Raw genomic sequence first — 111,966 nt, 5'->3', positions numbered from 1 at the left:
GCCGACCTCGACGTCGGCGTGCCCGCGCGCGGACTGCACGGCGAGGCCTACCGCGGGCACGTCTTCTGGGACGAACTGTTCGTCCTGCCCTACCTCAACCTGCACCTGCCCGAGGTCTCCCGCGCCCTGCTCGGCTACCGCCACCGCCGCCTCGAACAGGCCCGGACCAACGCCCGGAGGGCGGGCCGCAGGGGAGCGATGTATCCCTGGCAGAGCGGCAGCGACGGACGCGAGGAGACCCAGCAGCTCCACCTCAACCCGCGCTCCGGGCGCTGGCTGCCCGACCACTCCCGGCTCCAGCACCACGTCGGCTCGGCGATCGCCTACAACGTGTGGCAGTACTGCGAGGCCACCGGCGACATGGAGTTTCTGCACACCAAGGGCGCCGAGATGCTGCTGCAGATCTCCCGCTTCTGGGCGGACGCCGCCGTCTACGACGAGACCCTGGGCCGGCACCGCATCAGGGGTGTCGTCGGCCCCGACGAGTACCACGAGGCCTACCCCGGCGCGCGCGTGCCGGGCCTCGACGACAACGCCTACACCAACGTCACCGCCGCCTGGGTGCTCGCCCGCACCCTCGAGCTGCTGGAGACCCTGCCCGAGCCCCGGCGCCGCGAACTCGTCGAGCGCACGGGTCTGGAAGGGGGCGAACTCGAACTGTGGGAGGACGTCTCCCGCACCCTCCACGTGCCCTTCCACGACGACGTCATCAGCCAGTTCGAGGGCTACGGCGAGCTGGCCGAGCTCGACTGGGACGCATACCGCGGGCGGTACGGCGACATCCGGCGCCTGGATCGGATCCTGGAGGCGGAGGGCGACAGCGTCAACCGCTACCAGGCCTCCAAACAGGCCGACGTCCTGATGCTCGGCTACCTCTTCGCACCGGCCGAACTGCAGGGCCTGTTCCGCCGGTTGGGCGTACATCTCGATGAGGACACCTGGCACCGTACCGTCGACTACTACCTGCACCGCACCAGCCACGGCTCCACCCTCAGCGGCCTCGTCCACGGCTGGGTACTGGCCCGGGCCCGGCGGGCCGAGGCCTGGAAGTTCTGCCAGGAAGCCCTCCAGGGCGACATCGCCGACATCCAGGGCGGCACCACCGGCGAAGGCATCCACCTGGGCGCCATGGCCGGCACCCTGGACTTCGTCCAGCGCGGACTGACCGGCCTGGAAACCCGGGGCGGCGCCCTGTGGCTCGACCCGGTCCCGCTGCCCGAACTGTCCCACTACGGCTTCGCCCTGCGCTACCAGGGCAACTGGGGCGTACGGCTGCGCCTGGAGCCGGAACTGCTGCAGATCGAGGTGCCGTCCTCCGACGCCTCACCGATCGAGATACGGCTGCCGGACCGCACGGTGTGCCTGCAGCCAGGGGAGACGGGGCGACTGGTGCTCCCGGAGTGACGGTCACACTCGATCGGCCCGGATTGCGGACAGACCATTCGAGTGGGGATCGGCCAACTCCGGCCCAGCATGGGCCGGACGGTCCCGGGTCAAGACCTGGCGGCCCATACCCGCTGGTCGTGCGCAGTGTGAGGCTGGCCGTGAGGAGCAGTCCAAGCGTTGGAGGTATGCATCATGCTTGCGCCCGTGATCGCCGGAGTGGATGGATCCGCCGAAAGCCTCGCCGCCGCCGCGTGGGCGGCCCGGGAGGCCGAGCGCCGTGACCGAGCGCTGCGGCTGGTGCACGTCAGGAACTGGAGCCCGCGGTCCGCGGAGGGGGAGTACGCGGGCGCGGTTCAGCGCTCTCAGGCGCGGCGGGTGCTGCGCCAGGCGGAGGAGCACGTCCGCGAGGCGTGCCCGGGCGTGCGTGTGCACGACGAGCAGATGGAGGGGCCGGCGACGCAGGCGCTGCTGCGTGCGGCGGAGCGGGCCGACGTGCTGGTGCTGGGCTCGCGCGGGCTGAGCGGACTCGCCGGTTTCCTGGTGGGGTCGGTGGCGCTCGGGGTGGTGGCGCGGGCCACGCGGCCGGTCGTGCTCGTGCGGGCCGGGGAGGAGGCGGCGGACGAACACCTGCCGGCGGAGGACGGGAGTGCTTCCACACGGACCGGGTACCGGGACGTGGTGCTGGGCATCGACCTCGATGAGGCGTGTGACGAGGTGATCGAGTTCGCCTTCGAGGCGGCCCGGCTGCGTGCGGCGCGGTTGCGGGTGGTGCACGCCTGGCAGGCGCCGTCGCCGCTCGGCCTCGGCCCGGGGGAGATCGGGCTGATGAATGATCCGCAGCGTGCCGAGGAGTGGCAGGGCTTTCTGTCCGCCGTGCTGCAGGTGTGGCGGGACAAGTATCCCGAGATCGTGGTCGCGGAGACCGTCGCGGAGGGCAGGGCCCGGTCCGTGCTCGTCCGGGCCGCCACGGGAGCGAGTCTTCTCGTGGTGGGACACCGGATCGCCGAGGGGCCGCTGGGCCCGCACACCGGCCCCGTCACCCACGCCGCCATCCATCACGTCGGCTGCCCCGTGGCCGTCGTGCCCCACGAGTGAGTCGTATCCCACCTGACCGGAAGTGCCCGCGAGGCGTAGGCCGGTTCACGGTGCGAGGGAGAAGTAGTTCTCCTCCTCCTGCGTGAAGTGCAGACGCAGGACGGTGTGCAGCCCGTAGAGACAGGCACGCAGGTCGTCGAGCTGCTCCGGCACCGGTCCGCCGTCGGCGTCAGCTTCGGTGAGCGTGGGGAGGACATCGATGCGTCGGGCGAGCCGTTCGATCTCGGAGTGGGCGCGGCTCATGGTGGCGGTGGCCTCGGGACGCCGAGCGTGGGGGCGAGGGCGGGGCAGAGCTGGTGCTCCTCGGCGTACTCGTGTGGCAGGAGCTGTTCGGTGACCAGGCGATGCGCTTCGCGCACTGCCGCGAGGGACTCCGGTCCGGGGTTGTCCGAGAGGCGGTCGGCGGCGGTTCGCACGGCCTCGAGGACGTCCGGCAGGTCGTCGTGTTCGGCCGCGAAGCGATGGATGAGGGCTTCCGTGGCGGGCTTCGGCACCGGCCGCACCGCACGGTCGTCGCGCAGCGCGCGGAGGGCGCGCAGGGCGTTGAGGACGACCGCTCGGGCCGGCTCAGTCGTGCGGGACGACGGCGACGGGGCACGGCACGTGATGCAGGGCCGCGTGCGCGACCGGCCCGAGCTTCCACGTCCTGCGGGACGGATGGCGCCGACGTCCTATGACGGTGAGTCGGCTGTGTGCCGAAGCGGCCAGCAGCACCTGTGCCGCGGAACCCATGGCGACGTGCTCCACGACGGGGACGTCGGGGAACTTCTCGCGCCACGGGATCAAGACCGCGGCCAGCCGCGTGCGCTCCTCGGCCTCGCGGTCGCGGTCGGCCTGCTGGGCGGCAAGGGCCTGGGGATGAGTCACGAGCGCGGAAGCGGGCAGGGCCCGCACCGCGCACACGCGGGTTCCGCTCAACTCGGCGGCGGTGAAGGCGAATTCCAGCAGCGGCTCGGCATCCGGCCCGAGCTCCTGCACACCGACCACGACCTCGTCCCGGTCCGCCGCCGCGGGGTGCTCCCAGCCGGCCTCGACGGCGGGAGCGCCGGCCCGGACTGTGACGGCCGGGCACTGGGCCAGGCCCAGGACATGCAGGCTGATGGAGCCGAGCAGGAAGCTTGCCACGGAGCCGTGTCCGCGGGAGCCGAGGACGAGCATGGCCGCGTTCTCGCCGTGGCTCAGGAGGGCCTGTGCGGCCGGCTCCGACACCAGTTCCGTGGTGAGGGCCAGATCGCCGTGGCGGTGGAGCAGTTCGGCCGCGGTCCGCTGCAGTACGTCGTGCCCGTACCGCTTCTTGTTGTGGGCCTCTTGGGCGATCGGCACGTCGAGTGGCTGGGTCGTCCAGGAGTGGAGCAGCACGACGGGCAGATGCCGCTCCGCGGCTTCGCGAGCGGCCCACCACGCGGCCGTCACGCTCGCGGCGGAACCGTCGAGTCCGACGACGACAGGTCCGGTCATGGTGCACCTCCGATAGCCGACGCGACAGCCGAGGGCTCCGCCGCCGCGCATACACCCCCACACCATGGTCGCGGGCCGGCGACCATCGGGCGAGGGCCGGATGGTGCGCTCCTGGGGCCGTACGGCCCTGTGCGGGTGACGGACTGCGGGGGAGAGGCCGAGGATCCGAAAGCGAGGCATGAAGGGCTGAACCCTCCGTACCGGCTGGGGCCCGCCACACGCGTCGCCAGGTCTATCGGCCGCGGCTCCACTCCCGGTACGCGGTCACCGCGGTCGGCAGTGTGGGGAAGATCAGGTCCCTGCCGACCGCTTCCCCGAGTCCGTAGGCCTCCAGTTCGGCCAGCAGGTCCTGTTTCACCCGGGCGAGGGCGAAGACGATCCCGCGGTGGGTCAGTTCGCGGCGCAGGGCGTCCACCGCGTCCAGGGCGGTGATGTCCACCTCCACGTTCGCCTCGGTGTTGAGGACGAACCAGTGCACAGGGCCGGTCTGTTCGTCGACGGCGGCCAGAGCACGGCGGCGGAAGTCCTCCGCGTTGGCGAAGAAGAGCGGCGAGTCGTAGCGGTAGACCAGCAGGCCGGGGATCGTACGGGCCTGCGGGTAGTCGTCCACGTCGTGCATGCCCGCCACACCCGGGACGATGCCCTCGATCGCGTCGTGCGGACGGGCCACCCGGCTCAGCAGCTCCGCCACGGACAGTCCGACGGCCACGAGTACCCCGTACAGGATGTCGAGGACCAGCACGCCGGCCAGGCAGCCGAGGGCCAGGAGCAGTTCGCGCCGCCGGAAGGAGGCCAGCCGGGTGAAGCCCGTCAGGTCGATCATGCGGACGGCGGCGTACACGACGAGCGCACCCAGCACGGCCGACGGCGTGCGGGACAGCAGCGGGCTCAGGAACAGCAGGACGGCGAGCACCGCCAGGCCCGCCACCAGGGAGTACGCCTGGCTGCGGGCGCCCGCGGAGGAGGCGAGCGCGGTGCGGCTGGCGCTGCTGCTCACCGGGAAGCCGTACAGAAAGCCGGCCCCGAGATTGCTTGCGCCCAGTGCCAGGAACTCCTGATCGGCGTCGAGCGGAGTGCCCTTGTCCGCGTCAGGTCCGGTGAAGGCGCGGGCGGTGAGGATGAAGTCGGTGTACGCGACGAGGAGGACGCCCAGGGCGGGCAGCACCAGGTGCGGCAGTTCGGTCAGGTCCGGCAGCGCCACGGCGGGCAGTCCCGCCGGGACGTCGCCGATCACCTTGATGCCGTACCGGTCGTCGAGGTCGAAGGCGGCCACGGCCGCGGTGCCCAGCACGACCGCCAGCAGGGGACCGGGCACCGTGCGGAGCCACCGTGCCACCGTGAACAGCAACGCCAGCGTGACGGCGGCGAACAGCACCGTGGCCCCATGCGCCTGCCCGAGATGCCGTACGAAGGACCACAGCTGCGGGAAGAAGGCCGAACCCGTCGTGTCCACGCCGGTCAGCTTGGGGAGCTGGTCCACGATCATGATCAGCGCCACGCCCGCCAGATAACCGATCAGGACCGGACGGGACAGCAGATCGGCGACGAACCCCAGGCGCAGTGCCCAGGCAGCCAGGCACAGCAGGCCGACCGTCACGGCGAGGGTGGCGGCCAGCGTGGCGTAGCGGTCCGGGTCCGCGCCGACGAGCGGGGCCACCACGGTCGCTGTCATCAGCGCCGTCGTGGACTCGGGACCGACCGAGAGCAGCCGGGACGAGCCGAGGAGCGCGTACAGGACGAGGGCGGGCAGGATCGCCCACAGTCCGGCCACCGGCGGCAGACCGGCGACACCCGCGTACGCCATCACCTGCGGAACCAGATACGCGGCCACCGTGACGCCGGCCAGCAGATCGCCGCGCAACCAGGAGCGGCGGTAGCCGATCAGCGCGGCGATCCCAGGCGTCAGACGGCGCCACCCCAAGGCATGCCCGCCCGAGCCGTGATCCATGGAGCTCCTTCCGCCGCCTGCCCCAATGATCCGCCGCAGCGCCCGCACTCGGGAGGCCGCGTCGCCGGATCCATCCTCGGAGGCCCAACAAGGCCTGCGGAAGGGGCCGTTCAGCCCAACGGAAGTCGACCTTCGGCACCCGGCGACGGCCGCCACCCCCGACCAGAGTGGACTGCGCGTGCAATGCGACGACCGACATCCACGACGTCCCGAAGGAATCATGGCCGTGCTCGAGCAGCCTCACCGGAGCTCCGGGTTCCACCGGCCGTTGTTCCGAAAGGGCCGGCCGCGTGCGCCCCAGGACTGATGCGTCGGTGAGCGTCGCCACGGCGTCCGTGCGGGACTACGCCTTCGCGTCCCTCCGCCTGCTGACCGGGTTCGTCGTCCTGTGGGTGTTCCTCGACAAGACCGTCGGCTTCGGCTGTGCGACGCAGTCCGAAAAACCCACGGGGATCCTCCACGCGCGTCCACCGGGCTCGCCGTGCGACCGGCACCCGTGGGGCCGTTCGGCCCGGGCCGGGGACCTGCGGCCCCTGCACCACGCAGCCCCTCGGCACGACGCTGGAATCAGAACCCCAGATCAGGAGGCACAACCATGGTCCGCACCGTTGTCGCAGGCATCGACGGCTCGCCCGAAAGCCGTGCCGCCGCAGAGTGGGCAGCGCGCGAGGCGAAGCTGCGCGGCCTGCCGCTGAAGATCGTCCACGTCTGGGAGCCCGTCTCGGATCCCGTGGCCCAGGCTCCGCTCCTCGGTGCCGAGACCCAGCAGCACTGGACCGAACGTGTTCCCCGCGAGGCCGCCGAGGGGCTCAGGCTGCGCCACCCCGGCCTCGAGGTGAGCGCAGAGCAGCTGACCGGCAGGCCGGCCGAAGCCCTGACCAAGGCAGCCGAGGACGCCGAGTTGCTCGCCCTCGGCTCCCGCGGGCTGAGCGGGATCGGCGGGTTCATGGTCGGCTCCGTCGGCCTCTCCGTCGTCGCGCACGCCGAACGGCCCGTCGTCCTGGTCCGGGCAGGCGAGCAGGCCGCCGACGAGCACGAGGCCGACCCCGTGGGCATCCCGTCGGCGGCCACGCCGTACCGGCCCGTCGTCCTGGGACTGGACTCCGCGGGCCCCGACGACTCCGTGATCGAGTTCGCGTTCGACGCGGCCGCCCGACGCTCTGCCGTCCTGCGGGTCATCAACGGCTGGAGTCTGCCGCCGTACTACGTCTACGGTCTCTCCGCCGACCTGGGGCTGTACGACGAGATCGCCCGGCAGCAGGCCGCCGCCCTGGCCGAGGTCCTGCGTCCGTGGCGCCGGAAGTACCCGGACGTCGAGGTCGTCGAGGAGTCCCGCTCGGGCAGTGCCGCCAACTTCCTGGTGGACGTCTCCAGCGAGGCCTCCCTGGTCGTCGTGGGCCGCCGGATCCGCCGCAACCCGTTCGGCACGCACATCGGACCCGTCACGCACGCCGTCCTGCACCACGCCACCGCACCCGTCGCGGTCGTCGCCCACGACTGACGTATCCCATCGCTCGAAGACGACGAACTGCCCGAGGTCGCGGACTGGGCGTGGAACGCCGGAAACCCGGCCTCCCCTCGAGGGCCGATCGGCCCACGTTCCGGCCCCGGACAGCCCATGCGGCGGCGCCCCGTTCCGCTGGACGCTTTGAGTGTCAAGAGACCTGGAGGAGACCCGCGATGACGGACGACGCACACCGCAGGCCCACGGTTCATGCCCTGCTCGCGGACGGCACCACCGTGTGCATCCGCCCGGTGGAGCGGGCCGACCACGAGCAGCTGCAGGGGTTCTACGAGGAGATGTCCCCGGAGAATCTGCGGCTGCGGTTCTTCGCCGCGAGCCGGCGCTCCGCCGGGCTGGCCGCCGACCGGGCCTGCGCCCCGGAGCATCCCGGCCACCGGGCCCTGCTGGCCGAGACGGCGGGCCGGGTCATCGGCCTCGCCGAGTACGACACCGGCGGCACCGGGGACTCGGCCGACATCTCCATCGCGGTCGCCGACGGACTGCACCACCGGGGTGTCGGCACCCTCCTCGTCGAGCACCTGGTCTCGGCCGCCCGCGCCGAGGGCATCACCACGTTCACGGCCGACGCGTTGAGTGAGAACAACGAGGTGCTGCGTCTCTTCGCGGACCTCGGCCTGCGCACGGCCCGCCGCTTCGAGGGCCCGGAGGTGCGCTGCACCATCGAGCTCGATCAGAGCGACACCTACCTGACGGCCGTGGAGGAACGCGGCCGCGCCGCCGATGTCGTCAGTCTGAAGCCGCTGTTGCGGCCGGAGGTGGTCGCCGTCGTAGGGGCCGGGCGCAAGCCGGGCTCGGTGGGCCGGGCGGTCCTGCATCAGTTGCACGCGGGCGGCTACACCGGGCGGCTGTTCGCGGTGAACCCCGCCGCGCACTCGATCCTCGGCGTGCCGTGCCACCCGTCGGTCAGCGCCCTGCCCAAGACACCCGACCTCGCGGTGCTCGCCGTACCCGCGGCCGCGGTCCCGGACACCGCAGAGGAGTGCGGCAAGGCGGGCGTACGGGCCCTGCTCGTCGTCACCGCCGGCCTGGACGCCGACCAGGCCCGGGCCCTGCTGGCGGCCTGCCGCTCGTACGGCATGCGGCTCGTCGGCCCCAACTGCCTCGGCATCTCCAACACCGACCCGCAGCTGCGTCTCGACGCCACCTTCGCCGCCACGCATCCGCACCCCGGCACCGCGGGCGTCGCCGTGCAGTCCGGCGGTGTCGGCATCGCCGTGCTGGACGGGCTGTCCCGGCTCGGCGTCGGTGTCTCCTCGTTCGTGTCACTGGGCGACAAGTACGACGTCAGCGGCAACGACATGCTGCAGTGGTGGGAGAGCGACGGCCGCACCGAGTTGGCCCTGCTGCACCTGGAGTCGTTCGGCAGCCCGCGTGCCTTCTCCCGCACCGCCCGGCGCGTGACCCGCCGGATGCCGGTGCTGACCGTCGACGCCGGGCGCACCGATGCGGGCCGCCGCGCCGCCGCCTCGCACACCGCGGCCGCCGCCACCCGCACCATGACCCGGGGCGCGCTGTTCACTCAGGCGGGCATCACCGCCACTCACTCGGTGGGCGAACTGCTGGAAGCCGCCGCGCTGTTGCACTCCCAGCCGCTGCCGGCCGGGCCCCGTGTCGCGATCGTCACCAACGCGGGCGGAGTCGGCGTCCTCGCGGCCGACGCCTGCGCCGAGGCCGGGCTCCAGCTCCCGGCGCCCACCCCGGAACTGATCGACGACCTGCTCGCCGTACTGCCGGACGGGGCCGCGGTGGGCAACCCGGTCGATGCCACCGCCGCCGTCACGGAGGAACAGCTCACGGACTGTGTGGACCGGATCATGCGGTACGGCGGTGTCGACGCCGTCCTGGTGGCCCTGGTCCCCACCGCGGTCGCCGCGGCGACCGGCGACGACCTCGTCCGGGCCCTCATCCTCCCCCAGTCTCGAATGAACTCGAGCGGGGGGACCCCCATCCCCGGACCAAGGCCCAAGCCGATCGCCGCGGTACGCCTCGAACAAGCCCTGCCCGTCGAGCTGTTGCCCGCTGCGGACGGCGGCACCGTTCCGTCGTACGCCGAACCCCAGGCCGCGGCACGGGCGTTGGCCCACGCGGCCCAGCGTGCGGCCTGGCTCGCCCGGCCCGCCGGGACCGTCCCCGACCTCGACGGCGTCGAGACCGAGCGGGCCCACGCGGTCGTCGAGGCCTACCTCGACGCGCACCCGGACGGCGGCTGGCTCGACCCGCGCGTGTGCGCCGAGCTCCTCGACTGCTACGGCATCCCGCAGCTGCCGTGGGCCTGGGCCGAGACCGAGGACGACGCCGTCCTGGCCGCCGACCGGCTGCGCGGCGCCGACGGCCGGGTGGTCATGAAGGCCCACTGGCCCGGACTCCTGCACAAGAGCGCACAGCACGCCGTCCACCTCGATCTGCGCGGCGACTCCCAAGTCCGCGCCGCCTACCGGGATTTGGAGACCCGATTCGCCGGCCTGCTGACCGGCGTGGTCGTGCAGCCGCTCGCCGACCGCGGCACCGAGCTGTTCGCCGGCGTCGTCCAGGACCAGGTCTTCGGCCCGCTCGTCCTCTTCGGGCTCGGCGGCACCGCCACCGAAGTCCTGCGCGACCACGCCGCCCGCCTCGCTCCGCTCACCGACCACGACGTCCACGACCTGATCACGGCCCCGCGCTGCGCCCCGCTCCTGTTCGGCGCGCACGGCAGCCGGCCCGTCGACCTGGAAGGCCTCGAACAGCTGCTGCTGCGCCTGTCCCGCATGGCGAGCGACCTCCCGCAGCTCGCCGAGGGCGACTTCAACCCCGTTCTCGCGACACCGGGCGGAGTCACCGTGCTCGACGCACGCGTACGCCTGCTGCCCCGCAGGCCCCACGACCCGTATCTGCGCCGACTCCGCTGAGGAGGAACAGCCATGAAGCACAACAAGATCGGCTCCGTGATGACCACGGAGGTCGTCCGTGCCACGTACGGCACCCCGTTCAAGGAGGTGGCCCGGCTGCTCGGCCGGCACCGCATCAGCGGACTGCCCGTGGTCGATGACGACGAGAAGGTCATCGGCGTCATCTCCGAGACGGACCTGCTGGTACGGCAGGCCGAGATCCCCGACCCGTACGCGCCGAAGAAGCGCTTCCCGTTCGCCCGGCTGACTCAGGAGGGCCGGAAACGGGCCGTCAAGGCCAGGGCCCGCACGGCAGGACAGCTGATGAGCGAGCCGCCCGTCACGATCCATGCCGGCGACAGCATCGTCGAGGCCGCCCGCACCATGGCACAGCACCACATCGAACGGCTGCCCGTCCTCGACGAGGAGCACCGGCTCGTCGGCATCGTCACCCGCCGCGACCTGCTCCAGGTCTTCCTGCGGCCCGACGCGGAGATCCGCAGCGAGGTCATCGACGAGGTACTGATACGGACACTGTGGCTGGCGCCACGCAGCATCGACGTCTCCGTGGTGGAGGGCGTGGTCACGCTCGACGGCCACATGGAACGTAAGAGCGAGACGGAGATCGCCGTCTCCATGACCCGACAGATCGACGGTGTCGTCGCCGTCGTCGACAAGCTCACCCATCGGCTGGACGACGCCCGTCTCCAGCCCGGCGAGCAGGCACTGCACGGTGTCGCCGACGACTGGCTGCGCAAACTGTGAAGTGATGTGAAATGAGAGGAGGCGAACCGTCATGACCGGCAACGTGCTGGTCGCCTACGGGACGACGAACGGATCGACCGCGCAGATCGCCGAGGCCGTGGCCGCGGTGCTGCGCAAGGAGGGTTTCACCAGCGAGGCGCTGCCGGCCGGCTCGGTCGCGCGCGTGACGTCGTACGACGCCGTCGTGGTCGGCGGCGCACTGTACGCCGGACGCTGGCACAAGGACGCCCGCCGGTTTGTGCGCCGACACCACCGCGAGCTGGCCGAACGCCCCGTGTGGCTGTTCAGCAGCGGCCCGCTCGACGCGACAGCCTCGGAGCGGGACATCCCGCCGGTGCCCGGCGTGAAGAAGGCCATGGTCCAGCTCGACGCCAGGGGGCACGTCACCTTCGGCGGCTGCCTGGAGGAGGGCGCGAAGGGGTGGGTCGCCCGGATGATCCTGAAGAACGGAAAGGGCGGCGACTTCCGGAACTTCCCCGAGATCGAGGCATGGGCGACGCGTGTCGCCGAAGAGTTGGTGGGGGCACTGGAGAAGAGCTGAACGCCGAGCTGTCCCGGGCCGGGTTCCCCGGTCCGGGACCCAGCTGACCGCCTCGGTGGTGGGCCAGGCCCTCATCCCGCTGGTGATCGCGGCCGCCGACGGCTTCACCGCCCTCAGCGCTTTGTCCAGCATCGGGGGCGTTCCTGCTGGGCCTGTCGATCCTGCCGTTCTTCTACCTTCTACGACGTCTGGCAGACCGCCAAGTACGGGAAGCCGTTGGCGCTGGGCGTCGCAGTGGTGACCGTCTCTGGCTATGTCTGGTACATACCCGCACTCGTCGGCCTGTGGGCGGGAGCTGACCGCCCTGACTCCCGCCGTACCGCCGCGGTGGCCTGCTTGTGCGGCTGGGTCACGGCCGGGGCCATCGCCGCGCAACTGCTCGTGGCCGAGGCGTGGTGGATGCCGTGTGCCACGGCTGTCGCAGGCGCCGCCGTCACGGCCGGCTTCCGGGCACGCGTGACCGTGCAGCACCGGCGCGAGGTGCGAGAGGCCGCTCGATGGGCGGCGCTGTGTCACCGTCCGCCCCTGATCGGCCCGGACCGCTCCCGGAGCATTTTCGCCGCCCCTTCGGCTCCGGGCTGGTCGCGGGCGTGGCCGCCGCGTCCCTCGTACTGGCCGCCGGGCCCGAGAACGGAGCGGGCCGGCCGGCGGCTGCCGCCGCTCCCGCCGCGGTCGTCCTGTTCCTCACGAGCGCGGTCACGCACACGCGTATGGCCCGCCGTCGTGCCGCGGCGGGCCATACGCGGTCTCTGCGACAGGGAGTGTCGGCTCACTGCGAGAGGACGGAGGCACGAGCCAGTCGGCAGGACACCGTTGTCCGCTGTTCGGGGTGGGGCGGATCTTGTTCTTGTAGTAGGGCTGCGGTGCTCCAGGCCATCCTGGTCGGCAGCCGGAGCGCGTGGGTGAGCGTGCCGTAGCGGAACTCGCTGTGGTGCTTCTCGGCCTCCGCCGCCGGGTCGTGCCCGCCAGGGCCGGTCAGCCCTCTGTCATGGCCAACCGGTTGTGGCTCAGGTGGTCTTGCGAATCCACTGCGGTCCGACCTGGTCCCACTCCCGGCCCCACTGGTCGATGCGCCGCCGGTCCAGCCGCCCTCGTGCGATGCGACCGACCGCGTACGTCACGCCGCCGACCCCGAGTGCGGCTGCGGTGGCCGCGTAGCCCGCGAACACGGTGGCCTGGGCGGCAGTCGCCGGCTCCGACGTGAGTTGCCCCCGACTGTCCATCCAGACCCGGACCTTCGAACCGGTCTTGTGCCCGGTGTCCACCTTGGCCTTACCGATGTGTGTGGAGCCGTCCGCGGCGGTCCAGCGGACCTTGGCGCGGACCTGCTGGCGGCTGGGTCCCGCCTCCGTCACGAAGACTGCCGGGGTGTTCTCAAGGAGCACCGCCGGGACGGAGTGCCGCCCGGCGCGCTGCTGTGCGAAGGACTCGGCGACGGCGTGCCCCGCGACCAGGCCGGCGAGCGTGCCGCCCAGCGCGATGCCCGTCCACACGGCCAGCACGATCCATGCCTCGACGGCGTCGTCGCGTCGTCGCAGGGGATTGCTCCGCCACCGCCACAGCCTCTGCTTCGTACGAGTGTCCCTGCGCATCGGTCCGCACCTCCTCATGGGCACTGTCAGGTCATCGGCCCTGTGAGAACGGTGGCATTCGGGGATGGCACGACACATGGGCCTGCCAGGCAGCGTGCATGGGGCCGTTTGGGGGCCAACTGATATTCCGTGATGGGCCGTTCAGCCCTACCGAGCACGGTCCAACCCATGACGATCTGCGGTGAGGTAGCGGGGGAGACACGGCATCACCGTTCGAAAAGCCATGACTGGGATGGGCGGAAGGGGCGCTTGGCCCCCTTGAGGTGCCGTTTGGGCGCGGCTGCCGACCGCCCGGCCGGACGCGGATGACGAGGCTGTCGTTCCGCTCGCTTGGGCGCGCCGCGTGTGTGGAGCAGGCCCCGGTGCCACCCATGGCTTGGCCGGGCAAGCTCCTGCGCCTTGTGTCCTCCTGCTGGGAGTGCAGCATTCGGCGATGTCCTTGGATGCGGCCCGGCGCCCGTCGGGCCCCGTGCCGCGTCCCGCCCGCCTTCAGGGTGAGAGCTGGGCGCGACGCGGGGAGCCGGCGTCCGCGGCCGGGCTGCCGGTGTCGTCGACCTTGAAGTCCAGGTGCTCGGAGACGTCGACCACCCCGTCCACACTTCTGCACAGCCGCAAGGCGACCGGAATGACGCTCTTGCGTTCGACGGTGCCGCGCAGGGTGACCCGTCCTTCGACGACATGCACGGTCACAGCGGTGGGCGGGATGCCCAGCGTGCGCATCAGCACGTCCCCGGTGATCTCTTCGCGGACGGTACGGTCGCCGCGCAGGAACACCCGCAGCAGGTCGGCGCGGCTGACCACGCCGATCAGCCGACCGGACTCGTCCACCACCGGCAGTCGCTTGACCCGGCTCCGTTCCATCGCCTGGGCGGCCTCGACCACCGTCCACTCGGGGCGGGCGACGACGGCCGGGCTGGTCATGAGCCCTTCCGCCGTGGTCGCGTCCGCCTTGGTGCGCTCGCCGGATTCTGGGCGCAGGGAAGGCAGGAGCCCGGCCGGATCGAGCCGGCTCGCCTCCTTGCGCAAGAGGTCCGCCTCGGAGATCACTCCGAGGGGCCTGTCGGTGTCGTCCACGACCGGAACGGCCGTGATGCCGTGCGCCGCGAGCAGTTTGGCGATCTCCGTGAAGGTCGCGTCCTGCCGCACGTTCACGACGTCCGTCGTCATCAGCTCGCTCACGATGCGGTGCCGCATGGCTGCTGCCTCCTTCGGCGTTGCCCCTCTCCACTTTCCGGCAGCTCGGGCGGATCTCGTAGGGGCCCGTGGGCCACGCCTGAGGCCGCCCGGCCCTGCTCGGCCCGGCAACGTGGGCCGAACGGCCCATGCGGGCGGCTTCTGTCCCGGTCAGGATGGAGTTGAGGAACCGTTCCGGCCGAGAGAGGTCATCCTGCGGCACTCCCGCCCTGATGGGAAGCCGCGGCTGGACGAGCAGGAAAGAGGGATCGTCATGAAGGCACTCGTCTTTCGCGGCCCCGGACAGTCGGTATGGGAGGACGTCCCGGACCCTGGGATCGAGGAGGCGACCGACGCGATCATCCGTGTCGACGCCGTCACCATCTGCGGTACGGACCTGCACATCCTCAAGGGAGACGTACCAGAGGTACGCCCCGGCACGGTCCTCGGCCATGAGGCCGTCGGCGAGGTGGTCGAGGTCGGCGGTGACGTACGCACGGTCCGCCCCGGTGACCGGGTGCTGGTCTCGTGCATCACGGCGTGCGGCCGCTGCCGCTTCTGCAAGGAGAGCGCGTACGGGCAGTGCCGGGGCGGCGGAGGCTGGATCCTCGGCCATCTGATCAACGGCACGCAGGCCGAGTACGTCCGTGTGCCCCACGCGGACCTGTCCGTGCATCCGCTGCCCGGCGCGCTGGACGGCAAGGACGCCGTGCTGCTGGCCGACATCTTCCCGACGGCGTACGAGGTGGGCGTGCTCAACGGGAGCGTACGGCCCGGAGACACGGTCGTCGTGGTCGGAGCGGGGCCTGTCGGGCTCGCTGCGATCGCCACGGCACAGCTCTACACCCCGCAGCGGATTGTCGCCGTGGACCCTGCCCCGGCCCGGTTGGAGGCGGCCAAACAACTCGGCGCGGACGCCGTGGCCGCCGCCGCAGGCGAAGACGCCGAAGAGCTGGTCGCCGACCTCACCGAGGGACTCGGCGCCGATGTGGCGATCGAGGCGGTAGGGGTGCCGGAGAGCTTCGAGATGTGCACGCGCATGGTGCGCCCCGGCGGGCATGTGGCCAACGTCGGCGTGCACGGCAAACCCGCCACTCTGCACCTCGAGAACCTGTGGATCAAGAACGTGACGATCACCACCGGGCTGGTCGACACATCCTCCACGCCCACCCTGCTGCGCATGATGGCTGCCGGCCGCCTGCCCGCATCGTCCCTGGTCACGCACACCTTCCCCCTGAACCAGATGGAGGAGGCCTACGACGTCTTCGCCCAGGCCGCCGTCACCGGAGCGCTCAAGGTCGTCCTCGGCGGGCAGCCCCACGACACCGTGGCCGTCAAGGCGACCAGCCAAGGGAAGTGAACGACCATGTCCGACCGGACACCCTCGACCGGCGCGACCACACGGCCGCCGTCCCCGCACAGCGACATCGGCAGGCGCATCGAGCACCGACGCGATGAACTGGGCCTCACCCTGGAAGAAACGGCCGAACGAGCGGGCACCGCGCCCGGATACATCCAGTACCTGGAGCAACAGCCCACCGCCGCGCCGGGCATCGGCCTCCTCATCAGGCTCGCCGACGCACTGGAGACCACGGTCGCGGCCCTGCGCGGAGGCGACGCCGATCTGCCGCCCGGAATCGGCCGGGCGGCCCTCCACCCCCAGTGGAACGAGCTGACCACCGAGGAATGCCGGGCACGGCTGTCGACGCACGGCGTGGGACGCCTGGCGGTGTCCACGCCCGAGGGCCCGGTCATCGTCCCCGTCAACTACAGCGTGATCGACGGCGCGGTCGTCTTCCGCACCGCGCCCCACACGACGCCTGCGGCGGCCGCAGGAACCCAGGTCGCCTTCGAGGTCGACCGCATCGACGACGCGCTCAGCCAGGGCTGGAGCGTGCTGGTCCGTGGACCCGCCCGGGAAGTGACGGACCCCGATGCCATACGCCGGCTGGAGGAGCTGGCGTACAGCGCTCCATGGGCGGGCGGTGAGCGCAACCTATGGGTGCGCATCGATCCTGTGGCTATCACCGGGCGTGAGATCACGGTGCGTTGAGTCCATGGCCGGCGGACCGCCGGCTGACAGCGGACTCCACCGGGACGAGGACGGACGCAGCCGCGATGGTCGGCCGCAGAGCCCGGGGTCAGGCCGGCAGAGCAAGGTCGCGGCGGCGGAGCGACACCGTGCCCATCACGGCGAGGACAACTGAGACCGCGACCAGAGCCGTGAGGGGAGTCGCGGTGACGTCGGCCGCCGGTGCCTTGGGTATGCGGGTGAACGGCGACAGGTTCTGGGCCCATCGCGGCAGATCCAGGCTCGGGCCGAACAACGGACCGAGTAGGACGGATCCCAGGAGCACTGTCCAGGACACCGGGCCGGCCCACCGCGGCAGCAGTCCGGTGGCCGCGATCACGACGCCGCCGATGTCCATGAACCCGGGCAGTTGTACCAGCGCCGCTCCGGTCATTGCGCGCAGCTGAGCGGGGGTGTCGCCCAGCCCCTGTCCGGCGGCCAGCCCCATGCCCACCGCGAAGACCAGGAGGAGCGCGACCGCCCCGAGCCATGTGTTCAGCAGGTGGCTCATCGCCCACCGCAGCCTGCTCACCGCGGCGGCGAGGACGGGTTCCAGCGGGCCTTCGGACAGAGCGGCGCGGCGCGCCGGATCCAGGCCGCCACGCAGGGTGCCCAGCAGGTCGATCACCTCACCGCCGGTGAGGTTGGGCCAGAGATTGACCTCGCCGGGCACGTACGCCAGACGGCGGTGCAGCGCCACGGCGTCCGCCCACGGGGCACCGCCCAGCACGCTCACGGCCCCGCCGTCTCGGCGCAGCAGCCCGAGCAGGATCCGGATGGTGGTCGTCTTCCCGGCGCCGTTCGGCCCCAGAAAGCCGTGCACTTAGCCCGTGCCGACGGTGAGGTCGAGGCGGTCGAGGGCCCTGGTCGGGCCGAACTCCTTGATCAGGCCGGACACCGCAATCGCCGTGGACACGTTCCTTCCCCTCATCACGTATGCCGCACGTCGGACCGGGAACGGCGGACGGTCGGCCACTCGCGGCCGCCGTGCGCTCTGCAGACGTACGTTTCTGACGATGCCGCGTCCCTGGTGGAGGACGTCGGTAGTACCGCATGACCTGGGCGGGCGGCAGTGGTTCAGTACAGGGAGCCGGGCCAGCTGGATGCCAGCGCGACGAGGACGCCCGCGTCGAGCAGCACGCCGACGCTGAGCCACGGGTCGAACCAGATCGCCTTGAGGGCAAGCCCGCTTGCGGCCGCCACCAAAGCGGCCGTCGGCCACCACTCGCTTCCCGCGAGCACCCCGGCGCCGGCGACGACGTACACGAGGGCCGTGTACCAGGCGAGCGCCAGCGCCGCGGCCCTGGCCGGCGCGGTGGAGACATGGGCAGCGGCCAGCGCCCACGAGTGCCCGCGATCGAACGGGGCCGGCTTGTCGGGCTGCTCCGGCGTCGTCCAGACGCCCAGGTGGAGCAGTCCATGCACGATCAGGAACGCCCCCACGAGTGCGGTGATCACGACAGGTCCTCCGCATCGCTTGGTTCGGTGCCGCCCATGTCGAGCCGGAACGGCGGATAGTTGTCCGTCATCAGGGCGGCATAGGCGGCGACCCGTAGCACCCAGCGGTTGAGGCCGAGGATCAGGTCGAACAGGCTCCGCGGGTACTTCTCGGTGAAGGCCATGATCACGGCGGCGATCACCGCCAGGACGGCGACGAGACCGCCGTCCCACCAGCCGAGGTGCCAGCCGCCGAGGAAGAAGCCGACGACGATGTAGTGCGGGATGGCCAGTAGCCACCACTTGACCAGCACCAGTCCGCGGGAGAGGTGCTCGGGGTAGGCGATGTCCAGCCGCGCCGGGTAGCCGGGCTCCTCACCCAGGCTGAACGGTGGATATCGGTCGGTGCCCAACGCGCCGTACGAGTAGTACGCGACCCGCCAGCTCCAGCGCAGCACACCCAGGTTGAAGTCGAACAGGGCGCGCGGATAGCGCTCGGTGAACAGGATGCTGAAGAACGCGATCACGCTCACCACGGTGAACGCGATCCAGAGGAAGAACAGCACCACGTAGTGGGGGATGACCAGGATCCACTTCACCAGCCACAGCCACCGGGACAGCGGCATGTCGAGCACCGCGTTCACCCGGACCGGGCGGGCCGGTATTCCCGCCGGGGTTGTCATGGCGATCAACTCCTTCGACCCCCGGCGGGTGCCCGCCGGGTCGGGTCTACTGCCAGCGTGGCCACCGGCCGGGAACGGTCACGAGGGCCGTGCGGGTCCGTCCGGGGGACCATTGGTCCCGGCCGCACGCATCAGCCGGTGTTCAGCGGACGAGGACGTGTCGCCGGTTGCGGGAAACCCGAGAGTCGGTCGATGCGGTCCCGCAAGGCCGTGCCGCATCGAGTTCGCCATGGTGTTGCGGCAGAGCCCACAGGGCCGTAGTACCGGGGCCGTTCGGCCATGTTGTGGAATCGAGGGGTCCGAGGCCGCCGAAGCGTCGCGGGGCCCGAGTCGCCGGTAACCAGGCTGATCGTGCGGGGAGCGCCTTGGCCGTCGCAACGGCCTGATCCCCGTGGCCGCGGCCGGTCAGGCGGGCAGCATCGTGAGCAGCATGAGGGTGGGCTCGGTGGCGCGCACGGTGTGCGGCAGCCGTGCCGGGAGGTGGATCCAACTCCCCGGCTGTGCCTCGGTCTTCTCGTCGCCGAGGACGAGCTCCAGGTGGCCCTGGACGACCTGGATGACCACGGGCAGGGCCGAGGTGTGCTCGGTCAGTTCCTGGCCGGCGGCGAACGCGAAGCCGACCACACGCAGCCGGTCGTCGCGGTACAGGACGCGGCTGAGGGTGCCGTCCTCGGGTAGCGGCAGTTCGGCGGCCAGGTTACTGATCACGGTGGCGGGCATGTGGGTGTCTCCTCAAGCCTTGGACGGGGTGGGGACGGCGAGCAGGCTGATCGCGCCCAGGTGGGCGCGGTGGCGTCGGAAGACGCGGCGCATGTGCAGCACACGGCGCAGGGCGGCCGGGTCTCGCAGCGCCCGGCCGGCGATGCGCAGCGCGGGGACCATCCCTTCGTCGGCGACGAGCCGGCGCGGTTCGAGCAGCGCCATCGGTGCCGTCTTGTGCGCGGTGACGGTGAAGCCCTCGTCGGCGAGGAGTTCGGTCCAGTCGGTGGGCGTCAGGGGGCGGGCGCCGACGTGGATGGCCTCGCGCAGGTCTGCGGTGATCCGTTCGGCGAGGGCAGGGTCCAAGTCGTCGGGCAGCAGGCACAGTTCGTGGATGGCGTACCGGCCGGTGGAGTCGTCGAGGAGGCGGTGGGCCTCTCGTACGATGCGCCGCTTGGCGGGTTCGGGCTGCATCGTCAGCATCGCCTCCCCGTATACGACGCTGGCGTCGCCGTCCGGCAGCCGGGTGTCCGCGGCGTCCGACCGTACGGCACGCATCTCGGTCGGGCCGGGCGCGGCGAGGGCGCTCAGCGCGGCCACGGCGGTCGGGTCGCGGTCGACGGCGGTGTAGGCGGCCGGGTGGCGGGCGAGGGTCAGCCGGGCGGTGGCCCCGAGGCCGGCGGCCAACTCCACCACCCGGTCCTCCGGATCCACACCCAGGGCGTCCAGCATCCACCGGGTCAGCTCCAGACCGCCGGGGCGCAGCACCCGCTTGCCCAGGCGGGCCAGCAGCCAGTGGCCGGGCATACGAGCGGCGTCCAGTCCGTCGCCGGGAACGGGGAAGTTGTCCCGCAGGGCCGAAGGTTCTGTCGATGCCATGTTCGTGCCTCGCTCTCTGCCTGCATCGGTACCACTTAGGCGAACCTAATCCGGGGTGATGGGCGGGCGCGGGGGCCGAACGTCCCGATTGAAGGGCCCAGTGGGGCACGTCCGCGCCGGTTGCGCGATTCGCGCATGGGCACCGCATGGAAAACCCATTTCAGTACGGCTCCGAGCACGGCTGGCGTGCGACGTCGGCCATGCGCGCCGTGCATCGAACTGCGGCCGGGTCCCGGCACAAGGACTGGTTGCCTACGGCAGGCTGCTCCAGTACGGCCAGAAGCGGGTGAGGACGAGCATCGCGATCACCCCGTACCAGGCGCCGAGCAGCATCCAGTGCGTGTCCCGGAGGACGTACAGCACACCCCGGGGAACGGGGACGATTCCCCGTTCCAGGCAGTGCAAAGTGACATACCAGAACAGGGCGATGGTCACGATCCAGATGGCGGCGCAGTACGGGCAGAGCTTGTTGAGCTCGTACAGCGACTCCCCGATCAGCCAGTGGACGAACGCCACCGCCACCAGCGCCCCGCCGTCCAGCGCGAGCCACAGCCGCCGGTGCAGGCGCGCTCCGGAGAGCACGGCGATGCCCAGCGCGGTCACGGCGGCGAAGGCGCCGAGGCCGAGCAGCATGTTGGGGAAGCCGAACAGGCTGCCCTGCGGGCTGGACATCACGCTGCCGCAGCTCACGACGGGGCTGATGTTGCAGGGCGGTTGGTAGGCGGGGTCGCGGAGCAGCCGCCAGTCGTCCACGGTGAGCTGGAAGGAGGCGAGCCAGCCGACGGTTCCGGTGAGGGTCATCACCCATCCCGTTCGGCGGCTCGCTCCCACTCCCTCTGTGTGCCGGGTGGTCGTGGCGTCCGGTGCGAGCGCGGGCTCGGGACTCATGCGGCTCGCCGCGAGCCGGAGCCGGAGGCCGGCCGGGTCCGGCCCGCGGTCGTCGGGACTGCAGCCGGTGTGGCCCGCCGCCGGTAGACCAGGTACGGCCGGGCCAGGTAGCCGATCGGGGCGCTCCACACGTGGACCAGGCGCGTGAACGGCCAGGCTGCGAAGAGCAGGAAGGCGGTCAGGGCGTGGAGCTGGAAGAGCAGCGGGGCTCCGGCGATGGCCTCCGGTTGTGGCTGGAGGACGAACAGGCCGCGGAACCATACGGAGACGGTGGAGCGGTAGTCGTAGCCGGCGCCGAAGACGTTGTGCGCGGCGGTGGCGGTGATGCCGAGCAGGACGGTGGCGGACAGCAGCGGGAAGAGGAGTTTGTCGCTGCGGTCGGTGCCCCGGCGGATCTGGCGGTTCAGCAGCCGGCGGGCGCAGAGCATGCCGAGCCCGGCGACCATGGCGATGCCCGCAACGGAGCCTGCCCACACGGCAGTTGTGTGGTAGGCGTGCTCGCTGATGCCGGCGGCCTCGGTCCAGGAGTCGGGTATGGCGAGTCCCACGACATGCCCGGCGATCACCATGAAGGCGCCCAGGTGGAACAGCGGGCTGCCCCAGCGCAGCCAGCGGTGTTCGAGGAGCTGGCTGGTGCGGGAGGTCCAGCCGAACTGGTCCTGCCGGTAGCGCCATACGTGCCCGACGGCGAACACGGCGAGGCAGATGTAGGGGACGGCGACCCACAGGAGCAGATCGGCGCCGCTCACCGAGGCGGAGAGCGAGGTGTTCATCGGGGTCCTTCCGTACGGCTGGTCGGGGCGGGCGGCGGCACGCGGGTCGGCGGGGCGGGCATCGGCGGCACGAAGGTGCCCGGCGGGGCGAACACCCCGTCCCCGTACGTCCCATAGGGGTCGAGGCCGACTTCCTCGTTCGGCGGGCCCTCGGCGACCAGCTGGGCCACCGCCGCGCGGTCCGCCTCGGTGGGCGGTGGCAGCAGGGTGAGCAGCGCGGCCAGGACGTGCCGGTACGCGGAGTCGGCGTCGGCCAGGGCGCGGTGGATCAGCTCAAGACCGCGGCGGTGCTGGCGCAGCGGTGCCTCGCCGCCGCCGGGGCCCGCCAGTGCGGCGAACTCGAGGACGACTGGGAGGTGGTCGGGCAGTTCGCCGCCGTCGGTGTCCCAACCCGCGGCCCGGAAGCGCTGGTTGAGGGTGAGCAGGGCCATGCCGCGGCGGCGGGTGTCGCCGTGCAGGTAGTAGGTGAGGTAGAGGCTGCTCTTGCGGCGCAGGTCGAACGTCTCGACGTAGTGGCGTTCCAGTGCCTCCGGTTCCTGGTCGGCGAACCAGGTGGTGAAGGCGGCCAGGTGCTCGGCGGCGGGCGAGGGCGGCAGTGCCTCGATGGTCGTGGTCAACTCATGGCGGGAGGCGGTGAGTTCGGTGTCCGGGTACTGCAGGAGCAGTGAGCACAGGCGCAGGAGCAGTGCCCGGTCCTGGATCTCCTCCGGCGTGAGCAGGGTCGGACGTCCCGAGCGGGCCGCGCGACCCGGGCGGCGCACGGCGGCCCGGACACGGGAGCGGATGACGGCGGGAACCGTCGAGGGCTGGGGGCACCCCCGGACGAAGTTTGGGGGAGGGCTCACGAACGGCCTCCAGCGGTGCTGCGGCGCAGGGTGGGGATGCCGAGCATCACCTTGCGGTCGGACGGTTCATCTGCGGACTCCACCGGGCAGCGGTTCTCCATCGCGGTCAGCGCGGCGGCGTCCTCCTTGTGCGCGGCGGGAACGACGTACCGGTCCTGGTACTTGGCGATGGCGAGCAGGCGGTGCAGGTCCTCCGCCTCGCGGGCGGTGAGCCCGACGGCCTTGAGCGCTGCCTCGTCGCCGTCCTCACCGAGGGTGCGTTCGCGCATGTACGAGCGCAGGGCGGTGAGCTTCATCAGCACCCCGGCGACCACGTCCGCGTCTCCGGCGGTGAACAGTTCCGCCAGGTACTCCAGCGGGATCCGCAGCCGGGTGACGGCGGCGAAGACATGGTCGGGGTCGTCCTGGTTGCCACCTGCCGCGCCCACGGCGTCCAGGACGGGGGAGAGCGGGGGCACGTACCAGACCATCGGTAGCGTCCGATACTCCGGGTGCAGCGGCAGCGCGACCTTGTAGCGCATGACCAGGTCGTACACGGGGGAGCGGCGGGCCGCGTCCAGCCAGTCCTCGGGGATGCCCGACTCCCTTGCCGCCGCGATGACTTCGGGGTCGTGCGGATCGAGGACGACACCGCGCTGGGCGTCGAGCAGGTCCTGCTCGTCGGGGGTGGCGGCGGCCTCGCCGACGCGGTCGGCGTCGTACAGCAGCAGGCCCAGGTAGCGCAGGCGGCCGACGCAGGTCTCGGAGCAGACGGTGGGCTGCCCGGCCTCGATGCGGGGGAAGCAGAACGTGCACTTCTCCGCCTTGCCGGTGGCGTGGTTGACGTACACCTTCTTGTACGGGCAGGCCGTCACGCACATTCGCCAGCCCCGGCAACGATCCTGATCGACGAGCACGATGCCGTCCTCGACCCGCTTGTACATCGCACCCGACGGACAGGCCGACACGCAGGCCGGGTTGAGGCAGTGCTCGCACAGACGGGGCAGGTGGAAAAGGAAGGTCTGCTCGAACTCGAACTTGACCTTCTCCGCCCACTCGCCGGTCAGGTTCGGGTCGCCGCCGGCGTTCTCGGGGGCACCGCCGAGGCCGTCCTCCCAGTTGGCGCCCCAGGTGATGGCGGTGGGCTTGCCGGTGAGGACGGAGCGCGGGCGGGCGACGGGGATGTCCTTGCCGGCCGGGGCGTTGACGAGGTTGTCGTAGTCGTAGGTGACCGGCTCGTAGTAGTCCTCGATGGACGGCAGGTCGGGGTTGGAGAAGAGGGACAGGAGCCGTTTGATCCGGCCGCCGGAGCGCAAGACGAGGCGTCCGCGCTTGTCGAGCATCCAGCCGCCCTTCCAGTGTTCCTGGTCCTCGTAGCGGCGGGGGTAGCCGACGCCGGGCTTGGTCTCGACGTTGTTGAACCAGGCGTACTCGACGCCGGTGCGGTTGGTCCACGTCTGCTTGCAGGTAACCGAGCAGGTGTGGCAGCCGATGCACTTGTCGAGGTTCATGACCATCGCGATCTGAGCCATCACGCGCATCAGTAATCGACCTCCTGGGAGCGCCTGCGAATCACGGTGACCTCGTCGCGCTGGTTGCCGGTCGGGCCGTAGTAGTTGAAGGCGTAGGTGAACTGGGCGTAGCCGCCCGCGAGATGGGTGGGCTTGAGCAGGAGGCGGGTCAGGGAGTTGTGGATGCCGCCGCGTTTGCCGCTGACCTCGGTCTTGGGGACGTTCACGTTGCGGTCCTGGGCGTGGTACATGTACACGGTTCCCTCGGGCATGCGGTGGGTGACCACGGCCCGGGCGGCGACGACGCCGTTGCGGTTGTACGCCTCGATCCACTCGTTGTCCTTGACGCCGATCTTCTCGGCGTCGGCGGTGGACATCCAGATCACCGGGCCGCCGCGGGACAGGTCGAGCATGTACTTGTTGTCCTGGTAGTTCGAGTGGATGGACCACTTGGAGTGCGGGGTCAGGTACCGGACGGTGACTTCGGCGCGGTCGCCGCCGAGCTGCTCGTTCCCGTAGTGCCGGGGTGTGTTCAACGGGGGCCGGTAGACGGGGAGTTGCTCGCCCATCTCGCTGATCCAGTCGTGCTGGACGAAGAAGTGCTGGCGGCCGGTGAGGGTGTGCCAGGGCTTCTTGTGCTCGGTGTTGATGACGAAGGGGGAGTAGCGGCGGCCTCCGGTTTCGCTGCCGGACCATTCGTACGACGTCATCACCGAGCGCGGCTGAGTGCGGGTGTCGGCGAAGGTGATCCGCTCCGCCTCCCGTTCGGAGGCGAGCTCCACCAGGCCCTCGCTGCCGGTCTGCCGCTCCAGCTCCCGGAAGCCCTCGGTGGCCAGGCGTCCGTTGGTGGTGCCGGACAGGGCGAGGATCGCCTCGCACATGTGGCTCGCGGTGGCGAGCGAGGGGCGTCCGGCGGCGATGCCGTCCCTGACGGTGCCGTTGCGGCGCCGGAGGTCGTCGATCTCCTGGTTCGGGTGGACGGTGACGCCCTTGGTGGTGGTGCCCAGGGTGTCAAGGAGCGGGCCGACGGCGCGCATCTTCTGCGCGGTCGCGGCGTAGTCCCGTTCGATGACGACCAGCTTCGGCATGGTGCGGCCGGGGATCGGCTCGCACTCGCCGGTCTTCCAGTCGCGCACCACGCCGCCGGGCTGGGCGAGTTCGTCCGGGGTGTCGTGCAGCAGCGGCACCGCGAGGACGTCCGTGCGCTTGCCGAGGTGCTCGGCGGCCAGCTCGCTGAACCGGTCCGCGATCGTCAGGAACGTGTCGTAGTCGGTGCGGGCCTGCCAGGGCGGGGCGATGGCCGGGGTGAAGGCGTGCACGAAGGGGTGCATGTCGGTGCTGGACAGGTCGTCCTTCTCGTACCAGGTGGCGGCCGGCAGGACGACGTCGGAGAGCAGGCTGGTGGAGGTCATCCGGAAGTCCATCGTGACCAGCAGATCGAGCTTGCCCTCGGGGGCCTCCTCCCGCCACACCACGTCCTTCGGGCGAGCCTCGGGCGGGGTCTCCTCGGAGCGGACCGCCGCATCCGTGCCCAGCAGATGGCGCAGGAAGTACTCGTTGCCCTTGCCGGAGGAACCGAGCAGGTTGGCCCGCCAGACGGTCAGTACGCGGGGGAAGTTGGCCGGGTCGTCGGGATCCTCGACGGCGAACCGCAGCCGTCCGGACTTCAGCTCGTCCACGATGTGCTCGGCGACCGGGCGGCCCGCGGCGGCCGCCTCGTCGGTCAGGTCGAGCGGGTTGCGGTTGAAGCCGGGGTGACCGGGAGACCAGCCCAGCCGCACGGCCTGCGCCAGGCAGCCGGCGAAACCCTTGCCCTTGAACCGGCCGTCACCGAGCGGGGACGCCAGCTCGTCGGGCCCGAAGGCCTCGTAGCGCCACTGGTCGGAGTTCAGGTACCAGTACGAGGTGCCCGCCATGTGCCGGGTGGGCCGCTGCCAGTCGAAGGCGAACGACAGGTGCTGCTGCCCGGTGACCGGGCGGACCTTCTCCTGGCCGACGTAGTGCGCCCAGCCGCCGCCGTTCACGCCCTGGCAGCCGGTCATCGTCGTCAGCGCCAGGAACGCCCGGTAGATGGTGTCCGAGTGGAACCAGTGGTTGGTGCCCGCACCCAGCGCGATCATGGAGCGGCCGTTCGTGCGCTCGGCGTTGCGGGCGAACTCCCGGGCGATACGGGCCGCCTGCTCGGCCGGGACCGAGGTGATGGTCTCCTGCCAGGCCGGCGTGTAGGGCTGCGACGCGTCCTCGTACGAGGCCGGCCAGTTGCCCGGCAGACCCGGCCGCTTGACCCCGTACTGGGCGAGCATCAGGTCGAAGACCGTGGTCACGAGCCGTCCGCCGATCCGGCGGACCGGAACGCCCCGGACCATGACCGAACCGCCCTCGGTGCCGCCCTCGTCGAACCGGGGCAGCGCGATCTCGGCGGTGTCCTCGGCGCGGTCGATGAGGCTCAACTCCGGTATGACATCGCCCAGTTCGAGATTCCAGCGGCCTCGCCCGGCTTCCCCCCACCGGAAGCCGAGCGAGCCGCCGGGGACCACCGGTTCGCCGGTGGCCCCGTCCAGGAGGACTGTCTTGAACTCGGCATGTTCGTCCTCATGGCCGAGTTCGGCGGCGGTCAGGAACCCGTCGGGGACGAGTCCGCGCTCGTGCTCGCGCAGGGTCACCAGGAACGGGGCGTCGGTGAACTTGCGCAGGTAGTCCTGGAAGTACGGCACTTCGCGGTCGACGAGGAACTCGCGCAGGATGACGTGGCCCATGGCCATCGCCAGCGCCCCGTCCGTGCCCGGGTGCGGGGCGAGCCATTCGTCGGCGTGCTTGACGTTGTCCGCGTAGTCGGGGCTGACCGCGACGACCTTGGTGCCGTTGTAACGGGTCTCGGTCAGGAAGTGCGCGTCGGGCGTGCGGGTGACCGGGATGTTGGAGCCCCACATGATCAGGTAGCCCGCGTTCCACCAGTCCGCCGCCTCGGGGACGTCGGTCTGGTCGCCGAAGACCTGCGGGGAGGCGATCGGCAGGTCCGCGTACCAGTCGTAGAAGGACAGCAGCGTGCCGCCGATCAGCGACATGAAGCGGGCGCCGGCCGCGAAGGACGCCATCGACATCGCCGGGATCGGGGAGAAGCCGGCGACGCGGTCGGGGCCGTACGCCTTGATGGTGTGCACCTGGGCGGCGGCGATCAGCTCGCTCACCTCGTCCCAGTCCGCGCGCACCAGGCCGCCCTTGCCGCGGGCCCGCTTGTAGGCGCGGGCCTTCGCCGGGTCGGACGTGATCTCGGCCCAGGCCGCCACCGGGTCACCCAGCCGCTTCCGGGCCTCGCGCCACAGCTTCAGCAACGTGCCCCGCACATACGGGTAGCGGACCCGGCTGGGCGAGTACGTGTACCAGGAGAACGACGCCCCGCGCGGGCAGCCGCGCGGCTCGTACTCGGGGCAGTCCGTGCCGATGGACGGGTAGTCGGTGGCCTGGTGCTCCCAGGTGATGATGCCGTCCTTGACGTACACCATCCACGAGCAGGAACCGGTGCAGTTCACCCCGTGCGTGGAGCGCACCACCTTGTCGTGCGACCAGCGGTCCCGGTAGAAGCCCTCCCACTTGCCGTCGTTCTCGCCGAACACGGCGCGTCCGTCGGCCGACACCTCACGGCGGGTGAGCAGCCGCCGGGCGGCCAGCGGCCAGCCTTCACCGGCGCGCGACTCCTGGCGTCGTGCGTTCTGATCGTTCTCCATGGCCCGGAACGCTATGTGTCGCGCGCCGCGTCGCGCCTGGGTCCGGCGGTCCCTGCCGGGCGACCTTCCGGCCCCCTCTGAGCGGTCGTGATAGGGCCCAATGGCCCTGGTGGTGGGGTCCGGTCGGCCGGGGAGCCGGGTGAGGCCGGCGTTGCATGCTGGGCACTGATCGAACCGCAGATGCCCAACTGACTGTACGACCGCATTCCGTGCCTGCCGGGCGGCCAATTCCCCCGTCCCTGGCTGCCGCAGGTGTAGCGCGTACAGCGGGCGCGTGGCGCCCGGTTCGGTCGTGCGCCCGGCCGTCCCTTGCGGCCGGGCGCGGCATCCTCCTCCCCGGTGCCGGCATCCCGGAATGCTCCGGTGCCGACACTCCGGGAGGCCATACACACCCGCACCGGTCGGCCGAGCCGATCGAGACCTGCTGGAGACACCGTCATGAGCGTGCTCACCCTTGCCTCGGCTCCCGAGGAGGCCACGGCCCTTGAAGGCGCCGAGGCGCATCACGCCCGCTTGGCCGGGGAGCTGGCCGGGCGGGTGAAGTTGCTGCTCACCGCCGTGGACCGCGACCCGAGCGCCGCGGAGAAGATCCACGCCGGGCTGGTGGCCTTCTGCGACCGTTCGCTGCTGCCGCACGCCGCAGCCGAGGAAGCCGCCCTCTACCCCGTCGCGCACGGCATGCCCGAGGCCCGCCTGCTGATCGAGAGTCTGATCGGCGAGCACCGTTGCCTCACCGCGCTCGTCGACGCCCTGCGTGCCGCACCCGGCCCAGCTGGTGCGGCGGCCGACGCGCGGGCCCTGCAGGTGCTCTTCGAAGAACACGTGGCCAAGGAGAACGGCCTCGTGCTGCCGCTGCTCGCCATGACGCCCGAGGTTTCCCTGGCCGCGCTGCTGGCGGACATGCACCACCGGCTCGCCACCGACACGGGCAACAGGAGTGCCCAAGAAGATCAGGACATCGAGGAAGGACAGGACATGCGAGAAAGGCAGACCGAGGAGACCGGCGGCTGCGGCGGGGTATGCGGCTGCGGCGGCGCGGAGGAGACGGCCGTACCCGAACTGGACGTGACGGAGGTTCCGCACGCCCTGCGCCACGCCACGGTCTTCGGCGCGCTGGACGCCGTTCCGGCGGGCACCGCGATGGTGCTGGTCGCCCCGCACGACCTGGTGCCGTTGCTCGCGCAGATCGAACAGCGCAGCCCGGGAGCCTTCGCCGTGGAGTACCTGGAACGCGGCCCCGAAACCTGGCGGCTGCGGCTCAGCCACCGCTAACCCGTCGTTACCCCGGCTTCCCGGCGGCGCGCGGACGTTGCCCGCCTGGTCTGCCCTGACTCCAGGGTGGCCGGACGCAGCCTCAGGGCGCTGGGAAGGGCCGCGCGATGAACGCCACTGCCCAGGCCATCCGACGCCAGCGGCACGACGCCGGGGAACGGCCCTTCATCGTCATCTGGGAGTCCACCCGGGCCTGCCCGCTGGCCTGCCTGCACTGCCGCGCCGAGGCGGTGCCCGACCGCGACCCGCGCGAGCTGGACACCGCCGCCGCGCGGGACCTGCTGCGCCAGGTGGCCGCGTTCGGCCGGCCCGCCCCACTGTTCGTGATCACCGGCGGTGATCCGTTCCAGCGGCCCGACCTCAACGAGCGCATCGCGTACGGCCAGGAGGTCGGCGTCCGGGTTGCGGTGTCCCCGTCCGGTACGCCGACGCTCACCGCGGAGCGGCTGCGTGACCTGCACGCGGCAGGCGCGGCCGGGCTCTCGCTGAGCCTTGACGGCTCCACCGCCGAGATCCACGACACCTTCCGTGGGGTGCCAGGGGTGTTCCGCTGGACGATGGACGCCTGGGACGCTGCCCGCGCCCTCGGCATGAGGGTCCAGATCAACACCACGGTCGCCCGGCACAACCTGCACGATCTTCCCGAAATCGTCCGCCTGGTCGCCGAGCACGGGGCGATGCTGTGGAGCGCCTTCTTCCTGGTGCCCACCGGCCGTGGCCGCAGCCTCGGCGTACTCACCCCGGACGAGGTGGAGGACGTCCTCAACTTCGTCTACGACGTAGGCCTGTCCGTGCCCGCCAAGACCACCGAGGCCCACCACTTCCGCCGCGTCGCCCTGCAACGGCAGATCCTTGCCGCCACCGGCGACGACCACGTCGAGGCACTCGAACTCGGGCCGCTCTACCGGGAGTTGACAGTCCGTGCCGCCGAGCTGGGCCTGGACGCGGGGACGCGCCGGGTACGGCGACCGCCGCTCGACGTCAACGCGGGGCGCGGCTTCGTCTTCGTCTCCCACACCGGCACCGTGCACCCCAGCGGCTTCCTGCCGCTGGGCGCCGGAAGCGTCCGCGAGACACCGCTGACGGAGATCTACCGCACCTCCGAGCTGTTCACCGGGCTGCGGGACGCCGACCGGCTCGGCGGCCGGTGCGGGGCGTGTGAGTTCCGCCGGGTCTGCGGCGGGTCACGGTCGCGAGCGTACGGCGTCACCGGCGACCCGTACGCCGAGGAGCCCTGGTGCGGCTACGTCCCTGGCTCCTTCCCCTACCAGCGGGAACTGGCCGCGTTGCTACGGCCGCACCCTCGCCACCAAACTCGCCCTGTTCGTGGTGGTGATGCTCGCCGCGGCTGGTCACGGCATCGCCCACGCCAAGGGCCGCCCCGATCCTCACGGCCACCGCACACGGGGTGCGGACCTCACTCCTGCACCAGGCCATGGAATGGTCCGACCTGCGGGCCGCGACGGCCCTCCCGCGAGACAAACGATGCCATCCGCAGATGCTGATCCGTTTCGGCTACGGCCCGGACGGTGGCCGTACGCCCCGTGCATCCGCACATCTCGTGCCTGGGACCGTCACAGGGCCGGAGCCGGAGACTCCGCACATGAGGACCGATACAAGGTCGGAGCCGACGGACTGACTCCGCACGGTCGGCTCGCGCCCAGTCCGTGCGGCGGGCTGCGGCGGGACGCGCCACGCTTCACTGCGTGCCGCGCGTCCCCCTGAGTTCGCGTCCGGTGACCATCTCGGACTCGATCCGTACGAACACCGCTTCCCGCAGGGGCATCCACGATGCTGGGCCGGCCTGCGACAGCCGCTCGTGCTCGGCCGGGTCGGTCACTACGGCGGCCCGGCCGGTGACGACCACGCTCCAGCCGGACCGGGTCGCCGCGTCGAACTCGTCCGCCTCGAAGGCTACGACGACGCCGTCGATGGCGCGTACGAGGTCCGAGTCCGGCGAGGTGCGCAGCAGGACGGAGGCGTCCGTGTCCAGCGAGAAGTTGACGGGGAGGACCGCGGGCAGCGCCTGCCGGGTGTAGACCACGCGGCCGACCGGCACCTTGGCCAGCAGGCGCAGGCTCTCCTGCCGGTCGAGTGCGCGAAAGGCGTCATTCTGGAACATCAGTCCATCGTCACCGCAGCCGTCCTGTGGGGGTAGGGCCGACCGGCCCTACCCCGGCGGGCCTCCTCGCCGTGCGAGGAGGCCCGCCGGCTGCCGTTGTTCCGCGGAAGCCGTGCGGGCAGCTGACGCAAGGGGCCGTACGGAGGGATTGCCGGCTCCATACCTCGGGACCGTCTGTCCGTCGGCAGGGACTCATGGCCCATGCCTCCGGTGAGCCGTGATGCGGACAGTGGTTCTGGGATGCCGTTCCGCAGGCAAGGGGCCTGCGGTGCACGTGCGTTCCGGGTGGCGCCGTACCACCGTGAAGAGGAGCCGTACCACCGTGAAGAGGAAAGGGACGGACAACATGGTCCAGCCGTTGAGGTCGAAGAGTGGGAGTTCACCGTCGAGTGCGCCGGTGTCCGGCCGGGCGTGGCTGATGCTGACTCTGGCCACGGTCGGCTTCGCCGTGAACTTCTGGGCGTGGGCGCTGCTCAGCCCGCTCGGCCCCCGGTTCAAGGACGGCCTCGACCTGTCGTCGTTCGAGCAGTCGCTGCTGGTGGCAGTGCCGGTCGTGGTCGGCTCGCTGGGACGCATCCCGGTCGGAGCCCTGACCGACCGGTTCGGTGGACGGGTCATGTTCCCGATCGTGTCGGCGGCCACCATCGTGCCGGTGCTCTACCTCGGCTTGGCCGGGCACTCCTCCCTGCCCGCGCTGCTGGTCGGCGGCTTCTTCCTCGGCATCGGCGGCACCGCGTTCGCCGTCGGCGTGCCGCTCGTCAGCGCCTGGTTCCCGCCCCAGCGGCGCGGGCTCGCCATCGGTGTCTTCGGCGCAGGCATGGGCGGCACCGCGATCAGCGCCCTGACCACCGTGAAGCTGGTCGACGCGGGCAGCATGTCAACCCCCTTCCTGATCACCGCCGCGGTCCTGGGCGTGTACGCGGTGGCCGCCGCGCTGCTGCTGCGGGATGCCCCCGGCCGCACCGTGCCCACCCAGCCGCTGGCCCGCCGGCTGGCCGCCACCGCCCGGCTGCCCATCACCTGGCAGGCGTCCGCGCTGTACGCGGTCGCGTTCGGCGGCTACGTCGCCTTCTCCGTCTACCTGCCCACCTACCTCAAGACCGGCTACGGCCTGACCCAGGCCGACGCCGCGAACCGCATGGCCGGGTTCGTACTCCTCGCCGTGGCGATGCGCCCGGTGGGCGGCTGGCTGTCGGACCGCCTGGGCCCGGCCCGGGTGCTGGCCGGCTCGTTGGCGGTGGTCGTGGCCGGGGCGGTCGTGCAGTCGTTCAGTCCGTCGCTGGCTCCGGTGGGCACCATCGCCTTCCTGGCCATGGCCGCCGCGCTCGGCGCGGGCAGCGGAGCGACCTTCGCCCTGGTGGCCCTGCTGACCCCGGCCAACCAGGTCGGTTCGGTCACCGGCGTCGTCGGCGCCGCGGGCGGCCTGGGCGGCTTCCTGCCGCCGCTGGTCATGGGCTCGCTGTACGGGGCGTACGAGTCGTACGCGATCGGCCTCGCTTTGCTCGCGATCGTGGCCGCCGCCGCGCTGGCGTACACCCTCACCGGGGTGCGCGCCGCGGCCGAGGGCGGCGAGCGCAAGCAGCGGGCCGGCCGCCCGCGCGGGCACCGCACCGCGGGCACCATTGCCTGACGGCGAGCGGACGGCAACGACAGGTCGAGGATCAAGGAGAAGACCGGTGTGCGAGTACTGCGGCTGCCAGTCCCTGGAAACCATCGACGAACTGACCCAGGAACACGACGAGGTGGTCCGCCTCATCAGCCACCTCCGCCCCGCCCTTCAGGAGGGCGGTGTGGCCCGGATGGCGGAGATCGCCAAGCGCTCGCAGGGGCCGGCGTCGTCAGCAGCCCAGGAGGGATCGCTTGTCAGTCGACATCTTCCGTCGCAGCCAGGTCGTGATCAGCCAGGGCGGCAAGAAGGGCTGCCGCGATGCACTCCGGTGACGGCCCGTCACCGTCACTCCTTCGCCCGGGCCGTCGCCTCGTCGTCAATGGGGATGCCCAGTCGGCCGGCCACGGCGGTGAGGGCTGTTCCCAGCGGGAGTGCGACCCGGGTGACGGCGTGCCGGTCGCCCCGGGTCGGGTCCCGGTTGACGATCAGCACCGGTTTCCCGGTCTGCGCTGCCTGGCGGACGAACCGGAGCCCGGACATCACCGTCAGTGAGGAGCCCAGGACCAGCAGCGAGCTCGCCTCGCGGACCAGCTGGCGGCAGTGCTCGACGCGCGGCGGCGGAACGGCCTCGCCGAAGAACACCACGTCCGGTTTGAGGATGCCGCCGCACACCGCGCAGGGCACCACGCGGAAGCCCTCGACCTGCTCGTCGGTGAGGTCGGCGTCGCCGTCCGGGTTGATTGCGGAGGCCACCGGCTCGAAGCCCGCATTGGCCTCCTGAAGTCGCCGGGCGAGTTCGCGGCGCGGGCTGAAGGCGCCGCAGGAAAGGCAGGCGACCCGCTCCAGGCTCCCGTGGAGTTCCACGACGCCCTCGCTGCCGGCGGCCTGGTGCAGGCCGTCGACGTTCTGGGTGATCACACCGGAGAGCAGGCCGAGCCGCCCGAACGCGGTCACGGCCCGGTGTCCGGCGTTGGGGCGGGCGCGGCCGAAGGTACGCCAGCCGAGGTGGCTGCGCGCCCAGTACCGACGCCGGGCCTGGGCACTGGTGGTGAAGTCCTGGTAGGTCATCGGGGTGTGCCGGCTCAGGCTTCCGCCCTCGCCCCGGTAGTCGGGGATGCCCGACTCCGTGGAGATGCCCGCCCCGCTGAGCACCAGTACACCGCCGATGCCAAGCGCACCGGCGACCGGCTCCAGGTCCGTGGTGCCCGGCGGCAGGCCCTCAGTAGGGGTCCAGTTCAAAGTGGGGCGCATGCGCATGCCGCCAGGGTACGGAACAGGCTGCCACCAGGAACGTTCCAAGATCTCCTGGATTGTGAACAAGTTCGTCGCGGCGAATCCCGCTTCTACCCGGGAGTTCCCGCGGAAGTGTGCACGCTTTGCGCACTGGGGCGGGTGCCGGGCGGTGGCTTCGACGAGTGATGCCACGGGGCCGCCGGAGGGGGACGTCGGGAGCCGGGGCTTCGATCTCGACACCTGGATCCGGCCGCTGTGTGCACTGGTCGTTGCCGGTGTCGCGGCCTACGCCTCGTATGTGCACCAGCGGGAGTTCGCTCTCCGGGGCGGAGCGGATCAGATCAGCGCTTCGTTGTAGCCGCTGTCCGTGGGTGGCCTCTTGCTGCTGGCGACGGTCGGCCTGCACCTCAGCGAGGAGTCGGGGCCACCGCGCCTTGTGCGCGCAGCACAGCGATGTCGTCCTCGGTGACGCCGAGTTCGGTGAGCAGGGCGTCGGTGTGCTGACCGAGTGCGGGGACCCCACCCATCGGTGGCTCGTAGCCTGCGATGACCGGAGGTGGAAGCAGAGCGGGTACCTGACCGTGAGGCGTGTCGATCCGGCGCCACCGGTCGCGGGCCATCAGATGCGGATGGGCTATGACCTCGCTCGGTGTGTTGAACCGGGCATTCCCGATACCTGCGGCATCCGCGTCGCTCTGCACCTGCGTCAGGTCATGGCGTGCACACCAGTCGGCGATCTCCGCGTCCAGGAACTCACGGTGCGCGACCCGGCCGGAGGTGGTACGAAAGCGTTCGTCGTCGGCCAGGTCGGGCCGGCCGAGAAGGTCACGCGCGAAGCGCCGCCATTCGCGGTCGTTCGTCGTGCCCAGGACGACGGTCTGGCCGTCCGCTGTGCGGTAGGCGCCGTACGGCGCCACCGCGGGCGAGCCCATGCCGACCGGCTGCTGGTCCACACCCGTGTGCAGCGTGTAGGTGAGCTGATACCCCATCAACTCCGTCATCGTGTCGAACAGGCTCACCGCGACCGCGGCGGCGCCGCGACCATGGCCGCGCTCCTTGCCGCAGAGCAGCGCCAGAACCGACAACGCGGCATACAGGCCGGTGCACACGTCGGCCATCGGCGGACCCGGCTTGGCCGGCGCACCGGGAAAGCCTGTCATCGCGCATGCGCCCGACTCGGCCTGGGCCAGCAGATCGTAAGCGCGCTTGTGGGACAGCGGGCCTCCCGGCCCGTAGCCGTCGATCTCCACGGCGATGAGTTCCGGGTGGCTGACGGCCAGGTCGGCGGGCGCGATACCGAGCCTCGCCGTGGCACCGGGAGCAAGATTGGAGACCATCACATCGGCGCGGTCGAGCAACCGGTGGAGTACCGCCATCCCGGCCGGATCCTTCAGGTTCAGCGTGACCGACTCCTTGCCCCGGTTGACCCATACGAAGTGCGCCGCCATGCCGCCCACCACGTCGTCGTAGTGCCGGGCGAAGTCACCGCCTTCCGGGTTCTCCACCTTGATCACCCGAGCACCGAAGTCACCGAGGGTGCGGGTGCAGATGGGAGCCGCCACCGCCTGCTCCAGGGACACCACCGTGATGCCCGCCAGTGGTCCGGCCGGCTTGGCCGCGTCGTGACCGCTGGGTCCCGGTTCGGATTGTTCCGTCCGCTCGGCATCTGCCATCCGCTCGGCGCCTGTCATCCGCTCGGCGTCTGCCACGTTCACCCGCTCGCCCTTCGGGGTCCGGGGAGGAAAGCCGGGCCTCGCCATAAGTTTCTCCTCGACCTTGTCGTACCTGCTGTGCCAGGCGCGCACGGGCTTGGGGTCCCGACGATCGCTCGTACGGTGCCCGCGTCCACCTCCATCCTCGCGGCGGACTCCCCCGGGACGGGTGTCATGGAGCGGATGCCGCCGCCCGCGCAGAAGCTGCCGCCCGCGCCGCTCAGCACCACTGCCCGGCACCGCTCGTCGCGCGACGCATCCCGCAGTGCGGTGAGCAGTTCCTGGCGGCCGGTCAGGTTCAGGGCGTTGTGGCGACCGGGCTGATGAAGCGTCAGTACCCTTACCGGCCCGTCGTCCTCCACGAGCACGGCGGCCCCTGAGGTCCGCTCGCTCACGGCGTGCCCCCTGTCGGCCCACGACCGCACAGCGACGGCCGGTCGCCTTCCCCGTGCGGACCGGTGGCCTCGCGCGCCTCGCTCATGGGGCCGCCCGCGCCGCCCGTCACGCGTGCTCCCGCAGCAACTGCCTGCCCACGATGAGCTTCTGGATCTCGCTCGTCCCCTCGTAGATGCGGAACAATCGCACGTCCCGGTAGAAGCGCTCGACGGGAACGTGGCGCATGTATCCCATACCCCCGTGTATCTGGACGGCACGGTCGGCCACCCGGCCCACCATCTCGCTGCAGAACAGTTTCGTGGAGGACGGCGCCAGCCTGCGGTCCTCGCCCGAGTCGTACGCGCGGGCCGCCTCAAGGACCATGGCGCGGCCCGCATACTTCTCGGCGTGCGACTCGGCGAGCATGGCCTGGACGAGTTGGAACTCGCTGATGGGGCGTCCGCCCTGCCGGGTGACCGAGGCGTGCGCGACGCTTTCGTCCAGGATGCGCCCGGCCAGCCCCACACACATCGCCGCGACGCTCAGACGTCCCCTCGCCAGCGACCGCATGGCGGTGCGGAATCCCTCTTCCTCGCGTTCTCCGACGAGGGCACGCGCCGGAAGGCGTACGTCGTCGAAGAAGACCTCGGCGCTCAAGGCACCCGACTGGCCCATCTTGTGGTCCCTGGGACCGACAGTGAGACCCGGGCTGTCCGCGTCGACGGCGAAGACGGAGATCCCCTCGGCGCCCGTGCTCTGCGGCCCGGTGCGGGCGAACACCATGAAGACACCGGCAAGCGGAGCATTGGTGATGAACCGCTTGCTGCCGTTCAGGACGTAGCCGTCCCCGTCTCGTACGGCACGGGTCCTGATACCGCTGGGGTCCGAGCCCGCCTCCGCCTCCGTGAGCGTGAACGCCGCGATCAACTCCCCGGCGGCCATCCGCGGCAGATAGCGCCGCTTCTGCTCCTCGGTGCCGGTACTCGCCAGGAGCTGGCCGGCGACCCCGTTGTTGATGCTGAACATGGAGCGGAACGCGGGCGTGGTGTAGCCGATCTCCAGAGAAAGGCGCACGTCCTCCGTCATGGAGAAGCCAAGGCCGCCGTACTCCTGGGGCAGGGCGTAGCCGAACAGGCCCATGGCCGCGGCCTTCTCGCGGAGGTCCGCCGGGATCTCGTCCTTCTCCTCGATCTCGTTCTCGCGCGGGACGACCTTCTCGCGCACGAAGGCCCGCACCGCCGCCAGAACGGCGTCGAACTCGTCAGGTTCCATTGGCTTTTCGCACTCCTCGGTTGTGGGCGCCTTGTCGAGCGGGCCCCAGGGCTCGGGCTGCTTGGGCCGCTTGGCCACTCCAACTGCTCCGGCTGCTCGAGCTGTTCGGGCTCAGCGGGGAAGGAGTTCCAGGACGGTGGCGTTCGCCATGCCGCCGCCCTCGCACATCGACTGCAGGCCGTAGCGGGCGCCGGTGGCTCGCATGTGGTGGAGCAGCGTCGTGGTCAACCGGGCGCCGGAGGCACCCAGGGGGTGGCCGAGGGCGATGGCGCCGCCGTCGGGGTTGAGCCGGTCCGGATCGGCGCCGGTCTCGGCCAGCCAGGCGCAGGTCACGCTGGCGAACGCCTCGTTGATCTCGAAGGCTCCGATGTCCTCGATGCCCAGACCGGCGCGCTTCAGGACCTTCTCGGTGGCCGGGATGGGGCCGGTCAGCATCGTCACGGGGTCGACTCCGACAACGGCGAAGGAGTGGAAGCGGGCGATCGGGCGCAGACCGAGTTCACGCGCCTTCTCGCCGCTCATGACCAGCAGCGCCGAGGCACCGTCCGATATCTGCGAGGAGTTGCCGGCCGTGACCACGCCGTCCTCGGTGAACGCGGGCTTCAGACCCGCCATCGTGGCGGCCGTGCCGCCCCGCCGTACTCCCTCGTCCGTGTCGACGGTGCGTACGGAACCGTCCTCATCCGTCACGTCCACCGGCACGATCTGGGACTTGAACCGCCCCTCGTCGATCGCGGCCGCCGCGTTGGCGTGCGACCGGAGGCTGTGCGCGTCGAGTTGCTCCCGGCTCAGCCGCCAGCGCCGCGCGATCTCCTCCGCGCCCAGCCCCTGGCTGAACCGTGAGACGCCGTACCGGGCCTGCACGGCAGGGCCGAAGGGTTCGCCGGGGCCCCGCTCGCGGCCGGAGCCCAGCGGTACGCGGCTCATCGACTCCACGCCGCCCGCGACCACGATGTCGTACTGGCCGCTCATCACTCCCGCGGCGGCGAACTGCGCCGCCTGCTGCGAGGATCCGCACTGCCGGTCGATGGTGACGCCCGGCACTTCCTCAGGCCATCCGGCGGCCAGGACGGCGAAACGGCCGACGCAGCCGCCCTGCTCACCGGTCTGCGAGACGCAGCCCCACAGCACGTCCTCGACCAACGCCGGGTCCAGGTCGTTGCGTTCGGCGAGGGCGCGCAGCACCACGGCGGACAGGTCGACCGGGTGCACAGTGCTCAACGAGCCGTTCCGCTTGCCCACGGGGGTACGGACGGCGTCCACGATGACCGCGTCACGCATGTCAGACCTGCCTTTCCGCCGTGTCCGGCGCGCTGGATTCCTGTGTGCCCGAGGGGGGTTCGCCCGGGCCCCGAGTCGTCCGGGCCAGGCGGCGGAGCTCGGTTTTCAGCACCTTTCCAGCCGGGGACAGGGGAAGTTCGTCGACGAAACGGACCTCTCTGATCCGCTTGTACGGCGTCACGCGCTCCGCGACGTACTCCATCAACTCCTCGGCCATCGCGCGCGGCTCGGCAGCGGGGACCACGAAGGCGACGGGGACCTCGCCGACGGCAGGCACGGCCCTCCCGACGACCGACGCCTGGAGCACTGCCGGGTGTCCGCCGAGGATGTCCTCCAGCTCGCGCGGGTACACGTTGTAGCCCTTGTAGATGAGCATGTCCTTTGATCTGCCGGAGACGTACAGGAAGCCGTCCGCGTCGAGGTGGCCGGTGTCGCCGGTGCGCAGCCAGCCGTCGACGAACTGCGCGGCGGTCTCGTCCGGGCGGCCGAGGTAGCCCGAGGCCACCTGAGGGCCCCGCACCCAGATCTCGCCGCGCTCGCCCCGCGGCACCTTCCGGCCGGGACGCAGCGGGTCCCGGATCTCCACCTCGGTGTCGGGAAGGGGGACCCCCTGGCTGCCCGGCTTGCGCAGCCCGGCCGTCGCGATCGGGCCACTGGACACGGTTGCTGTCGCCTCCGTCAGGCCGTAACCCTCGATGACGGCGGCGTTGGGGAAGACCCCTGTCAGCTTCTCCAACGAGTCCGTGTCGATGGGGGCGCCGCCCGACACCACGGCCCTGACCGAGCTGAGGTCCCGCGTGCGGATGCCCGGTGTCGCCAGCAGGGCGTGCCAGAGCGCCGGGGCGCCCGGGATGTACGCGATCCGGTGCCGTTCCACCTGCTCCAGGTACGACTCCGCATCGAAGCGGCCGCTCAGGATGGTGGTCGCGCCGCACAGGAGGAAGAAGTTGAGGCTGATCAGGCCCAGGGCGTGGAACAAGGGCGAGACGCACAGCGTGGCGTAGCTGCCCGGTGCCAGTGCATAGTCGCCGGAGGTCTCCAAGGGGGTCAGCACCACACCGCCTTCGCTGTCGAGCCCGGGGAGGGCCCCGGAGCGCCAGCAGGCGACCTGGATGGTGTTGGCGACGATGTTGCGGTGCAGTATGCGCACCCCCTTGGGCGCCCCGGTGGTTCCGCCGGTGTACCCGTACTGGGCGACGGAGTCGGTGGGGACCAGCACCTGTGGCGGGTGGGTGCTCTGGCCTGCGACGAGGGCCTCCAGGGCGGTGCCCGCCTTCCCGAAGAGCTGTGCGCAGTCCTCCGGCCTGTCGGCGGGGGCCGATGCGCTGGGCGGCACGATGACGACCAGCCGGACCGGCAGCCCGTCGATCGCCTCGGCCAGCACCGGTGCCGGCCCCGGATGGGTCACCACGGCCGCCGCGGAGCAGTCGGCGAGCTGGGCGCGCAGGGCTCTGGCCGGCTGGGCGGGGTTGGCCGGGCAAGCTGTCGCGCCCGCGAGCGTGATGCCGTAGTAGGCGACGGCGAACCACAGGGTGTTGGGCAGGTGAAGGGCGACCACGTCACCCTGCCGTATGCCGTGCGACCTGAGGCCGCGTGCGAACGCGGCAGCCTGTTCGTACAGGCCGGTGAAGGTGAGAACCTGGTCGCCGTCGCGTATGGCCGCCCGGTCGCGGTAGCGGCGGGCGGAGCCGGCGAGTACCGCGCCGAGCGGGACATCGGGGTAGTCGAGGCGGCGAGGCAGTCCCGCGGGCCAGTAGTCGGTCATGTGCCGCTCCCTTCACGCGCCGGCCCGCGGCCGGACATGCAGGGCTTTCGCGCGGTACACCGGTTCATCGCACGACCTCCGCGTCGAAAAGCTTCTTGATCTGCTCGGGGTTCCGGCCCGTCTCGGCGAGGACCTGCGCTGTGTGCTCGCCCGGAAGGGGGGCCGGCCGGGGGTGCCGGCGAGGGGTGGAGGAGCCGAACCGGGGGGCCGGGGCGGGCTGGAGGACTCCCGTGCCGTCGGTGAGGAAGGTGCCGCGTGCGGCGTTGTGAGGATGGTGCGGTGCCTCCGCCAGCGACAGCACGGGGGTGACGCAGGCGTCGGCGTCGGTGAATACGGCGGCCCAGTCGTCGCGGGTCCGGGCGGCGAAGACCTCCGCCAGGCGCCGCCGCATGACCGGCCAGCGGGACCGGTCCCACTGTTGGGCGAAGTCGGCGTCCGCGACCAGACCGAGCCGTTCCAGGAGGGTGGCGAAGAAGGGCGCCTCGATCGCGCCGACCGCGACGTACTCGCCGTCGCTGCAGCGGTAGACACCGTAGAACGGGGCTGTGCCGTCCAGGTAGTTGACGCCCCGGCGGTCGGTCCACCGCCCCTCGTGCAGACGGCCGTAGATCATGGCCATCAGCTGAGCCGACCCGTCCACCATGGCGGCGTCCACCACCTGGCCTTTCCCGGTGGCGCCTGCCTGCACGACCGCGCACAGCACACCGAAGGCGAGCAGTGCGCCACCGCCGCCGAAGTCGCCGAGCAGGTTGAGCGGCAGGACCGGCGGGCCGTCGGCCGGTCCGATGGCTCCCAGGGCCCCCGACAGGGCGATGTAGTTGATGTCGTGCCCGGCCCGCGGCGCGAGCGGCCCGTCCTGTCCGAATCCCGTCATCCGTCCGTAGACCAGGCGCGGGTTGCGGTCCAGGCACGGGCCGGGGCCCACGCCGAGCCGTTCGGCCACCCCCGGCCGGAAGCCCTCCAGGAGGACATCGGCATCCGCCACCAGGTCGAGGACGGCGTCGACGCCTTCCGGGTGCTTGAGGTCGATGGCGGCCGAGCGCCGGCCCCGGTGCAGGACGGGATCGGGCGTGCCGGCCACGTCCGACGGGCGCTCGACACGGATCACGTCCGCGCCGGCGTCGGCGAGGAGCATCGCACAGAACGGCCCCGGCCCGATGCCCCCGAGCTCGATGACCCGCAGCCCGGTGAGCGGCCCCGGGGCCGCATCGGGTACGGCGCCGTTCGCACGTTCCTGGTCCTGTTCTTCGTTCACCGGCCGCTCACCGGCCTCGCCAGACGGGAGCGCGCTTCTCGGTGAAGGCCGACGCGCCTTCCCGAGCGTCATCCGAGTTGAACACCAGCTCGGTGATCGGTTTCTGACGGTCGAACAGCTCGTCGCGTGGCCAGCCGGGAGACTCCACGAGGATACGTTTGGTGATCCGTACGGCGAGCGGACCGTTGGCGGCGATGGCGGAGGCCAGCAGCCTCGCCTCCTTCAGCGCGCCGCCGGGCGGGGTGAGCCGGTTGACCAGTCCGTAGTGGTGGGCCCGGTCCGCGGTGAGGACATCGCCGGTGAGAGCGAGTTCCATCGCGATCTGGTACGGGATCCGGCCCGGCAGTCGCAGCAGTCCTCCGGCCACCGCCACCAGACCGCGCTTGACCTCGGGCAACCCGAACTTGGCGTCCTCCGCGGCGACGACCAGGTCACTCGCGAGGGCGATCTCGCATCCGCCCGCCACGGCGTAGCCCTCGACGGCGGCGATCAGCGGCTTGCGCGGCGGGGTCTCGGTGAGGCCGGCGAAACCGCGCCCCTGCACGTGAGGGCGCTCGCCCCGCAGAAACGCCTTGAGGTCCATGCCCGCGCAGAAGGTGCCGCCCGCGCCGGTGATGATGCCGACCGCGAGGTCGTCACGCTCGTCCAGCTCGTCCAGTGCGGATGCGATCGCCTCCGCGACGGCTCGGGTGACCGCGTTGCGGGATTCGGGCCGGTTGATGGTGATGACGGCGATGCCGTCGTCGCCGTACTCGACCAGTACTTCGTCTGCCACGGAAGCTCCTTTGCGGTGGCCAAGCGGTGGTCGCGGTTGGGGAGTGGCGGTTGCGCCGGCCTTCAGCGTGGGGCCAGGCGGATCGCGCCGTCGAGGCGGATGGTCTCTCCGTTGAGCATCGCGTTGTCGATGATGTGCAGGGCGAGTTGTGCGTACTCGTCCGCCGCGCCGAGGCGCGGAGGGTGCGGCACCGCGGCAGCGAGCGCGTCGAGCTTCTCCTTCGGCCTCCTGCCGAGCATCGGTGTGTCGAACAAGCCGGGCGCGATGGTGACGACCCGGATGCTCTTGCTCGCCAGATCCCGGGCCGCACACACCGTGAGGCCGGCCACTCCGGCTTTCGACGCCGCGTACGGGCTCTGTCCGATCTGCCCCTCGAACGCCGCGACCGACGCTGTCATGACCACCACTCCGCGGTCCCCGTCGAGTGGTTCGTTGCGAGCCATGCGGGCGGCGGCGAGCCGGAGCACATTGAAGGTGCCGATCAGGTTGACGTCGACCACGGCGCGGAAATGGTCGAGATCACCGGCGGTGCCGTCCTTGTTGACCACGCGGAGCGGACCGCCGCGGCCCGCGCAGTGGACGACCGCGCGCAGCGCTCCTGTCCGCTCGGCGGTGTCGAGGACGGCGGTCATGTCCTCGGTGCTCGTCACGTCGGCGGGGACGAAGACGGCCTCCGGGCCGAGGTCGCGGACGGTGCGGTCGCCGTCCGAGGAGGGCAGGTCCGCGATGGTGACGCGGGCGCCGGCCTTGAGCAGGCGCCGTGCCGTCGCCAGGCCGAGCCCCGACGCGCCGCCGGTCACCACTGCGGATATTCCGCTGGTCTGCATGGACGCTCCAGTCGGTCGAGTCGGTGTCGGATCTGCCGCCGCCGGCGCCGCGAAGGCTCGGCGACTGCTGTCGTACGCCGGGGCACGGGCCCCGGCCGTTGTGGTCGGGACCGCAGCCGATGAAGAGAGAAGGTACTTGTCGAACGATCGTTAAGTTAGGTCGCCGTCTCGCCCACTGTCAATGACCGCGACGAAAAGAGCGGGCGACCTACCGGGCCGGCGCCTCGCCGTGCCCGAGCATGGCGAACGCCAGCCGCACGTACCGGTCGCACAGCTCCGTCGTCCCGAGGTCGCCGGAGGGGTCGTACCACTGGGCGACGGCGTTACACATGGCCATGACCGCCCGGCGGGCGTCGTCCGGGTGCGGGGTCCGGAAGACTCCGCCGGCGAGGCCGTCGTCTATGGCCTTCTGGAAGAGTCCCGATACGGCGTGCCGCCTTTCGATGATGGGGTTGCGGTACTCGGGTTCGAGATAACGGAGTTCCTGGAGGGTCAGCAGACTCTCGACCCGCCGCCGGACCCGGTAGTCGACCGTCACTCTGACCAGGGCGGCCAGCCGCGCGGCGGGGTCGTCACCGGCCTGGGCCAGTTCCTTCTCGCAGTGGCGGAAGTAGTCGTCGAGCGAGTCCTCGATCAGGGCGTGGAAGAGCTGCGCCTTGCCGGAGTAGTAGTAATAGAGGGCGGACAGACTCATGTCGGCCCGCTTGGCGATGTCACGAATGGAGGCGCCGAAGTAGCCGCGCTCCGCGAAGACATCTCGTGCGGCGTCCATGATGGCGTCCCGGCCGTTTCCCCGGGGGCTGGAGGGACCATTGTCCGCCGCCTTGCCACTCTTGCCCGCTGCCTTGCCGCTCTTGCCCGCCGCTTTGCCGCTCATCGCATCCATGGCCCCAGCCTCCCAGAACGAACGAACGATCGACAAAGCCGCTCCGCTCCCCTGCCATGCGGAGCCGAGGGCCGGCGCACCGCCGCCGGCCCGCCGGGCACAGTCCCCGGTGTCATCCGGCCGACGGCACCTTGTACTCCTTCGCCAGGTCCGATGCGAAGAAGTCACCGAGTGCTTTGACTCCGGCGAAGACATCCTTGTCCACACCCAGCACCTGGGCCTCGCGCGAACTGGGTTCAGCGGGATCGGAGAAGTCCTGAGGCGGGAGCAGGCCCGGTAGCGTGAAGTCGGTGACAGCGCCGCGGGCCTTGAGCACGCCCGGGCGGGTGAGGTCCTCGCAGCTCTTGCCGAGTATCTCGGCGTAGAGCTTGGTCATGGCGTAGGCGTGGACGACTCCGCTGCTGGCCTCCGGTGCCTTACCGTTCTGGTCCCTCCAGGCAGCGGCCAGCTTGCGAGCGGCGGCGTTGTCCGCGCCGAGGGCGCCCAGCCCGGAGAGCCTGGTGTAGTGCTCGGTGAGCGCGGGCGCCGCAGACGTCTTGAGCAGGCTGGTGGCGAAGGTCGACACCCCGCCCATGATCGGCACCTCCATGCCGGCCGCCTGCGCCACTGCCGCCACCGAAGCCGCCTGCTTGGGCGTCGAGTCCACCACGATCGCCTTGACCTTCGCCGACTTGAGCGCGTTGACCTGGCTGGTGAGGTCGGTTGCGGCGGGTTCGATCTGTTGGCCGACGATCTTCAACCCCAGCTTCCCCGCGGCGAACTTGCTGCCCCGCAGGCTGTTCTCGCCGATTTCTCCCTGGAGGTAGATATGCCCGACGGAATCGCCGCTGCGCAGTGCGCCCTTCTTCGCGAGCCAGTCCAGGCCGTTGATCGTCTGGATGTCGTACGTGGCGCCCAGGACGATCAGGTGCTCGTCCCCGAGCAGGGTCGACGCGAACGTGGTCAGGCCGGCGAGTTCGTCCTTCGCCTCGATCTTGTCCCGCAGCGCCGTGACGACCGGTGAGCCGAGGATGTTCAGATAGCCGAGGACCTGCGGATCCATCTCGTCGTACGCGGCGACGGCCTTCTGCGGGTCGTAGCCGTGGTCGCGGGTGACGAGTGCCAGCTTCCGGTCGCAGACACCGCCTGCCGCGTTGATCTCCTTCACGGCGACGTTGCTCGCGTCGAGGATCGTCTTGCCGGTGCCCGCGAACGGGCCCGACAGGTCCATCAGCACCCCGAGCTTGATGGTGGAGTCGCTGACCCCGGGCGCGGCGGCGGTCCCGGCCGTTTCGGCCTTGGTGGAGCAGCCGGCAACCGCCAGCGTGAAGGCCAGGGCCGTGGCCGCCAGGCCGACTGTGCGCGATTTGTGCATCGGTGTGTCTCCTCGCTGAGAGGTGGATGAGGTGGTTGACAGCACACGTCCGGCAAGGTGGGGGGCGGGTCTGGAGTGTCTGAAGCGACGGACGCTTGGGGAGCGGGGGTTCAGGGAGTGGCGGCCGCGGCCGGGCGGCGGCTTCGTAGCGGTCGAACGGCGCCGGCCAGCGCCGCCAGACCGCCCGGCTGGACGATCACGGCCACGATGACGACCGCGCCGTACACGAACTGGGCCGCTGTCGAAGCGTCCAGTCCCTGCCCGCCGGCCCCGGTGACGAACGGCAGGGAATCCGCGTAGCGGGAGAACAGCAGGGGCAGCGTCACGACGAAGACCGAACCGGCGATCGCGCCACCCACGGATCCGAGGCCGCCCAGGATGACCATCACCAGATAGTTGACCGACAGGTGGAGGCTGAAGTAGTCGGGGACGGTGCGCTGGAAGGCCAGTGCCGTGAGCACACCGGCGGCGCCGGCATACATCGACGACAGTACGAAGACGGCCGCCTTGGTGCGTCGTATGTCGACGCCCATGGCGCTCGCGCCGATCTCGCTGTCCTTCATGAGCCTCAGCGCCCTGCCGGGCCGGCCGCGCAGGACGTTGCGGCCGAGCAGCGCCGCCCCGACGGTGACGACGAGGAACAGATACCACTGGCTCTCGGCGGCACCGAACGGAACGCCCAGAACGGTGACGTCCGCCTGGTCGGAGAAGGAGAACCCGCCGATCGACATCGGCACGACGGTCCGGCCCTCGAAACCGCCTGTCACCGGCTTCATGTTCTGCAGCAGATGGTGGCCGAGGAACACCAGGCCCAGGGAGGCGATGCCCAGGTAGATGCCGCGCAGGCGACTGGAGACCGGGCTGAACAGCAGGCCGCAGACGCCCGCCAGCAGGACGGCCAGGACTGCGGCGAGTAGCGGGGGGAGGCCGAGACCGGACACCCCGCCGCCGCTTTCTCCGGCCAGGAAGGCATAGCCGTATGCGCCGACGGCGACGAAGAAGGCGTGTCCCAGGGACAACTGTCCCGCCGCGCCGAGCAGGATGGTGAGGCCGATCGCGCCGACCGCCGCCGCCATCGCGAACAGGCCCATGTTCAGCCAGAACGCGGAGACATACAGGGGCAGCGCCAGGAGGACCACCAGGGCGGCGGTCAGCGCGCACAGGGCCGGCACACGCCCTGCCATGGGGAACCGGGACGTCTCAGGCACGGCTGACCTCCTTCGCGCCGAACAGGCCCGAGGGCCGGCACAGCAGAATGCAGATCATGATCACGTAGGCCACGACGTCCCCCAGCCCTCGCCCGAGGAAGGAGAGGGCGTCCTGGTACTCGGCGACGGTCACCTCGGCGATACCGATGACCAGGCCGCCCACGATCGCCCCGCCGAGCGAGTCGAGGCCGCCGATGATCGCGGCGGGGAGCGCCTTGATGGCCGCGGTCCCGGTGCTCACGGCCACGCCAGGGCTGGGGAACGACGCGAGACCGATGCCGGCCGCGACGGCGAGGATGCCGGCCGCGATCCAGGCACCTGCCGAGACCCGCTTCAGCCGGACACCGGCGAGCGCCGCGCCCTCGCGGTCCTCGATCGAGGCGCGCATGGCCAGGCCCCAGCCGGTGTGGCGGAGGACCGCGGCGAGACCGGCGATCAGCAGCGGCACGATGACGATGGTGATGATCACGGACAAGGGCAGTACCACTGAGCCGAAGTGGACCACGTGTCCGTCCCAGGGAGCGCCGAGTGGCAGCACGCTCTCCCCGATGCGCCAGCTCAGTTCCGCGGTGAGCACCACGTTGACCCCGATGGTGAGGATCGCCAGCGCGTCATGCTTGCGGCCGTCGACCCGGGACAGCAGCAGTCGCTCCACCGCCAGCCCCAGCGTCCCGGCCGCGACCAGGCCGAGCGCCACGGCGGCCGCGAAGCCGATGTGCGGGCTGGTCTGCGCCACCACCCACACACCGAAGAGCAGAAACGAGGCGTGCGCGAAGTTCACCGTGCGGGTCGCCTTGAAGACGATGACGAAGCCCAGCGCGATCAGGGCGTACAACAACCCCAAAGACACACCGCTCAGCAGGATTTCGACTCCGCGGGTCATCACGACAACCTCTCCGCCACCTGGTCGTTTCCGGATTCCATGGGCGCTCCCAGATAGGCGCTGATCACTTCCGGATGCTGCCTTACGTGTTCCGGCGTGCCGTCCGTGACGACCTTGCCGAAGTCGAGGACGGTGATGCGGTCGGCGATCGACATGACCACTCCCATGTCGTGCTCGACGAACACCACGGTCAGACCGAGCGCGTCACGTGCCGCGGAGACCAGCCGGGCGAGTTCCGCGCTCTCCGCGGTGTTCATCCCGGCGACCGGTTCGTCGAGGATGAGCAACCGCGGCTCCAGGCACAGAGCCCGCGCGAACTCCAGTCGCTTGAGATCCCCGTAGGCGAGACTCGCCGCCGGGCGGTGAAGAACGCCGGACAAGCCGGCGAACTCCGCGATGTCGCGCACCCGCGCTTCGTGGACACGCTGTTCACCGCGGCCCAGTCCCAGGGCGGTCGCGGCGATGCCGGACCGGGTCAGCCGATGCCGGCCGACCATGAGGTTGTCGAGTGTGGACTCGGCCGGTGACACGACGATGTTCTGGAAGGTGCGGGCGACTCCCCTCCGTGCCACCCGGTCCGGACGCAGGCCCGTCACCTCCTGACCGTCCACCATGATGCGGCCCGAGGCGACACGGTAGATCCCCGACAGGGCGTTGAGCAGCGTTGTCTTCCCGGCACCGTTGGGACCGATGACGGCGTGGATCGTTCCGGGCCGCACGGTGAATGACACACCGTCAAGGGCGCGCAGTCCGCTGAACACCACGCTCACGTCCTCGACACGCAGCTCCGCTGCCGTTTGCGTTGGAGTCGTCGTCATCCGGACCACCTGCTCAGCGTCGGCGTGTTTCCGGTTCCGGGCCCGGGCCGCGGTGCGGACCCGCCGGCGCTCTGGCCGGCGTCCGCGTCCGCGCCCAGGTAGAGGCGTCGCACATCGTCGCTCTGCGCCAGTTCGTCCGTCGGTCCGCTCAGTACGACCCGGCCGAGGTCGAGCACACACGCCGAGTCGGCGACCGAAAGCGCCATCGCCGCGTTCTGCTCCACCAGCAGGACGGGGACCCCTTCCCGGCTGATCTCGCGGATCGTCTCGCCCACGAGATGCACCAGCCGCGGCGCGAGGCCGAGGGACGGCTCGTCGAGAAGCAGGAGTCTGGGTTGCGCCATCAACGCCCGGGCGATGGCGAGCATTTGCTGCTCGCCGCCGGACAGCGTCCCGCCACGGGCGCGTCGCCGCTCGGAGAGCTGCGGGAAGAGTTCGTACATCCGACGGCGTGTGCGCTCACGCACCGCCGACGACCGCACGGTGAGCGCACCGGCGTTCAGATTTTCCTCCACCGTCAGACCGGCGAAGATGTGCCGTCCTTCCGGTACCTGTACGAGCCCGTGCGCCACGGTGCGGGCGGTGTCCGCACCGGTGATCCGTTCGCCACGGAACCGGACGGAGCCTTCGGTGACCCCACCGCCGTACAGGCCGAGCGTGCCGGAGACGGCGCGCATGAGCGTCGTCTTTCCGGCGCCGTTGCTGCCGAGGAGCGCGACGACGCCGCTGCCGCCGACGTCCAGGGACACCCCCCGCAGAACGGGTGCGCGAGCGCCGTACCGGACGACGAGTCCATCGATTTCGAGCACTTCGGCCTCCCTTGCCGCTCTGAAGCAACGCTGAGCGTCACTCATCGATCGTTCGTTAAGGCCAGCGCGAACGTAGGGTGAGCCACGTCACTCGGTCAAGGTCCCTGCACATGATCTCTTGCAGAGAGGTGGAGTTGAAGGGCTACGAGCCCGCCGGTTCCGCCTGGACAGGAAGGCCGGTACGGTATTAAACGATCGTTCGATAAAATCTCAGTCGATCAGAAGACGAGGGGCCTTCGCATGCGTATCGGTATGACACTGGATTACAGCGGCGACTTCATCGAATCGGTCGATGCCGTAAGGGATTTCGAGACGGCAGGGGTCGAGATCGCCTTCGTGCCGGAGGCCTACTCGTTCGACGCCGTCAGCCGACTGGGCTATCTCGCGGCTCGTACCGAACGCCTGGAGATCGCCTCCGGGATCCTCCCGGTCTTCACCCGTACGCCGTCGCTCCTGGCGATGACCGCCGCCGGTCTGGACGATCTCTCCGGCGGCCGGTTCACCCTGGGCCTCGGAGCGTCGGGACCGCAGGTGATCGAGGGTTTCCACGGGGTGCCGTACGACGCGCCACTCGGCCGCACCCGCGAGGTGGTGGAGATCTGCCGTCAGGTGTGGCGGGGCGAACCGGTGGTGCACCCGGGGCCGAAGTACCCGCTTCCGCTTCCCGCCGAGCGGGGCACCGGGCTCGGCAAGCCCCTGAAACTCCTCAACAAGCCGGTCCGCTCCCGCATCCCCATCACCCTGGCGGCGATCGGACCGAAGAACGTCGAGCTGACGGCCGAGCTCGCCGAGGGCTGGCTGCCCGTGTTCTTCCATCCCGGAAAGGCCGCCGAGGTGTGGGGAACGGCACTGACCGCGGGGCTGGCCCGGCGCGATGCGGCACTGGGCACGCTCGACATCACGGTGACGGCGCCTCTGGCCGTCGGCGACGACGTGGAACACCTGCTGGACCGAGCTCGGCCACAACTGGCCCTCTACATCGGAGGGATGGGCGCGAGGAACAAGAACTTCTACGCCCGGCTCGCCGGTCGGTACGGCTACGAACGGGAGGCGGCGCACATCCAGGACCTGTACTTGTCAGGAAAGAAGCAGGAGGCCGAAGCCGCCGTTCCGGAGGGACTGTTGAAGGCCATATCCCTCGTGGGGACGAAGGAACAGATCGCCGGACAGCTCGATGCCTTTGCTGCCGCCGGAGTGACGACCCTGTGCGTGAAGCCGCTGGCCGGCACGCACAGGGAACGCCTCCACGCCGTCGAGCGACTGCGCGACATGCTGGACTGACGCCACGCGCGTCGCACGATGCGGGCGGGGAGCCCTCAGAGGGCATGGCTGCTCAGGCGAAATCAGTTGGCGGGCTTGCCGAACCAGCGGGAGAGGTGGTCGTCCAGGTCGTGCTGATCGTCGCCGATCCAGGAGACGTGGCCGTGGGGGCGTAGCAGGACGCAGGGAACATCCAGTGCGGCATGGGTCCGCGAGGTAGTCGACCCGGTCTGACCAGCCGCCGACGGTCAGGCGTTCGGCGCGGTCAAGGAGCAGGCCGCGGCCGCGATGCAGCAGACCGTAGAGGTGGTGGCCCTGTTTCACGTCGACGTCGCGCAGGCGGCGGCCGGGCAGGTCGGGGCCTTCGCCGAAGTCGTAGCGGATACTGATCGCGGTGATCTTCTCGATCAGGCCGACGGGGTGGTTGTTCCGATGGACTACCGGCCGGCACGTGACGGGCGCCGCCCTGAGGGCCGTCGATGACGACACCCTCGACCCGATCTGCGCGCCGAGGTCGCTGCCGAGGACGCCCTCCGCGCCCGGACCGAGGGCGTGCGATCATGTCCGGCGATGTGCCGCTCGAGTGGGCGGCTGACCGTGCACCGGCCACTCCGCGGATGACAGGCTGACGTACCTGGCCGCATGTTCGCGCGGTGGGGTGGGCGGGCGTCGGGTGTTCTAGGGTGTGCGTGTGGCCGCATCCGGTCGCGGTACCTGGTGTATCCCGGAAGGGGTGAGGTGCCAGTGAACGGCGACGAGGGGCTCCCGATCAAGTCCCCCGGGGCGACCTGGGATGCGGACCTGGGCGGCATCGCCGAGCAGTTCAGGCAACTCACCCGCGCCCAGGAACGGATGCAGGCGCTGCTGGACGCGGTGCTGGCGGTCAGCCGAGAGCTGGACCTGCCGGTGGTGCTGCGACAGATCGTGAGCGCCGCGATGCACCTGGTGCACGCCCGCTACGGTGCCCTCAGCGTGTTCAAGGAGGAGGAGCGGGCGGGCCTTGAGGATTTCATCCCGCTCGGCCTGAGTGACGCCGACTACCAGGCCCTGGCCGGAGTCCATCCCCCGCACGGCCAGGGCCTGCTCGCGCACCTCATCGAGCAGCACGAACCATTGCGCGTGGACGATATAGCGCACCATCCGGACGCGGTGGGCTTCCCCGCGGGGCATCCGCCGATGCGCACCCTGCTCGGGGTGGCCATCGGCGTGCACGGACGCATCTACGGCAACCTCTACCTGGCCGACCGGCGCGACGGCAGACCGTTCGACGAGCAGGACGCGGCCGTCGTGGGCGCGCTGGCCGGGGCCGCCGGCATCGCCATCGAGAACGCCCGCCTGTACCAGCAGGTACGTACATCCGCCGAACAATTTCAGCGCCTGCTGCTGCCCACCCTGCCCGATCTGACCCCGTTCACCGCGGCGGCGGAGTACCGGGCGGCTACTGCTTCGGGCCACCACCTGGGCGGCGACTGGTACGACGCCCTGCTGCTCCCCGACGGTGCATGCGCTGCGATCATCGGCGACGTCGTGGGCCACGACCTGACCGCGGCCGCCGCCATGGCTCAGATCCGCAACATGCTCCGCGCCCTGCTGTACGAACGGCGCACCCCGCCGAGCCTGGTCCTGGACCGGCTCGACGACACCCTGCACGCGATCACCGACGCCCCCGTCACCACCGCCTGCCTGGCCCGTATCGAACCCGACGGCGACAGCTGGCGCCTGCACTGGTCGACGGCCGGTCACCTCCCGCCACTGGTCGTCCGCACCGATGGACGCACCCGCTACCTGCAGGCCGAACCCGGCGTGCCGCTGGGCGTCGACGCCCGCCTGCACCGCCCCGACCACACCCATACGCTCGCGCCCGGAGACACGGTGCTGCTGTTCACCGACGGCCTGGTCGAACACCCCGGGCACCCGCTGGACGCCGACCTGGACATCTTTGCGGCCACCGCCGGCGCCCACGTCGGGCTGCCCCTCGACGAGTTCTGCCGCACCCTCGCCGACCAACATCCCAGCGACGGCCACGACGACATCGCTCTTCTCGCCGTACGCATTCCACCCACCGGCCCTGTGAACCAGCAGGACCGATAGCAGCGGCCACGGGCGCCAGAAGCCCGGCAGGCTGCGACTCACCGCGGGGCACGCGTTCCTCTCAGTTCACGTCCGGTGACCATCTCGGACTCGATCCGTACGAACACCGCGTCCCGCAGGGGTATCCAGGACGTGGGGCCGCTCTGCGAGAGCCGCTCATTCGCGGCGGGGTCGGTCACCACGGTGGCCCGGCCGGTGGCGACCACGCTCCAGCCGGACCGGGTCGCCGCGTCGAACTCGTCCGCCTCGAAGGCGACCACGACGCCCTCGATGGCGCGTACGAGGTCCGAGTCCGGCGATGTGCGGAGCAGGACGGAGGCGTCCGTGTCCAGGGAGAAGTTGACGGGGAGGACCGAGGGCAGGAAGCCGGGTGCGCACCCTTGACGGGCGATCTCTGACTGCGTAGACATTGACCGCGCGGTCATGCAACTGACCTCGAAGGGTTCCCGTGTTCGGCCAGAGGAGGCTCCATGACACGAGTGGTGGGACGGGGCGGGAGCGCTCCAGTGCCGCGCAGTGCCGATGTCGCCCAACTGGCCGGTGTCTCACGCAAGACCGTGTCGAGGGTCCTCAACAACGAGCCGTACGTCTCCGACGACGTACGGCGACGCGTCATCGAAGCCGCCGAGGAACTCGGCTACCGGCTCAACAACGCGGCTCGAACACTGGCTTCCGGACGCACACGTTCCATCGGTGTGGTCGCTCTGGGGACGACCGGGTACGGAACCGCCTCACTGCTCGTGGCCATTGAGAAAGCCGTGCGAGGCTCCGGCTACGCACTCCGGGTGGTCAACACACTGGACGGCGAACCGGACGATATCGCCGCCGCCGTGGACTCCCTCCTGGAGCAGGGCGTGGACGGCATCATCGTCTCCGAACCCGTCGTCGAAGGAGAGGTGTCCGTCCGCGTCGACGTACCGGTTCTCTTCCTCGGCGCGCCACCGGCCTTCGGCGGCTCTCGAGCGGTGACGGCAGGGGTCGGAGCCGATCTGCTGGCGAGGGCGGCCACGGACCACCTGCTCGATCTGGGGCACCAGACCGTCCACCACCTTGCCGGACCACTGCGCTGGTACGCCGCCAAGGACCGTGCCGAGGGATGGCGGGCAGCTCTGGCGGCGCGCGGCAGGCACCAACCGCCCCTCCTCGAAGGCGACTGGTCGGCCGCGTCCGGTTACCTGGCGGGCCGCGAACTGGCCGCCGACCCCGAGGTGACCGCGGTCTTCGTCTCGGGCGACGACATGGCGATCGGCTTGATCCACGCCCTGACCGAAGCCGGTCGACGCGTGCCCGACGACGTCAGTGTCGTCGGCTTCGACGGCAACCCCGTCTTCGCCTACGTCACCCCACCCCTGACCACGGTGCGCCAGCCGTTCGACGCCGCAGCCAGGGAAGGACTCAGGCTTCTCATCCACGCCATCGAAGAGCCCGCCACCGAAGCGCCACCGGCGAGCGACCTACCGCTCGAACTCGTTGTCCGAGCCTCGACCGCGCCCCCACCGTCCTCCTCAGCCGGACAGCGCACTTCGTCGTCACGTTCCCACCCATCACAACGGTCACGGGTCTGACCGCCGCTACCCGAGCCTCCCACGCAGGCGATCAAGGCTCCCGGCAAGTCTCCCGGAAAGGCCCAACCACCTTGCCTAGCTCCCGACGTAGCTTCGTCGCCACCTCAGGCGCGGCCGCAGCCTCAACCGTTCTCGGCGCAGCGTCTCCCTCATCCGCGTCCGCTTCCGCCGATGACGTGTCAACGGCGTCTTCGGCCGCGGCTGACGCCGATCTCATGCGGCTTCCCGACATGCCCCTGCACGACCCGTTCATCGTCGCCGACAAGAAGACCGGGACCTACTACCTCTACACGTCCAACGACCGATCGGTATCGGGCGTGGACGGCACCGGCACCATGGTCTACCGCAGCCGCAACCTGCGCGACTGGATGCGCCCCGTCGTCATCTTCCTGGCCGCCGACCAGGAGGGCCTCTGGACAACCCACGGTGGGTGGGCGCCGGAGGTGCACGAGTGGGGCGGCAAGTACTACCTGTTCACTACTCTGCACGACCAGGACAAGCCGCTTCCGATACCACCACCCAGCCAATGGGGCACGCCCTTCCCGATCGGGAACTACATGCGCGGCACGATCACCGCTGTTTCCGACTCACTGCTGGGCCCCTTCACCGTCATCGACCCCTCGCGCCCCACTCCGCCCGAAAACCTCATGACCCTCGACGGAACGCTCTACGTCGACCCGTCCGGGCAGCCCTGGATGGTGTACGCGCACGAGTGGCTGCAGATCATCGACGGAACCATGGAAGCGATCCGGCTGACTCCGGACCTCTCGGGCACCGTCGGCGATCCGACCTGCCTTTTCAAGGCCTCGGACGCGTTCTGGATCAGCGAGCAGATCCCCGGCGGCGTACCGCACCAACTCCCGCCCTACGTCACCGACGGCCCTCAGCTGTACCGCACCTCTGACAAATCACTGATCATGCTGTGGTCGACGTACGAAAAGAACCTGGCCAACCCGGACGGCACCGTCGGCGGCTTGTATGTGCAGACCTATGCCGTCTCCAAGTCCGGCGACATCAAGGGTCCGTGGAGCCAGCGACGGCCGCTGGTCCGGAACGACAGCGGCCACGGCATGCTGTTCCACACTTTCGACGGCCGGCTGATGATGGTGCTCCATCGCCCCTTCAACAATGCGCGCGGGAAGCTGTACGAGATGCAACTCCTCGGCCACGAGCTTCGAGTGCTCCGCCAGCGCACCGATCTCGACGGCGGCGGCTGACGCCTCCTGTGTGGTTCGGGACCACGCCGGCTTCGTCGTCGACGCACTCGACATGGCTGTGGCGGCATCACACGCTGGACTGGCCGAGGTCGCCGCCGAGTGCTGGCCGTCGCGTCAGGTCGGTTGCCAGATCTGGGCGAGCGTGGAGGGGGTGAGGAGTTGCTCGGGGTCGCCTTGTTCCGCCAGGCGGCCGTCGCTGAGCAGGAGGCAGGTGTCGGCTGAGCGTGCGGCTTCGAGGTCGTGCGTGGCCTGGACGATGGTCACCCCGCCGGCGACGACCTCCGTCAGCAGCGCGGCGATCCGCTCCCTTGCCCCGGGATCGAGTCCCGTGGTCGGCTCGTCCAGGAGGAGCAGGTCCGACTCCTGGGCAAGGCCCTGGGCGATCAGCGCGCGTTGCCTTTGCCCGCCGGACAGTTCCCCGAGTTGGCGGGGGGCGAGATCGGTGATGCCCAGTCGTTCCATGGCCGTGTCCACGGTGGTGTGGTCCTGCCGGGTCAGCCGGCGCCACGGCCCGCGTTCACCCCAGCGCCCCATCTCCACCGTCTGCCTGACCGTCAGCGGCAGCGCGTCACCGACGGCGCCGCGCTGTGGGACGAACGCCGGCGGCCGGTTGCCGACGTGACGGAGCTTGCCTGATGTGGGCTGAATCACTCCGGCCAGCACTCCGAGCAGGGTGGACTTCCCGCTGCCGTTCGGGCCGACGAGTGCCGTGACGGCCAACGCCGGTATTTCGGCGTCGAGTTGATGGAGGACAGTGCGGCCGGGGTAGCCGGCGGACAGTCCGCTGAAGCGGACGCGGGGCGTCCTGCCTTCGGCGACGGCGGGGGAGGCCCCCTGTTTATTGAACATGATTTTCATCGTAGTGTGTCGATCCATGGAGTGGTTGACGGGTCCCTTCGAGGTGACCTTCGTGCAAAGGGCGCTGTGGGGCGGGATGTTGGTGTCGGCGATCTGCGCCCTGGCCGGCACGTGGGTGGTGCTCAGGGGGATGGCCTTCCTCGGCGACGCCATGTCCCACGGGCTGTTGCCCGGAGTCGCGCTCGCCGCGCTGCTCGGCGGCAACCTGCTGGTGGGGGCGCTGGTGAGCGCGGCCGTCATGACGGCCGGCGTCACCGCCCTCGGCCGAACCCCGCGGCTGTCCCAGGACACGGGTATCGGCCTGCTGTTCGTGGGAATGCTGTCGCTCGGCGTCATCATCGTCTCGCGCTCGCAGTCCTTCGCGGTCGACCTGACCGGGTTCCTCTTCGGTGACGTCCTCGCCGTCCGCGAGCAGGATCTGGTGCTGCTGGGCGTGGCGCTGCTGCTGGCGCTGGTCGTCTCGGTCCTCGGCCACCGAGCCTTCCTCGCCCTGGCCTTCGACCCGCGCAAGGCGCACACGCTCGGCCTGCGCCCGCGCCTCGCTCACGCGGTGCTGCTCGGCCTGCTGGCGCTGGCCATCGTCGCCTCCTTCCACATCGTGGGCACGCTGCTGGTCCTGGGGCTGCTCATCGCCCCGCCGGCGGCCGCGCTGCCCTGGGCGCGCAGCGTGCGAGGTGTCATGGCCCTGGCAGCATTGCTCGGTGTCACCGCCACCTTCTGCGGCCTGTTGCTGTCCTGGCACTTGAGCACTGCGGCCGGTGCGACCGTCTCGGGCCTCGCGGTGAGCCTGTTCTTCCTCTCTCACGTGGCATCCGGTCTCCGCCACCACCGCGGTGCGCGCCCCGCCGGTGCTCACGCCACGGCCACCCACTGATGGAAGGGGCGATCCCATTGTTCGTCCGCAGGAACGCCACCGCTTGGGTGCCCACCGCGCTCGTGGCCGTCTGTCTGCTCACCACGAGCTGCGCAGGTCAGGACGACACCGCGTCCGCCCCGAGGAAGACCCCCTCGGCCTCTGCTCCGCACGGTTACGTCTCAGGGGCACAGGAAAAGGCAGAGCAGCAGTCGCGGCTGCTGCTCAACGACCCGAGGTCCGGGGACACCCGGGTACTCGATCTGATCACCGGCAAGGCGCACGAGGGGTCCCGGACGGCGGGCAGCACGGAACTGACCACGGACGGCCGGTTCGGCTACTTCCACACCGCGGGCGGCACGCACGTCCTCGACGGCGGCGCCTGGATGGTGGATCACGGCGACCACGTGCACTACTACCGCGCGGCGATACGTGACGTGGGCGAGCTGCCCGGAGGCCCGGGCACCCGCGTCCGTAGCGATGCCGCTGTGACAGTGGTGACCGACGAGGACGGCCGGGCCAGGACCCACCGCCGTGCCGAACTGGAGAAGGGCAAGGTCGGCTCCGCCCGCACGCTTCCCGGGACGCATGCGGGAGCTGTCGTACCGTACGCGGAGCACCTGCTCGGCGTCACGGACGACGGGAAGATCGCGGTGTACGACCGCGAGGGCAAGCAGGCCGCGTCGCCGGACGCCCGGTGCGGGGAAGTGCGGGGCGACGCCGTCACCCGGCGCGGAATGGTCCTCGGCTGCGCCGACGGCGCCCTGCTCGTCCGTGAGGCCGACGGCACCTTCACCGCCGAGAAGATCCCGTACGGCAGCGACGTACCCGAAACGGAACGGGCCACGGCCTTCCGGCACCGGCCCGGCAGCGACACGCTCACGGCACCCGCCGGGGACCGGGCCGTGTGGGTGCTGGACGTCACCGAGCGCACATGGACACGGGTGAAGACCGGTTCCGTCGTCTCCGCCAACACCGCGGGAGAGGGCTCTCCCCTGATCGTCCTCGAGACCGACGGAGCACTCCACGGCTACGACATCGCCACCGGCAAGCAGGTCGCCAAGACAAAGCCGCTCCTGACCGGTGCCCCCGAGACCGGCACCGACGGGAACGTGGAACCTGCCGTCGAAGTCGACCGCAGCCGCGCCTACCTCAACGACCCCAAGGGCAAACGCGTGTACGAGATCGACTACAACGACAACCTGCGCATCGCGCGCACCTTCGACCTGGACATCGAGCCGGCGCTGATGGTGGAGACCGGACGATGACGAGACAGACGCACCAGTCGCGGCGGCTGCGCACCCTGCTGCTGGTCCTGCTCACCCTCGCTCTGGCCGGTGCCGGCACTGGCTGTGCGAGCAGCGACGAGCGGCCCCGGGTGTTGGTGACGACCAACATCCTGGGCGACATCACGAAGGAGATCGTCGGCGACGAGGCCGAGGTGACCGTGCTGATGAAACCGAACGCCGACCCGCATTCCTTCGGCCTGTCGGCCGTGCAGGCCGCCGAGTTGGAGCGTGCGGACCTCGTGGTCTTCAACGGGCTGGGGCTGGAGGAGAACGTACTACGGCACGTGGACGCCGCCCGCGAGTCAGGGGTGGCCACCTTCGAGGCCGGCAAGGCGGTGAACCCCCTCACCTTCCAGGCCCACGACGACGGAGGACCCGAGGAGGAGGCCGGGCAGCCCGACCCGCACTTCTGGACCGACCCCGACCGCGTCCGCAAGGCCGTCGGCCTGATCGCCGACCAGGTCGTCGAGCACGTGGACGGCGTGGACGAGAAGGCCATCCGCGCCAACGCCGACCGCTACGACGACCAACTCGCCGACCTCACCGCCTGGATGGAGAAGTCCTTCGACCGCATACCCGAACAGCGGCGCGCGTTGGTGACCAACCACCACGTCTTCGGTTACCTCGCCGACCGCTTCGGCTTCCGGGTGATCGGCGCGGTGATCCCGAGCGGTACGACGCTGGCTTCGCCCAGCTCCTCCGACCTGCGCTCACTCACCCAGGCGATGCGGAAGGCCGGCGCACCAACCGTGTTCGCGGACTCCTCCCAGCCCAAGCGGCTGGCCGAGGTGTTGCGCACCGAGATGGACGGTCAGGTGCGCGTCGTCGAGCTCTACTCCGAGTCCCTGACCGAGAAGGGCAAGGGCGCCGGGACCTATCTGCAGATGATGCGCGCCAACACCACCGCCATGACCGACGGCCTGACCGGCGCCTGAACCAGCGCCCCTGACGTGGACACTGGCCGACCGGCCGCCCCAGCACACCCGCACCCACCGCCGCGCCCGCGCGGAACAGAAAGGAACTCACCGGTGAACAAGCCGACACGCAACGGAGCCTTCACGGGCACGGCCCTCGCCCTGGCGGCCTCCGCGGTCCTGACCGCATGCGGAGGGGACGACAGCCCCTCCTCCGACACGAAGGCCAAGAACGCCCCGAACACCAAGGCCGTTACGGTCAAGGACCCGCTGGTCGCCACGTTCGACGGCGGCCTGTACGTCCTGGACGGGGAGAGTCTGAAGCTGGCCAAAACGATCGAGCTGCCCGGCTTCAACCGTCTCAACCCCGCCGGCGACGACTCCCACGTCGTCGTCTCCACCGACGCCGGTTTCCGCGTCCTGAACGCCGCCGAACAGCGCTTCACCGGCGTCGAGTACGAGGGCGCCGAGCCCGGCCACGTGGTACGGCATGCCGGCAAGACGGTGCTGTTCACCGACGGCACCGGCGAGGTCAACGTCTTCGACCCCGACGACCTCGCCGGCGGCAAGAAGCCGGAAGGCCGCACCTACACCTCCGCCGAGCCGCACCACGGCGTCGCCATCGAACTGAGCAACGGCGAACTCCTCAGCACCCTCGGCACCGAGGAGAAGCGCACCGGCGCCCTCGTCCTGGACAAGAACAACAAGGAGCTCCAGCGCAACGAGAAGTGCCCCGGCGTCCACGGCGAGGCCGCGGCCAAGGGCGAGGCCATCGGCATCGGCTGCGAGGACGGCATCCTGATCTACAAGGACGGCAAGTTCACCAAGGTCGACGCCCTCGACGACTACGGCCGCATCGGCAACCAGAGCGGCAGCGACGCCTCGCCCATCCTCCTGGGCGACTACAAGACCGACCCGGAGGCCGAACTGGAGCGGCCGACCCGCATCTCCCTCATCAACACCGAGACCGCGAAACTGCGCCTGGTCGACCTGGGCACCAGCTACTCCTTCCGCTCGCTCGGCCGCGGACCCGATGGCGAGGCGCTCGTCCTCGGCACGAACGGAACGCTTCACGTCATCGACCCGGAGACGGGCAAGGTGGACAAGAAGATCCCCGTCGTGGACGAGTGGCAGGAGCCGCTGGACTGGCAGCAGGCCCGGCCCACCCTCTTCGTGCGCGACCACACCGCGTACGTCTCCGAGCCGGGCACGCGCAAGCTGCACGCCGTCGACATCGAGGCGGGCAAGAAGGTCACGTCCGTCACCCTGCCGAAGAGCACCAACGAACTGTCCGGCGTCGTCGGCCACTGATCGTCCGACCTCGGCGAGGTCGCTACGCCCGGGGTTGACCGGGCGGGCCTCGCCGCGCTGCGGCGACGCCCCGTCGGCGCGCTCTCCGGCGGCCGGCGGCAGCGGGTCCTGGCGGCCCGCGCGCCGGCCGTCAGCCCGCGCATCCTGCTGCTCTGCTGCTCGTGCGTTGAGGCCTCCGCCTGCCCCGCGTGCCCCCGTACGCGGCGGGAGGGAGTGAAGGCGTACAGGTCGAGGATTTCTGGGCGGGTCGGCGATCGTGGCAGGTCGCCCGGGCCTTCGATATGGGCAGGGGTGACTGGGGCCGGGCTTCAGGGTTTTCGGAGCCTGATGGTCGCAGTGAGTACGGTGGTCACGGTCGAATGACGCGGTGGTTCCCCGGGTTTAGCCGACCTGGGAACCAGTGCTGTGAGCGCCGGGTCTCGGTCAGGCGGGGGTGACGTTTTCGGCTTGGGGTCCCTTGGGGCCCTGCGTCACGTCGAACTGGACCCTCTGGCCCTCGTTGAGTTCGCGGTAGCCGGTACTGGCGATGGCCGAGTAATGGACAAACACGTCGGGGCCGCCGCCGTCCTGGGCGATGAAGCCGAAACCCTTCTCCGCGTTGAACCACTTCACAATGCCCGTAGCCATTTCGATCTCCTTCATGGGCACAGTGCGAGTCCGCTGCTGTGCCGTTTATGCTTTTGCGGCCGACTTCCCAGGGCTGCGGAGGTTAAACACGGCCTCCGCGAGGTGTCTTCACATCTCGGGGAAGATGCAATTGGGTTTGAATTCTCTGCCGGGTTCGGCTCTCCGGCACAAAATTCCGTCAGTCAATTCCCCGGTGATGTGCCCATTTCGAACGACCCAGTAGTCCGGACAGCCTCGATGGCTTGGCCGCGGAAGCGGCCTTTTCGGGCCCCTCTTTGCGCCGGCTCGCCGGACTCAGCCGACGCGTGGCCTGCGCCGCGTACACCGCGGTCCTGGCGATCACCGTCCAGAGCAGGCAGACGCAACTGCTGCTCGCCGTCCCCGTGATCTGCCTGGTCCTGGACTGGACCTACCTGGTCAATGACGAGAAGATCTCGGCGGTCGGCTGCTACATCCGCGACCGGCTGGGACCGCGGCTGGCCGAGCTCAGCGGCGCCCACGGCGCAGTGTTCGGCTGGGAGATCTACCACCGTGACGATGCGAGCCGCACGACGCGCAAGCGACTACAGACCGCTGTGGATCTGTTCACGTACTTGGCCTTGCCGATGATCTGTGTGACCGCATTCCCCGCTTCACATTCAATTCGCCGTCCCGACCGGCACGGCCGAGTGGACTGACTCTGCGGCGCTGGGCTGCCCGCCGTGTGGCTCGGACCGTGCACCGGCTGCCGCCGGCTGAGGGGGAGTCAATGAACCGGCGGGCCTGCGCGGTGTGGGTCTGGCCTTCATGCGCTCTGCGTGCGGTTAGTGCTGTGCTGGGACGCCGAGTTCGTCGAGGAGGCCGCGGACGCGGCGCTCGATCTCGTCGCGGATGGGGCGGACGTCGTCCACGGCCTTGCCCGCGGGGTCGTCCAGTGTCCAGTCGAGGTAGCGCTTGCCGGGGAAGACCGGGCAGGCGTCGCCGCAGCCCATGCTGACCACGATGTCGGCGGCGCGGACGATCTCGTCCGTCCAGGGTTTGGCGAACTCGCGGGAGATGTCGATGCCGCGCTCGCTCATCGCGGCGACGGCGGCCGGGTTCAGCTCGTATCCGGGCTCGGAGCCACCCGACCAGGCGAGGGCCCCGTCGCCGGCCAGGTGCTGGAAGAAGCCCATGGCCATCTGGCTGCGTCCGGCGTTGTGGACGCAGAGGAAGAGGACGACGGGCTTGCCATCGGTGATGTGGCCTTCGACCTTGGCCAGGGCGTGCAGGCGCTGGCGGGCGAACCGTTCGGCCAGCAGCGGGAGGAAGTTGGGGATGGTGCTGCGGGCGGCGAACTGGTCGTAACTGGTGTGCAGGAAGCGCTCGATGGTCTCCTGGCCGAAGGTGCCGTCGAAGTCCCGGCTCAGGTGAGTGGCGGCGGTGCGCAGGGCGAGTTGCTGGTCGATGCTCAGGTTGTGGTGCGGGAAGGACGCGGTCTCAGTCATCGTTGCCTCCAGGAGGGCGGACGGCGGGAGCCAGCCGGTCGACCCGGTCGGCGAGATCACTCAGGGCGTCGGCGAAGGCGTCGTCGGTGCCGGTGCGGGTGGGGTCGGGGACCGACCAGTGCAGGCGGTCGGGGGCCCGGGGGCCGAGCTGTTCGTGAGCGTTGTCGCAGACGGCGACCACGAGGTCGTCAGGGCGCAGTGTCTCGTCGATATGGGAGGTACGGGCGGGGACCAGGGAGAGGCCGTGTTTGCGTGCGGTCGCGAGGGTGCGGGGGTGGACGCGCCCGGCGGGTCGGGTTCCCGCCGAGGCGGCCGGTACGGCGCTGTGGCGCTTCCAGAGGGCCGCGGCCAGGTGCGATCGGGCGGAGTTGTGGGTGCAGACGAACACCACACGAGGCGCTGTACGCAAGGGAGTTGGGGTAAGGCTCGTCAGGTTCTGTACGCGTAGGCGCAGGTAGGTGCGCCGTCTGTCTCCTTCGGAGCGGGATCGCTCGATCAGCCCGACCTGTTCGAGCAGCTTGATGTGGTGGGCCAGGAGATTGCTGGGCACGCCCAGCTCCTGGCCGAGTTCGCCGGGCGAGGCGTCGCCCAGCAGCAGCCGGTCGATGATCGCCAGACGCGCGGGCTCGCCCAGTGCCGCGTGCCGTTGTGCTCGCGCCACCACCGAAGCAGACCACTCAGCATTCATTGACTCAATCTTTGTTGAGTTAATGTCCCCCGTCAAGGCCCGGGGGAGGCCAGGATGAGCCGAGTCGGCCATGCGCTGTATCCGGAGCCCTGAGTTCGCTGATGTCACAGACCGGGGGTGCTGTCTCGTCCGAGGTATTGGAGACGGAGTACGGAGTTGAGATCAGGAACAGGAAGGTGACGGTCATGCGCGTGTTCGTGGCAGGCGGGAGTGGGGCCCTGGGGCGGCGGCTGGTGCCGCAGCTGGTGGCCCGGGGACACCAGGTGACGGCTACGACGACGAGTGCGGCCAAGCTGCGCTTGCTGGAGGAGCTGGGTGCTCAGGGTGTCGTGATGGACGGGCTGGACGCGGTGTCGGTCGGTGAGGCGGTGGCCCAGGCCCGGCCGGACGTGATCGTGCACCAGATGACCGGGCTCAGCGGCAAGCTCGACATGCGGCACCCCGACCGGTCCTTCGCCCCCACCAACCGGCTGCGCATCGAGGGTACGGACCACCTGCTGGCCGCCGCCGAGGCGACCGGCGTACCCCATGTGGTCGTACAGAGCTTCGCGCAGAGCTACGGGCCCGGAGCGGGGCTGCTGACCGAACAGGACCCGATCGACGCGGGTACGTCGCCGGTGGCGCGCAGGCTCTCGTCGGGTGTCCTGCACATCCAGGACGTGGTGCCCAAGGCCGGCGGCACGGTGCTGCGGTACGGCGGGTTCTACGGGCCGGGCGCCAGCGACGACGTGGTCAAGATGGTGCGCAAGCGGATGTTCCCGCTCGTCGGGGAGGGCACCGGCTGGGCCTCGTGGGTGCACCTCGACGACGCGGCGAGCGCCACCGTGCTGGTCGTGGAGCAGCAGGCGAGGGGCGTGTTCAACATCGTCGACGACGAGCCCGCCCAGGTCCGCGACTGGCTGCCGTATCTCGCCGCGTGCGCGGGGGCGAAGCGTCCGCTGCGGGTTCCCAAGTGGCTGGCCAAGCTGCTGGCCGGGGAGTTCCCGGTGACGATGATGACCGAGGGGCACGGCTTCTCCAACGCCAGGGCGAAGCGGAAGCTGGGCTGGCAACTGCGCTACCCCTCGTGGCGGGAGGGCTTCAAGGAAGAGCTGGGCGTGAGCCGGGAGACCGGGGCGTCGGCATGACCAGGGCCTCGTCGCGAACCTCCCGGGCCAGGCGCTGACGTTCGGCCAGGGTGCCCGCCTGGCGTTCCGCCGTCGTTCGCTCCGCCTGGGTGGCGGTGAGCTCGCCGAGGAGCCGCTGCCGCCTGGTGGGGCTCACGGACCAGGTACTCACGAGGTTGTCGCTTTTCCACCATGGCCTGTCGCCCTCGTATCCGAGGGGTCCTGCTTTCTGACCATAGCTTTGAGCGTGTCAGCCCGGCCGGGACAGGGAGTTGGGTGGCGGAATCCGGAAAGGACGACACGTGAGGGACTCCGTGGAGCGCATTGCACTGACGTACGCTTTCGACGCCTACTGCGGCTGGTGCTACGGCTTCAGCCCGGCCCTGCACGAGTTCGCCGCCGCCAACGCGGACCGGGTCGAGCTGCGGGTGCTGTCCGGCGGCCTGTTCACCGGCTCGCGCGCGTTGCCGATGTCCGCCTACCGGCACATCCCGGGTGCCAACGAGCGCATCGCCCAGTTGACCGGCGTCACGTTCGGCGACGGCTACCGTGCCGCGCTGACGGACGGCACCGCGGTCATGGACTCCGCCGACGCCGCCACGGGTTTGGTCGCCCTGCGCAGCCAGCCCGGCGCGAACGCCCTGGATGCCGCCGACGCTATGCAGCGTGCCTGGTACGTCGATGGCCGTAGCCTCTCCGACGCCGAGGTCTACCGGGACATCGCCGCCGAGCTGGGCCTGGACGCCGACGCGGTGGCGACCGCGTACGCCTCGCCCGCCGCCCGTGCCGAGGCCGCGGCCGACATTCTCGAGGTGCGGCGTCTGGGCGTCGACGGCTACCCGACGCTGCTGCTGCACACCGCATACGGCACCGACCGCCTGGGCGGCCCGGTCTCCTCAGCCGACGTGCTCACCCGCGCCCTGGACCAACACCTGGCCGCCGCCACAGGCGCCTGAACTCACCCGTAGCTGGTGGCACCGCTCGCGGGGGCGGCCCTCCCCGCCCTGGTCACCCGGTACGGGGCACAGCGCCCCCACCACACTCTGAGGAGCGGCCCCGCACGGTTGCGCGGAAGGCGATCGGAGACTGGCCGGTCCGCTGATGGAAGTACTTGCTGAAGTTGGTGGCACTGGTGAAGCCGAGCTGTGCCGCGATACGGGAGGCCGGCTGGTCGCCGTGCGCGAGGAGGCGTTTGGCTTCCAGGATCACCCTTCGGTCGATGAACTCCTTCGCTCCCACCCCTGCGTCGGCGAGTGTGGCCCGGGAGAGCGTGCGCGGCGAGTAGCCCAGCGCCCGGGCGTAGTCCTCCAGGCGACGCGTGCGGGCGAAGTCGCGTTCGACAGCCTCACGGAAGCGGACGAAGGCCTTCCCCGGCTCCGCGACCGGGCTGCCGACCGCCGACGTGCGCTGCGAAAGGCGCAGCACCAGTACCGCCAGCAGGTGGCGCAGCACCGCCACATGAGCTTCCAGCGGAACGCCGCGCAGCGCCTGGAACTCGAGTGCCAGATGACGCACGGCCATCTCCAACGCGTGGCCGTCTTCCGGGTCGGGAACCTGGAGCACGGGTGCGTACGGATCGTCCATGCGCGCCGCGGCCACGGTGCCCGGATCGACGAAGTCGCGCTCGAAGAGCACCAGGGTGCCCTCAGCCTCGTACAGATCACCCCACTGCTGCACCTGGCCGGGCCGTACCCACAGCCAGGAGCCCGGCTTGAGGGCGTAGCCGGTGAAATCCACCATGTGCCACAAGGAGCCGCTGGAGAGAGTGATCAGGTGGTGGAACGTCGGCCGCTGAGGTGTCGACAGCCCCTCCCTGCCCATGCGGACGGCGGCCCGCTCACGCAGTTCCGCCAGAGACATGACCTCGACGCCCGCCGGAATGCCGACCGGCGGAGCAAAGCCGACGTCCGCGATCTCGCGCGGGCCGTCAGGTCGTTTTCTCACCGTCACCAGTAGCCACCATGCACAGAGCCAGCCTGTCCAGCTCTCAGTCTGCGCTCAATCTGAGGGGTGGGTGGCCGGTACAGGCTGCGGTTGGATGCCACCAACCGCAGCATAAGGACAGGAGTCGCACGCGACAGGCTTGGGGCGCCACCGAGCGCGCACGGGTGAATACCGCTGCGAGCGGGAGCGCCGTCACCGTCGATGAGAAGCCGAGGCCCGGAGATCGTCGAAGCCTTCTTGGTCCACTTCTCGATCAGGTCAGTCGCCGGGGCGGCGGGGATCGACGTGGATCTTCGGGCCCGACCCCGCGTCCGGCGGACGTTCGCCGGCGAGGACGGCACCGGCCTGAGCGAGGCCGACCGTCGCGGCGACCAGGGGCCTGGGATCGACGGACCCGTCGGCATAGGCCCGGATGGTGGCGTCCAGGCCAGGGGAGGCGGACAAGATGCCGACCGCCGTGACGTCCTTGAGGGCGAGGGTGCGGGTGTCGATCCGGCTCGGTTCGCCGGACAGCCCGATGTAGACGACTCGGCCGCCCGGTTCGACCAGGTCGAGAGCCGTAGCGGGCAGATGGGCCGCGTTCGAGGCGTCGACGACCGCGTCGAAGGGCAGGTCCGGAACCTGGTTCTCCCGCCACACGTGGTCGAAGCCCAGACCGCGGGCGAAGGCGAGGGAGCTGTCGGTCTGGCCCATGAGGTGGACTTCGGCGCCGACGGCGCGGGCGAACATGGCGACGAGCAGGCCGATGGTGCCAGGGCCGAGCACCAACGCCCTGTCCCCGGAGCGCAGTTCGGCCGCCTGCGCTGCCCGCAGGGCGTTTCCGCCGGGCTCCACCAGCGCTCCCAGAGTGGCGTCGACGCTGTCGGGCAGCACGTGCAGCGAGGAGACGGGGACGGCGAGTCGCTCGGCGAGGGCGCCGGGCCGATCCCCGCGGATGCCGAGCTCCTGCCGCCTGTCGCACACGTGCTGGTGGCCGCGCAGGCAGCGCCGGCAGGTGCCGCAGCCGAGCATGGTGTCGCCCATGACCCGCCGGCCGATCCACACGGCGTCGACGCCTTCGCCGACGGCCGCCACGCGCCCGGCCCATTCGTGGCCGAGCCGCATGGGGTAGGAGGAGTGGCCTTGGTGGAGGTAGGCCATCTCGCCGGTGAAGAACTCCACGTCGGTGCCACACACGCCGACTCGCTCGACGTCGATGATGGCCTCGCCCGGAGCCGGCTCGGGCGCGGGCACGTCCCGTACCTCGTACGTACCGGGTGCGGTCAGCACGAACGCTCGCATGCGGCGGGCGTTCACCGTGGCGCGACGACGTGTTGGCGCTGGGTGCCGAGCTGCCGGATGCCCAGTTCCATCACGTCGCCGGGCCGCAGCCATACGGGCGGGGTGAAGCCCATGCCGACGCCGGGCGGGGTTCCGGTGTTGATGAGGTCGCCGGGCTCCATGATGTTCCGGATGCTAGACCACCGTACCGATTACTGGAAGGACGGCCTCCGTGCCCGGCATGCGGGACCGCGGCTGGGGCCGGGTCGTCAATTTCGCCAGCATGGCGGGCAAGGACGGCAACCCAATCTCTCCGTCTACTCCGCCTCGATGGCCGCCGTGATCGCCCTCACCAAGTCCGCAGGCAAGGAACTGGCCACGAGCGGCGTCCTCATCAACGTCATCACACCGGTGTACGACATCAGCGGGGGACGCGCGACGTACTGACGTCCTCCGGCTCCTCGGCTTCATGGCTGGACGTAACGCGCACTCGGTCACAAAGCGGTGCCCGTCTCCTCGGCCAAGGCCCGCAAGAGGCGCTCCTGGAACGCCTCGTCGTGGACCGCGCGATGCGGCTGCTGCCGCTCGCGGTGGTACCAGTACCCGCCCGTCGTCAGGGCCTCGGGATCGTCACTCGTCGCCAGCCACTCCTGCGTCCGGTGACCGAGCTCGAGGTCGTCCGGTGCACTGGGCCCGCCCATCTTGGTCGGCACCCAGCCCGGGTCGACGGCGTTGCTCAGCACCCCGGGGCGCAGCCGGGCCACCGCGGCGGCGAGCGTAGTGACGTACAGCTTGCTGTCCGAGTACGAGCCCGCGCTCCTGCCCCGCCAGTCGACCCCGGCGAGCGAGGGGCGCCCACCGAAGTGCGAGCCGCTGCTCAGGTACACCAGTCGGCGCGGACCCGGGAGCAGGGTCGTGAGCAGGTACGGGGCGATGACGTTGACCGGCATGACCGCCGGGCCGCTCCACACGCCGGCGTTGTGGATGACCGCGTCGAGAGGCTCCGCGTCGATCAGTTCGGCGGCGATACGGCGTACGGCGTCACGGTCCGTCAGATCGCCCACCACAATGTGCGCCCCGCGGTCGACGAACGTGTCGAGGCTGGCAGCGCGCTCCGGATTCCGGGCGTGCACCACCACCTCGTGTCCCGCGGACAGCAGCGAATCAGCCGCGGCACGTCCAAGGCCGTCCGCGGAACCGGTCACCAGAATGCGGCTCACGATCGCACCACCTTTCAGCGGATGCGGGTGCGGGGGCGGGGGCGGTCGTACTGCTCGTCGGGGACCGGTTCGTTCCAGGTGGTTTCTTCGCTGCCGTCGACCTTGCCCTCCCACATGGCGATGTGCTCCATGAAGCGGTCGGGGGTGGCTCCGTGCCAGTGCTCCTCGTTCGGCGGGCAGGTGACGGTCTCGCCGGGGTGGGCCTCGAAGACGGTGCCGTCACGGGTGCCGATCAGGGCGATGCCCGAGACGACGTGCAGGGCCTGGCCCAGCGCGTGGGAGTGCCAGTGGGTGCGGGCGCCGGGGGAGAAGCGGACCAGGTTGGCACGCATCCGGGACGGCTCCTGGCCCGCGTAGATCACGTCGAACCAGACATCGCCGGTGAACCAGTCAGCGGGAGCCTTGACCGTGGCCTGCGGCTTGACGAATTCCATGATGTGCCTTTCAGGTGTACGGGGAGAGGCAGCGACCTGGGCGACGAGTTCCCTGCCTCGGCCTCGACAGCCGCGCTGCAGTCGGCGCAGGCGACGGAGCGCGCAGGAGGCTTGCCGGACAGCGTTCCGCAGATCAATGAGCTGGAGAAGGGTCTGCCGTTACAGGTACTGACAGGACCCCCCTCCCGTACGCCGATCGATCTAGCCTGGAGGCCGTGAGTACCGAGAGCGACATACGGCAGTTCCTGGCCTCCCGCCGAGCCAAGATCACCCCGCAGCAGGCCGGCCTGCCCGCCTACGGCGGCAACCGGCGCGTGCCGGGCCTGCGCCGCGAAGAAGTCGCTCTCCTCGCTGGCGTCAGCATCGACTACTACGTCCGCCTGGAGCGCGGCCGCCTCGGAGGAAGTCCTCGGCGCCGTCGCGAACGCACTCCAGCTAGATGAAGCCGAACGCTCCCACTTGGACTGCCATGCCTTCCTCGATGAGCAGATGGGCAAGCATCGGCTCAGCGCAGCGGACCTCAAGGGCTGGCGGCCAGTGAAGCGGGCGCGGGGACGTAAGGCTGCGGCCTCGAAGGAGACGAGTGCCCCTGAGCAGTCCGCCCTCGACGCCGAGTAGGCACAACGTGGCACTGGGGCTGCCGGAGTCCAGAACTCCTGCAGCCCCACGGGCGTTGGGTAGGCGTCAGACTCGGGCGTCTGCCGCGTACGCGACGAAGGCCGACCACGTGGTGCGGGAGAGGGCGAGCTGTCCGCCCTCCTTGTCCTTGGAGTCCCGGACGCGGACAGCTTCATGGCAGTCAGCGACCTCGACGCAGTTGTCCCCCTCGCTACCGCTGTAGCTGCTCTTGAACCACGCCGGTTCGGTGGTGCTCATAGCGCTCCTCGCATGTGTTCCAGCAGGCTCACCGTGGCCCTGCAATCGAGGGCCTGCGCACGCAGCTTGCCATAGCGCTGGAGCAGGACGCTCACGTCCTTCGATGCCGTGATCAGAGTGCTCGAACGCTGACCCTCGGTGTAGCCGATCCACTGGTTGTCAGGAGTCTCTGCCAGGTACATCTGGCCGTCAACGCCCACGTGGTCCTCCTGTCGCAGCGGCATGAGCTGGATCTCCACGTTGCGTAGCTTCCCAACCTCCAGGAGGTGCCCGATGAGGGCCCTCGTGACTCCCGCTCCACCCACTCGCCGTTCCAACAGCGCCTGCTCGATGACGAAGCTGAAGGCCGTGTTCGGCTTCTGCATCAGGAGCTGCTGTCGCTCGAGCCGCGCAGCAGTCTCACGTTCCAGTCGTTCCTCTGTGACCGGCGGAAGCCTCCGCTCAAAGATCGCCCGGATGTAAGCCTCCGGCTGCAACAACCCAGGAATCGCCCGGCACTCATACGCGTAAAGCGAGATCGCCTCCTCCTCGATCCCCGCCCACTGCACGAACCACGACGCCAGCCCCTGCCTCCGTGTCAGATGCCGCGCCGCCGCCTTGAGCACCCGTGGGGCCCCGAGAACCGCCCCCGCCCGCTCGATGAACTTGACCGACGGGAACCGTTTCCCCTGCTCCAGCTTGGCCACCGCATGCACCGAGTAGCCCACCAGCGGTGCGAACTCCTCCTGTGTCAGGCCCGCTTCCTCCCGCAACGCCTTCAGGACCGCGCCGAAGCTCTTGAGGCCGTCCGACACTTCCGGTTCACTGCTCGCGACGCCGTCCAACACGCCCGGCTCACCTCCCACGTACCCCACCGGGACATCAACTCGCCCATGGTTACGGGGTGTCACCCACCCTGTCCACTCAGTGAACCCACCCAGCCGCGGCTGTACCAGGGCTGTGCCTGTTGCGGTGCTCTCCCTCCCGCGACGCTGGACCGCATGACCGCACCTCAGGCCCAACCGGCCGTCACCGTACGTATGTTCTTCCAGCAGCTCAGCGCCACCCGACGCGGCGCCCGCCTCGCCCGCCGTCTCGCCACGTACCAACTCGACGTCTGGGGCATCCCGTTCGGCTCGGACGTCTCCGACACCGTGGCCCTCGTCGTCGCGGAGCTGGCCTCCAATGCCGTACTCCACGCACGCGTACCGGGGCGTGATTTCTCCCTACGCCTTGAGCACCGTACGGACGTACTGCGCATCGAGGTCGCCGATGCCCGAGGGGACCGCCCCGTCGCCGCACAGCCGCCCGCGACCGGCGCCACGGATCCGACTGCCGACCACGGTCGTGGGCTCGTCATCGTCGAGGCCATCGCCTCCCGTTGGGGCGTCACAGACCGCTGCGGACCCGGCAAGGTCATCTGGGCCGAGATCGACCTCCGTTGAGAACCGAGAACCCAGAACGGAGATCCGAGAACTGAGAGGGCATCTGTGTTGAGGGCGACGACCGGCCCCGGCTTCTGGGGCGCGTGCTGGACACGGGACCTGGACGTGCGTAAGGCGCCGGCACTCTTCGGATACTGCGACGCGTACTTCGCCGTGGAGGTGGACAACTGGGTGGCGACGATCCTCCGCACCATCTCGCCGGCCCTCGACGCGGCAGCCTGCGCGGGGGCATGGGAAAGGCTCTACGACCACCGCACCGACACCCGACGCGCTCTCCTGCGGCGCGAGCCCTGGACCGTATCGATCACCCATGTCAGCACGCGCATCACATGGACGGTCCGACCCGTACTCTTCCTGCCACTCGCACACCGCCAGGGCGTGGAACTCCCCATGTGCACGTACGACTTCAAGCTCGCACGGACCGAGTGACCATGTGGACGGTGCGCAGGTCATCCGCGACATCTTCGGCAAAAGGGGGCCAAGGTGATCACCGGTCGGCGCGAGGTGGGGACCCCTCCCGGCCCGCTGGGGCTACAAGAGGGGGCATGAAGTATTCGACCACGGTCAAGCGTGCGCTCCAGTTGCCGTTGCTCATCACGACGCTTCTCCTGCCCGTCACCGCGTGTTCCTCGACGGCGGACGACTCCGGTGAGGCCCCGAGCAAGTCCACCGCGACACCCAGCAAGTCCACCGCGACGCCCAGTCGGACAGCCACCAGCAGCCCCAGCCCCCAGAAGACATCCGCGCCGCCCGCACTCAGCGCGGCGGACGGCTCCGACCTGAAGGCGTGCAGGGACGCCGACTGCGAGATCGTCATCCGCGGCGCCGCTCGCATTCCCCTGGACCCCAAGCTCGGCTTCACCAGGTTCCTCCTCACCTACGTCAGCCCGGACGAGGTGACGTTCGAGGTCGATCGCGCGGAGTTGAACAGTGTGTCCGGCTATATCAAAGGCACCGGTTTCCTGGGGCTCACCAACGGAGTCAAGGTCACCGTGAAGAAGACCAACGCTTCGGGAGCCGTACTCCGCTTCGAGCCCAAGACGACGGACCCGGACAATGACCAGATGTCGGCCTCCGATGGCGGGGCGCTGTATGGCTCCTGACCCGCCATGGGTGCCCAGAACATCCAGAGCACCCATGGCAGGGCGGCCCGCTCTCGAATGCGTCACGGCAGCGGAACCGCCGGCGGGCTCGCCCGCTGCCAGTAGTGCAGCACCGGAGGATGCGCGACCTCCTCCCCGAGGTCGGAGGTCAGCAGGTGATGCCGCGCAACCGCGTCGTCGACGATCTGTCGCCACCACTCCAGCCGGTCCTGGCCCGCATCGGCCGAGATCAATTCGTCGTGCAGCGCGTACAACTCGCACGTGTTGTGCCGCTGCGACTCGCGCACGTCGGCGTTGCTCTCGCTGAAGCGCGACAACTCGGCGCCCTCGCAGACCGCGCACCCGCACGTCCACGGTTCGACGCGCGCGAACCAGTCCTGGAGCACCTCCACCCGGTGGTACTTCAGCAACTCGCGGACCAGCACCACCGGATACGGCCGCCAGCCCCGGCCCTTCCGGCGCGGGTCCATGCCGTGACGGAGCATGGCGGTGACTCCCACCGCCGTGCCCAACGCCCCGTGCGCCAGCGCGTCGAAGGCCGCCAGGTCCGTGCGCCACAGCAACAGGCGCGGACACGACCGGCACAGCACGTGCAGGCCCTCGGCCACACCCACCCGCTCCAACGGGTCCTTGGAGTGCTGCATGATCAACGCCACGGGGTGCCGGCTGGCCCGTACCGCCATCACCAGGTGCAGCAGCGACTCGCCCCGCAGCCAGCGGTAGCTGCACGGCAGCACAACGACCGTGTCCGTCCGCTCCAGCCGGTTGGCCTGGGCGATCACCGCATGCAGGACGCGGGCGTCGCCCTCCTCGTCCGGCGGTATGAAGCAGGTCGGGGTCACCGCGAACGCCGCCTTGTTGGCCAACTGGCCGTTCAGGACCTCCTCCAGGCCGGAGGAGTCGAGTGCGTGCCAGCCGCCGGCCGCCTGGTAGCCGAAGGGCCGGTCGACGGTTGCGACCCGGTGCTCGTGGCCGCCGTAGTCGACGGCAACGACCGTGTCCGGGTAACTGTTGCGTATGTTCCGGCACCTCAGCGCCGCGTCGACACCTGTGAGAAGCAGGCCTCCGGCGTTTCCGTCGATGTGCGGAAGCAGGCCGATCGCCGACCTGTCGTTCACCATGATCAGTAACCGGTCGCGCAGTAAGCCCTCGATCCCGTCGCCCCCCATGGGGTCCCCCTCACGGTCATGAAGCACGCCCCGCTGGTCATGAGTGTCAGAGCCGGTCAAAAAGGAGCGCAAGACGGCCGTATGTGGGCGTAAGTGGTTCTCGGCCAGGCTGCGGAAGGGGGCACACCCAGCCGAATGTCACAGCGAGGTGCCTATCTGCCACATTCCGCAATGAATTCGCCCTCTTGGGTCGCTCAACGTGACACTCATGTCACGGAACTTGCGTCTGGCCTGGGCGTAAGGCATGGCAAGTCAGGCAAGATTGGATGTCGCGCGTGAGATCCGCGAGATCAGCGCGCCCCGACTGCCGCCGAGTGTGGGAATGAGAGCCGGATGCCCACCAGCGAGCTCTTCCTGAAGGATGGTGTTCACGTTCGGCCGCCGACAGCCGCAGGGCGCGGGCCAGCGCGGACAGCACCTGCGGTGAGGGGGAGGTCGCCCGGCCCTGTTCCAGGCGGACGATGTAGTCCACCGACAGGCTGGCGAACTGCGCCAGTTCCTCGCGTCTCAGCCCGGCGGCCCGCCGTACTCCGCCGGCGGGCACTCCCACCGCTGCGGGGGCCGTACGGTCGCGCCAGCCACGCAGCGCCCTGCCCAGTTCCCTGGATCCGCTCACGACCCCAGTATCCGGCCGCCGCGCCCGGACAGCCTGGTACTGGCAGTCCACAGGCAACGGCGGGCACTGTCTGTCCGTCCGCGGTGCGATGAGGGTGGAGGCGACAGCATCCCATCGATCACCGGAGCGAACATTTCATGACCACCACGCTGATCACCGGCGCGAACAAGGGCCTCGGGGCTGAGACGGCCCGCCGTCTGATCGAGGCCGGGCACACCGTCTACGCCGGGGCACGCGACGCCCACCGCGGCCGGGAGGCGGCTGCGCGGCTCGGTGCTCGCTTCGTTCAGCTCGACGTCACCGACGAGGACTCCGTCAAGGCCGCCGCCGAATTCGTCCGCGCGGACGCCGGCCGCCTCGACGTCCTGGTCAACAACGCCGGGATCGTGGGCGCGGGCAAGATCGGTCGGGTCGGCGACGTCACCGGGGCCGACATGATGACCACGTACGACACGAACGTCTTCGGCGTCGTACGCGTCACGCACGCCTTCCTGCCGCTGTTGGAAGCGAGCGATGTCCCGGTCGTCGTCAACGTCGGCAGCGGTCTGGGCTCGCTGGCGGTGACCACCGACCCCAGCCGGATCGAGTCCCAGGTGACGGTGCTGGACTACAACTCCTCCAAGACCGCGCTGGTCATGGTCACCTCGCAGTACGCCAAGGCGTATCCCGACATGCGGTTCAACGCCGTCGACCCCGGCTACACCGCCACCGACCTCAACGGCCATCAGGGCACCCAAACCGTCGAAGAGGGCGCGGAGAGCATCGTCCGCATGGCCACCATCGGCGCCGACGGCCCGACCGGTGGCTACTTCGACCACACCGGCCCGGCCGCCTGGTAACGATCCGATCGCTTCTCGGGGGTGATGGCGATGTCGAGTTCGGCCAGGTACGCGTCGATCTCCGCGCTCCGGGGGCCGTCGGTTCGGTCACGCCGGGCCGGTGAAGGTCCACTCCCCGTGCCCGACACGGAAGACGACGAACGCGGGGTCGCTGCGCAGGAACTCCGCGCCCTCCGGCGCGGCCACCCGGTCGCGCGCCTCTCCCGACACATGCACCTCGGCCGTCGAGCCCACCGGCACCCGCACCGACAGCCGCAGCTCCCGGTCCAGCCGCGACCAGGACACGGCCGCCTCGCCGCGCACCGTACGGATCGACGTACGGGCCCAGTCCACTCCCGTACGGGCGTCGGGGCGCACCGAGAAGGTGCGGTAGCCGGCGTCCCCGGGGCGCAGCCCGGCCACGTTCTCGTACAGCCACTGCGCGACCGTGCCCAGGAAGTAGTGGTCGCGGGAGCGGGAGTCCAGCGGCCACATCTCCCACATGGTGTCGGCGCCGGCTGCGTGCCAGTACCCCCAGCTCGGATAGGTCCGCTGCGTCGCGACGGCGTGGGCCACGTCCGGACGGCCGTGGGCACACAACACCTTCAGCAGCACACTCGTGCCCAGACAGCCGGTGTTCAGATGGTTGCCGCGCGCCTCGATGTCCGCCACCAGGCTGTCCAGCACGGAGGCGCGGGCGCCGGGCGGCACCAGGCCGAAGGCCAGCGGAATCGCGTTGGACGTCTGCCGGTAGCCGGGATCCTTTGCCGTACGGTAGTGGCCCTCCGGACTCAGGAACGCCTGGTTGAACGCGGTCTTCAGCTTCTCGGCCGCCTCCCGGTACCGCTTCACGGCCTCGCCGTCACCCAGCAGTTCGCCCAGTTCGGCGGTGTTCAGCAGCGCCCGGTGGAGGTACGCGGTCGCGGTCAGCCGGGTGTCCTCCGGGGGAATCTCGTAGCCGGGCGCCACCCAGTCGCCGAGCGCCGTGACCGCCAGCCCGTCCCGCAACCGGGCCAGCTCCCAGTCCAGGTACCGGGTCAGCGTCGCCCAGTGCTCGCGGGCGGCGCGCTCGTCCCCGTACACCCGGTACAACTCACGGACGACGAACGGGTAGACGGTCGTCCACTCGGGGGAGGGGGCCAGCTCCTGGTACCCCCAGCCGCCGCTCGGCACGATCACCGGCAGCTGCCCCTCGCCGTTCTGGCTGTCCGCCAGATCGCCCAGCCACTTGGACAGGAAGCGGTGCACCCCGAAGGCGTACGCCATCACCGGCGCGCCGACCTGGGCGTCGCCGGTCCAGCCGTTCTTCTCGTACATGGGGGTGTCGGTCGGGATGCCGTGCAGGTTGTTGAGGAGCGTGCGGCGCATGGCACCGTCCAGCCACTCGTAGAACGGCTCCGAGCAGCCGAAGGAGCTGACCTCCTCGACACGGGTGTGCACCAGCCGCCCCAGCACCTGCTCCGGGGTGGGCCGCGCGGGCAGGCCGTGGATCTCCACGTAACGGAAGCCCTTGTACGAGAACTTCGGCTCCCAGACCTCACGCGCGCCGCCCGCGCAGATGTATTCGTCGGTCTGGAAGCGGCCCGGGACGTGGCCGGTCTCGGCGTGCACACTTCCGTCGGCCTTCAGCTTCTCGCCGTGCACGAGGCGGACGACGGTGCCCGCCTCGGCGCCGCGGACGGTGAGGCGGGTCCAGCCCGCCATGGTGCGGCCCATGTCCACCACGTACACCCCGGAGCGGAGCTCAGTGATCTCCGTCGGCCGTACCGTCTCGACGATCTCGATCGGGTCGTGCGGCTGCGCCCTGAGCGCGCCCCGGGGGGCCTGCTGCACACCCGCCGCCCGCCAGCCGCTGTCGTCGAAGCCGGGACGGGTCCAGCCGTGCGGGGCCCGGCGTGCGTCGTACGTCTCGCCCGCGTAGAGGGAATTGGACAGGGTCGGCCCCTCGGTGATCCGCCACCCGCCGTCCGAGGCGACGGTGGTGCGGGAGCCGTCCGGGTGGTCGATCTCCAGCTGGGCCAGCAGCCGGGGCTCGCCGTGCCACGGCGGGCGGTGCCAGTTCCAGACGTTGGGCGTGGTCATGCCGAAGAAGCCGCGGCCGAGGGTGACACCGATGGCGTTCTCGCCGCGCCCGATCAGCCCGGTGACGTCGTGGACGGCGTACAACACGGTCTCGTCATAGTCCGTGAAGCCAGGGTCGAGCACCTGCCGGCCGACCCTGCGCCCATTGATCTCGGCCTCGTAGTAGGCGAGTCCGCTGATGTAGAGGCGAGCGCGGGAGATCCGCTGCCGCACGGTGAAGGCGCGGCGCAGCAGCGGCGCGGGCTGCTCCGGCGCGGCGACGCTCACCCCGCTGCCCCAGGGCCCCTGCCCGTAGGGGGCGAGAACGGCGGCCCGATCCCAGGCCGCGTCGTCGAACTCCGGGCGCTGCCAGCCTTCTTGGGGCTCAGTGGCGGAAACACGCCAGCCGGGGCCGGTGACCAGTTCATACGGTCCGTCACCGTCCTCCGTCTCGACGACCAGCCGGACCAGCAGGCCGCCGGGGTTCACGGAGGCGCCGGGACGGTTGGTGGCACGGGCGGCGAGCACCACCGGGCGGCCGGCGCCGCGGACCTCCTCCGTGAACTCGGTGACATCGACCGCGTGGCCGGTGCGCCAGCCATCCTGCTGCTCCGGCGCCTGCAGCACCTGCCGGCCGTCCAGATGGAGAGTGAAGTCGTCGTCGGCGGTGGCGACCACGGTGGCCCGCCGCACCCGCGTACCGTCCGGCAGACGCAGCACCGCCCGGAACCAGCGCGGCCCCACAGGGGCGTCGGAGGACGTGGCGTCCGGAGACCAGATCCACGAGGCACCGGAGAGGGAGGGCGGCTGCGGGGGCGGCTCGGCGCCGATCCAGCGGGCACCTGCGGCCTGCCAGTCGGCTGCCAACAACGTTGTCTCCCACCAGCGGACCTCGCTCCAGCGTGACGGCCGCCCGGCGCCGTCCCAGACCCGTACCCGCCAGTGGTAGCGGGTACGGGGTCGCTGCGCAGGCCCTTCGTAGGGGACGCCCACGCTGCGGTCGGACGCCACCTTCCCCGAGTCCCAGACCGGCTTGGCCGCCGCCCCGGTGCCATCCGTCAGCTCCCTTGGGTCGAGGGCCACCTGGACCTGGTACGCGCTCTGCTGGGCGCCGTGCCCCGGAGCGGACAACTCCCAGCTGAGATGGGGGTGTTCGACGTCGGTACCGAGGAGCCGCTCGGCGTACTCGACGGTGGTGCGCTCGACGCGGAGCGCTCCGGTGCGGTCGCCCTCCGGACCCCCCGCCGGCGTGCCGGCCGCCGCCGGGCCGGAGGAGAACGCGGTGAACCCGCCGCCCACGCCCGCCGTCGTGCCTTTCAGGAAGAGTCTCCGGTTCCAGAACTGGCCCATGCGCGTTCCTCGCTCGCTGTGTCGCCGCGGACAACGAAGCTGTGCTTGAAACGATTCAAAATTCCCCTTGCCGGGAAATGCTATGTACGCGAGTGGCACCCAACAAGGTGTGTGACAGCGGAGGTTGGGCGAGCGGCGGGGTTCAGGGTGGGGTTATCCCCACCAAGATCGTGCGGAGAGCTGCAGTGATTGTGTACCGCTCAACTTCTAGCGTCGATTGCGTAAGACGGTGACCGGGCCGATGGATCTCCAGCCGATGGCCCTGGACGCCTCGTTCTCGCGCCTGAAGCGCGCCCCACCCCGAGGAACAGCGCCATGATCACAATACGTGCGGCGACGTACCGTACCGCAGCAGCGGCTCTGGTTTTGGCGGGCCTCACGGCCTGCACCGCCGCCGGCCCAGAAGCCACCGGCACCAGCCCAGAAGCCACCGTTGCAGAACGCGAGGCTTCTACGGGCAAGAGCGCAGCCAGTGCCGTACCCGGGCTCGGCCGTTTCTATGATCAGCACCTTGCTTGGGGGAAGTGCGCACACGACCCCGACGACACCACCGGCCAGGACTTGGACAAAGCCGGCGCAGAGTGCGCGAACCTGACCGTGCCGCTTGACTACGCAGTCCCTCAAGGCCGAACGATCCCCGTGGCGATGTCGCGCCTTCAGGCCACCGACACCCGTCGTCGTATCGGCTCGATTCTGATCAACAACGGTGGCCCTGGAGTTCCTGCCCTGGCGTCCCCGCCGGACGTCCGAGCGGCGATGGGAGAAGTCGGGGCCCGCTACGACATCATCGGATTCGATCCGCGCTTTGTCGGACGCAGCACCCCGCTGGACTGTGGCTGGCCGATCGGCAACGCTCTTTTCTCGGCCGGCCTCAGCCGGGCCAGTTTCGATCGTCAGGTTGAGCTGCAAAAGAGCCTGGCCGACAAGTGCCGGGCCACCAACGCATCGGTGCTGCCGCACATCAACACACGTAACACGGCTCGCGACATGGACGTCATCCGGGGCGCGCTCGATGAACGGAGGATCTCCTACCTGGGCTACTCGTACGGCACCTACCTGGGCACGGTCTACACCCAGATGTTCCCCGGCCGCTTCGACCGCATGGTGCTCGACGGGTCCGTCGCCCCCAGCAGCTACACCCCTCAACTGCTGAAGGGTCTGGAACCGGAGAACGAGCAGGCCCTGTCCGCCTGGGCGACCTGGGCCGCGCAACGCCGCGGCACCTACTCCCTCGGCCGCACCCGCGTCGAGGTGCTGGCCACCATCGACCGTGTCATGTCGGCGGCCGCACGCAAGCCGCTGACCGTCGGGACCGCTCCCGATCTCTTCCGAATCGACGACACCCAGGTGCCGCTGCTGCTCTTCATGGGACTCTCGGACGACACGGACTCGGCCCGTGACGCCCTCGCCGGGCAGCTCTCCGTCCTCGCGAAAGCCGCGGACGGGCAACCGGCCCCGTTGACACCAGAGTTCGCTGCGGTTCTCCGGGTCTTCCTGACCGACGAGGACACCAACCTCGGCACCGTACAGACCGCTCTCGCCTGCGCGGACGGCACGGCTTCGCGCAATATCGAGCAGTACTGGCGGGACATCGAAGCCAGCCGCCGCACGCATCCCTTGTTCGGGCCCCTCGCCAACAACATCGTCCCGTGCGCCTTCTGGAAAACCCCGCCGGAGAAACCCATCCGAGTGCGTGACGACGCCGCCATGCTGATCGTGGCCGCAACCGGCGATCCGCGGACCACTTACAAGAGCAGCTCTGAACTCCACCGGCTGCTGCCGAGTTCCAAGCTACTCACCCTGAAAGGTGCCAACCGGCACGGCCTCTACGGGCAGTACGGCAATGCGTGCATCGACCACGAGGTCAACCAGTACTTGACCAGCGGGGAACTCCCGGCACGCGATGAGACATGCGAAACGCAGGGCACTTGAGGGTGAACCGCCCCGGACCGCCCGGCCAGGGCGGTTTTGCGGAAGATCCGCCACCAGCCTTCCCACCTTCCCACGGCCGGGATCGAGGAGGCGGTCCCAACGAAGTCCCTCCGGGGAGGGGTGAAGGGTGACCGCTCACTGGCTACCCCGATCCGGCGAAGCGAGCTCGTCGAACCGTCGGAGTGCTTCGGCGACCGCGGCGCGGTACGACTCGACGTTGCGTTCCTTGATCGACTCGTAGCCGCGGACCATGTCGGGCAGGGCGGCGATCTCCACGGCCACGCTGAGTGAGGTGGCGTCGACGCGGTTCGAGCGCGGCCAGGCGGGCTGAGCCCTTGAGGGCCTTGCCGTCCACGGCGATGATCTGCCGCGATCGGGTCTCGGGCATGTCCGCGGACGCGGTGATGCGGTGCCGGTCGGCCAGGTAGGCGCCCACAGCCTGGTCCAGGGCGTCGCCGTCAAGTGCCTGAAGGACGCGTCTGAGAGTGACCGGCTTGGGGCTGCGCCGCCGGCCCCGGCGTGAGCGCGGATCCGGAACCGATTCGAGGTAGGGGTCCAGGTCAGCGATCCGGTCCGCATCCAGCGGCCCCAGCTTCTCCAGCACGGCAGGGATAGGGGAAGATGCAACAGCAGGCACGGGATGTCCTCGTGATCATCTGGCTTCGACACCGCAATGATCACGAACCCCCGTGCCTGCTCTGCTATCCGCCCCTACCGGCCTGATCGTCAACCCTCCACGCAAGCACGGAACTTGACGGAGCCCTGCCCTGGTCTGGACGAGGGGCTGCACCTGTACGGCCTGCCGTCGGGAAGCGACGGCGGACCGTACCCCGCGGTCAAGGTCGCCGAGCACGACCGTGGCACCCCCACCACCGCCCGCACCCGCGACGGGGTCGTCGCGGGACAGCCTGCAGCACTGAATCGTGGTCGACGGCCGGCTCAGGTGGTGGCCTGGGGCTGTGCCGGGCTGAGGTGGTGTACGGCCGTCTGTGTGGCGTGCGGGGCTAGCAGGGCCTGTAGTTCCTCTGCCGCGAGCTTGAGGAGGTCGCCGTCGCGGGTGGCGTGGAGGGTTTCGAGGACGAAGGCGACGTGGGTGGAGTCCTCGGTGACGCGGGTTCGGTGGGCGTCGCGGTGGTTCCAGTGGCGGGTCAGGACGCCGGTGGTGTCCGCGTAGATGATCTCGCCGGGCTTGGGGTTCTCGACCGTGTCGGGTTCGCCGAGCGGGGTGAAGGACTCGGTGCCGTCGGCGTATCGGATGTCGACGTCGCCGGTGACGTGGTCCAGATCGAAGGCGCCGGCGGGCAGGCCGTGCCGTACGGAGACGGCGTTGTAGGAGTCGACCGGCGGATTGATGCGCGGCAGGCTGCCCTTCTTGGCGAGGCGGCGGCCGAGCGCGTCCACGCTGGGGCGGATGCGGCGGGGGTTGGTGCCGAAGGAGCGGTAGGCGGTGTGCCAGGCCTCGATGCGGGGGTCGGTCTCTTCGGCGGGCTGCCAAGTGCCCTCGGCGAGCTGCTGCTCCAGGTCTTCCAGGGCCGCGGTGGTGTGCGGCCAGGGTTCACGGCCGCGCAGGCCGGAGGCGATGACCAGGGCGATGAGGGTGTCGGGGAAGGCGTCCGCGACGGTGGGGGTGATGCGGAAGGCGGGCATGGGCGGGGTTTTCCGTTTCCTGCGTCCGGGCTTGGGCGGTGGTGGGGCGGGGTCAGGGTTTCCAGGCGCCGATACGGTCCAGGCGGCGGCGCTACCTGGTCTGTGCGGGCTGCCCAGGGTCGGCAGCAGAGCGATCGCAGCGCATCCTCTACTATCAACCGAACGACCGCACCGTACAACGCAATGACCGTCCCGTGTCAACCGACCGACCGCACGGTGCATTGAAGTGGCCGGCGACCAGTGGCGAGGATGGAGATCAGATGGCCGAGACAGCCGCAGCCCTGCGGACGGTCGCGCACAACGTCCGGGCGGCCCGCACCCGGGCAGGCCTGTCCCTGGAGGAACTCAGCCGTCGATCCCAGGTCAGCAAGGGAGCTCTGGTGGCACTGGAGAAGGCCCAGGGCAATCCCAACCTCGCCACCCTGGTCCGGCTGGCCGACACTCTCGGCATCTCGGTGTCCGCCCTGATGCAGGGCCCGCCCGAGGGCCGTGTCCGCGTCGTGGCCGCCGACACCGTGGCCCCCCTGTGGACCGGAGAACGGGGGAGCGAGGCCCGCCTCATGCTGACGACCTCAGGCCCTGCCCCCGTCGAGGTCTGGCGCTGGCAACTGGAACCGGACGAGGAGTACCCAAGTCACCCCCACCAGGCCGGAGTTGTAGAAACCGTCAGCGTCACCTCCGGCCGTATGACCCTGATCGTCGACGGCACGGAACACACCGTGGAAGCCGGACAGACCGCCACGTTCGACGGCGAGACCTCTCACACCTACCGCGGCACGGGCACGGAGACCTGCCACCTGATCATGACGGTCCATCTGCCGCCCGGCCCCGCTTCCAACATCTGACCGGCCCGGACGCCGCCGCACCCCACGAGGTCGAACCCTTCAGACCGACGGCGACAGTCCTGGCGTACCGCGACACGGCCCATGCGACGGACCTGGTGGCGCGCGGCCGCGGCAGCCTCGCGGCCTCCCTCGTCAGCGACGACCTCACCTGGACCACCGCCTTCCTCCAGGCAGCGGCCCCCTGGCACGGACGACTGCACCTGATGGACTCGGCGAACATGGCGCAGACAACCGGCCACGGGCTCCCCACTCCCTGCCCTGCGGCACGGCGGCCCCGGCCGGGCCGGCGGCGGCTCGGAATTGGCGGGTACGCACGGCGTCTTGGACCTGATGCAACGCACAGCACTCCAGGCCCCACCACGCCTGCTCGCGGCCCTCCGGCCCGGCGACTCCTCCTGACGGTCGGGCAGAAAGCGCTACGGCTTGATGCCCACCCCTGCCCAGAGGCTGACCTCGGCGTCCGTGGGCTCCGGCATGGGGCCCTCGGTGCTGTCGTCCGCGGCCTCCGGACGCCAGCGGTGGCCGAGGGTGATGCCGGGGGAGAGGAGGTCGAGGCCGTCGAAGAAGCGGGCGACGTCGGTCTTGGCGCGGAACTGCACGGGGGTTCCGGCGGTGGTGTAGATCTTCGTGACGTTCGCCCACGTCGTGGGGTCGAAGTCCGGAGTGCAGTGAGTCAGGGCGAGGGCGCTGCCCGAGGGGAGGACGCTCATGAGGCGGTCGACGATCCCGTACGGGTTCTGGGCGTCGGGGACGAAGTGCATGAGGGCGTTGAGGGACAGCGCGACCGGCTCGGACAGGTCGAGGACTTCGGCCAACTCGGGGGCGTTCAGGAGCGTTTCGGGCTCGTTGACGTCTGCCTCGATATAGGTCGTACGGCCCTCGGGGGCGCTGTGCATCAGCCTCTCGGCGTACTTGAGGACGAGCGGGTCATTGTCCGCGTACACGACCCTGGCCTGCGGGACGACGGCCTGCGCCACCTGATGCAGATTGGGCTCGGTCGGGATGCCGGTGCCTATGTCGAGCCACTGCCGGATGCCGTGCTCCCGGGCGAGGACACGGGTGGCGCGGTGCATGAAGGCGCGGTTCTCCCTGGCGCACACGAAGATGCCGGGGTACGCCGCCGCGACCCGCTCGGCAGCCTCCTTGTCGACGTCGAAGTGGTCTTTGCCGCCGAGGTAGTAGTCGTACATGCGGGCCGAGTGTGGCCTGCTGGTGTCGATGTGCCGCGCGGTGTGGGGGGAGGTCATCGTGTCCCTTCAGAGGTGTGCTTCGGCATGCCGGCCAGGTTGGGGGAGGCTGGTACGGGTGCTGCTTGTCGCTGTCCTGGTTCAGCTCTTCGTCAGGTGATCGGCGAGCCCGTTCTTGATCCCCGTGACGAACGCGCTGAACTCCTCCGGCGTGTAGATCAGCGCGGGACCGGCGGGATCCGTCGACTGCCGAAAGGCCACCCGGCCGTCGGCGAGCCGCTTCGTCTCCACGCACTGCCCGCCGCTGGTACCGCTCCACGGGCACTCCCAGCCCTGCTCACCGAGGGCCGTCGCGGGCATGCCGTTGTAGGTACCGCTGCCGGTGCTGCTCATGTGTACTCCTTGCGCATGCGGTTCAGGAGAGCCTTGCTCTCAGTGGTCGACGTCAGCAGGGACATCCGGTTGTGCGCCTCGAGATGGGCGGACACGTCGGAGCGCTGGTCGAGGTAGACGGCACCGGAGAGAAGCTCGGTGTAGACGATGTCCGGCAACTCCGGCTCGTCGAAACGGAAGTAGGTGAAGGCGGCGAACGCTCCGGTGTGCGCGCCCGCGCTGAACGGCACGATGTCGAGGCTGACATGCTCCATCTCGGCCGCCGCCAGCAGCGCGTCGATCTGCTCGCGCATCACTTCAGGACCGCCGACGACCCGGTGCAGTACGGCCTCTTCCATCACCACCCACAGGGTGGGCGCCGCAGGCTTCGTCAGCAGGCTCTGTCTGCGCAGGCGCAGATCGACTCTCCGCTCGAGTTCCTCGTCGCTGTCGTTGGGAAAGCCGGCGCGCAGTACGGCCCGGGCGTACCCGCGGGTCTGCAGCAGGCCCGTGACGTAGTGGGGCTCGTACGTACGCAGGGTCCTGGCGCCGCTCTCCAGGCTGACGTAGGCGGTGAACCAGCCGGGCAGCACATCGCGGTAGCGGTGCCACCAGCCAGGCCGGTTGGCCTTTTCGGCCAGCTCGATGAACTCGTCGATCTCCTGCCGGTCGACCCCGTACGTCTGCAGCAGCAGCTCCACGTACAGGATCTTGAGGCTGACCTCGGCCTTCTCCAGCCGCCGAATCGTCAACGGCTTCACCCGCAGGGCCTTGGCCGCCTCGTCCAGCGACACCCCGGCGCTCAGCCGCAGGTCCTGCAGCCGCTTGCCGAGGATCATGCGCAGAACGGTGGGAGCGCCGCTGCCGGCGCCCGAACGGGCTTCGCTCACGGTCTTACCTCCTGAGTGAGTGTCACCGGCGGAGCTGAAGGAGTGTCACCGGCATGAGTGTGACAGCGACTTGGTGATGACGCCAGCCGGATACCGGCCTCCTGAAATTATCAGGCAGGAGGTTGCAGCTTGAACGGACCGGGCAGCATAGTGTCACCATGACCGATCTCACCGACCGCGATGACACTCATCAACTCCCGGACGCGATCCGGGAGTTGACGTGCATCACGGTCGAATCGGGCACCAGCTGCCACACCGGACGACCCCCACGTCGGCCCGGTGAGGCTCCCCCCTCAGCTCCTCGCACTACCCGTCCCCTGACGGAAGGCGACCACCGTGCCCTCCCTTACGTCCCCTCCCTCCCCCCAACTCCTGGCCGGCACCGCCCCGTCCAGGGTCCACTGGCTCGAACTCAAGGCATGCCCGGCCGGCGTCGGTGAAGCCCGGCGCGTAATGGGCGAGCGGCTGCGCACCTGGCGACTGCCCGAGCAGGTGCGCGAGGACGCGCTCCTGATCCTTTCCGAGCTGGTCACGAACGCGATACGCCACACTCCCAGTGCGCGGATCCTCTGCTGCGCCGGCCTCACCGCGGACCGGCTGCTCCACCTCGAAGTGCACGACGAGGGCCTCACGGCGCGGACCCTGCCCCCACGCGACCCGAGCCCGGAGGACGAAGGCGGCCGTGGACTGTTACTCGTGGAGCACTTCGCGGACGCGTGGGGCGCCGAGCGCTCCGTTCTCACCGGGGGGAACACGGTGTGGGCGGCCTTTGCCTCGGGGTGCGGGTGACTCCGTACCGGAGGTACCGGAAGTGCCAAGGGTGCCGGAAGTGCCGGAAGTGAAGAGGCGGGACTGACCGGGACAGGAACCGTATCTTCCCGGATGGGCGTTTTACGGTGTCTTGATGCGAATTGTTCCTAGGTGGGCCTTGCTCTCGTCGGGGTGTGCGCCCGTCCTACTGGCCGGAGGCTGGGCGATCGCGGCGGTGCTGGAGGGGCCCGCCTACGACCCCGTCAGCCAGACGATCAGCGTCCTGGCCGCGTACGGGGCCGCCGGATCCTGGGTGATGACCGCAGGGCTGCTCGCCCTGGGCGCCTGCCACCTGCTGACCGCCTGGGGGCTGCGCGCGGCCGCACTCGCCGGTCGTGTGGCGCTGGCCGGCGGGGGAGCGGTGACCCTGGCCGTGGCGCTGTTCCCGGCGCCGAGCAGTGGAGGTTCGCTACGTCACGGCTTCATCGCCGGGGCCGGATTCGCTCTCCTGGCGGTGTGGCCGGTTCTGGCAGCCGATCGCCGAAGGGGCGCGCCCTGGGGGCTCCGGCCCGCGCCCTCTTTCGCGGCGACCGCCCTGATGACTGTCACGGCGGCATGGTTCGTACTTGAAATGAACCGTCATGGTGCCGCCGGCGTCGCCGAACGCGTGGTGACCTCGATCCAGTCCCTCTGGCCTTTCGTGGTCGTCGCTTCCTGCGTTCGCCATACCGACGAGGGGGAATCTGCGATGTGAGTGGTGAATGCCTGATGAAGGGGCTTCACTTCCCATTGGCGAGATATTCGCCGATCTTCTTCCGCATGAATACGGAGGACTCCTTCGCCTTCTCCTCCCAGGCGAACACACAAGCCGTGAAGGTGCTGTCGAAACCGACCGCATTGAGCTCGCGGAAGAGTTCCCCGAAGTCGACCTCGCCCTCGCCCATGTTCAGGTGCTGGTGGATGCGGGCCGGGGTGCCGGGCGGGTTGAGGATCTAGCGGTTGCCCGAGGATGCGGTGTGGTCGAAGGCGTCGGCGAGGTGGACGTGGGTGAGCAGGTCGCCCGCGTACTCGATGATGCCGGGGGCGTCGTTGCCGATGTGGAAGGTGTGCGGGGCGCAGTAGAGGAATCTGACGTTCGGGTGGTTGATACCGCGGATGAGGTTGATCGCGTCGTAGCCGTTCTCGATGAAGTCGTCGGGGTGCGGCTCCAGGGCGAGGTGGATGCCCTCGCGTTCGAACAGCGGCAGCAGTTCGGCCATGGACTTCCAGAACTGGGCCTCGCTGCGGTCCGGGTCCTCGGGGCGGCCGTTGAACTCGGAGATCATGCTGGTGACGCCGAGATCCGCGCTGATCTGGATGGCCCGCTTCCAGTACCGTACGGCGGCCTGCCGCGCGTCCTCGTCCGGACCCGACCAACGGAACAGCGGGAGTACGGACGAGATGCCGACCGACGCCCGCGCCCGCCAAGGCCTTGCGGAACTTTGCGACCGTGTCGTCGTCGACGCGCGGGTGGCGGAAGAACGGGAACCTCGCGCGGCGAGAGCTCGATCCACTCGTAGTCCAACTCGGCTACCACGGCGGGCAGTTCGAGCAGGGGGGTCCTGCGGATCATGTACGGGTCGAGGGCGATCTTCATGGTGGTGTGGCTTCTCGGTGCGGCCGCCTTAAAGCGCTTTAAGTGCTGGTACTATCGGCGCGTCGCAGATGGATGTCAAGGGTGTGGCCCAAAGACCAGGGAGGTCGCGTGGACGAGGTCGGCTCCGGTGCCCCCGCGGGCGGCAACGGCGCCGCTCCGCGTCCCCGCCTGGAGGACGTAGCCGCGCGCGTCGGCCTGTCGACGGCGTCGGTGTCACTGGTGTTGCGGGGCGTGCCCGGGCCCAGTGAGCGCACCCGGCAGCGCGTCCTGAAGGCCGCCGCCGAACTCGGTTACCGCCCCGACCGCACCGCCAGCGCCCTGGCCAGCAGGCGCAGCCGGCTGCTCGGCGTCATGGTCGACATCCACAGTCCGTTCCACGCCGAGTTGGTCGAGCACCTGCACACGGCCGCCGAAGAGGTGTGTTACGACCTCGTCCTGAGCACCCTGACCCGTACCCGCGACGAGAACACGGCCATCGAGACGCTCCTGGCCTTCCGCTGCGAGGCACTGCTCCTGCTCGGCCCGGTGGCCCCCGCCTCCGTCCTCGCCGAGCTCGACCGCAGGGCGCCCGTCATCTCCGTCGGCCGCCGGATCACCGGGGCCGAACTGGACGTCGTCCGCAGCGCCGACGACGACGGAGTCGGCCAGATCGTCGACCACCTGGTGGGCCTCGGACACCGCGCGATCGCGTACGTCGACGGCGGCAAGGGTGTCATCGCCATCGACCGGCGCCGCGGCTACCGGAGTGCCATGCGCCGTCACGGTCTCGACGGGCAGATCAGCGTCCTGCACGGGAACATCACGGAGGAAGCCGGCGAGAAGGCCGGCCTGCACTTCCTCGACGCAGGCGATCTGCCGACCGCCGTCGTGGCCTACAACGACCAGAGCGCCATCGGCCTGCTCACCGCCTTCCGGCGAGCCGGGATCGACGTCCCCGGCACGGTTTCCGTCGCCGGCTACGACGACGACACCCTGTCCCGGCTGGCCGCCTTCGACCTCACCACCGTCAGCCAGAACGCCGAGGAACAGGCCCGCCAGGCCGTGACGGCCGCCGTCGAGCGCCTCGACCAGGGGCGTACCGGGCCCCGCGAGATCGTCCTCGCTCCGTCGCTGGTGGTGCGGGGGAGTACGGCTCAGCCGCGCTGATCCGGCAGGTGGGCTGCATGCGGGGCAGGCGCCTCCCGCCGCGCCGTCGCAGGGCGCGTCGCCACGCGGTCGACGGACCGCCCCTCAAGGAGGACCCGCGTCGTCCTGCGGAAAGCCGTACCGTCCCTGCAGCCGGACAAAGCGGGCCGCGGTCACCATCCGCCGTTGCTCCAGCCCGGATGGGGTGCGTACGAAGCACACGACGCGCTCGTGTCCGCCCGGCCCGATCGGCTGCACCAGGCGGCCGGACGGCCGCACCTGTGCGATCAGCGGTGCGGGCACCTCCGGGAATGCGGCCGACACGACGATCGCGTCGTACGGAGCGCGGTCCGGCACGCCGCCGCTGCCGTCGCCGACTCGTAGCTCCACGTTCTGGACCCGCTGCCGCGCGAGATTGTCACGCGCCTGGCGGGCGAGGTCCGGGCGCATCTCGATGCTGACCACGTCGGCGGCGAGCCGGGCGAGCAGCGCCGTCTGGAAGCCGAGACCGGTACCGATCTCAAGGACATGCTCGTACCCCTCCAGGCCAAGGCACTCGATCATCATGGCGGACAGCGACGGCTGAGTCGTGACCTGCCCTTCCCCGATCGCAACGGGTTCGTCGCGGTATGCGGCGGCCACCTGACAGGCCGGAACGAATTCCGCCCGGGGCGTCGTCCGTACGGCATCGAGCAGCCGCTCGTCCCTGATCCCGGCGGCTGCGAGGGCTCGCACGAGATCTCCGGGCTTCCTGGCGGCGGAGTTCATGGGCTGCTCACCACACCTCAGCCTAGGAAGCTCGTGGCAGCCGGGCGAGCGGGTGAGGGTTGCCGGACCAGGTCTGACTCCCGTCCGGCAACCCTGCGGGCAGACGATGCCCTACGGACGGATCAGAGCGCGCCCTGGGCCCAGGGGCCGGTGATCGCGAACGTGATGCCGGGCGTCTGGATGTTGACGAACAGCCAGTTGCCGTTCTTCGGCTCGAATACGGATCCGGCCCACTCGGAGCCCCTGTGGTCGGCGGCCGGGACGTTCTTGCCCGCGGTGCCGCCGCGAAGGTCGACGCTGTTGACGGCGAAGCGGAAAATCTCGCCCTCCGTGGTCAGTCCATGGACGTACTCGGTGCCGCCGCCGTCCTCGCAGAGCACCAGGCCTCCGCGAGGGCTGACGCACATGTTGTCCGGAGCGTTGAGCACGTCGGCGCCGGGGGAGGCGAAGAGCACCCGGAACTCGTCGGTGGCCGGGTCGAGTTCGAAGACCTGCCCCTGGCGGGCCTGGCCGCCGTCGGTCGTGATCACGTAGATGCGGTCGTTCCCGTACCAGGCGCCCTCGAGGCGGCTGAAGACGGCGGCGCCCTTCGCCTGAGCCTGGAGCCGCACCGTGTCCGTCGCCGGGTCGACGTCGTCCACGGGCACCCAGGAGACGGTGCCGTACGCCTTCTCCCCGTCCAGGCGGGTGTCGTACGTCGCGGCGCCGATGCGCATGGCCTCCAGCCGGCCGCCCTTGGACAGGTCGCCACGGACCGCCGGCACGAAGCGGTACAGGGAGGCGTCGCCTCGGTCCTCAGTCTCGTAGACGTAGCCGGTCGCCGGGTCGATGGCGATGGCCTCGTGGTTGAACCGCCCCATTGCCTTGTACGGCTCGGGGTTGCCCTTGCCCTCCGAAGCCACCTCGAAGATGTAACCGTGGCGCTTGCCGGCCGTCGTGGAGAAGGTCTCCTCGCAGGTCAGCCAGGTGTTCCACGGGGTGGGACCGCCGGCGCAGTTGCGGATGGTGCCGCCGAGGCTGCCGTAGGACTCCAGCCATTTGCCCGCGTCCGGGTCGAAGACCATCGTGGTGGTGCCGCCGCCGGCCTCGGGGTTGTAGGCCGGGGCGGTGAAGGCGGGTCCGGCGCCGCGCTCGTGGTTGCGGACGATGTGGAGCTTGTCGTCGTATCGGAAGGCCGCCATGCCGTCGTGCGAGCCCGGGGTGCGTACCCCGTCGTCCATGAGGTCGTTGGTCCAGCCGTAGGAGATGTACTCGAAGCCGCGCGGCAGCTGCAGCAGTTCCAGTCCGGTCGCCTGGTCCTTGACCGGGCGCAGCGGGCCGTACCCGGCGTCGAATTCCAGCTTGACCGGCGCGGCTGCCGCCGTTCGCGCCGCGAGGGCCTGGAAGGGGACGGACGCGGCGGCGGCCACGGCCGCTCCGCGCAGGAGAGTGCGTCGTTCCGGACCGGAACGGGTGGGTCTTCCAGCGGACTTGGCTGACATGGGGGTCCTCTCGATACGACAAAACGATGCGACGAACGAGGGGGCGGCGGGTGTCACCCTAGGAGGCAGGGCTTGGTTGTTTGCCCAACGGGGAGTGAGCGTTGGGAGAACGTGAGCGCTCCGCGGGGTGCCTCCGGCGGTGGGGCGGCTGCGGGTTGCCTGTGGTTGCTCGCGCCCCGCGGCGGAGCCGCAAATGTCACAGCCCCGCGCCCCTGGGTAGCTGGTGGATGCGGGGTCGCGGCCCGGTGCGTCAGCCCGTCGCCAACAGGGCATACGGCTCTCGACGAGGTCTACCTGGACGAGTACACCGACTCGGGCACCAACCCACGCGTGCGGTCCTTCGACCTCCAGCGCTGGGACCCCGGGGCCGGCCAGTGGGTGACCTTCGCGAGCCGCGACGACGGCATCGGGCACGACCGCACCGTGACCGGCTTCGGCAGCGTCACGACCTCCCGGCTCCGGGTGGCGCTGACCGGGCAGATCGCGACGGAGCAGTACACCCCGACGCTGACCGAGATCGCTGTGTACCGCACCGACGAGTAGACGGGCCGGAGGGCCTGGTCAGAGGAGGATGACGGTCTTGCCGCGGGAGTGTCCGGTGCGGGCGCGGGCCACCGCGGCGGGGGCGTCGGCCAGGGGGACTTCGGCGTCGATCGTGACCCGGAGTTTGCCCGCGGCGGCGAGGTCGGCGAGGGCCTCGAGTTCTGCGCGGCTGGGGTTGTTGGAGAGGTTGACGCCGCGGACCCCTCGGGCGGCCAGCGCGTCGGGGTCGGCGGCGCCGTTGGTGCTGACCAGGATGCCGCCGGGTTTGAGCAGGCCTGCCAAGGAGTCGGTGTCGCCGCCGTGCATGGTGATCAGGTCGAGGACGGCGTCGATGCCGTCGGGGTAGGCGGCCAGGACCTGTTGGGCGGTGGGTGCGGCGTGGAAGTCGATGGTTTCGTGGGCGCCGAGGTCGCGGAGATGGTCGGCGATGTCGGGGGTCGCCGTGGCCAGCATCCGGGCCCCCTGGAGGGCGGCGAACTGGACGGCGGACTGGCCCACGCCGCCGGAGGCGCCGTTGACGAGGATGACGTGCCCGGTGTCGAGCCGGGCCGTCTCGATGGCCTGGTAGGCGGTCATGCTGGCCGTGGGCAGTGCCGCGGCGACGGGGAACGGCAGGCTGTCGGGTGTGCGGGCGAGCTTGCCGTCCTCGGGGGCCAGGACGTACTCGGCGTACGAGCCGCGCCCGTGCTGGACGCTCATGAACTGGCCGTAGACGGTGTCGCCGGGCCGGAAGCGGGTCACCCCGGCGCCAATACTCTCGACCACTCCGGCGCCGTCCGAGCCCATGACGAGCGGGAACTCGTGCTCGACGGCGTTCCTCAGGGCGCCGTCGGCGACCTTCCAGTCGAAGGGATTGAGCGCGGCGGCGTGCAGGCGCACCAGCACCTCGCCCGGACCCGGCTGCGGTACGGGCAGGTCGGTCAGCCGGGGCTCGGCTCCGAAGCCGGTGATGACGACTGCCTTCATGGCTATGCCTCCCAGGTGACGGTGAGTTCGTTGCGGCGGCCGAAACGTTCGAGATGGCTGCTCACCACGTCCTGGATGGCGGTGAGCGTGGTCCCGTCCGGTGAGGTGACGCGGATCAGCAGGTGGTCGTCCGCGGGCTGGAGTACGACCTCGGTTTCCTGGAAGGCGAGGCGGTGGCCGCCGTCCGGGGTCTCCTCTACGGGGATCTTGCGGCCGAAGTGGGAGGCGAACTGCTTGGCGTAGCGCGGGGCGGCGTCGGTCGTGACACGGCCGAGGGAGGAAGGCATGGGTGGCTCCTGGGTGTGGGGATCGGATGGGCCCGCAGCCCCTGGTGCGGTCAGCCGACCAGGGCGGTGACCGTGGCCGTGTCGGGCAGCGCGATGGTGTGGTGGGTGTGCTGGGCCTTGGCGTGCAGGTAACGGACGTTGTCGTCGGTGGCGAAGACACCGGTCCGCCGGATGAAGCGAACGGCGACGCCCAGGTCCCTCAACTGCCCTGCCTTGTCAGGGTTGTTGGTGAGCATGTCCAGCTCGGCGATGTCGAGGGCGGCGAGCATCTGGGCGGCGGCGGTGTAGTCGCGGGCGTCCTCGGGCAGTCCGAGCGCGGTGTTGGCCTCGTAGGTGTCCAGGCCCGCGTCCTGGAGGGCGTAGGCGTCGAGCTTGTTGTAGAGCCCGATGCCGCGGCCCTCCTGGCGGAGGTAGAGCAGGACGCCTCCGGTGGCGGCGATGCGCTCCACGGCTTCGCGCAGCTGCGGGCCGCAGTCGCAGCGGGCCGAGCCGAACACGTCCCCGGTCAGGCACTCGGAGTGCAGCCGCACCAGCGGTGCCGCGCCCGCCGTGGGGTCGCCGAGGACGAGCGCCACATGCTCCTTGCCGTCGGCCAGACCGCCGAAGGTGACGGCCTCGGCGGTGACCTCGTACCCGTCGGGGAAACGCAGCGGGATGGTCACGCGCGTGCGTACCGCAGCACTGCCGAGAACGGTCTGACCTGCTGAGAGGGACGCGTGCATGAGGGCTCCTCGAGGATCGGACGAGCGCGGTTCAGATGTGAAGCTCGATGCTTGAATGCTTGAACGATAGCCTGTGCTTCAAATTTTGAACACACCGAAGCGTGTGGTGCCGATCACGCCGGCTCGAGGGGCTGCGCGGTGCAGACCGCGACATCGGCGGGATCAACCTACGGTCGCTGTCCTGGGCGACGACGTACTGCGGTCGTGGTACGCACACTGCACGCCGTGGGTTGACGCCCGCGCCCGCGTTTCTCGAGAGCCTTGAAGCCTCAAAAGACATGAGGTGGATTGTTGTGATCGAGGTAACCGACCTCAGCAAGAGGTACGGCGACAAGCTCGCCGTCGATGAACTCAGCTTTGCTGTGCGCCCTGGAGTGGTCACCGGATTCCTCGGGCCCAACGGCGCGGGAAAGTCGACCACGATGCGGATGATCATGGGTCTTGACCGGCCGTCGTCCGGCACGACGCGTATCAACGGCCGCCCGTACGAGCAGCACAAGGCGCCGCTGCACGAGATCGGGGCGCTGCTGGAGGCGAAGGCGATCCACCCCGGGCGCTCGGCCTATGACCACCTGCTGGCTCTGGCGGCGAGCAACGGCATCGGCAAGCGGCGGGTGCTGGAAGTGATCGACATGGTCGGGCTGACGGAGGTGACCCGCAAGCGGGCGGGCGGCTTCTCGCTCGGCATGGGCCAACGGCTCGGCATCGCCTCGGCGCTGCTCGGTGACCCCCAGGTCGTGATGCTCGATGAGCCGGTCAACGGCCTTGATCCAGAAGGCGTGTTGTGGATCCGCAACCTGCTCAAGGATCTCGCCGACCGGGGGCGGACCGTCTTCGTCTCCTCCCACCTGATGAGCGAGATGGCGCTGATCGCCGAGGACCTGATCGTGATCGGACGCGGGCGACTCCTGTCCGCCGGTCCGCTCGCCGACTTCATCGCCGGGTCCTCCACCCGCAGCGTACGAGTGCGCTCCCCGCAGGCCGCGGACCTGCGCGCCCTGCTGCTGGGCGACGGCGTCTCGGTTTCCACCAGCGAGCCCGGCGTCCTGGACGTCACCGGACTGGAAGCGGCCGAGATCGGCGAACGCGCCGCGGCCGCCGGCCTGGTGCTCCATGAACTGTTCCGGCAGGAAGCCTCCCTCGAGGAGGCGTTCATGGAACTGACCCGCGACTCCGTCGAATACCACGCCACCTCCGCCGAACCCGTCACGACGGGAAGGACGAACTGATGAGCACCACAGACCTCGCCCCGCAGGACACGAACATCACAGCCGCCCGGCCGGCGGACCGTCAGCGCGTCACCTTTCCGCGGGTCATCCACATGGAATGGATCAAGCTGCGGTCGCTGCGCTCGACGACCTTGACGCTGGCGATCACGGTGGGCCTTCTCGTCGGCTTCGGGCTGCTGTTCAGCAGTCTGGTCGGCTCGGGCGAGGGCCCCGGAGAGGACGATTTCGGCGACCCGACCGCGATCACCCTGGGCGGAGTGACGCTCGCCGCGCTGGCCATCGCGGTGCTCGGAGTGCTGATGACCGCCGGTGAGTACGCCACCGGAACCATCCGCGCCACACTCGCCGCGGTGCCCGCCCGGTTGCCCGTGCTGTGGGGCAAGGTGGTCGTCTTCGCCGCGGTGAGCTTCGTACTCATGCTCATCGCGGCCCTGGGAGCCTTCCTGCTCGGCCAGTCGGTCCTGTCCTCCCGCGACATGGACACCGCCGCGCTGTCGGATCCGGGGGTGTTCCGCGCGGTCATCGGCGCGGCGGTCTACCTGACCGGCGCCGGCCTGATCGGCCTGGCGGTCGGGTCCCTGCTGCGCAACACAGCCGGTGCGATCACGCTCGTGGTGGGCGCACTGTTCGTGGTGCCCGGCCTGGTCCAGCTGCTGCCCAGCAGCTGGAACGACGCCATCGGCCCGTACCTGCCGTCGAGCGCCGGGAACGCCATCATGGCGGTGCAGACGGAGGGCGACGCGCTGTCACCCGGGGGCGGGCTGGCGGTGTTCGCCGTGTACCTCGTTGTCCTCATGGCGGGCGCGGCGGTTCTGCTCAAGCGGCGCGATGCGTGAGTGCGGGACTTGAGGGCGGTGCTTGAGGGCGGCGCCTGCGCCGGTCGCTGCCGGAGCTCTTGCTGCCCGTTCGTACGGCTCTGGCGTACGGGCGGGTGGTGCCGTTCGTCGGTACTGGCCCGGCTGCGCCTGCCCTCATGAATCCGATGCTTGGGCAAAATGGACGGTCTCTCTTAGCAGACGGGGAAAATGGAAATGTCCGAGTATTCGTTGGCCCTCAGCGATGCGGAGATCGAGCGGTACCGGCTCATGGCCGAAGTCGCCGAGGCGAGGGAACGTGACCTGTGGGCGGCCGCAGGAGTGGCTCCCGGTGCGCGGATCGCGGATGTGGGATGCGGACCCGGCGCGATCGCGGTGCGGCTGGCGGACACGGCCGGTTCCGACGGCGCGGTGTGGGCGGTCGACCGGGACGGCGACGCGCTGGCCGTGGCATCCGCCCTCGCCGAGAAATCCGGGGTGCGGGTGCACACGGCGACAGGGTCCGCCGAGGCCACCGGGCTGCCCGCCGACACCTTCGATGTCGTGATGCTCCGGCATGTCCTGGCCCACAACGGTGGCCGTGAGCAGGCGATCGTCGATCACCTCGCCACGCTGGCCAAGCCCGGTGGCGGAGCCGTGTACCTCGTCGACGTCGACGCCGACTCCTTCCGGCTGCGTGGGGCCCCGGAGGCGTACGAGGAAATGGACGAGCGGTACCGCGAACTGCACCGCCGACGCGGCAATGACCTCACCGTCGGCACCCGGCTCGATGAACTGCTCACCGCGGCCGGCCTGGAACTCGTCGCCTTTGAGGGCCACATCAATGTGATCACGCCGCCACCGGGTATGCGCGGTCCGGCCTGGGCCGCCCGCGACGCCATGATCGCCGAAGGCCTGGTCACGCCGGAGGACGTCGCCCGCTGGGACGAGGAGTTCCGCAAGGTGGAACGCGAGGAGCGCGATGTCAGGTTCTTCGCCGCCAACTTCGTCGCCTTCGCCCGGAGGCCTTGAGGCGTAGGTCCTCAGTACTCCTCAGTACGCCTCAGCGCCGCTCCGTGACGAGACGTTACTTGGCTGGGAAGGTCGCGGCGAAGGCGCGTCCCTCGTCGATCCACCGGCCGAGGATGTCGTCCTCCGTGAGCGCGGTCCCGTCGACGAGGACCCAGCCGCGCATCGGGCGGCCGCTCATATCCATGACGCGTGTGCCGGGTCGGGTCAGAGCAGCGTCGGCGTTGTCGGTGCCGACCCGCACCATGAGATCGTCGCCGCTCACGCACACGGCCATGTTGCCGCGGTACAGGAAGGCGAGACCGCCGAACATCCGCTGCTCCTTGATGTCCGGATCAGCGCCGAGCCGGTGTCGGATCCGTTCCGCCAGTCCCTCGTCGTACGCCATAGCGGTTCCTCCTAACGTCCGACGAGCCGGTGCTCGAGGTCACGCAGGTCCTTGCCGATGGAGGAGCGTACCTGGCGGGCCAACAACGGCGCGGCCAGCCGGTAGAAGCCACCTTCGCCGCCCCGGACGCGGATGCGGGCGAGAGTGCCCCTCGGGTTCTGCTCGAAGGTGTAGGTGACGTGCATGGGCATCGGTCCGGCCACGGAGAGCATGTCCAGCAGACGGGGTGGCTCGTACGCCGCGACGCGCAGGACGTAGTCGATGCGCCGACCGAGGAAATACGCCCTACGGGTGACCTCGGCGCCCACACCGAAGCCGCCGTCGTCCGCCTCCCGGGTCAGCTCGGCGGTGCGGATGCCCTGGGTCCACTCGGCGTCATGGCGCCAGTCCATGGCGTACTCGGCGACCTGCTCGGGCGGGAGCGGGATCACGCGCTCCGTGCTCACGTCGATCGTCATCGTGCTGCTGCCTTGTCCTCGACCGGCCCGGACCCGTGGCCCTGTTGCCGTGCCCAGGATCCTCCAGGCGGGAGGCGAGCGCACGACGAGCTGCCGGATGCCGTCCGATGCTCTCGGATGCCAGTGGAAAGCGCTATGTGCTGGTGCGTCGCAGAGGGACAACGCCTGATTTTCGCGAGACGCTGCCGCCGGGCCGCGGGCGTGCCGGCTCCCGCCCCTCACCCCTGTCCGCTCTTCCTTCCCAGGAGCCCCCGTCATGACAGCATCGCCCGCCCCGTCCGCTGAGGACGGCTACCGCTTCGACGACCTGAGCGCGCTCTTCATCAACTGCACGCTCAAGCCGTCACCTCAGCTCAGCCACACCCAGGGACTCATCGACAAGAGCCGTTCGATCATGGACTCCCGTGGGGTGACGACGGAGCTCGTCCGCGCGGTCGACCACGACATCGCTCCGGGCGTCTACCCGGACATGACCGAGCACGGCTTCGCCACCGACGCCTGGCCCGCGCTGTACGAGCGGGTGATGGCCGCCGACATCCTCGTACTGGCCGGGCCCATCTGGCTGGGCGACAACAGCTCCGTCACCAAGCAGGTCATCGAGCGCCTGTACAGCTGCTCCAGCCTCCTCAACTCCCAGGGCCAGTACGCCTATTACGGGCGGGTCGGCGGCTGTCTGATCACCGGCAACGAGGACGGCGTCAAGCACTGCGCCATGAACGTCCTCTACAGCCTGCAGCACCTCGGCTACACCATCCCGCCCCAGGCGGACGCGGGCTGGATCGGCGCCGCGGGGCCCGGCCCGTCGTATCTGGACCCCGGTTCGGGCGGCCCGGAGAACGACTTCACCAACCGCAACACCGCGTTCATGACCTGGAACGTGATGCACCTGGCGGCCCTGCTCAAGCGTGCCGGCGGCATCCCGGCCCACGGCAACCAGCGCACGGAATGGGACGCAGGCTGCCGGCCGGGGGCGGACAACCCCGAGCACCGCTGAGCCGGGGGCGACGGGGCGACGGGGCGACGTAAGGATTCCGTCATCGGCTGCGGGGTGCGGGACGGCCGTCCGTTCCCGTTGAGTGGGGGAGGATCAGGCAAACACTCAGGAGGCGAGTCGGGGATGGGGCGCGTGCGCAAGGTATTTACGGGGCCGTTGGTCATCGCGGTGCTGGTGGTGGCGGTCGGCGGAGTCGGCTTCGGTCTGTACTGGTTCCAGCCGTGGAAGCTGTGGCAGGACGAGACGGTCCAAGAGGATCTGCCCGGGGTCACGGAGACCTCCGCTCCTCCTGCTGCGGCGCCTGCACCCGCCGAGGAACCCACTGACCAGCCCTCCGAGTCGCCCTCGCGCGCCACCGGTCCGCAGACGCTGTCGAGCGGTGAGCTGATCAGCCACGAGCACACGACATCGGGCACGGTGAAGCTCGTACGGCTCGCCGACGGCTCCCATGTCGTCCGGCTGGAGAACCTCAACACCAGCAACGGCCCGGACCTGCGCGTCTGGCTGACCGACGCGCCGGTGAAGGAAGGGCAGGCCGGCTGGCACGTCTTCGACGACGGCAAGTACGTCAGCCTGGGCAAGCTCAAGGGCAACAAGGGAAGCCAGAACTACGCCCTGCCCAGTGACGTGGACCCGTCGACCTACAGCAGCGTGAGCATCTGGTGCGACCGCTTCGACGTGTCGTTCGGCGCGGCCGAGCTCGGGCGGGCCTGACAGGACGGCAGGATTACGGCCGCGGCACCATCGACATCACGGCGGCGACGGTCGCGCACTGCACGGGGGGCCGTGCGATCTGGCTGGAGGGCGGGTTCGTCGCGGCATGACAGGCGCCGATCAGCGTCGGCCTGCCTTGCGTTGCAGGGACTCCCGACGCGAACGCAGCTTCTTCTGCCGCTTCTGGCTCTCCTTGCGACGCTGCGCGCGCTCGCGGGCTGCCGGGCTTCTGAGCTTCGTGTGGTCCGGCAGCCGGAGCAGCCCCCACACCAATCCGACGATCAGGGCGAGCATGAGGATCCCGAGGACTGCCGCCAACACGGGCGGCAGCTCCGCGACCTGTTCGATCCTGTTCCGAAGGTTCAACCTGGCCCCCCGCCTTACTCCGCCCCGCGCGGCACCGCACCCTAACAGCGGGCTCTTCACCGGTGGAAAGTGGCCCCGCCTGCGCCACGAAAGGTTTGCTTAGTAGCGTAAAGACGCTTTATGTTTCTTAGCGTGATGCTGACCCGACGCGAACGCGAGATCATCGCGCTCCTGCGTCGCGATCCGCTCGCCGGGCCGCAGGCGATCGCGGATGCGATCGGGACTACGCGCTCCGCAGTGAACGTGCACCTGTCGAACCTGGGCAAGAAGGGCGCGATCCTGGGGCGCGGCTACATCCTGCGTCAGGAGAACGCGGTGGTGGTCATCGGCGGCGCGAACATCGACAACAAGGTCTGCAGCCTCGCGCCCGTCCAGCACCGTACGAGCAACCCCGGCCGGTCGAACACCACTCCGGGCGGGGTCGGACGCAACGTCGCGGAGAACCTGGCGCGGCTGGGCACCCCGACCCACCTCATCGCGGCGGTTGGGCGCGACGCGGCGGGCGGGCGGCTGCTCGGTGACACGCAGGCAGCGGGTGTGCGTGTGGACCATGTGCACCGCAGCACGCATCCGACCGGCACCTACACCGCGGTGCTCGATGCCGACGGGGACATGGTGGTGGCCATCTCGGACATGGCGGCCACGGACGCCCTCACGCCCCAAGACCTCCAGCACGCGCGGGAGCTCATCGCGAACGCGAGCCTGCTTGTACTCGACGGCAATCTCCCGGCCCCCGTGCTGACATACGCGCTGGACATCGCCCACCCCGCCGGTGTCCCGACCGTGATCGACCCGGTGAGCGCACCCAAGGCCGCACTCCTTGCCCCGCTGATCGCCCGGGAGCGGCCGATCTTCGCCCTCACTCCGAACCTGGAGGAGCTCGAGGCGATCACCGGCCGGCCCGTCGGCACCGAGGAGAAGGACGTGATCGCGGCCGCCGCCCTCCTGCACGAGCGTGGCGTGCGGCACGTCTGGATACGGCTCGGTGAGCGCGGCAGTCTGCTGAGCACCGCCGATGACGGCCATACGTTCCTCACCGCGCCGCCCGCCGACGTCCGCGATGTCACGGGCGCCGGCGACGCCATGCTCGGCGCCTTCGTACACGCACTGCTGGCGGGCAGCGAGCCGGTCGACGCGGCCCGCTACGGCCACGCCGCCGCGGCGCTGACGGTCGCCAGCGAGGCCACGGTGCGCCTGGACCTGACCCCGCGACTCATCGAGGACACCCTCAACGACCCGAGTTGGAGCCAGACATGACCGTCCCGCACCCCAGGCTGACCCTGACCGAGGAGGTTCGCGAGGCGCTGCACGACGGTCGCCCGGTCGTCGCCCTCGAATCCACCATCATCAGCCATGGCATGCCGTATCCGCAGAACGTGGAGATGGCCACCCAGGTCGAGGACATCATCCGGGCCGGCGGAGCGGTCCCGGCGACCATCGCCGTCCTGCACGGCCGGCCCTTCATCGGTCTGACCCAGGCAGATCTGGAACTGCTCGCGACCAGCACGGACGTGACCAAGGCCAGCGTGCGCGACCTGGCCTACGTGATGGCACGCGGAGGGCACGGCGCGACCACCGTCGCCGGCACCATGCGGCTCGCTGCCCTGGCCGGGATCAGTGTCTTCGTGACCGGCGGCATCGGCGGAGTCCACCGCGGCGCACCGGTGACCTTCGACGTCAGCGCGGACCTTACGGAACTCGCCGCCACCAACGTCGCGGTCATCAGCGCCGGCGTGAAGAGCATCCTCGACATCGGGCTCACCCTGGAGACACTGGAAACCCTGGGCGTGCCCGTGCTCAGTTACGGCACCGACGAATTCCCCGCCTTCTTCTCGCGCAGCAGCGGCTTTCCTTCCCCCATGCGAGTCGATTCGGCACGGGAGATCGCCGCTGTCATGCACGCCCGCTGGGACCTGGGCATCTCCGGCGGCGTCAGCGTCGCCAACCCCGTCCCCGAGGACGACGAAATCCCGGCGTCCCAGATCGACGGCATCATCGAACAGGCCGTCACCGAAATGGAGAAGGCCGGTATCTCGGGCAAGGAGGCCACACCGTACCTGCTGGGCCGCATCGTCGAACTCACCAACGGCGAAAGCCTGCGGACCAACATCGCCCTGGTCAAGAACAACGCCCGCCTCGGCGCACGGGTAGCGACCGAATACGCGGCCCTCCGGTAGGCCGCCCCTTCGCCACGGCCAGTGCGGTTTCCCCGAAACATGCCGAAGTTCGTGGGGCCGGAGAAGCCGAGGCGGCGGGCGAACGTGGCGACCGACTCGTCGGTGTGGGCGAGCAGGCGCTGGGCCTCCAGTGCGACGCGGGCGTCGATGACCTGCTTGACGGGCGGTCAGGTGGCGGCTCCCGTCCTACCGCCAGCGCTTGGGCATCCCCTGACGGAACCGCGGAGTCGCGCGTCCGCGAGAAGTCCGATTCCCGTGCCCCGAGGCCGGGCCGATACTCTCGCCATGATCGATCCCAACTGCCTGCGTTCTGGGGACGACTTGGACGTGGGTGGTGGACGGCGTCAGGCAAGCCGTGGGACATCCGGAGCGTCAGACGATTCGGCAGGGAGAGGGTAATGACCGTTCTCGACGGGATCCTCGCGGGAGTTCGCGAAGACCTGGAACAACGTAAGCGTGCGACGCCGTTGGCGGAGCTGCGCTCCCGGGCGGCAGACGCGGCACCCGCGCTCGACCCCCTGCCCGCTTTCCGCGCGCCCGGGGTGTCCATCATTGCCGAGGTGAAGCGAAAGAGCCCCAGCAAGGGCGCGCTGGCGGACATCCCCGACCCTGCGTCCCTCGCCGCGCAGTACGCGGCCGGCGGTGCCGCCGCGATCAGCGTGCTCACCGAGAGCAGGCGCTTCGGCGGCTCCCTCGCCGATCTGGACGCCGTACGTGCCCGGGTCGACGTGCCCGTCCTGCGCAAGGACTTCATCGTCGACCCCTACCAGCTGTGGGAAGCTCGCGCACACGGCGCCGATCTTGCGCTTCTCATGGTCGTGTCGCTGGACGACGGCCAACTCGCGGCTTTGATGGGGCTGTGCAAGGAGTTGGGTCTGACGCCGCTCGTGGAGGCGCACACGGCCGACGAAGTGCGGCGCGCCGGCGCCGCAGGAGCTGAGCTTCTCGGAATCAACGCGCGGGACCTGACAACGCTGGACGTGGATCGCACCGTGTTCGCCGACCTCGTGACGGGCATCCCCGAAGGCACGGTCAAGGTCGCGGAATCAGGAGTGACGGGCCCGAAGGACGTCGCGGAGTACCGCGGTTGGGGAGCCGACGTGGTACTGGTCGGCGAGGCACTGGTCCGCTCGGGAGACCCGCGCAGCGCCGTGCGCGAGTTCATCGGGGCTGCCGGGGCGTGATGGCGCATGGCTCGGCCAGCGGCACGCCTGGGAGGTGGCCGCGCCGCTCAGTAACTGGGCGCGGCCGAAGGGCCGTTCATGCTCGGATCTCATCGTGGCTCGGGCTCGGTGAGAGTCTGTGCGCACCAGATCGTCTTGCCGTCGGTGGTGTGCCGGGTACCCCAGCCCTGGGTGAGCTGGGCGACGAGCAGCAGGCCCCGGCCGCCCTCGTCGAAGGCGCGCGCCCGGCGTAGGTGTGGTGCGGTGCTGCTGGCGTCGGCGACCTCGCAGATCAGAGAACTGTCGCGAATCAGCCGCAGTTTGATCGGGGGCTCGCCGTATCTGATGGCGTTGGTGACCAACTCGCTGACGACCAGTTCGGTGACGAACGACGCGTCCTCCAGTCCCCAGGCCTCCAGCTGGTCGAGGGTGAACTTCCTGGCGAGCGGCACCTGCGAGGGGTCGGGTACGACATCCCAGTCGGCGACATGCTGGGGATCCAGCGCGTGAGTGCGAGCGAGCAGCAGGGCGGCGTCGTCGGTGCGGCGTTCGGGAAGCAGGGCGTCCATCACCGTGTCGCAGAGGCCGTCCAGCGAGGTGGCCGAATGGTTCAGGACTCGCAGGAGTTCGGCGATCCTCTGGTCTACGTCGCGCTCGCGGCTCTCCACCAGTCCGTCGGTGTAGAGGGCGAGCAGGCTGCCCTCGGGCAACTCGAGCTCCGTAGCCTCGAAAGGCAGTCCGCCGATGCCGAGCGGTGGTCCCGGCTGTGCGTCTACTGGGGTCCTGGTGCCGTCCGGGGAGATGATCAGCGGCAGCGGATGACCTGCGCTCGCCAGGGTGAAGCGGCGGGAGACCGGGTCGTAGACGGTGTACAGGCAGGTGGCGCCGAACTCGCCGGTCGGCTGGAAGCGGCCGGCGGGCTGGAGGTCGCTGGCGAGGTGGATGACCAGGTCGTCCAGGTGGGTCAGCAACTCGTCCGGCGGCAGGTCCACGTCGGCGAGCGTACGGACCGCCGTGCGCAGCCGGCCCATGCTCGCCGCGGCGTGCAGGCCATGGCCTACGACATCGCCGACGACCAGGGCGACCCGGGCCCCGGAGAGCGGAATGACGTCGAACCAGTCACCACCCACTTCCGCGCCGGTCCCGGCGGGCAGGTAGCGGGATGCCACCTCGACCGCCTCCTGACTCGGCAACTGCTGCAGCAGCAGACTGCGTTGCAGGGTCAGCGCGGTCGTGCGCTCGCGCGAGTACCGGCGGGCGTTGTCGATGGCGACGGCTGCCTTGGCGGTCAGCTCTTCGGCGAGGATCAGGTCGTCGGCGGTGAAGGCCTCGGGCCGGTCGCTGCGGGAGAACGCGACGACGCCGAGCAGCGCGCCGCGGGCCCGGAGCGGCACGGTGATCCGGCCGGTCAGCCCCTCCGCGGCCAGGGACTCGTCGATCAACGGGTTGCCCGGTGGCCAGTGGGCCGGGTCGGCGGCGAGCCCGGGCCCGAAGGCCCATTCGCCGCCCTCGCCGGGCTCAGCGGCGAGCTCAACCATGGAGCTGCCGGTGGCCATGCAGCGGGCTGCGACGGAACCGGGGGAGTGGCTGACCGGCATCGTGGGTCCGGGAGCCCGGTCGGTGTCCTCCTTGTCGTCTTTCGCGCTGTGCTCGGCGGCACGCCTGAGCGCGATGGTCTCGCCGGGGGTGAACGCGGACGCGGAGGGCGGTTCCTCTCCGCGCAGCACCTCGTCGAAGAGGTCCACGCTGACGAGGTCGACGAATCCCGGCACGGGGGTCCTGGCCAGTTCCTGGGCGGTGCCGATCACGTCGAGTGTCCGGCCGATGCCACGGGTGGCCTCGTTGAGCAGGAGCAGGCGCTGCCGAGCCCAGTACTCGGCGCTCATGTCGAATCCCCAGTTGGCGACAGCGCGGACCCTGCCCTCGGCATCCCGGACGGGCCAGAAGCTGGTGGCCCAGGCGTTGGCGTAGTTACTGCCGAGCGGGCGGAAGACGGTCATGAGACGCGCGGGCTTGCCCGTCCTCGCCACTTCGGCGAGCTGGTCGGTGTAGGGCTTGTCGTCCCTTTCGGGAAACATCTCGCGGTCGAATTCGGGAAACAGCTCGCGGTACTTCTTACCGAGCACTTGCTCCTCGGAGTGCGCTATCACCCGTCCCGAGGAGGCGTTGATCCACAGAAACCGCAGCTCAGGGTCGTAGACGCCCAGAGCGAAGGGGCACTGCTCGAAGGCCCGGTCGGCGATCACCGGGCGGCGTCCCCAGCGCTGGACGGTCACCGCATGGCCCAGCGCCCGCCCGTCGGGGCCTGACAGCGGATGAGTCGTCACCACGGCATCCACCGTGGATCCGTCCCGGTGGCGCAGAAGGATGAAACCGGTGGGGTCGGGTCCGGCGCCGTAGCCCTCGGGAAAGCCGGGTGGCGGGGGATCGACCAGCAGGTCGGTCACGGGGCGGCCGACGGCGTCCTCCGCCGTCCAGCCGAGCAGCAGCCGCCCTCCCTCGCTCCAGCCGCTCACCATGCCGTCCGGGCCCACCACGACAACGGCAGTGGGCGCGTCTTGTCTGCCGGCCATCTCCACGCGCCACGCCTCCGTCCGGACAGCCCTGCCCGTCAGGGCTGGTTTCCAGCCGCACCTTCCAGACTAGGTCCGCTTCCGCTCCACGGCGCCCCGGCCGCTGCGCCTGACCGCCGGGTGCGGGGCTGAGCGGGGCCGGCGCCCGCTCCCCGCTCTACGAAGCGCTGGAGGAGGCTCTGGCCCCTGACCTGGTACCGGATCTGCGCCGGAGCGGTCCTGGATCAGCGGTCCTGGATCAGTAGCCGTAGATCATCTTGTAGGCGACCTCGGGGAGGAACTGTCCGGCCGAGGAGCCGCTTCCGGCGCCGCAGTTGCCGTCGGACTCACCCGGGACCTTGATCCACAGGAGCATCTCGGCGCCTCCGCCCAGCTGGGTGGGGGTGCCGATACGGCGGCCTGAGGGATTGCACCACTGGCCGTTGGAGCCGTTGCCGTTGCGGCTGGTGTCCACGACGAACGGCTTGGTGTAGCCGTACCGGGCGCCGAGTTCCCTGTTGACGGCGTTGCCGTACGCGGTGTTCTCGGCCGTGGTCAGGTAGTTGGAGACGTTGAGGGAGAAGCCGTGGGCCTGTCGGAGGCCGGCTTCGTGGAGGCGTTGGGCCATGGTCGCCGCGCTCGCCCAGGCCGGGTTGCCGGCGTCGAGATAGACCCAGGTGTTGGGAGTCTGGCGGTTGAACTCGGCGAGCGCGCCGGTGAGCATGGCCTCGCGTTCGTCGATCTGGGCCTGGTTCATGCAGCCGTAGTCCCCGAGGGAGTCCGGTTCGAGGACGACGAGGGCCGGGCGGCCCGCGATTCCGCCCGCGAACTGGGCGATCCAGTTCATGTAGGCGGACGGCGAGGAGGCTCCGCCCGAGGAGTGCCCGCCGCAGTAGTCGCGGTTGTAGATGTTGTAGGCGACAAGGATGGGCAGCTTGTCCTGGGCGTCCGCGGCGCCCGCGTACGCGCCGGTGGCGGTGCCGATGGTGCCGCTCCAGGAGCCGAACCAGCGGGCTGTCGGAGTGTTGGCGATGGACGCGTTGATCGCGGGCGCCCGGCCGTCACCGGGGTTGGCGGCGACCCACCGCTTCGCGCTGGAGTCGGGGTCCACGTAGAACCCGTTGGTCATGGTCGTCGGGTCGGCCGCGTGCGCGGCCGGTGCGGCGGCGAGCGCCAGCGGCAGCGAGGCAAGTGCTGCCACCAGGGGGAGCAGTCTGCGGCGCATGACGGTACCTCGGTTTTCTGACAGGGATGCGTCGGATGGTCGGCGCTGAGCGTGGGGAGCGCTCCCATCGGATGCGCTCCGAGGGTTCTGGTCCGTGACTGGTCATCCGTGACTGGTCAAAAGGGTGGAATCGTGTGCTGCGAAGCCGAGTTGGTCCGCGCCTGGTCCGCTCGACCCCGCGCTCCGTCGCCGTAGGCGCGCTGATGTTGTCGCGTGACCCGGGCGGGCTCGGCCTTCCGCCGAGCCCGCCCCACCGGCTCTGCTCTGTAGCGGAGCCGGACTCGTGTCACGCCGTCAGCGCCGCAGTGTCAGCAGACCCGGCCGGTAGGGCCATTGGCCGTAGTCGCCGCCGGAGTTGGGATCGCGTCCCTGGTAGAGGAACTGCAGGTTGCAGGGATCGACGGTGAAGGTCTGATCGGCGCTGGCGCGGATCAGTTCGCCATGACTGATGTCATTGGTCCAGGTGGCGCCGCTGTTGGCTTTGCCGGCGAAGGGATTGCTCTCGGTCGCGGCCTGGGGTGTCCATGAGCCGTTCAAACTGGTGGCCGTGAACGAGCGGAAGTAGCGGCCCTGCGAGCCGATCGCCTCGACGATCATGAGGTACCGGTTCTGGCCCTGGAGCTTGTAGACCTGCGGGGCTTCGAACAGGTTGTTCCTCGTATCGCTCATGATCGTTGTGTAGTTCGAGCCGAAACTGCTCGGGAAATTCCCGATGGGCATGCTGGCCCGGTAGATCTTGCCGTTGTCACCGGCGAAGAACAGGTACATGTTCGAGCCGTCAGCGATGAGCGTCTGGTCGATGGGTCCCGTTCCGGAGTCGGGGAGGCTTCCGGAGAAGAGCGGCTGCTCCGCTGACCAGCCATTCGGGTTGGTGGGGTCGCTCGACGTCCGGTAGGCGAACTGGGTCCGTCCCCACTGGTAGGCGAGCACCCAGATGTTCTTCGGCGCGAAGTAGAAGAGCGTGGGCGCGACGGTGGAATTCGACATCGCGTTCTGGCTGGCCGAGGCCATCTCCGGCCAGTTGGTGAACAGGCCGAAGTTCATCGAGCCCCAGCCCGACCCCTGTCCCACGCCGTGCGTCGTCGCATAGACGAGGTGCTTGCCGTTGTACGGGGCGACGGTGAAGTCCTTGAGCGAGGCCCACCCAGGCCTGGGCTGCGCAAGCGCGCCCGTCGATGACCAGCGGTATGTCGACGGAAGGTCACACTGGCCGGGGTTGCCGCTGCCGACCTTCACGAGCTGCCACTGCTGGTTGGTGCCACCCCAGTCGTCGTACTGGACGATGTTCGCGTTGTCGGCGGTGGAGCCGCCTTGTACCTCGAGGGCCTTGTTGCTGTGGCGTGCGATGAGCCGCACGTAGCCATCCGAGCTGTCGGCCAGCCGGAACTGCTGGTTGGTGCCATTCAGGTCGGCCCACTGGACGATCGAGCCGCCGTTGGCGGTTGAGAAGTTATGGACGTCCAGCACCTTGCCGGAGTGGCGGGACTTGATGCGGTAGTAACCGCCGCCGGAGTCGACGAATTGCCACTGCTGCTGGTTCTGATCGTTCCGGGTCCACTGCGTGATGCGGGCGCCGTCGCTGGTCGCCCTGTTGTAGACGTCAAGGGCCTTGCCGCTGCTGCGGTTGACCAGCACATACGAGGCGTTGGGGTCTACGGCCGCCCGCGCAGCCGCGCCGGAGGGCTGGGCACCGAGGAAGGTAGCCACGAGCAGCAGGGGCGCAAGGACGGCGAGCAAACGTCTTGGACGGACCGGGGACGGGTGGCGAAACCACATCAGAGGGCCTCCGTTCGGGGGCGGGGGGTGAGGTGACACCGAGGAAGCGCGGAGCGGACGTGCCCGGGGACAGGGCATCTCGAATGTTTCGAAGAATTCCCCGATGCTGTGACGCCACAAGCTAGGAATGCAGGGCACTCTGGTCAAGGCCTGTCACTGATCTGTCCATAAACAGCGCCTCCCGTGTGGGATTGACGAGCTGTCTCGGGCTTCCTGAAAGTTTCGGAGGATGAACCGAAACTTCTTCTGCGGGGAGTATTGACGATCCATCGTCAATACTTCAATCTCCCTGTCTGGGAAGCGGGCCTTAGTTCGAGATATCGAACCAGGTCGCCCTAAGCAATCTGTGCTGCACGACAGATCCGTGCACAGCTGCACGGCAGATCCGCGCACCAAAGCACCTTCGCCACCCCCGTTCGTTCCGGTGAGGTTCGCACCAGCGCATCGTGGCTCTTCGCGCGGTTGGAGAGGTACGCGACGCCGCGTGGCGGCCCCCGGCTGAGCCGCGATGGAGGTACCCCCATGCCTGTGTCGGAACACCGCCGCCGCCCGCCGTAGGACACCCGGCGGCCGGCCGGGTGCCGTCCGTACCGGTTGAGATCGGCCCGGTCCCATCACCGCGATGTCCGGTGATTCCGTGCTGCCCGGATTCCGGCCCGCCCCGTTCGTCTGCCGAGTGAGCGCGGACGACGCATCCCCCTGCGCTCCAGTCCTTCCGTTCCTTCCGTGACTTCTACCTTGGAGGCACAGCCATGGGCTCGTATGCCCTTCCCAGATTCGCTTTCCGCCGGAAGGTCCGCGTCCTGCTGTTGGCGCTGATCGTCGGAGTCCTCGGTGCGGCCGCCACGCTCGCCGCGCCGCCACCGGCCGCACACGCCGCCGAGAGCACGCTCGGTGCCGCGGCGGCGCAGAGTGGCCGCTACTTCGGAACCGCCATCGCCTCGGGCAGGCTGGGCGACTCGACGTACACGTCGATCGCCAACCGCGAGTTCAACTCGGTGACGGCCGAGAACGAGATGAAGATCGACGCCACCGAGCCCCAGCGGGGCCAGTTCAACTTCACCGCCGGTGACCGCGTCTACAACTGGGCGGTGCAGAACGGCAAGCAGGTGCGCGGCCACACCCTGGCCTGGCACTCCCAGCAGCCCGGCTGGATGCAGAGCCTCAGCGGCAGCAACCTGCGCCAGGCGATGATCGGCCACATCAACGGCGTGATGGCCCACTACAAGGGCAAGATCGCCCAGTGGGACGTCGTGAACGAGGCCTTCGCCGACGGCAATTCGGGAGCCCGGCGCGACTCCAACCTGCAGCGCACCGGCAACGACTGGATCGAGGTCGCCTTCCGCACCGCGCGCGCCGCCGACCCGGCCGCCAAGCTCTGCTACAACGACTACAACGTCGAGAACTGGACCTGGGCCAAGACCCAGGCCATGTACAACATGGTCCGCGACTTCAAACAGCGCGGCGTCCCGATCGACTGCGTCGGCTTCCAGGCCCACTTCAACAACGACAGCCCGTACAACCCCAACTTCCGCACCACCCTGCAGAGCTTCGCCGCCCTCGGTGTGGATGTGGCCGTCACCGAGCTCGACATCCAGGGCGCCTCGCCCAACACCTACGCCGCCGTGACCAACGACTGCCTGGCCGTCCCGCGCTGCCTCGGCATCACCGTCTGGGGTGTGCGCGACAGCGATTCCTGGCGACCGCAGCACACGCCGCTGCTGTTCAACTCCGACGGCAGTAAGAAGCCCGCCTACAACGCGGTCCTCAACGCACTCAACGGCGGCTCCTCCACGCCTCCTGGGAATGCCGGACAGACCAAGGGCGTCGGTTCAGGCCGCTGCCTGGACGTGCCGAACTCCAGCACCGCCGACGGCACCCAGGTCCAGCTGTGGGACTGCAACAACGGCACCAATCAGCAGTGGACGCACACCGCCTCGGGCGAGCTCAGGGTCTACGGCAACAAGTGCCTGGACGCCGCCGGCACCGGCAACGGCGCCAAAGTCCAGATCTACAGCTGCTGGGGCGGCGACAACCAGAAATGGCGCCTCAACTCCGACGGATCCATCGTCGGCGTCCAGTCCGGCCGCTGCCTCGACGCCGTCGGAGGCAGTACCGCCAACGGCACCCTGATCCAGCTCTACTCCTGCTCGAACGGCAGCAACCAACGCTGGACCCGCGCCTGATGGGACCTGCCACAGACGAAAGGGCGAGTCGATGAAGACCTTCGGTGCGGCTTCCCCCCCTCCACGCAGACATCGCTGGTGGTCCCGGGTCGCCGCCGTGGTGGCTGCGACCCTCGCGATCGGCATGCTCACCGCGGTGAATCCGGCGCCCGCCGAGGCGGCGACGGTGGACACCAATGCCTGGTACGTCCTGGTCAACCGCAACAGCGGCAAGGCGCTGGACGTCTCTGGCACGTCCACCGCCGACGGCGCGCGGGTCAGCCAGTGGACGCGCCACGACGGAGCCAACCAGCAGTGGCAGTTCGTGGACTCCGGCGGCGGCTTCTACCGCCTCAAGGCCCGGCATTCGGGCAAGGTTCTCGACGTGGCCGGCGCCTCGACCGCAGACGGTGCCGCGCTCCAGCAGTGGGCCGACCACAACGGGGCCAACCAGCAGTTCCGCCTGGCCGACTCCGACGCGGGCCACGTCCGGCTGATCAACCGCACCAGCGGCAAGGCGGTGGAGGTGCAGGGCGCCTCGACCGCCGACGGCGGCAACGTCGTCCAGTACTCCGACTGGGGCGGCGCCAACCAGCAATGGCAGATGGTCAAGCTGTCGTCCGATGGCGGCGGCGAGGGCGCATGCGGCAGCGCTCCGACTCTGACGAGCGGTACGCACACGATCCAGAGCGGCGGCAAGAGCCGCAGCTTCATCCTCAGGGTTCCCCCCAACTACGACAACAACCACCGCTACCGGCTGATCTTCGCGTTCCACTGGCGGGGCGGAACCGCCGGCGACGTCGCCTCGGGCGGCACGAGCGGGAACGCCTGGTCCTACTACGGCCAGCAGGAACAGTCGAACAACAGCGCAATCCTCGTCGCCCCCCAGGGCCTCGGCAACGGCTGGGCCAATTCGGGCGGTGAGGACGTCACCTTCGTCGACGACATGATCCGGCGCATCGAGGGCGGCCT

At 70.0% G+C, this 111,966-nt stretch carries 102 protein-coding genes and 8 pseudogenes (2 of these 110 running past the window's edge); 43 read left to right on the top strand and 67 right to left on the bottom strand.

The genetic code is table 11. The features are described 5' to 3' along the window. Both OHT21_RS02965 and OHT21_RS02960 read left to right on the top strand, forming a co-directional pair. Positions 1-1,404, top strand: partial view of a glycoside hydrolase family 65 protein gene (locus tag OHT21_RS02965; protein WP_328766606.1) — the 3' portion only. Its footprint begins 966 nt before the window's first position; only the last 1,404 of its 2,370 coding nucleotides appear in the window; the start codon falls outside the window, past its left edge; the stop codon is at positions 1,402-1,404. Positions 1,405-1,578: 174 nt separating this feature from the next. Further along, on the top strand, positions 1,579-2,481 hold the full coding sequence (locus tag OHT21_RS02960) for a universal stress protein (protein ID WP_328766605.1): 903 nt from the start codon (positions 1,579-1,581) through the stop codon (positions 2,479-2,481). A 45-nt stretch (positions 2,482-2,526) separates the two neighbouring features. Here OHT21_RS02960 and OHT21_RS02955 read toward each other — a convergent pair. From OHT21_RS02955 to OHT21_RS02945, 3 genes and pseudogenes are all read right to left on the bottom strand, one after another. Further along, positions 2,527-3,038: pseudogene (locus tag OHT21_RS02955) on the bottom strand (hemerythrin domain-containing protein); the annotation flags it as partial. 10 nt (positions 3,039-3,048) lie between these two features. Further along, positions 3,049-3,939, bottom strand: coding sequence for a universal stress protein (locus OHT21_RS02950; protein WP_328766603.1), 891 nt, complete (start codon positions 3,937-3,939; stop codon positions 3,049-3,051). Positions 3,940-4,171: 232 nt separating this feature from the next. After that, positions 4,172-5,887 (bottom strand): SulP family inorganic anion transporter, encoded by a 1,716-nt coding sequence (locus OHT21_RS02945; protein ID WP_328766602.1) that lies wholly within the window; start codon positions 5,885-5,887, stop codon positions 4,172-4,174. Between the two features lie 595 nt (positions 5,888-6,482). Between OHT21_RS02945 and OHT21_RS02940 the strand changes: the two genes are divergently transcribed. From OHT21_RS02940 to OHT21_RS02925, 4 genes are all read left to right on the top strand, one after another. Next, positions 6,483-7,388 (top strand): universal stress protein, encoded by a 906-nt coding sequence (locus tag OHT21_RS02940; RefSeq protein WP_328766601.1) that lies wholly within the window; start codon positions 6,483-6,485, stop codon positions 7,386-7,388. 179 nt (positions 7,389-7,567) lie between these two features. After that, a complete protein-coding gene (locus OHT21_RS02935; protein WP_328766600.1) occupies positions 7,568-10,297 on the top strand; it encodes a bifunctional acetate--CoA ligase family protein/GNAT family N-acetyltransferase in 2,730 nt (909 codons plus the stop codon). Between the two features lie 12 nt (positions 10,298-10,309). Beyond that, the gene (locus OHT21_RS02930; protein ID WP_328766598.1) at positions 10,310-11,041 is read left to right on the top strand and encodes a CBS domain-containing protein; all 732 of its coding nucleotides are present in this window, start codon (positions 10,310-10,312) and stop codon (positions 11,039-11,041) included. 31 nt (positions 11,042-11,072) lie between these two features. Further along, on the top strand, positions 11,073-11,582 hold the full coding sequence (locus OHT21_RS02925; protein ID WP_328766596.1) for a flavodoxin domain-containing protein: 510 nt from the start codon (positions 11,073-11,075) through the stop codon (positions 11,580-11,582). A gap of 512 nt (positions 11,583-12,094) precedes the next feature. Here the strand turns inward: OHT21_RS02925 and OHT21_RS02920 are convergent. From OHT21_RS02920 to OHT21_RS02910, 3 genes are all read right to left on the bottom strand, one after another. Beyond that, positions 12,095-12,286 (bottom strand): hypothetical protein, encoded by a 192-nt coding sequence (locus tag OHT21_RS02920; RefSeq protein WP_328766595.1) that lies wholly within the window; start codon positions 12,284-12,286, stop codon positions 12,095-12,097. 303 nt (positions 12,287-12,589) lie between these two features. Next, positions 12,590-13,174 carry an Rv1733c family protein gene (locus OHT21_RS02915; protein ID WP_328766594.1) on the bottom strand — a complete coding sequence of 195 codons (585 nt, stop codon included), beginning with the start codon at positions 13,172-13,174 and terminating at the stop codon, positions 12,590-12,592. A gap of 489 nt (positions 13,175-13,663) precedes the next feature. Beyond that, entirely contained in the window at positions 13,664-14,368 is a 705-nt protein-coding gene (locus OHT21_RS02910; protein ID WP_328766593.1) for a CBS domain-containing protein, read from the bottom strand. A 253-nt stretch (positions 14,369-14,621) separates the two neighbouring features. On the opposite strand from OHT21_RS02910, the gene OHT21_RS02905 reads away from it, so the two are divergent. Both OHT21_RS02905 and OHT21_RS02900 read left to right on the top strand, forming a co-directional pair. After that, positions 14,622-15,707 carry an alcohol dehydrogenase catalytic domain-containing protein gene (locus tag OHT21_RS02905; RefSeq protein ID WP_328766592.1) on the top strand — a complete coding sequence of 362 codons (1,086 nt, stop codon included), beginning with the start codon at positions 14,622-14,624 and terminating at the stop codon, positions 15,705-15,707. 6 nt (positions 15,708-15,713) lie between these two features. Beyond that, positions 15,714-16,400, top strand: coding sequence for a helix-turn-helix domain-containing protein (locus OHT21_RS02900; protein WP_328766591.1), 687 nt, complete (start codon positions 15,714-15,716; stop codon positions 16,398-16,400). A 580-nt stretch (positions 16,401-16,980) separates the two neighbouring features. Here the strand turns inward: OHT21_RS02900 and OHT21_RS02895 are convergent. The 10 genes and pseudogenes from OHT21_RS02895 to OHT21_RS02850 all read right to left on the bottom strand — a co-directional run. After that, a pseudogene (locus OHT21_RS02895) lies at positions 16,981-17,349 on the bottom strand (ATP-binding cassette domain-containing protein); the annotation flags it as partial. A gap of 146 nt (positions 17,350-17,495) precedes the next feature. Continuing rightward, positions 17,496-17,876, bottom strand: coding sequence for a hypothetical protein (locus tag OHT21_RS02890; protein ID WP_328766590.1), 381 nt, complete (start codon positions 17,874-17,876; stop codon positions 17,496-17,498). After that, complete coding sequence (locus OHT21_RS02885; protein ID WP_328766589.1) at positions 17,873-18,538, bottom strand: DUF4389 domain-containing protein; 666 nt, start codon at positions 18,536-18,538, stop codon at positions 17,873-17,875. The genes OHT21_RS02890 and OHT21_RS02885 overlap by 4 nt, the downstream gene beginning before the upstream one ends. A gap of 405 nt (positions 18,539-18,943) precedes the next feature. Then, positions 18,944-19,258 carry a cupin domain-containing protein gene (locus tag OHT21_RS02880; protein WP_328766588.1) on the bottom strand — a complete coding sequence of 105 codons (315 nt, stop codon included), beginning with the start codon at positions 19,256-19,258 and terminating at the stop codon, positions 18,944-18,946. Positions 19,259-19,270: 12 nt separating this feature from the next. Then, positions 19,271-20,116: a class I SAM-dependent methyltransferase gene (locus tag OHT21_RS02875; RefSeq protein WP_328766587.1), complete on the bottom strand. Its 846-nt coding sequence runs from the start codon at positions 20,114-20,116 to the stop codon at positions 19,271-19,273. A 252-nt stretch (positions 20,117-20,368) separates the two neighbouring features. Further along, positions 20,369-20,917 carry a vitamin K epoxide reductase family protein gene (locus OHT21_RS02870; protein WP_328766586.1) on the bottom strand — a complete coding sequence of 183 codons (549 nt, stop codon included), beginning with the start codon at positions 20,915-20,917 and terminating at the stop codon, positions 20,369-20,371. A gap of 83 nt (positions 20,918-21,000) precedes the next feature. Further along, the gene (gene narI, locus OHT21_RS02865; RefSeq protein ID WP_328766585.1) at positions 21,001-21,777 is read right to left on the bottom strand and encodes a respiratory nitrate reductase subunit gamma; all 777 of its coding nucleotides are present in this window, start codon (positions 21,775-21,777) and stop codon (positions 21,001-21,003) included. Further along, a complete protein-coding gene (gene narJ, locus OHT21_RS02860) occupies positions 21,774-22,622 on the bottom strand; it encodes a nitrate reductase molybdenum cofactor assembly chaperone (protein WP_328766584.1) in 849 nt (282 codons plus the stop codon). Before narJ ends, narI begins: the two co-directional genes overlap by 4 nt. Next, entirely contained in the window at positions 22,619-24,142 is a 1,524-nt protein-coding gene (gene narH / locus OHT21_RS02855; protein ID WP_328766583.1) for a nitrate reductase subunit beta, read from the bottom strand. Before narH ends, narJ begins: the two co-directional genes overlap by 4 nt. Continuing rightward, a complete protein-coding gene (locus tag OHT21_RS02850; protein ID WP_328766582.1) occupies positions 24,142-27,837 on the bottom strand; it encodes a nitrate reductase subunit alpha in 3,696 nt (1,231 codons plus the stop codon). The genes narH and OHT21_RS02850 overlap by 1 nt, the downstream gene beginning before the upstream one ends. Before the next feature lie 438 nt (positions 27,838-28,275). Here OHT21_RS02850 and OHT21_RS02845 point away from each other — a divergent pair, with 438 nt between their 5' ends. Next, positions 28,276-29,109: a DUF2249 domain-containing protein gene (locus OHT21_RS02845; protein ID WP_328766581.1), complete on the top strand. Its 834-nt coding sequence runs from the start codon at positions 28,276-28,278 to the stop codon at positions 29,107-29,109. Positions 29,110-29,216: 107 nt separating this feature from the next. Beyond that, on the top strand, positions 29,217-30,614 hold the full coding sequence (locus tag OHT21_RS02840; RefSeq protein WP_443050310.1) for a TIGR04053 family radical SAM/SPASM domain-containing protein: 1,398 nt from the start codon (positions 29,217-29,219) through the stop codon (positions 30,612-30,614). Between the two features lie 194 nt (positions 30,615-30,808). Here the strand turns inward: OHT21_RS02840 and OHT21_RS02830 are convergent, their stop codons facing one another. Further along, positions 30,809-31,231: a pyridoxamine 5'-phosphate oxidase family protein gene (locus OHT21_RS02830; protein ID WP_328766579.1), complete on the bottom strand. Its 423-nt coding sequence runs from the start codon at positions 31,229-31,231 to the stop codon at positions 30,809-30,811. Between the two features lie 418 nt (positions 31,232-31,649). Between OHT21_RS02830 and OHT21_RS02825 the strand changes: the two genes are divergently transcribed. Then, entirely contained in the window at positions 31,650-32,861 is a 1,212-nt protein-coding gene (locus OHT21_RS02825) for an MFS transporter (RefSeq protein WP_328773941.1), read from the top strand. Positions 32,862-33,185: 324 nt separating this feature from the next. Here OHT21_RS02825 and OHT21_RS02820 read toward each other — a convergent pair whose 3' ends face one another. The 15 genes from OHT21_RS02820 to OHT21_RS02750 all read right to left on the bottom strand — a co-directional run bounded on the left by OHT21_RS02820 (position 33,186) and on the right by OHT21_RS02750 (position 49,338). After that, positions 33,186-34,097: an NAD-dependent protein deacetylase gene (locus tag OHT21_RS02820; RefSeq protein WP_328766578.1), complete on the bottom strand. Its 912-nt coding sequence runs from the start codon at positions 34,095-34,097 to the stop codon at positions 33,186-33,188. A gap of 383 nt (positions 34,098-34,480) precedes the next feature. Then, entirely contained in the window at positions 34,481-35,833 is a 1,353-nt protein-coding gene (locus tag OHT21_RS02815; protein ID WP_328766577.1) for a CaiB/BaiF CoA transferase family protein, read from the bottom strand. Then, positions 35,785-36,147 carry an enoyl-CoA hydratase/isomerase family protein gene (locus OHT21_RS44590; RefSeq protein WP_443050617.1) on the bottom strand — a complete coding sequence of 121 codons (363 nt, stop codon included), beginning with the start codon at positions 36,145-36,147 and terminating at the stop codon, positions 35,785-35,787. The genes OHT21_RS02815 and OHT21_RS44590 overlap by 49 nt, the downstream gene beginning before the upstream one ends. 139 nt (positions 36,148-36,286) lie before the next feature. Then, positions 36,287-37,432 (bottom strand): acyl-CoA dehydrogenase family protein, encoded by a 1,146-nt coding sequence (locus OHT21_RS02805; RefSeq protein WP_328766574.1) that lies wholly within the window; start codon positions 37,430-37,432, stop codon positions 36,287-36,289. A gap of 111 nt (positions 37,433-37,543) precedes the next feature. Further along, the gene (locus tag OHT21_RS02800) at positions 37,544-38,713 is read right to left on the bottom strand and encodes a thiolase family protein (protein ID WP_328766573.1); all 1,170 of its coding nucleotides are present in this window, start codon (positions 38,711-38,713) and stop codon (positions 37,544-37,546) included. Between the two features lies 1 nt (position 38,714). Next, the gene (locus tag OHT21_RS02795) at positions 38,715-40,478 is read right to left on the bottom strand and encodes a class I adenylate-forming enzyme family protein (RefSeq protein WP_328766571.1); all 1,764 of its coding nucleotides are present in this window, start codon (positions 40,476-40,478) and stop codon (positions 38,715-38,717) included. Between the two features lie 64 nt (positions 40,479-40,542). Beyond that, positions 40,543-41,733 carry a CaiB/BaiF CoA transferase family protein gene (locus OHT21_RS02790; protein WP_328766569.1) on the bottom strand — a complete coding sequence of 397 codons (1,191 nt, stop codon included), beginning with the start codon at positions 41,731-41,733 and terminating at the stop codon, positions 40,543-40,545. 7 nt (positions 41,734-41,740) lie between these two features. Continuing rightward, positions 41,741-42,508, bottom strand: a complete 768-nt coding sequence (locus OHT21_RS02785; protein WP_328766568.1) for a crotonase/enoyl-CoA hydratase family protein — start codon at positions 42,506-42,508, stop codon at positions 41,741-41,743. Between the two features lie 62 nt (positions 42,509-42,570). Next, positions 42,571-43,335, bottom strand: a complete 765-nt coding sequence (locus OHT21_RS02780; RefSeq protein ID WP_328766567.1) for an SDR family NAD(P)-dependent oxidoreductase — start codon at positions 43,333-43,335, stop codon at positions 42,571-42,573. Positions 43,336-43,543: 208 nt separating this feature from the next. Further along, positions 43,544-44,221, bottom strand: coding sequence for a TetR/AcrR family transcriptional regulator (locus OHT21_RS02775; protein WP_328766566.1), 678 nt, complete (start codon positions 44,219-44,221; stop codon positions 43,544-43,546). A gap of 112 nt (positions 44,222-44,333) precedes the next feature. Further along, on the bottom strand, positions 44,334-45,575 hold the full coding sequence (locus OHT21_RS02770) for an ABC transporter substrate-binding protein (RefSeq protein ID WP_328766565.1): 1,242 nt from the start codon (positions 45,573-45,575) through the stop codon (positions 44,334-44,336). A 110-nt stretch (positions 45,576-45,685) separates the two neighbouring features. Next, positions 45,686-46,783 (bottom strand): branched-chain amino acid ABC transporter permease, encoded by a 1,098-nt coding sequence (locus tag OHT21_RS02765; protein WP_328766564.1) that lies wholly within the window; start codon positions 46,781-46,783, stop codon positions 45,686-45,688. Next, complete coding sequence (locus OHT21_RS02760) at positions 46,776-47,666, bottom strand: branched-chain amino acid ABC transporter permease (RefSeq protein WP_328766563.1); 891 nt, start codon at positions 47,664-47,666, stop codon at positions 46,776-46,778. The genes OHT21_RS02765 and OHT21_RS02760 overlap by 8 nt, the downstream gene beginning before the upstream one ends. After that, entirely contained in the window at positions 47,666-48,484 is an 819-nt protein-coding gene (locus tag OHT21_RS02755) for an ABC transporter ATP-binding protein (RefSeq protein ID WP_328766562.1), read from the bottom strand. Before OHT21_RS02755 ends, OHT21_RS02760 begins: the two co-directional genes overlap by 1 nt. Beyond that, positions 48,481-49,338 carry an ABC transporter ATP-binding protein gene (locus OHT21_RS02750; RefSeq protein ID WP_443050309.1) on the bottom strand — a complete coding sequence of 286 codons (858 nt, stop codon included), beginning with the start codon at positions 49,336-49,338 and terminating at the stop codon, positions 48,481-48,483. Before OHT21_RS02750 ends, OHT21_RS02755 begins: the two co-directional genes overlap by 4 nt. Before the next feature lie 195 nt (positions 49,339-49,533). On the opposite strand from OHT21_RS02750, the gene OHT21_RS02745 reads away from it, so the two are divergent. Next, on the top strand, positions 49,534-50,574 hold the full coding sequence (locus OHT21_RS02745; protein WP_328766560.1) for an LLM class F420-dependent oxidoreductase: 1,041 nt from the start codon (positions 49,534-49,536) through the stop codon (positions 50,572-50,574). A 62-nt stretch (positions 50,575-50,636) separates the two neighbouring features. Here the strand turns inward: OHT21_RS02745 and OHT21_RS02740 are convergent. Further along, a pseudogene (locus OHT21_RS02740) lies at positions 50,637-50,964 on the bottom strand (aromatic-ring hydroxylase C-terminal domain-containing protein); the annotation flags it as partial. Between the two features lie 327 nt (positions 50,965-51,291). Here OHT21_RS02740 and OHT21_RS02735 point away from each other — a divergent pair. Continuing rightward, a complete protein-coding gene (locus OHT21_RS02735; protein WP_443050308.1) occupies positions 51,292-52,644 on the top strand; it encodes a PP2C family protein-serine/threonine phosphatase in 1,353 nt (450 codons plus the stop codon). Between the two features lie 38 nt (positions 52,645-52,682). Here the strand turns inward: OHT21_RS02735 and OHT21_RS02730 are convergent, their stop codons facing one another. After that, entirely contained in the window at positions 52,683-53,054 is a 372-nt protein-coding gene (locus OHT21_RS02730) for a pyridoxamine 5'-phosphate oxidase family protein (protein WP_328766559.1), read from the bottom strand. Positions 53,055-53,114: 60 nt separating this feature from the next. Between OHT21_RS02730 and OHT21_RS02725 the strand changes: the two genes are divergently transcribed. After that, entirely contained in the window at positions 53,115-54,209 is a 1,095-nt protein-coding gene (locus OHT21_RS02725) for a LacI family DNA-binding transcriptional regulator (protein ID WP_328766558.1), read from the top strand. 215 nt (positions 54,210-54,424) lie between these two features. Next, complete coding sequence (locus OHT21_RS02720; protein WP_328766557.1) at positions 54,425-55,426, top strand: glycoside hydrolase family 43 protein; 1,002 nt, start codon at positions 54,425-54,427, stop codon at positions 55,424-55,426. 114 nt (positions 55,427-55,540) lie between these two features. Here OHT21_RS02720 and aztA read toward each other — a convergent pair whose 3' ends face one another. Next, positions 55,541-56,284: a zinc ABC transporter ATP-binding protein AztA gene (gene aztA, locus OHT21_RS02715; RefSeq protein WP_443050307.1), complete on the bottom strand. Its 744-nt coding sequence runs from the start codon at positions 56,282-56,284 to the stop codon at positions 55,541-55,543. A gap of 16 nt (positions 56,285-56,300) precedes the next feature. On the opposite strand from aztA, the gene aztB reads away from it, so the two are divergent. The 4 genes from aztB (at position 56,301) to aztD (ending at position 60,651) form a co-directional block, all read left to right on the top strand. Beyond that, positions 56,301-57,158, top strand: coding sequence for a zinc ABC transporter permease AztB (gene aztB / locus OHT21_RS02710; protein ID WP_328766555.1), 858 nt, complete (start codon positions 56,301-56,303; stop codon positions 57,156-57,158). Continuing rightward, entirely contained in the window at positions 57,158-58,405 is a 1,248-nt protein-coding gene (locus tag OHT21_RS02705) for a hypothetical protein (protein ID WP_443050306.1), read from the top strand. The genes aztB and OHT21_RS02705 overlap by 1 nt, the downstream gene beginning before the upstream one ends. Further along, positions 58,402-59,361, top strand: a complete 960-nt coding sequence (aztC, locus tag OHT21_RS02700; protein WP_328766553.1) for a zinc ABC transporter substrate-binding protein AztC — start codon at positions 58,402-58,404, stop codon at positions 59,359-59,361. The genes OHT21_RS02705 and aztC overlap by 4 nt, the downstream gene beginning before the upstream one ends. Before the next feature lie 93 nt (positions 59,362-59,454). Then, positions 59,455-60,651, top strand: coding sequence for a zinc metallochaperone AztD (aztD, locus tag OHT21_RS02695; RefSeq protein WP_328766552.1), 1,197 nt, complete (start codon positions 59,455-59,457; stop codon positions 60,649-60,651). Between the two features lie 423 nt (positions 60,652-61,074). Here the strand turns inward: aztD and OHT21_RS02690 are convergent, their stop codons facing one another. Next, positions 61,075-61,278, bottom strand: coding sequence for a cold-shock protein (locus tag OHT21_RS02690; protein ID WP_141307768.1), 204 nt, complete (start codon positions 61,276-61,278; stop codon positions 61,075-61,077). 275 nt (positions 61,279-61,553) lie between these two features. On the opposite strand from OHT21_RS02690, the gene OHT21_RS02685 reads away from it, so the two are divergent. Beyond that, the gene (locus OHT21_RS02685) at positions 61,554-61,955 is read left to right on the top strand and encodes a hypothetical protein (RefSeq protein ID WP_328773939.1); all 402 of its coding nucleotides are present in this window, start codon (positions 61,554-61,556) and stop codon (positions 61,953-61,955) included. Between the two features lie 126 nt (positions 61,956-62,081). Here the strand turns inward: OHT21_RS02685 and OHT21_RS44585 are convergent, their stop codons facing one another. The 3 genes and pseudogenes from OHT21_RS44585 to OHT21_RS02675 all read right to left on the bottom strand — a co-directional run bounded on the left by OHT21_RS44585 (position 62,082) and on the right by OHT21_RS02675 (position 63,432). After that, complete coding sequence (locus OHT21_RS44585; protein ID WP_443050615.1) at positions 62,082-62,498, bottom strand: arsenate reductase ArsC; 417 nt, start codon at positions 62,496-62,498, stop codon at positions 62,082-62,084. Positions 62,499-62,525: 27 nt separating this feature from the next. Next, positions 62,526-62,744 (bottom strand): annotated as a pseudogene (locus OHT21_RS44580) (three-helix bundle dimerization domain-containing protein); the annotation flags it as partial. After that, on the bottom strand, positions 62,737-63,432 hold the full coding sequence (locus OHT21_RS02675) for an arsenate reductase/protein-tyrosine-phosphatase family protein (protein ID WP_328766550.1): 696 nt from the start codon (positions 63,430-63,432) through the stop codon (positions 62,737-62,739). The gene OHT21_RS02675 and the pseudogene OHT21_RS44580, both read right to left, overlap by 8 nt. A gap of 185 nt (positions 63,433-63,617) precedes the next feature. Between OHT21_RS02675 and OHT21_RS02670 the strand changes: the two genes are divergently transcribed. Then, positions 63,618-64,559, top strand: a complete 942-nt coding sequence (locus tag OHT21_RS02670) for an NAD-dependent epimerase/dehydratase family protein (RefSeq protein WP_328766549.1) — start codon at positions 63,618-63,620, stop codon at positions 64,557-64,559. Positions 64,560-64,840: 281 nt separating this feature from the next. After that, on the top strand, positions 64,841-65,494 hold the full coding sequence (locus tag OHT21_RS02665; RefSeq protein ID WP_328766548.1) for a DsbA family protein: 654 nt from the start codon (positions 64,841-64,843) through the stop codon (positions 65,492-65,494). A gap of 52 nt (positions 65,495-65,546) precedes the next feature. Here the strand turns inward: OHT21_RS02665 and OHT21_RS02660 are convergent, their stop codons facing one another. The 5 genes from OHT21_RS02660 to OHT21_RS02640 all read right to left on the bottom strand — a co-directional run bounded on the left by OHT21_RS02660 (position 65,547) and on the right by OHT21_RS02640 (position 69,396). After that, positions 65,547-66,488 (bottom strand): helix-turn-helix domain-containing protein, encoded by a 942-nt coding sequence (locus OHT21_RS02660; protein WP_328766547.1) that lies wholly within the window; start codon positions 66,486-66,488, stop codon positions 65,547-65,549. 252 nt (positions 66,489-66,740) lie between these two features. Then, positions 66,741-67,763, bottom strand: coding sequence for a zinc-dependent alcohol dehydrogenase (locus OHT21_RS02655; protein ID WP_328766546.1), 1,023 nt, complete (start codon positions 67,761-67,763; stop codon positions 66,741-66,743). A gap of 11 nt (positions 67,764-67,774) precedes the next feature. Next, positions 67,775-67,924, bottom strand: a complete 150-nt coding sequence (locus OHT21_RS02650) for a fumarylacetoacetate hydrolase family protein (RefSeq protein WP_328766545.1) — start codon at positions 67,922-67,924, stop codon at positions 67,775-67,777. A 312-nt stretch (positions 67,925-68,236) separates the two neighbouring features. Continuing rightward, the gene (locus OHT21_RS02645; protein WP_328766544.1) at positions 68,237-68,962 is read right to left on the bottom strand and encodes an SDR family NAD(P)-dependent oxidoreductase; all 726 of its coding nucleotides are present in this window, start codon (positions 68,960-68,962) and stop codon (positions 68,237-68,239) included. 14 nt (positions 68,963-68,976) lie between these two features. Continuing rightward, complete coding sequence (locus OHT21_RS02640) at positions 68,977-69,396, bottom strand: (R)-mandelonitrile lyase (RefSeq protein WP_328766543.1); 420 nt, start codon at positions 69,394-69,396, stop codon at positions 68,977-68,979. A 215-nt stretch (positions 69,397-69,611) separates the two neighbouring features. Between OHT21_RS02640 and OHT21_RS02635 the strand changes: the two are divergent. Continuing rightward, a pseudogene (locus OHT21_RS02635) lies at positions 69,612-69,858 on the top strand (helix-turn-helix domain-containing protein); the annotation flags it as partial. Positions 69,859-70,080: 222 nt separating this feature from the next. Here OHT21_RS02635 and OHT21_RS02630 read toward each other — a convergent pair. Then, positions 70,081-70,272, bottom strand: coding sequence for a DUF397 domain-containing protein (locus tag OHT21_RS02630; protein WP_328766542.1), 192 nt, complete (start codon positions 70,270-70,272; stop codon positions 70,081-70,083). Next, entirely contained in the window at positions 70,269-71,099 is an 831-nt protein-coding gene (locus OHT21_RS02625; protein WP_328766541.1) for a helix-turn-helix domain-containing protein, read from the bottom strand. Before OHT21_RS02625 ends, OHT21_RS02630 begins: the two co-directional genes overlap by 4 nt. A gap of 192 nt (positions 71,100-71,291) precedes the next feature. On the opposite strand from OHT21_RS02625, the gene OHT21_RS02620 reads away from it, so the two are divergent. The 3 genes from OHT21_RS02620 to OHT21_RS02610 all read left to right on the top strand — a co-directional run bounded on the left by OHT21_RS02620 (position 71,292) and on the right by OHT21_RS02610 (position 72,799). Continuing rightward, positions 71,292-71,696, top strand: a complete 405-nt coding sequence (locus OHT21_RS02620; RefSeq protein WP_328773938.1) for an ATP-binding protein — start codon at positions 71,292-71,294, stop codon at positions 71,694-71,696. A 105-nt stretch (positions 71,697-71,801) separates the two neighbouring features. Continuing rightward, positions 71,802-72,125, top strand: a complete 324-nt coding sequence (locus OHT21_RS02615) for a hypothetical protein (protein WP_328766540.1) — start codon at positions 71,802-71,804, stop codon at positions 72,123-72,125. A 116-nt stretch (positions 72,126-72,241) separates the two neighbouring features. Then, positions 72,242-72,799, top strand: a complete 558-nt coding sequence (locus OHT21_RS02610; RefSeq protein WP_328766539.1) for a hypothetical protein — start codon at positions 72,242-72,244, stop codon at positions 72,797-72,799. 62 nt (positions 72,800-72,861) lie between these two features. Here the strand turns inward: OHT21_RS02610 and OHT21_RS02605 are convergent, their stop codons facing one another. Together OHT21_RS02605 and OHT21_RS02600 are read right to left on the bottom strand one after the other, a co-directional pair. Continuing rightward, positions 72,862-73,968: a hypothetical protein gene (locus OHT21_RS02605; RefSeq protein WP_328766538.1), complete on the bottom strand. Its 1,107-nt coding sequence runs from the start codon at positions 73,966-73,968 to the stop codon at positions 72,862-72,864. Between the two features lie 364 nt (positions 73,969-74,332). Then, a pseudogene (locus OHT21_RS02600) lies at positions 74,333-74,584 on the bottom strand (helix-turn-helix domain-containing protein); the annotation flags it as partial. A 137-nt stretch (positions 74,585-74,721) separates the two neighbouring features. On the opposite strand from OHT21_RS02600, the gene OHT21_RS02595 reads away from it, so the two are divergent. Beyond that, the gene (locus OHT21_RS02595; RefSeq protein WP_328766537.1) at positions 74,722-75,423 is read left to right on the top strand and encodes an SDR family NAD(P)-dependent oxidoreductase; all 702 of its coding nucleotides are present in this window, start codon (positions 74,722-74,724) and stop codon (positions 75,421-75,423) included. Positions 75,424-75,510: 87 nt separating this feature from the next. Here the strand turns inward: OHT21_RS02595 and OHT21_RS02590 are convergent, their stop codons facing one another. After that, complete coding sequence (locus OHT21_RS02590) at positions 75,511-78,813, bottom strand: family 78 glycoside hydrolase catalytic domain (protein ID WP_328766536.1); 3,303 nt, start codon at positions 78,811-78,813, stop codon at positions 75,511-75,513. Between the two features lie 315 nt (positions 78,814-79,128). Here OHT21_RS02590 and OHT21_RS02585 point away from each other — a divergent pair, with 315 nt between their 5' ends. Then, positions 79,129-80,745 carry an alpha/beta hydrolase gene (locus OHT21_RS02585; RefSeq protein ID WP_328766534.1) on the top strand — a complete coding sequence of 539 codons (1,617 nt, stop codon included), beginning with the start codon at positions 79,129-79,131 and terminating at the stop codon, positions 80,743-80,745. Positions 80,746-80,880: 135 nt separating this feature from the next. On the opposite strand, the gene OHT21_RS02580 is transcribed toward OHT21_RS02585, so the two are convergent. Together OHT21_RS02580 and OHT21_RS02575 are read right to left on the bottom strand one after the other, a co-directional pair. Continuing rightward, positions 80,881-81,027 (bottom strand): DUF6537 domain-containing protein, encoded by a 147-nt coding sequence (locus OHT21_RS02580; protein ID WP_328766533.1) that lies wholly within the window; start codon positions 81,025-81,027, stop codon positions 80,881-80,883. A 657-nt stretch (positions 81,028-81,684) separates the two neighbouring features. Beyond that, positions 81,685-82,392: a B3/B4 domain-containing protein gene (locus OHT21_RS02575; protein ID WP_328766532.1), complete on the bottom strand. Its 708-nt coding sequence runs from the start codon at positions 82,390-82,392 to the stop codon at positions 81,685-81,687. Between the two features lie 260 nt (positions 82,393-82,652). Here OHT21_RS02575 and OHT21_RS02570 point away from each other — a divergent pair, with 260 nt between their 5' ends. Then, a complete protein-coding gene (locus tag OHT21_RS02570; protein ID WP_328766530.1) occupies positions 82,653-83,237 on the top strand; it encodes a helix-turn-helix domain-containing protein in 585 nt (194 codons plus the stop codon). Between the two features lie 416 nt (positions 83,238-83,653). On the opposite strand, the gene OHT21_RS02565 is transcribed toward OHT21_RS02570, so the two are convergent. The 3 genes from OHT21_RS02565 to OHT21_RS02555 form a co-directional block, all read right to left on the bottom strand. Next, a complete protein-coding gene (locus OHT21_RS02565; protein WP_328766529.1) occupies positions 83,654-84,484 on the bottom strand; it encodes an SAM-dependent methyltransferase in 831 nt (276 codons plus the stop codon). Positions 84,485-84,565: 81 nt separating this feature from the next. Then, on the bottom strand, positions 84,566-84,817 hold the full coding sequence (locus OHT21_RS02560; protein ID WP_328766528.1) for a DUF397 domain-containing protein: 252 nt from the start codon (positions 84,815-84,817) through the stop codon (positions 84,566-84,568). Continuing rightward, positions 84,814-85,686, bottom strand: a complete 873-nt coding sequence (locus OHT21_RS02555) for a helix-turn-helix domain-containing protein (RefSeq protein WP_328766527.1) — start codon at positions 85,684-85,686, stop codon at positions 84,814-84,816. The genes OHT21_RS02560 and OHT21_RS02555 overlap by 4 nt, the downstream gene beginning before the upstream one ends. A gap of 336 nt (positions 85,687-86,022) precedes the next feature. On the opposite strand from OHT21_RS02555, the gene OHT21_RS02550 reads away from it, so the two are divergent. Together OHT21_RS02550 and OHT21_RS02545 are read left to right on the top strand one after the other, a co-directional pair. Further along, the gene (locus tag OHT21_RS02550) at positions 86,023-86,475 is read left to right on the top strand and encodes an ATP-binding protein (protein ID WP_328766526.1); all 453 of its coding nucleotides are present in this window, start codon (positions 86,023-86,025) and stop codon (positions 86,473-86,475) included. Between the two features lie 115 nt (positions 86,476-86,590). Next, positions 86,591-87,190: a DUF998 domain-containing protein gene (locus OHT21_RS02545; RefSeq protein ID WP_328766525.1), complete on the top strand. Its 600-nt coding sequence runs from the start codon at positions 86,591-86,593 to the stop codon at positions 87,188-87,190. 25 nt (positions 87,191-87,215) lie between these two features. Here OHT21_RS02545 and OHT21_RS02540 read toward each other — a convergent pair. Continuing rightward, a pseudogene (locus tag OHT21_RS02540) lies at positions 87,216-88,072 on the bottom strand (sugar phosphate isomerase/epimerase family protein). A 108-nt stretch (positions 88,073-88,180) separates the two neighbouring features. On the opposite strand from OHT21_RS02540, the gene OHT21_RS02535 reads away from it, so the two are divergent. Continuing rightward, positions 88,181-89,218, top strand: coding sequence for a LacI family DNA-binding transcriptional regulator (locus OHT21_RS02535; protein ID WP_328766524.1), 1,038 nt, complete (start codon positions 88,181-88,183; stop codon positions 89,216-89,218). A gap of 84 nt (positions 89,219-89,302) precedes the next feature. Here OHT21_RS02535 and OHT21_RS02530 read toward each other — a convergent pair whose 3' ends face one another. Next, positions 89,303-89,965, bottom strand: a complete 663-nt coding sequence (locus OHT21_RS02530; protein ID WP_328766523.1) for a protein-L-isoaspartate(D-aspartate) O-methyltransferase — start codon at positions 89,963-89,965, stop codon at positions 89,303-89,305. Positions 89,966-90,087: 122 nt separating this feature from the next. Further along, the gene (locus tag OHT21_RS02525; protein ID WP_328766522.1) at positions 90,088-91,446 is read right to left on the bottom strand and encodes an alkaline phosphatase PhoX; all 1,359 of its coding nucleotides are present in this window, start codon (positions 91,444-91,446) and stop codon (positions 90,088-90,090) included. A gap of 330 nt (positions 91,447-91,776) precedes the next feature. On the opposite strand from OHT21_RS02525, the gene OHT21_RS02520 reads away from it, so the two are divergent. Further along, positions 91,777-91,989, top strand: coding sequence for a hypothetical protein (locus OHT21_RS02520; protein ID WP_328766521.1), 213 nt, complete (start codon positions 91,777-91,779; stop codon positions 91,987-91,989). Between the two features lie 18 nt (positions 91,990-92,007). Here the strand turns inward: OHT21_RS02520 and OHT21_RS02515 are convergent, their stop codons facing one another. From OHT21_RS02515 to OHT21_RS02505, 3 genes are read right to left on the bottom strand one after another with little or no spacing between them, the layout of a single operon-like run. Continuing rightward, positions 92,008-92,955, bottom strand: coding sequence for an NADP-dependent oxidoreductase (locus tag OHT21_RS02515; RefSeq protein ID WP_328766520.1), 948 nt, complete (start codon positions 92,953-92,955; stop codon positions 92,008-92,010). A gap of 2 nt (positions 92,956-92,957) precedes the next feature. Beyond that, positions 92,958-93,242, bottom strand: coding sequence for a DUF2218 domain-containing protein (locus tag OHT21_RS02510; protein ID WP_328766519.1), 285 nt, complete (start codon positions 93,240-93,242; stop codon positions 92,958-92,960). A gap of 50 nt (positions 93,243-93,292) precedes the next feature. Beyond that, complete coding sequence (locus OHT21_RS02505; RefSeq protein WP_328766517.1) at positions 93,293-93,964, bottom strand: GTP cyclohydrolase II; 672 nt, start codon at positions 93,962-93,964, stop codon at positions 93,293-93,295. Between the two features lie 293 nt (positions 93,965-94,257). Here OHT21_RS02505 and OHT21_RS02500 point away from each other — a divergent pair, with 293 nt between their 5' ends. From OHT21_RS02500 to OHT21_RS02490, 3 genes are all read left to right on the top strand, one after another. Beyond that, on the top strand, positions 94,258-95,193 hold the full coding sequence (locus tag OHT21_RS02500) for an ABC transporter ATP-binding protein (protein WP_328766516.1): 936 nt from the start codon (positions 94,258-94,260) through the stop codon (positions 95,191-95,193). After that, on the top strand, positions 95,193-96,029 hold the full coding sequence (locus OHT21_RS02495) for an ABC transporter permease (protein WP_328766515.1): 837 nt from the start codon (positions 95,193-95,195) through the stop codon (positions 96,027-96,029). The genes OHT21_RS02500 and OHT21_RS02495 overlap by 1 nt, the downstream gene beginning before the upstream one ends. A 195-nt stretch (positions 96,030-96,224) precedes the next feature. After that, a complete protein-coding gene (locus OHT21_RS02490) occupies positions 96,225-97,019 on the top strand; it encodes a class I SAM-dependent methyltransferase (RefSeq protein ID WP_328766514.1) in 795 nt (264 codons plus the stop codon). A 55-nt stretch (positions 97,020-97,074) separates the two neighbouring features. Here OHT21_RS02490 and OHT21_RS02485 read toward each other — a convergent pair whose 3' ends face one another. Together OHT21_RS02485 and OHT21_RS02480 are read right to left on the bottom strand one after the other, a co-directional pair. Next, complete coding sequence (locus tag OHT21_RS02485) at positions 97,075-97,404, bottom strand: TfoX/Sxy family protein (protein ID WP_328766513.1); 330 nt, start codon at positions 97,402-97,404, stop codon at positions 97,075-97,077. 11 nt (positions 97,405-97,415) lie between these two features. Then, positions 97,416-97,862, bottom strand: coding sequence for an SRPBCC family protein (locus tag OHT21_RS02480; RefSeq protein WP_328766512.1), 447 nt, complete (start codon positions 97,860-97,862; stop codon positions 97,416-97,418). Between the two features lie 256 nt (positions 97,863-98,118). On the opposite strand from OHT21_RS02480, the gene OHT21_RS02475 reads away from it, so the two are divergent. Then, positions 98,119-98,856, top strand: a complete 738-nt coding sequence (locus OHT21_RS02475) for a flavodoxin family protein (protein ID WP_328766511.1) — start codon at positions 98,119-98,121, stop codon at positions 98,854-98,856. 123 nt (positions 98,857-98,979) lie between these two features. After that, positions 98,980-99,570, top strand: coding sequence for a DM13 domain-containing protein (locus OHT21_RS02470; RefSeq protein WP_328766510.1), 591 nt, complete (start codon positions 98,980-98,982; stop codon positions 99,568-99,570). Positions 99,571-99,690: 120 nt separating this feature from the next. On the opposite strand, the gene OHT21_RS02465 is transcribed toward OHT21_RS02470, so the two are convergent. Then, a complete protein-coding gene (locus tag OHT21_RS02465) occupies positions 99,691-99,936 on the bottom strand; it encodes a hypothetical protein (protein ID WP_328766509.1) in 246 nt (81 codons plus the stop codon). A gap of 135 nt (positions 99,937-100,071) precedes the next feature. On the opposite strand from OHT21_RS02465, the gene OHT21_RS02460 reads away from it, so the two are divergent. Next, positions 100,072-101,193, top strand: a complete 1,122-nt coding sequence (locus tag OHT21_RS02460) for a carbohydrate kinase (RefSeq protein ID WP_328773937.1) — start codon at positions 100,072-100,074, stop codon at positions 101,191-101,193. After that, positions 101,190-102,113 carry a pseudouridine-5'-phosphate glycosidase gene (locus OHT21_RS02455; RefSeq protein WP_328766508.1) on the top strand — a complete coding sequence of 308 codons (924 nt, stop codon included), beginning with the start codon at positions 101,190-101,192 and terminating at the stop codon, positions 102,111-102,113. Before OHT21_RS02460 ends, OHT21_RS02455 begins: the two co-directional genes overlap by 4 nt. A gap of 5 nt (positions 102,114-102,118) precedes the next feature. Here OHT21_RS02455 and OHT21_RS02450 read toward each other — a convergent pair. Then, positions 102,119-102,277, bottom strand: a pseudogene (locus tag OHT21_RS02450) (AraC family transcriptional regulator); the annotation flags it as partial. Positions 102,278-102,511: 234 nt separating this feature from the next. On the opposite strand from OHT21_RS02450, the gene trpC reads away from it, so the two are divergent. Then, positions 102,512-103,297: an indole-3-glycerol phosphate synthase TrpC gene (trpC, locus tag OHT21_RS02445; protein ID WP_328766507.1), complete on the top strand. Its 786-nt coding sequence runs from the start codon at positions 102,512-102,514 to the stop codon at positions 103,295-103,297. Between the two features lie 89 nt (positions 103,298-103,386). Here trpC and OHT21_RS02440 read toward each other — a convergent pair whose 3' ends face one another. The 3 genes from OHT21_RS02440 to OHT21_RS02430 form a co-directional block, all read right to left on the bottom strand. Beyond that, positions 103,387-105,849, bottom strand: a complete 2,463-nt coding sequence (locus tag OHT21_RS02440; RefSeq protein WP_328766506.1) for a SpoIIE family protein phosphatase — start codon at positions 105,847-105,849, stop codon at positions 103,387-103,389. Positions 105,850-106,087: 238 nt separating this feature from the next. Beyond that, positions 106,088-107,053, bottom strand: coding sequence for a glycoside hydrolase family 6 protein (locus OHT21_RS02435; RefSeq protein WP_328766504.1), 966 nt, complete (start codon positions 107,051-107,053; stop codon positions 106,088-106,090). A gap of 294 nt (positions 107,054-107,347) precedes the next feature. After that, positions 107,348-108,829, bottom strand: a complete 1,482-nt coding sequence (locus OHT21_RS02430; protein ID WP_328766503.1) for a non-reducing end alpha-L-arabinofuranosidase family hydrolase — start codon at positions 108,827-108,829, stop codon at positions 107,348-107,350. Positions 108,830-109,581: 752 nt separating this feature from the next. On the opposite strand from OHT21_RS02430, the gene OHT21_RS02425 reads away from it, so the two are divergent. After that, complete coding sequence (locus OHT21_RS02425) at positions 109,582-111,015, top strand: endo-1,4-beta-xylanase (RefSeq protein WP_328766501.1); 1,434 nt, start codon at positions 109,582-109,584, stop codon at positions 111,013-111,015. 97 nt (positions 111,016-111,112) lie between these two features. After that, positions 111,113-111,966: the 5' portion of an RICIN domain-containing protein gene (locus OHT21_RS02420; protein ID WP_328766499.1), read on the top strand. Its footprint extends 454 nt past the window's final position; the window shows 854 of its 1,308 coding nt (coding positions 1-854); its start codon is at positions 111,113-111,115; its stop codon lies off the right edge, out of view.

This window comes from Streptomyces sp. NBC_00286 (genome assembly GCF_036173125.1).
GTDB lineage: Bacteria > Actinomycetota > Actinomycetes > Streptomycetales > Streptomycetaceae > Streptomyces.
Note: the sequence above shows the minus strand (reverse complement) of the source record. Positions and strands in the feature narration are given on the sequence as shown.

What these genes read in the sequence shown, in the direction of transcription:
- OHT21_RS02935 (WP_328766600.1), top strand. Translation starts at nt 7,568, where the DNA reads ATGACGGACGACGCACACCGCAGGCCCACGGTTCATGCCCTGCTCGCG.
- OHT21_RS02770 (WP_328766565.1), bottom strand. Translation starts at nt 45,575, where the DNA reads ATGCACAAATCGCGCACAGTCGGCCTGGCGGCCACGGCCCTGGCCTTC.
- OHT21_RS02425 (WP_328766501.1), top strand. Translation starts at nt 109,582, where the DNA reads ATGGGCTCGTATGCCCTTCCCAGATTCGCTTTCCGCCGGAAGGTCCGC.
- OHT21_RS02455 (WP_328766508.1), top strand. Translation starts at nt 101,190, where the DNA reads ATGACCGTCCCGCACCCCAGGCTGACCCTGACCGAGGAGGTTCGCGAG.
- OHT21_RS02885 (WP_328766589.1), bottom strand. Translation starts at nt 18,538, where the DNA reads ATGACAACCCCGGCGGGAATACCGGCCCGCCCGGTCCGGGTGAACGCG.
- OHT21_RS02850 (WP_328766582.1), bottom strand. Translation starts at nt 27,837, where the DNA reads ATGGAGAACGATCAGAACGCACGACGCCAGGAGTCGCGCGCCGGTGAA.
- OHT21_RS02480 (WP_328766512.1), bottom strand. Translation starts at nt 97,862, where the DNA reads ATGACGATCGACGTGAGCACGGAGCGCGTGATCCCGCTCCCGCCCGAG.
- OHT21_RS02675 (WP_328766550.1), bottom strand. Translation starts at nt 63,432, where the DNA reads ATGAATGCTGAGTGGTCTGCTTCGGTGGTGGCGCGAGCACAACGGCAC.
- OHT21_RS02880 (WP_328766588.1), bottom strand. Translation starts at nt 19,258, where the DNA reads ATGCCCGCCACCGTGATCAGTAACCTGGCCGCCGAACTGCCGCTACCC.
- OHT21_RS02805 (WP_328766574.1), bottom strand. Translation starts at nt 37,432, where the DNA reads ATGGAACCTGACGAGTTCGACGCCGTTCTGGCGGCGGTGCGGGCCTTC.
- OHT21_RS02745 (WP_328766560.1), top strand. Translation starts at nt 49,534, where the DNA reads ATGCGTATCGGTATGACACTGGATTACAGCGGCGACTTCATCGAATCG.
- OHT21_RS02825 (WP_328773941.1), top strand. Translation starts at nt 31,650, where the DNA reads ATGCTGACTCTGGCCACGGTCGGCTTCGCCGTGAACTTCTGGGCGTGG.
- aztB (WP_328766555.1), top strand. Translation starts at nt 56,301, where the DNA reads ATGGAGTGGTTGACGGGTCCCTTCGAGGTGACCTTCGTGCAAAGGGCG.
- OHT21_RS02820 (WP_328766578.1), bottom strand. Translation starts at nt 34,097, where the DNA reads ATGCGCATGCGCCCCACTTTGAACTGGACCCCTACTGAGGGCCTGCCG.
- OHT21_RS02575 (WP_328766532.1), bottom strand. Translation starts at nt 82,392, where the DNA reads ATGCCCGCCTTCCGCATCACCCCCACCGTCGCGGACGCCTTCCCCGAC.
- OHT21_RS02440 (WP_328766506.1), bottom strand. Translation starts at nt 105,849, where the DNA reads ATGGCCGGCAGACAAGACGCGCCCACTGCCGTTGTCGTGGTGGGCCCG.
- OHT21_RS02960 (WP_328766605.1), top strand. Translation starts at nt 1,579, where the DNA reads ATGCTTGCGCCCGTGATCGCCGGAGTGGATGGATCCGCCGAAAGCCTC.
- OHT21_RS02630 (WP_328766542.1), bottom strand. Translation starts at nt 70,272, where the DNA reads ATGAGCACCACCGAACCGGCGTGGTTCAAGAGCAGCTACAGCGGTAGC.
- OHT21_RS02705 (WP_443050306.1), top strand. Translation starts at nt 57,158, where the DNA reads ATGGAAGGGGCGATCCCATTGTTCGTCCGCAGGAACGCCACCGCTTGG.
- OHT21_RS02945 (WP_328766602.1), bottom strand. Translation starts at nt 5,887, where the DNA reads ATGGATCACGGCTCGGGCGGGCATGCCTTGGGGTGGCGCCGTCTGACG.
- OHT21_RS02470 (WP_328766510.1), top strand. Translation starts at nt 98,980, where the DNA reads ATGGGGCGCGTGCGCAAGGTATTTACGGGGCCGTTGGTCATCGCGGTG.
- OHT21_RS02725 (WP_328766558.1), top strand. Translation starts at nt 53,115, where the DNA reads ATGACACGAGTGGTGGGACGGGGCGGGAGCGCTCCAGTGCCGCGCAGT.
- aztC (WP_328766553.1), top strand. Translation starts at nt 58,402, where the DNA reads ATGACGAGACAGACGCACCAGTCGCGGCGGCTGCGCACCCTGCTGCTG.
- OHT21_RS02610 (WP_328766539.1), top strand. Translation starts at nt 72,242, where the DNA reads ATGAAGTATTCGACCACGGTCAAGCGTGCGCTCCAGTTGCCGTTGCTC.
- OHT21_RS02940 (WP_328766601.1), top strand. Translation starts at nt 6,483, where the DNA reads ATGGTCCGCACCGTTGTCGCAGGCATCGACGGCTCGCCCGAAAGCCGT.
- OHT21_RS02605 (WP_328766538.1), bottom strand. Translation starts at nt 73,968, where the DNA reads ATGGGGGGCGACGGGATCGAGGGCTTACTGCGCGACCGGTTACTGATC.
- OHT21_RS02670 (WP_328766549.1), top strand. Translation starts at nt 63,618, where the DNA reads ATGCGCGTGTTCGTGGCAGGCGGGAGTGGGGCCCTGGGGCGGCGGCTG.
- OHT21_RS02900 (WP_328766591.1), top strand. Translation starts at nt 15,714, where the DNA reads ATGTCCGACCGGACACCCTCGACCGGCGCGACCACACGGCCGCCGTCC.
- OHT21_RS02870 (WP_328766586.1), bottom strand. Translation starts at nt 20,917, where the DNA reads ATGACCCTCACCGGAACCGTCGGCTGGCTCGCCTCCTTCCAGCTCACC.
- OHT21_RS02505 (WP_328766517.1), bottom strand. Translation starts at nt 93,964, where the DNA reads ATGCACGCGTCCCTCTCAGCAGGTCAGACCGTTCTCGGCAGTGCTGCG.
- narH (WP_328766583.1), bottom strand. Translation starts at nt 24,142, where the DNA reads ATGCGCGTGATGGCTCAGATCGCGATGGTCATGAACCTCGACAAGTGC.
- OHT21_RS02800 (WP_328766573.1), bottom strand. Translation starts at nt 38,713, where the DNA reads ATGCGTGACGCGGTCATCGTGGACGCCGTCCGTACCCCCGTGGGCAAG.
- OHT21_RS02515 (WP_328766520.1), bottom strand. Translation starts at nt 92,955, where the DNA reads ATGAAGGCAGTCGTCATCACCGGCTTCGGAGCCGAGCCCCGGCTGACC.
- OHT21_RS02780 (WP_328766567.1), bottom strand. Translation starts at nt 43,335, where the DNA reads ATGCAGACCAGCGGAATATCCGCAGTGGTGACCGGCGGCGCGTCGGGG.
- OHT21_RS02485 (WP_328766513.1), bottom strand. Translation starts at nt 97,404, where the DNA reads ATGGCGTACGACGAGGGACTGGCGGAACGGATCCGACACCGGCTCGGC.
- OHT21_RS02595 (WP_328766537.1), top strand. Translation starts at nt 74,722, where the DNA reads ATGACCACCACGCTGATCACCGGCGCGAACAAGGGCCTCGGGGCTGAG.
- OHT21_RS02495 (WP_328766515.1), top strand. Translation starts at nt 95,193, where the DNA reads ATGAGCACCACAGACCTCGCCCCGCAGGACACGAACATCACAGCCGCC.
- OHT21_RS02640 (WP_328766543.1), bottom strand. Translation starts at nt 69,396, where the DNA reads ATGGAATTCGTCAAGCCGCAGGCCACGGTCAAGGCTCCCGCTGACTGG.
- OHT21_RS02655 (WP_328766546.1), bottom strand. Translation starts at nt 67,763, where the DNA reads ATGCGAGCGTTCGTGCTGACCGCACCCGGTACGTACGAGGTACGGGAC.
- OHT21_RS02910 (WP_328766593.1), bottom strand. Translation starts at nt 14,368, where the DNA reads ATGCGGCACCGCATCGTGAGCGAGCTGATGACGACGGACGTCGTGAAC.
- OHT21_RS02845 (WP_328766581.1), top strand. Translation starts at nt 28,276, where the DNA reads ATGAGCGTGCTCACCCTTGCCTCGGCTCCCGAGGAGGCCACGGCCCTT.
- OHT21_RS02620 (WP_328773938.1), top strand. Translation starts at nt 71,292, where the DNA reads ATGTTCTTCCAGCAGCTCAGCGCCACCCGACGCGGCGCCCGCCTCGCC.
- OHT21_RS02560 (WP_328766528.1), bottom strand. Translation starts at nt 84,817, where the DNA reads ATGAGCAGCACCGGCAGCGGTACCTACAACGGCATGCCCGCGACGGCC.
- OHT21_RS02930 (WP_328766598.1), top strand. Translation starts at nt 10,310, where the DNA reads ATGAAGCACAACAAGATCGGCTCCGTGATGACCACGGAGGTCGTCCGT.
- OHT21_RS02925 (WP_328766596.1), top strand. Translation starts at nt 11,073, where the DNA reads ATGACCGGCAACGTGCTGGTCGCCTACGGGACGACGAACGGATCGACC.
- OHT21_RS02525 (WP_328766522.1), bottom strand. Translation starts at nt 91,446, where the DNA reads ATGTCAGCCAAGTCCGCTGGAAGACCCACCCGTTCCGGTCCGGAACGA.
- OHT21_RS02430 (WP_328766503.1), bottom strand. Translation starts at nt 108,829, where the DNA reads ATGTGGTTTCGCCACCCGTCCCCGGTCCGTCCAAGACGTTTGCTCGCC.
- OHT21_RS02875 (WP_328766587.1), bottom strand. Translation starts at nt 20,116, where the DNA reads ATGGCATCGACAGAACCTTCGGCCCTGCGGGACAACTTCCCCGTTCCC.
- OHT21_RS02690 (WP_141307768.1), bottom strand. Translation starts at nt 61,278, where the DNA reads ATGGCTACGGGCATTGTGAAGTGGTTCAACGCGGAGAAGGGTTTCGGC.
- OHT21_RS02590 (WP_328766536.1), bottom strand. Translation starts at nt 78,813, where the DNA reads ATGGGCCAGTTCTGGAACCGGAGACTCTTCCTGAAAGGCACGACGGCG.
- trpC (WP_328766507.1), top strand. Translation starts at nt 102,512, where the DNA reads ATGACCGTTCTCGACGGGATCCTCGCGGGAGTTCGCGAAGACCTGGAA.
- OHT21_RS02730 (WP_328766559.1), bottom strand. Translation starts at nt 53,054, where the DNA reads ATGTCTACGCAGTCAGAGATCGCCCGTCAAGGGTGCGCACCCGGCTTC.
- OHT21_RS02435 (WP_328766504.1), bottom strand. Translation starts at nt 107,053, where the DNA reads ATGCGCCGCAGACTGCTCCCCCTGGTGGCAGCACTTGCCTCGCTGCCG.
- OHT21_RS02650 (WP_328766545.1), bottom strand. Translation starts at nt 67,924, where the DNA reads ATGGAGCCCGGCGACCTCATCAACACCGGAACCCCGCCCGGCGTCGGC.
- OHT21_RS02840 (WP_443050310.1), top strand. Translation starts at nt 29,217, where the DNA reads ATGAACGCCACTGCCCAGGCCATCCGACGCCAGCGGCACGACGCCGGG.
- OHT21_RS02950 (WP_328766603.1), bottom strand. Translation starts at nt 3,939, where the DNA reads ATGACCGGACCTGTCGTCGTCGGACTCGACGGTTCCGCCGCGAGCGTG.
- OHT21_RS02460 (WP_328773937.1), top strand. Translation starts at nt 100,072, where the DNA reads ATGCTGACCCGACGCGAACGCGAGATCATCGCGCTCCTGCGTCGCGAT.
- OHT21_RS02830 (WP_328766579.1), bottom strand. Translation starts at nt 31,231, where the DNA reads ATGTTCCAGAATGACGCCTTTCGCGCACTCGACCGGCAGGAGAGCCTG.
- OHT21_RS02570 (WP_328766530.1), top strand. Translation starts at nt 82,653, where the DNA reads ATGGCCGAGACAGCCGCAGCCCTGCGGACGGTCGCGCACAACGTCCGG.
- OHT21_RS02750 (WP_443050309.1), bottom strand. Translation starts at nt 49,338, where the DNA reads ATGAGTGACGCTCAGCGTTGCTTCAGAGCGGCAAGGGAGGCCGAAGTG.
- OHT21_RS02795 (WP_328766571.1), bottom strand. Translation starts at nt 40,478, where the DNA reads ATGACCGACTACTGGCCCGCGGGACTGCCTCGCCGCCTCGACTACCCC.
- OHT21_RS02755 (WP_328766562.1), bottom strand. Translation starts at nt 48,484, where the DNA reads ATGACGACGACTCCAACGCAAACGGCAGCGGAGCTGCGTGTCGAGGAC.
- OHT21_RS02565 (WP_328766529.1), bottom strand. Translation starts at nt 84,484, where the DNA reads ATGACCTCCCCCCACACCGCGCGGCACATCGACACCAGCAGGCCACAC.
- OHT21_RS02545 (WP_328766525.1), top strand. Translation starts at nt 86,591, where the DNA reads ATGCGAATTGTTCCTAGGTGGGCCTTGCTCTCGTCGGGGTGTGCGCCC.
- OHT21_RS02915 (WP_328766594.1), bottom strand. Translation starts at nt 13,174, where the DNA reads ATGCGCAGGGACACTCGTACGAAGCAGAGGCTGTGGCGGTGGCGGAGC.
- aztA (WP_443050307.1), bottom strand. Translation starts at nt 56,284, where the DNA reads ATGAAAATCATGTTCAATAAACAGGGGGCCTCCCCCGCCGTCGCCGAA.
- OHT21_RS02720 (WP_328766557.1), top strand. Translation starts at nt 54,425, where the DNA reads ATGCGGCTTCCCGACATGCCCCTGCACGACCCGTTCATCGTCGCCGAC.
- OHT21_RS02815 (WP_328766577.1), bottom strand. Translation starts at nt 35,833, where the DNA reads ATGGCGAGGCCCGGCTTTCCTCCCCGGACCCCGAAGGGCGAGCGGGTG.
- OHT21_RS02585 (WP_328766534.1), top strand. Translation starts at nt 79,129, where the DNA reads ATGATCACAATACGTGCGGCGACGTACCGTACCGCAGCAGCGGCTCTG.
- OHT21_RS02490 (WP_328766514.1), top strand. Translation starts at nt 96,225, where the DNA reads ATGTCCGAGTATTCGTTGGCCCTCAGCGATGCGGAGATCGAGCGGTAC.
- OHT21_RS02760 (WP_328766563.1), bottom strand. Translation starts at nt 47,666, where the DNA reads ATGACCCGCGGAGTCGAAATCCTGCTGAGCGGTGTGTCTTTGGGGTTG.
- OHT21_RS02510 (WP_328766519.1), bottom strand. Translation starts at nt 93,242, where the DNA reads ATGCCTTCCTCCCTCGGCCGTGTCACGACCGACGCCGCCCCGCGCTAC.
- OHT21_RS02475 (WP_328766511.1), top strand. Translation starts at nt 98,119, where the DNA reads ATGACAGCATCGCCCGCCCCGTCCGCTGAGGACGGCTACCGCTTCGAC.
- OHT21_RS02775 (WP_328766566.1), bottom strand. Translation starts at nt 44,221, where the DNA reads ATGGATGCGATGAGCGGCAAAGCGGCGGGCAAGAGCGGCAAGGCAGCG.
- OHT21_RS02530 (WP_328766523.1), bottom strand. Translation starts at nt 89,965, where the DNA reads ATGAACTCCGCCGCCAGGAAGCCCGGAGATCTCGTGCGAGCCCTCGCA.
- OHT21_RS02905 (WP_328766592.1), top strand. Translation starts at nt 14,622, where the DNA reads ATGAAGGCACTCGTCTTTCGCGGCCCCGGACAGTCGGTATGGGAGGAC.
- narI (WP_328766585.1), bottom strand. Translation starts at nt 21,777, where the DNA reads ATGAACACCTCGCTCTCCGCCTCGGTGAGCGGCGCCGATCTGCTCCTG.